The sequence below is a fragment of the Neobacillus soli NBRC 102451 genome (genome assembly GCF_001591665.1).
In the GTDB taxonomy this organism is placed as follows: Bacteria; Bacillota; Bacilli; order Bacillales; family Cytobacillaceae; genus Neobacillus; species Neobacillus soli.
Genome location: NZ_BCVI01000033.1, coordinates 57672 through 167343 on the forward strand (window position 1 = coordinate 57672; position 109672 = coordinate 167343).

General features: G+C 40.6%; 96 protein-coding genes, 1 pseudogene and 2 riboswitches (1 of these 99 running past the window's edge). Of the genes and pseudogenes, 65 read left to right on the forward strand and 32 right to left on the reverse strand.

The window, feature by feature from the left end; genetic code table 11:
• Nucleotides 1-380: the end of a GGDEF domain-containing protein gene (locus BSO02S_RS11990; protein ID WP_066067108.1), read on the forward strand. The gene continues 481 nt to the left of window position 1, outside the view; 380 of the gene's 861 nt are visible here — the last part of the coding sequence; its start codon lies beyond the left edge, outside the window; it ends in the stop codon at nt 378-380.
• Nucleotides 381-503: 123 nt separating this feature from the next.
• Here BSO02S_RS11990 and BSO02S_RS26345 read toward each other — a convergent pair whose 3' ends face one another.
• Nucleotides 504-2150 carry an immunoglobulin-like domain-containing protein gene (locus BSO02S_RS26345; RefSeq protein WP_084374993.1) on the reverse strand — a complete coding sequence of 549 codons (1647 nt, stop codon included), beginning with the start codon at nt 2148-2150 and terminating at the stop codon, nt 504-506.
• A 212-nt stretch (nt 2151-2362) separates the two neighbouring features.
• On the opposite strand from BSO02S_RS26345, the gene galE (BSO02S_RS12000) reads away from it, so the two are divergent.
• A complete protein-coding gene (gene galE / locus BSO02S_RS12000; RefSeq protein WP_066067111.1) occupies nt 2363-3376 on the forward strand; it encodes a UDP-glucose 4-epimerase GalE in 1014 nt (337 codons plus the stop codon).
• A gap of 163 nt (nt 3377-3539) precedes the next feature.
• Here the strand turns inward: galE (BSO02S_RS12000) and BSO02S_RS12005 are convergent, their stop codons facing one another.
• A complete protein-coding gene (locus BSO02S_RS12005) occupies nt 3540-4895 on the reverse strand; it encodes an Ig-like domain-containing protein (protein WP_066067113.1) in 1356 nt (451 codons plus the stop codon).
• Between the two features lie 471 nt (nt 4896-5366).
• On the opposite strand from BSO02S_RS12005, the gene BSO02S_RS12010 reads away from it, so the two are divergent.
• A complete protein-coding gene (locus BSO02S_RS12010; protein WP_066067336.1) occupies nt 5367-5993 on the forward strand; it encodes an AmiS/UreI family transporter in 627 nt (208 codons plus the stop codon).
• Nucleotides 5994-6051: 58 nt separating this feature from the next.
• Here the strand turns inward: BSO02S_RS12010 and BSO02S_RS12015 are convergent, their stop codons facing one another.
• Nucleotides 6052-6984, reverse strand: a complete 933-nt coding sequence (locus BSO02S_RS12015; RefSeq protein WP_066067116.1) for an N-acetylmuramoyl-L-alanine amidase — start codon at nt 6982-6984, stop codon at nt 6052-6054.
• Nucleotides 6981-8048 carry a YARHG domain-containing protein gene (locus tag BSO02S_RS12020; protein WP_066067117.1) on the reverse strand — a complete coding sequence of 356 codons (1068 nt, stop codon included), beginning with the start codon at nt 8046-8048 and terminating at the stop codon, nt 6981-6983. The genes BSO02S_RS12015 and BSO02S_RS12020 overlap by 4 nt, the downstream gene beginning before the upstream one ends.
• Before the next feature lie 140 nt (nt 8049-8188).
• On the opposite strand from BSO02S_RS12020, the gene BSO02S_RS12025 reads away from it, so the two are divergent.
• The 3 genes from BSO02S_RS12025 to BSO02S_RS12035 are packed head-to-tail and all read left to right on the forward strand — an operon-like array spanning nt 8189 to nt 11790.
• Nucleotides 8189-8680 (forward strand): zinc ribbon domain-containing protein, encoded by a 492-nt coding sequence (locus tag BSO02S_RS12025; protein ID WP_066067119.1) that lies wholly within the window; start codon nt 8189-8191, stop codon nt 8678-8680.
• A gap of 12 nt (nt 8681-8692) precedes the next feature.
• A complete protein-coding gene (locus tag BSO02S_RS12030) occupies nt 8693-10342 on the forward strand; it encodes a zinc ribbon domain-containing protein (protein ID WP_066067120.1) in 1650 nt (549 codons plus the stop codon).
• A 5-nt stretch (nt 10343-10347) separates the two neighbouring features.
• On the forward strand, nt 10348-11790 hold the full coding sequence (locus BSO02S_RS12035) for a zinc ribbon domain-containing protein (RefSeq protein WP_066067122.1): 1443 nt from the start codon (nt 10348-10350) through the stop codon (nt 11788-11790).
• Between the two features lie 223 nt (nt 11791-12013).
• Here the strand turns inward: BSO02S_RS12035 and BSO02S_RS12040 are convergent, their stop codons facing one another.
• Nucleotides 12014-12517, reverse strand: coding sequence for a sigma factor (locus BSO02S_RS12040; protein ID WP_066067124.1), 504 nt, complete (start codon nt 12515-12517; stop codon nt 12014-12016).
• 431 nt (nt 12518-12948) lie between these two features.
• On the opposite strand from BSO02S_RS12040, the gene BSO02S_RS12045 reads away from it, so the two are divergent.
• Nucleotides 12949-13632, forward strand: coding sequence for a hypothetical protein (locus BSO02S_RS12045; protein ID WP_066067125.1), 684 nt, complete (start codon nt 12949-12951; stop codon nt 13630-13632).
• Nucleotides 13633-13778: 146 nt separating this feature from the next.
• Here BSO02S_RS12045 and BSO02S_RS12050 read toward each other — a convergent pair whose 3' ends face one another.
• Nucleotides 13779-13967 carry a DUF6954 family protein gene (locus BSO02S_RS12050; RefSeq protein WP_066067128.1) on the reverse strand — a complete coding sequence of 63 codons (189 nt, stop codon included), beginning with the start codon at nt 13965-13967 and terminating at the stop codon, nt 13779-13781.
• A gap of 243 nt (nt 13968-14210) precedes the next feature.
• On the opposite strand from BSO02S_RS12050, the gene BSO02S_RS12055 reads away from it, so the two are divergent.
• The gene (locus BSO02S_RS12055; RefSeq protein ID WP_066067130.1) at nt 14211-15014 is read left to right on the forward strand and encodes a prohibitin family protein; all 804 of its coding nucleotides are present in this window, start codon (nt 14211-14213) and stop codon (nt 15012-15014) included.
• Nucleotides 15015-15129: 115 nt separating this feature from the next.
• Here BSO02S_RS12055 and BSO02S_RS12060 read toward each other — a convergent pair whose 3' ends face one another.
• Together BSO02S_RS12060 and BSO02S_RS12065 are read right to left on the reverse strand one after the other, a co-directional pair.
• Nucleotides 15130-16041: a DMT family transporter gene (locus tag BSO02S_RS12060; protein ID WP_066067133.1), complete on the reverse strand. Its 912-nt coding sequence runs from the start codon at nt 16039-16041 to the stop codon at nt 15130-15132.
• A gap of 188 nt (nt 16042-16229) precedes the next feature.
• Complete coding sequence (locus BSO02S_RS12065) at nt 16230-17921, reverse strand: Ig-like domain-containing protein (protein ID WP_066067136.1); 1692 nt, start codon at nt 17919-17921, stop codon at nt 16230-16232.
• Between the two features lie 214 nt (nt 17922-18135).
• On the opposite strand from BSO02S_RS12065, the gene BSO02S_RS12070 reads away from it, so the two are divergent.
• On the forward strand, nt 18136-19710 hold the full coding sequence (locus tag BSO02S_RS12070) for a GW dipeptide domain-containing protein (RefSeq protein WP_066067140.1): 1575 nt from the start codon (nt 18136-18138) through the stop codon (nt 19708-19710).
• Nucleotides 19711-19858: 148 nt separating this feature from the next.
• The gene (locus tag BSO02S_RS12075) at nt 19859-20305 is read left to right on the forward strand and encodes a VanZ family protein (RefSeq protein WP_066067142.1); all 447 of its coding nucleotides are present in this window, start codon (nt 19859-19861) and stop codon (nt 20303-20305) included.
• Between the two features lie 81 nt (nt 20306-20386).
• On the opposite strand, the gene BSO02S_RS12080 is transcribed toward BSO02S_RS12075, so the two are convergent.
• Entirely contained in the window at nt 20387-21247 is an 861-nt protein-coding gene (locus BSO02S_RS12080) for a 5'-methylthioadenosine/S-adenosylhomocysteine nucleosidase (protein ID WP_066067144.1), read from the reverse strand.
• A gap of 168 nt (nt 21248-21415) precedes the next feature.
• Between BSO02S_RS12080 and BSO02S_RS12085 the strand changes: the two genes are divergently transcribed.
• Entirely contained in the window at nt 21416-22057 is a 642-nt protein-coding gene (locus tag BSO02S_RS12085; RefSeq protein WP_066067145.1) for a hypothetical protein, read from the forward strand.
• A gap of 87 nt (nt 22058-22144) precedes the next feature.
• Here BSO02S_RS12085 and BSO02S_RS27070 read toward each other — a convergent pair whose 3' ends face one another.
• The 4 genes from BSO02S_RS27070 to BSO02S_RS12100 all read right to left on the reverse strand — a co-directional run bounded on the left by BSO02S_RS27070 (nt 22145) and on the right by BSO02S_RS12100 (nt 25351).
• Nucleotides 22145-22282, reverse strand: coding sequence for a hypothetical protein (locus BSO02S_RS27070; RefSeq protein ID WP_157081450.1), 138 nt, complete (start codon nt 22280-22282; stop codon nt 22145-22147).
• 168 nt (nt 22283-22450) lie between these two features.
• A complete protein-coding gene (locus BSO02S_RS12090; RefSeq protein ID WP_066067147.1) occupies nt 22451-23434 on the reverse strand; it encodes an LCP family protein in 984 nt (327 codons plus the stop codon).
• Between the two features lie 196 nt (nt 23435-23630).
• A complete protein-coding gene (locus tag BSO02S_RS12095) occupies nt 23631-24848 on the reverse strand; it encodes an aminotransferase (RefSeq protein WP_066067149.1) in 1218 nt (405 codons plus the stop codon).
• Entirely contained in the window at nt 24845-25351 is a 507-nt protein-coding gene (locus BSO02S_RS12100) for an Lrp/AsnC family transcriptional regulator (RefSeq protein WP_066067150.1), read from the reverse strand. Before BSO02S_RS12100 ends, BSO02S_RS12095 begins: the two co-directional genes overlap by 4 nt.
• A gap of 428 nt (nt 25352-25779) precedes the next feature.
• Between BSO02S_RS12100 and BSO02S_RS12105 the strand changes: the two genes are divergently transcribed.
• On the forward strand, nt 25780-26325 hold the full coding sequence (locus tag BSO02S_RS12105) for a transposase (RefSeq protein ID WP_066067152.1): 546 nt from the start codon (nt 25780-25782) through the stop codon (nt 26323-26325).
• Nucleotides 26326-27295: 970 nt separating this feature from the next.
• Nucleotides 27296-27382, reverse strand: a riboswitch (cyclic di-GMP riboswitch).
• 7 nt (nt 27383-27389) lie between these two features.
• Here the strand turns inward: BSO02S_RS12105 and BSO02S_RS12115 are convergent.
• Together BSO02S_RS12115 and motA are read right to left on the reverse strand one after the other, a co-directional pair.
• Complete coding sequence (locus BSO02S_RS12115) at nt 27390-28115, reverse strand: OmpA/MotB family protein (protein ID WP_066067156.1); 726 nt, start codon at nt 28113-28115, stop codon at nt 27390-27392.
• The gene (gene motA, locus BSO02S_RS12120; RefSeq protein ID WP_066067158.1) at nt 28093-28884 is read right to left on the reverse strand and encodes a flagellar motor stator protein MotA; all 792 of its coding nucleotides are present in this window, start codon (nt 28882-28884) and stop codon (nt 28093-28095) included. The genes BSO02S_RS12115 and motA overlap by 23 nt, the downstream gene beginning before the upstream one ends.
• 101 nt (nt 28885-28985) lie before the next feature.
• On the opposite strand from motA, the gene BSO02S_RS12125 reads away from it, so the two are divergent.
• From BSO02S_RS12125 to BSO02S_RS12140, 4 genes are read left to right on the forward strand one after another with little or no spacing between them, the layout of a single operon-like run.
• Entirely contained in the window at nt 28986-29429 is a 444-nt protein-coding gene (locus tag BSO02S_RS12125) for a YaaR family protein (protein ID WP_066067160.1), read from the forward strand.
• A 30-nt stretch (nt 29430-29459) separates the two neighbouring features.
• On the forward strand, nt 29460-29873 hold the full coding sequence (locus tag BSO02S_RS12130) for a flagellar basal body-associated FliL family protein (protein WP_066067161.1): 414 nt from the start codon (nt 29460-29462) through the stop codon (nt 29871-29873).
• Between the two features lie 14 nt (nt 29874-29887).
• Nucleotides 29888-30733: a flagellar hook-basal body protein gene (locus BSO02S_RS12135; RefSeq protein ID WP_066067162.1), complete on the forward strand. Its 846-nt coding sequence runs from the start codon at nt 29888-29890 to the stop codon at nt 30731-30733.
• Nucleotides 30734-30747: 14 nt separating this feature from the next.
• Nucleotides 30748-31530 (forward strand): flagellar hook-basal body protein, encoded by a 783-nt coding sequence (locus tag BSO02S_RS12140; RefSeq protein WP_066067164.1) that lies wholly within the window; start codon nt 30748-30750, stop codon nt 31528-31530.
• A gap of 30 nt (nt 31531-31560) precedes the next feature.
• Here the strand turns inward: BSO02S_RS12140 and BSO02S_RS12145 are convergent, their stop codons facing one another.
• Nucleotides 31561-32001 (reverse strand): PilZ domain-containing protein, encoded by a 441-nt coding sequence (locus tag BSO02S_RS12145; RefSeq protein WP_066067166.1) that lies wholly within the window; start codon nt 31999-32001, stop codon nt 31561-31563.
• Between the two features lie 156 nt (nt 32002-32157).
• Here BSO02S_RS12145 and flgM point away from each other — a divergent pair, with 156 nt between their 5' ends.
• From flgM to BSO02S_RS12175, 6 genes are all read left to right on the forward strand, one after another.
• Nucleotides 32158-32421, forward strand: coding sequence for a flagellar biosynthesis anti-sigma factor FlgM (gene flgM / locus BSO02S_RS12150; RefSeq protein WP_066067167.1), 264 nt, complete (start codon nt 32158-32160; stop codon nt 32419-32421).
• Nucleotides 32418-32894 carry a flagellar protein FlgN gene (locus BSO02S_RS12155; RefSeq protein ID WP_066067170.1) on the forward strand — a complete coding sequence of 159 codons (477 nt, stop codon included), beginning with the start codon at nt 32418-32420 and terminating at the stop codon, nt 32892-32894. Before flgM ends, BSO02S_RS12155 begins: the two co-directional genes overlap by 4 nt.
• Nucleotides 32895-32929: 35 nt before the next feature.
• Nucleotides 32930-34378: a flagellar hook-associated protein FlgK gene (flgK, locus tag BSO02S_RS12160; RefSeq protein ID WP_066067171.1), complete on the forward strand. Its 1449-nt coding sequence runs from the start codon at nt 32930-32932 to the stop codon at nt 34376-34378.
• Nucleotides 34379-34391: 13 nt separating this feature from the next.
• Nucleotides 34392-35270, forward strand: coding sequence for a flagellar hook-associated protein FlgL (gene flgL / locus BSO02S_RS12165; protein WP_066067173.1), 879 nt, complete (start codon nt 34392-34394; stop codon nt 35268-35270).
• Nucleotides 35271-35584: 314 nt separating this feature from the next.
• On the forward strand, nt 35585-37189 hold the full coding sequence (locus BSO02S_RS28385; RefSeq protein ID WP_066067175.1) for a flagellin N-terminal helical domain-containing protein: 1605 nt from the start codon (nt 35585-35587) through the stop codon (nt 37187-37189).
• An 89-nt stretch (nt 37190-37278) separates the two neighbouring features.
• Entirely contained in the window at nt 37279-41340 is a 4062-nt protein-coding gene (locus tag BSO02S_RS12175; RefSeq protein ID WP_066067177.1) for an OmpL47-type beta-barrel domain-containing protein, read from the forward strand.
• A 63-nt stretch (nt 41341-41403) separates the two neighbouring features.
• Here the strand turns inward: BSO02S_RS12175 and BSO02S_RS12180 are convergent, their stop codons facing one another.
• Complete coding sequence (locus tag BSO02S_RS12180; protein WP_066067179.1) at nt 41404-42075, reverse strand: glucosaminidase domain-containing protein; 672 nt, start codon at nt 42073-42075, stop codon at nt 41404-41406.
• A 136-nt stretch (nt 42076-42211) separates the two neighbouring features.
• On the opposite strand from BSO02S_RS12180, the gene BSO02S_RS12185 reads away from it, so the two are divergent.
• The 27 genes and pseudogenes from BSO02S_RS12185 to BSO02S_RS12315 all read left to right on the forward strand — a co-directional run bounded on the left by BSO02S_RS12185 (nt 42212) and on the right by BSO02S_RS12315 (nt 64487).
• Nucleotides 42212-43342: a flagellar hook-length control protein FliK gene (locus BSO02S_RS12185; RefSeq protein WP_066067182.1), complete on the forward strand. Its 1131-nt coding sequence runs from the start codon at nt 42212-42214 to the stop codon at nt 43340-43342.
• Nucleotides 43343-43357: 15 nt separating this feature from the next.
• The gene (locus BSO02S_RS12190; RefSeq protein ID WP_066067184.1) at nt 43358-43783 is read left to right on the forward strand and encodes a flagellar hook capping FlgD N-terminal domain-containing protein; all 426 of its coding nucleotides are present in this window, start codon (nt 43358-43360) and stop codon (nt 43781-43783) included.
• Nucleotides 43784-43803: 20 nt separating this feature from the next.
• Nucleotides 43804-44631 carry a flagellar hook-basal body complex protein gene (locus tag BSO02S_RS12195; protein ID WP_066067186.1) on the forward strand — a complete coding sequence of 276 codons (828 nt, stop codon included), beginning with the start codon at nt 43804-43806 and terminating at the stop codon, nt 44629-44631.
• Nucleotides 44632-44754: 123 nt separating this feature from the next.
• Nucleotides 44755-45675 carry a flagellar motor switch protein FliM gene (gene fliM, locus BSO02S_RS12200; RefSeq protein WP_066067188.1) on the forward strand — a complete coding sequence of 307 codons (921 nt, stop codon included), beginning with the start codon at nt 44755-44757 and terminating at the stop codon, nt 45673-45675.
• Nucleotides 45676-45790: 115 nt separating this feature from the next.
• A pseudogene (fliN, locus tag BSO02S_RS12205) lies at nt 45791-46039 on the forward strand (flagellar motor switch protein FliN); the annotation flags it as partial.
• 126 nt (nt 46040-46165) lie between these two features.
• Nucleotides 46166-47722, forward strand: coding sequence for a flagellar filament capping protein FliD (gene fliD / locus BSO02S_RS12210; protein ID WP_066067191.1), 1557 nt, complete (start codon nt 46166-46168; stop codon nt 47720-47722).
• Nucleotides 47723-47726: 4 nt separating this feature from the next.
• Entirely contained in the window at nt 47727-48083 is a 357-nt protein-coding gene (locus BSO02S_RS12215) for a hypothetical protein (RefSeq protein ID WP_066067193.1), read from the forward strand.
• A gap of 17 nt (nt 48084-48100) precedes the next feature.
• On the forward strand, nt 48101-48478 hold the full coding sequence (fliS, locus tag BSO02S_RS12220) for a flagellar export chaperone FliS (protein ID WP_066067194.1): 378 nt from the start codon (nt 48101-48103) through the stop codon (nt 48476-48478).
• A gap of 122 nt (nt 48479-48600) precedes the next feature.
• Nucleotides 48601-48687: riboswitch (cyclic di-GMP riboswitch) on the forward strand.
• A 97-nt stretch (nt 48688-48784) separates the two neighbouring features.
• Nucleotides 48785-49165 (forward strand): flagellar basal body rod protein FlgB, encoded by a 381-nt coding sequence (gene flgB, locus BSO02S_RS12225; protein ID WP_066067195.1) that lies wholly within the window; start codon nt 48785-48787, stop codon nt 49163-49165.
• An 11-nt stretch (nt 49166-49176) separates the two neighbouring features.
• On the forward strand, nt 49177-49617 hold the full coding sequence (gene flgC, locus BSO02S_RS12230; protein WP_066067197.1) for a flagellar basal body rod protein FlgC: 441 nt from the start codon (nt 49177-49179) through the stop codon (nt 49615-49617).
• A gap of 12 nt (nt 49618-49629) precedes the next feature.
• Nucleotides 49630-49929, forward strand: a complete 300-nt coding sequence (gene fliE, locus BSO02S_RS12235) for a flagellar hook-basal body complex protein FliE (RefSeq protein ID WP_066067200.1) — start codon at nt 49630-49632, stop codon at nt 49927-49929.
• A gap of 37 nt (nt 49930-49966) precedes the next feature.
• Nucleotides 49967-51583: a flagellar basal-body MS-ring/collar protein FliF gene (gene fliF / locus BSO02S_RS12240; protein WP_066067203.1), complete on the forward strand. Its 1617-nt coding sequence runs from the start codon at nt 49967-49969 to the stop codon at nt 51581-51583.
• 1 nt (nt 51584) lies between these two features.
• Nucleotides 51585-52586 (forward strand): flagellar motor switch protein FliG, encoded by a 1002-nt coding sequence (gene fliG, locus BSO02S_RS12245; RefSeq protein WP_066067206.1) that lies wholly within the window; start codon nt 51585-51587, stop codon nt 52584-52586.
• A complete protein-coding gene (locus BSO02S_RS12250; RefSeq protein WP_066067208.1) occupies nt 52576-53361 on the forward strand; it encodes a FliH/SctL family protein in 786 nt (261 codons plus the stop codon). The genes fliG and BSO02S_RS12250 overlap by 11 nt, the downstream gene beginning before the upstream one ends.
• The gene (gene fliI / locus BSO02S_RS12255; protein WP_066067211.1) at nt 53339-54667 is read left to right on the forward strand and encodes a flagellar protein export ATPase FliI; all 1329 of its coding nucleotides are present in this window, start codon (nt 53339-53341) and stop codon (nt 54665-54667) included. Before BSO02S_RS12250 ends, fliI begins: the two co-directional genes overlap by 23 nt.
• Nucleotides 54664-55107: a flagellar export protein FliJ gene (gene fliJ / locus BSO02S_RS12260; protein WP_066067214.1), complete on the forward strand. Its 444-nt coding sequence runs from the start codon at nt 54664-54666 to the stop codon at nt 55105-55107. Before fliI ends, fliJ begins: the two co-directional genes overlap by 4 nt.
• Before the next feature lie 57 nt (nt 55108-55164).
• A complete protein-coding gene (gene fliN, locus BSO02S_RS12265; protein WP_066067217.1) occupies nt 55165-55506 on the forward strand; it encodes a flagellar motor switch protein FliN in 342 nt (113 codons plus the stop codon).
• 11 nt (nt 55507-55517) lie between these two features.
• Nucleotides 55518-56129 (forward strand): flagellar biosynthetic protein FliO, encoded by a 612-nt coding sequence (locus BSO02S_RS12270; protein WP_066067220.1) that lies wholly within the window; start codon nt 55518-55520, stop codon nt 56127-56129.
• 20 nt (nt 56130-56149) lie between these two features.
• On the forward strand, nt 56150-56887 hold the full coding sequence (gene fliP, locus BSO02S_RS12275; RefSeq protein WP_235846912.1) for a flagellar type III secretion system pore protein FliP: 738 nt from the start codon (nt 56150-56152) through the stop codon (nt 56885-56887).
• Between the two features lie 18 nt (nt 56888-56905).
• Nucleotides 56906-57175 carry a flagellar biosynthesis protein FliQ gene (fliQ, locus tag BSO02S_RS12280; protein WP_066067221.1) on the forward strand — a complete coding sequence of 90 codons (270 nt, stop codon included), beginning with the start codon at nt 56906-56908 and terminating at the stop codon, nt 57173-57175.
• Nucleotides 57176-57181: 6 nt separating this feature from the next.
• Complete coding sequence (fliR, locus tag BSO02S_RS12285; protein WP_066067223.1) at nt 57182-57964, forward strand: flagellar biosynthetic protein FliR; 783 nt, start codon at nt 57182-57184, stop codon at nt 57962-57964.
• Nucleotides 57961-59058 (forward strand): flagellar biosynthesis protein FlhB, encoded by a 1098-nt coding sequence (gene flhB, locus BSO02S_RS12290; RefSeq protein WP_066067224.1) that lies wholly within the window; start codon nt 57961-57963, stop codon nt 59056-59058. Before fliR ends, flhB begins: the two co-directional genes overlap by 4 nt.
• 25 nt (nt 59059-59083) lie before the next feature.
• A complete protein-coding gene (gene flhA, locus BSO02S_RS12295) occupies nt 59084-61135 on the forward strand; it encodes a flagellar biosynthesis protein FlhA (RefSeq protein WP_066067228.1) in 2052 nt (683 codons plus the stop codon).
• On the forward strand, nt 61132-62295 hold the full coding sequence (gene flhF / locus BSO02S_RS12300; RefSeq protein WP_066067231.1) for a flagellar biosynthesis GTPase FlhF: 1164 nt from the start codon (nt 61132-61134) through the stop codon (nt 62293-62295). The genes flhA and flhF overlap by 4 nt, the downstream gene beginning before the upstream one ends.
• Nucleotides 62246-63121 carry a MinD/ParA family protein gene (locus BSO02S_RS12305; protein WP_066067235.1) on the forward strand — a complete coding sequence of 292 codons (876 nt, stop codon included), beginning with the start codon at nt 62246-62248 and terminating at the stop codon, nt 63119-63121. The genes flhF and BSO02S_RS12305 overlap by 50 nt, the downstream gene beginning before the upstream one ends.
• A 36-nt stretch (nt 63122-63157) precedes the next feature.
• Complete coding sequence (locus BSO02S_RS12310; protein ID WP_066067239.1) at nt 63158-63868, forward strand: FliA/WhiG family RNA polymerase sigma factor; 711 nt, start codon at nt 63158-63160, stop codon at nt 63866-63868.
• A gap of 208 nt (nt 63869-64076) precedes the next feature.
• The gene (locus BSO02S_RS12315; RefSeq protein ID WP_066067244.1) at nt 64077-64487 is read left to right on the forward strand and encodes a PilZ domain-containing protein; all 411 of its coding nucleotides are present in this window, start codon (nt 64077-64079) and stop codon (nt 64485-64487) included.
• Nucleotides 64488-64645: 158 nt separating this feature from the next.
• Here the strand turns inward: BSO02S_RS12315 and BSO02S_RS12320 are convergent, their stop codons facing one another.
• Entirely contained in the window at nt 64646-66688 is a 2043-nt protein-coding gene (locus BSO02S_RS12320) for a sigma 54-interacting transcriptional regulator (protein ID WP_066067247.1), read from the reverse strand.
• A 171-nt stretch (nt 66689-66859) separates the two neighbouring features.
• On the opposite strand from BSO02S_RS12320, the gene BSO02S_RS12325 reads away from it, so the two are divergent.
• From BSO02S_RS12325 to BSO02S_RS12355, 7 genes are all read left to right on the forward strand, one after another.
• Entirely contained in the window at nt 66860-68278 is a 1419-nt protein-coding gene (locus BSO02S_RS12325) for a YfcC family protein (RefSeq protein WP_066067249.1), read from the forward strand.
• Between the two features lie 41 nt (nt 68279-68319).
• Nucleotides 68320-69492 carry a beta-aspartyl-peptidase gene (iadA, locus tag BSO02S_RS12330; RefSeq protein WP_066067252.1) on the forward strand — a complete coding sequence of 391 codons (1173 nt, stop codon included), beginning with the start codon at nt 68320-68322 and terminating at the stop codon, nt 69490-69492.
• 60 nt (nt 69493-69552) lie between these two features.
• Nucleotides 69553-70869: a cyanophycinase gene (locus tag BSO02S_RS12335; protein ID WP_066067255.1), complete on the forward strand. Its 1317-nt coding sequence runs from the start codon at nt 69553-69555 to the stop codon at nt 70867-70869.
• 181 nt (nt 70870-71050) lie between these two features.
• Complete coding sequence (gene hprK / locus BSO02S_RS12340) at nt 71051-71986, forward strand: HPr(Ser) kinase/phosphatase (protein ID WP_066067262.1); 936 nt, start codon at nt 71051-71053, stop codon at nt 71984-71986.
• Between the two features lie 202 nt (nt 71987-72188).
• Nucleotides 72189-73109 (forward strand): ribose-phosphate diphosphokinase, encoded by a 921-nt coding sequence (locus BSO02S_RS12345; protein WP_066067344.1) that lies wholly within the window; start codon nt 72189-72191, stop codon nt 73107-73109.
• 138 nt (nt 73110-73247) lie between these two features.
• Nucleotides 73248-73439 carry a hypothetical protein gene (locus tag BSO02S_RS12350; RefSeq protein ID WP_066067349.1) on the forward strand — a complete coding sequence of 64 codons (192 nt, stop codon included), beginning with the start codon at nt 73248-73250 and terminating at the stop codon, nt 73437-73439.
• Nucleotides 73440-73638: 199 nt separating this feature from the next.
• The gene (locus BSO02S_RS12355) at nt 73639-75618 is read left to right on the forward strand and encodes a S9 family peptidase (protein WP_066067265.1); all 1980 of its coding nucleotides are present in this window, start codon (nt 73639-73641) and stop codon (nt 75616-75618) included.
• A 147-nt stretch (nt 75619-75765) separates the two neighbouring features.
• Here BSO02S_RS12355 and BSO02S_RS12360 read toward each other — a convergent pair whose 3' ends face one another.
• Nucleotides 75766-77253 carry a GGDEF domain-containing protein gene (locus tag BSO02S_RS12360; protein WP_066067268.1) on the reverse strand — a complete coding sequence of 496 codons (1488 nt, stop codon included), beginning with the start codon at nt 77251-77253 and terminating at the stop codon, nt 75766-75768.
• 214 nt (nt 77254-77467) lie between these two features.
• Entirely contained in the window at nt 77468-78880 is a 1413-nt protein-coding gene (locus BSO02S_RS12365) for a glycoside hydrolase family 18 protein (RefSeq protein ID WP_066067271.1), read from the reverse strand.
• 421 nt (nt 78881-79301) lie between these two features.
• On the opposite strand from BSO02S_RS12365, the gene BSO02S_RS26350 reads away from it, so the two are divergent.
• The 3 genes from BSO02S_RS26350 (at nt 79302) to BSO02S_RS12380 (ending at nt 88133) form a co-directional block, all read left to right on the forward strand.
• Entirely contained in the window at nt 79302-82760 is a 3459-nt protein-coding gene (locus BSO02S_RS26350; RefSeq protein WP_235846913.1) for a 5'-nucleotidase C-terminal domain-containing protein, read from the forward strand.
• Between the two features lie 74 nt (nt 82761-82834).
• The gene (locus BSO02S_RS12375) at nt 82835-87391 is read left to right on the forward strand and encodes an endonuclease (protein WP_066067275.1); all 4557 of its coding nucleotides are present in this window, start codon (nt 82835-82837) and stop codon (nt 87389-87391) included.
• A 196-nt stretch (nt 87392-87587) separates the two neighbouring features.
• Complete coding sequence (locus BSO02S_RS12380; RefSeq protein ID WP_066067278.1) at nt 87588-88133, forward strand: serine O-acetyltransferase; 546 nt, start codon at nt 87588-87590, stop codon at nt 88131-88133.
• 117 nt (nt 88134-88250) lie between these two features.
• On the opposite strand, the gene BSO02S_RS12385 is transcribed toward BSO02S_RS12380, so the two are convergent.
• From BSO02S_RS12385 to BSO02S_RS12400, 4 genes are all read right to left on the reverse strand, one after another.
• Nucleotides 88251-89312: an acyltransferase gene (locus tag BSO02S_RS12385; RefSeq protein WP_066067281.1), complete on the reverse strand. Its 1062-nt coding sequence runs from the start codon at nt 89310-89312 to the stop codon at nt 88251-88253.
• A gap of 73 nt (nt 89313-89385) precedes the next feature.
• Nucleotides 89386-90570, reverse strand: coding sequence for an O-antigen ligase family protein (locus tag BSO02S_RS12390; RefSeq protein WP_066067284.1), 1185 nt, complete (start codon nt 90568-90570; stop codon nt 89386-89388).
• A gap of 1 nt (nt 90571) precedes the next feature.
• Nucleotides 90572-91666, reverse strand: a complete 1095-nt coding sequence (locus BSO02S_RS12395) for a glycosyltransferase family 1 protein (protein WP_066067287.1) — start codon at nt 91664-91666, stop codon at nt 90572-90574.
• Between the two features lie 13 nt (nt 91667-91679).
• Complete coding sequence (locus BSO02S_RS12400) at nt 91680-93041, reverse strand: oligosaccharide flippase family protein (protein WP_084375000.1); 1362 nt, start codon at nt 93039-93041, stop codon at nt 91680-91682.
• 71 nt (nt 93042-93112) lie between these two features.
• Here BSO02S_RS12400 and BSO02S_RS12405 point away from each other — a divergent pair, with 71 nt between their 5' ends.
• Nucleotides 93113-93640: a hypothetical protein gene (locus BSO02S_RS12405; RefSeq protein WP_066067293.1), complete on the forward strand. Its 528-nt coding sequence runs from the start codon at nt 93113-93115 to the stop codon at nt 93638-93640.
• A 48-nt stretch (nt 93641-93688) separates the two neighbouring features.
• On the opposite strand, the gene BSO02S_RS12410 is transcribed toward BSO02S_RS12405, so the two are convergent.
• The 4 genes from BSO02S_RS12410 to BSO02S_RS27080 form a co-directional block, all read right to left on the reverse strand.
• A complete protein-coding gene (locus BSO02S_RS12410) occupies nt 93689-94786 on the reverse strand; it encodes a glycosyltransferase family 4 protein (protein ID WP_169802748.1) in 1098 nt (365 codons plus the stop codon).
• Nucleotides 94787-94797: 11 nt separating this feature from the next.
• Complete coding sequence (locus tag BSO02S_RS12415) at nt 94798-95934, reverse strand: glycosyltransferase family 4 protein (RefSeq protein ID WP_066067300.1); 1137 nt, start codon at nt 95932-95934, stop codon at nt 94798-94800.
• Nucleotides 95935-95938: 4 nt separating this feature from the next.
• A complete protein-coding gene (locus BSO02S_RS12420) occupies nt 95939-96616 on the reverse strand; it encodes an exopolysaccharide biosynthesis polyprenyl glycosylphosphotransferase (RefSeq protein WP_084375001.1) in 678 nt (225 codons plus the stop codon).
• A gap of 184 nt (nt 96617-96800) precedes the next feature.
• Nucleotides 96801-96968 carry a hypothetical protein gene (locus BSO02S_RS27080; RefSeq protein ID WP_157081456.1) on the reverse strand — a complete coding sequence of 56 codons (168 nt, stop codon included), beginning with the start codon at nt 96966-96968 and terminating at the stop codon, nt 96801-96803.
• Nucleotides 96969-97151: 183 nt separating this feature from the next.
• Between BSO02S_RS27080 and BSO02S_RS12425 the strand changes: the two genes are divergently transcribed.
• The gene (locus tag BSO02S_RS12425) at nt 97152-97619 is read left to right on the forward strand and encodes a hypothetical protein (protein WP_235846915.1); all 468 of its coding nucleotides are present in this window, start codon (nt 97152-97154) and stop codon (nt 97617-97619) included.
• On the opposite strand, the gene BSO02S_RS26355 is transcribed toward BSO02S_RS12425, so the two are convergent.
• Nucleotides 97610-97771 carry a thiamine pyrophosphate-dependent enzyme gene (locus BSO02S_RS26355; RefSeq protein ID WP_235846916.1) on the reverse strand — a complete coding sequence of 54 codons (162 nt, stop codon included), beginning with the start codon at nt 97769-97771 and terminating at the stop codon, nt 97610-97612. The genes BSO02S_RS12425 and BSO02S_RS26355 overlap by 10 nt on opposite strands.
• 96 nt (nt 97772-97867) lie before the next feature.
• On the opposite strand from BSO02S_RS26355, the gene BSO02S_RS28000 reads away from it, so the two are divergent.
• Both BSO02S_RS28000 and BSO02S_RS12435 read left to right on the forward strand, forming a co-directional pair.
• Nucleotides 97868-98815, forward strand: a complete 948-nt coding sequence (locus BSO02S_RS28000) for a L,D-transpeptidase family protein (RefSeq protein WP_235846917.1) — start codon at nt 97868-97870, stop codon at nt 98813-98815.
• Between the two features lie 258 nt (nt 98816-99073).
• Nucleotides 99074-102469: a carboxypeptidase regulatory-like domain-containing protein gene (locus BSO02S_RS12435; RefSeq protein WP_066067309.1), complete on the forward strand. Its 3396-nt coding sequence runs from the start codon at nt 99074-99076 to the stop codon at nt 102467-102469.
• A 128-nt stretch (nt 102470-102597) separates the two neighbouring features.
• Here the strand turns inward: BSO02S_RS12435 and BSO02S_RS28005 are convergent, their stop codons facing one another.
• From BSO02S_RS28005 to BSO02S_RS12450, 3 genes are all read right to left on the reverse strand, one after another.
• The gene (locus BSO02S_RS28005; protein ID WP_066067312.1) at nt 102598-104157 is read right to left on the reverse strand and encodes an N-acetylmuramoyl-L-alanine amidase; all 1560 of its coding nucleotides are present in this window, start codon (nt 104155-104157) and stop codon (nt 102598-102600) included.
• 442 nt (nt 104158-104599) lie between these two features.
• Nucleotides 104600-105424: an N-acetylmuramoyl-L-alanine amidase gene (locus BSO02S_RS12445; RefSeq protein ID WP_066067315.1), complete on the reverse strand. Its 825-nt coding sequence runs from the start codon at nt 105422-105424 to the stop codon at nt 104600-104602.
• 222 nt (nt 105425-105646) lie between these two features.
• Complete coding sequence (locus BSO02S_RS12450) at nt 105647-106948, reverse strand: NCS2 family permease (RefSeq protein WP_066067317.1); 1302 nt, start codon at nt 106946-106948, stop codon at nt 105647-105649.
• A 519-nt stretch (nt 106949-107467) separates the two neighbouring features.
• Between BSO02S_RS12450 and galE (BSO02S_RS12455) the strand changes: the two genes are divergently transcribed.
• Nucleotides 107468-108439: a UDP-glucose 4-epimerase GalE gene (galE, locus tag BSO02S_RS12455; protein ID WP_066067320.1), complete on the forward strand. Its 972-nt coding sequence runs from the start codon at nt 107468-107470 to the stop codon at nt 108437-108439.
• Nucleotides 108440-108642: 203 nt separating this feature from the next.
• Nucleotides 108643-109527, forward strand: a complete 885-nt coding sequence (locus BSO02S_RS12460) for a DUF4352 domain-containing protein (protein WP_235846919.1) — start codon at nt 108643-108645, stop codon at nt 109525-109527.
• Nucleotides 109528-109672 lie beyond the last annotated feature (145 nt).

The following is a 109672-nucleotide window of genomic DNA, read 5'->3' on the forward strand; positions in this document are numbered from 1 at the left end:
AACAATCCGTTTCCCTGTTATTCATAGATTTAGATGGATTTAAAAAAGTGAATGATACCTATGGCCACGAAGAGGGAGATCACATATTAATCGAAGTAGCGAATCGGTTAAATGATGGCTGTCATGATTCTTTGTTCGTCAGCCGCCTTGGGGGCGATGAGTTTATTGTTATGTTAGTGGGGGCAGACAAAGAGAAATCAATCAAAATTGCACAGGAGATTTTGAAGAAGCTACAACTGAAAGTACGAGATTTGCGTATTTCTGCGAGTATCGGTATTGCCATATCCAAACAAGGCGATACCCCTTCATCCCTATTAAAAAAAGCTGATACCGCCATGTATCATATTAAATCAACAGGAAAAAATGCGGTAGGTGCATGATCAAAGTGCGCGGGGGTGCGCAAAGGTGCCTGTCACGACCCGGTATTTGTCGAATAATAATTATGTGGGGTCAGTCCTCCGCGGCTTTATAGCGATGGAGGACTGACCCCTTCCTTCTGATTCTTATTTAACAGTTATTTTCCGCTTCACTACTGTTTTATTTTTGGATTTATCGGTCACCGTGTAAGTTAATGTGTAGGAACCTTTTTTCTTTGTATTCACTTTTCCTGTAATTTTAAGCTTACTAGTTACATTGCCATCTAGATTATCTCTCGCAGTTACTCCTGTTTTCGGATTAAAGGAAGATTTGTAACGAATGGTTTTATTTTTAGCACCAGAAATGGCTGGCTTTGTGCTATCGATCGTGATCTTTCTCGTAACTGTTGTCATGTTCTTGGAAGTATCACTGACCGTGTACTTCAATGTATACGTTCCCTTTTTCTTTGTGTTAACCGTGCCGCTTACCTTTATTTTACTAGTTAAACTGCCATCTACATTGTCTTTCGCAGTCACCCCTGTTTTGGGATTAAATGAAGAATTAAGTGCAATGGTTTTATAAGTGGCACCGGAAATGACTGGTTTCACGTTGTCATAGACAGTTATTTTTCTTTTCACACTTGCAACATTACCGGACCAATCAGTTACCGTGTAAGTGACATCATAAGCGCCTTTTTTCTTTGTATTAACCACACCTGTCACCTTAATAGCACTTGTTAAATCACCGTCCACATTATCCTTCGCTTTCACGCCTGTTTTTGCGTTAAAAGTGGAATTGAACGGAATGGATTTGCTTGTGGCGCCTGAAATAACTGGTTTCACCTTATCTACTAGCTTCGTAATGTAAGCGGAAGAGACATAGCCTTTTACTTTTTTGTCAATGGTTTGAACTGGGTACCAGACAAATTGATTTGCAGTAGAATCGTCATCGTCATAGATAAATTCTCCGTTAATGGTCAATGCTGTATTTTTAGGCAGGGTACTGACAATCGTAGAACCTGGCTTTGTCCGTAATTTCACACCTTCTGAGGTAGTCATCACTCTGTTTCCACTCTTGAACAAATAAGCGGAGTCGTGCCCTTGCTCAGTCAGTGTGTACTCCAGTCTATTAAACTTAATGTTTTCACTGCTTTCGCGATCGTAATCAAAATCATTAATGGTAAAAGGGTATTTTGCTAGTTTTGTATCGTCTATATAACTCTCTTTTTCTATTTTAGTAAAAACTTGCTCTTGATAAGCATCCGTATTTCTTTCCCCGGTCAGCTGGTAAAGGGGGCTGTTCACCGGTTTTGTTCCATTGTATGCCATGACAGGGAAATACCAATTTTCAATAACCTGCCGTCCTGCCCCTTTAATTTTTGGCAAATCAGTCCGCGAATACATACTACTAAGGACTTCGACACCGGCTTCGATATTATAGATGATATCGTTCTTCAACTTCTCCAACTTTTCCTGGTCGTCTCCACCTTTATTGGTGAGCTGCATTAGACCGATCCCGCCATCAGGAGAAATTACAGGCTCGCCCGCCTTATTAAATTGTTCCCATGTCCCGTTTTCCTGTGTAGCCACGGCTTTTACCACTTCAGGCGGTATTTCAGCTGCTAATGCAGCATTCGTAAGTAAGCAGTTCATTTGCTGAAAAGAAGGATTTACTTTCGGTTGAATCACAACTGAGCATTGGGTGGGTAACTTCGACTCTGCAGAAGCGTTCCCATAGAACAAACCAACAGTTAAACAGGTTAATATTCCTGCTTTGAATAAAGGCAGCTTCATGTCTGAAGACTCCAATCTATATATCTCTTTTTCTATCATTCTAACATACTACTTAGGTGCCTGGCACGCCCCGATATTTGTCGAATTATAATTATGCGGGATCGGCCCTTTGCAGCCTTATAGCGGTAGGGATTGACCTCTTCCTTTTTTTGTATAAAAGGATTATAGTTAAAGGTATATGTAGTTTTTAAAAGGAAGGGGGAAATTAAGAAATGGCTATATTAGTCACAGGCGGGGCCGGGTATATTGGCAGTCATACTTGTGTTGAACTATTAAACGCCGGCTATGAAGTAATCATTTTAGATAATTTTTCAAACAGTAAACCTGAATCTTTAAATAGGCTAAAAGAGATTACGGGTAAGGATTTTAAATTTTATGAGGTTGACCTGCTTGATCGGAAGGGCCTTGAGACTTTGTTTTCTGAAAATCAGATAGAGGCTGTTATCCATTTTGCCGGATTGAAAGCGGTGGGGGAATCGGTATCCATTCCGCTCCATTATTATCATAATAATATTACGGGGACGCTTATTCTTTGTGATGTCATGAAGAAGCACGGTGTCCATAATCTTGTGTTTAGTTCGTCAGCAACGGTGTATGGAATGCCGGAACGGGTGCCGATTTCCGAGGATTTCCCGCTAAGTGCGACCAATCCTTATGGCCGGACAAAGCTGATGATAGAGGAAATTTTGCGGGATTTATATGTAGCAGATAAGAGCTGGAGTATTGCCCTGCTGCGTTATTTTAACCCGATTGGTGCCCATGAAAGCGGCCGAATCGGCGAGGATCCAAACGGTATTCCGAATAATTTAATGCCGTTTATTACGCAGGTAGCTGTGGGGAAATTGAAGGAACTACAAGTATTTGGCAGTGATTATCCAACGGTTGATGGTTCGGGTGTAAGGGATTATATTCATGTCGTTGACCTTGCGCTAGGTCATTTAAAAGCGCTTGAAAAGGTAATGCCCGCTAATGGTGTGGAAGCCTATAATCTAGGAACGGGTACGGGTTATAGCGTACTGGAGATTGTTTCTGCGTTTGAAACAGCTTCGGGAGTGAATGTTCCTTATAAAATTGTAGATAGAAGGCCGGGAGATGTGGCGATTTGCTATGCCGATCCATCGAAGGCGAAGTCGGAACTTGATTGGGCTGCCGAAAGAGGAATTGAGGACATGTGCCGGGATTCGTGGAGATGGCAGGAAAAGAATCCGAATGGGTATGGGGAATAAGAAACATTAAATAAACCAAAGAAAGTTACAGGCAGGGGTTTTTATGGACCTGCCTGTATTTTTCTTTGGCTTTTTGAAAAAACAAACCGAGCACGAAAACAGCCTAAATAAAAAAAGATGGTTGCACCTATGAAACTGCACCCACCAATTGATCCTATTAAGTCTATCTTACTTTTACTTTAACTGTTTTGGAATTGCCAGAAGAATCTTTGGCTGTGACTGATAGTGAGGTATTCTTCTTTTGAGGTTTAATCTTTAGTTTGAAATATCCTTTAGAGTCAGATTTTCCACTCCCTAAAGTCTTACTACCCACTTTCACCGTTACAGAAGCTTTTGCTTCGGTTTTCCCACTTACATATTTGCTAGTTTTAGAAACTTTATTTACCGTTAATGTTGACGGGGGCGTTTTATCTGCTACTTTTACGGTTGTAACTTTACTTATATTCTTATTTTTGTCCGTAGCCGTAAAATACAACTTCGTTCCCGCTTTAAATGGTTTTATAGATAATTTGAAGTTTCCGTATTTATCTACATTAACCGTAGAAAACAATTTCGTTCCATTTTTAATGGTAATTTTTGAATAAGCTTCAGCTTTACCAGTCATTGATTTATCATTGTCATCTACAGGATTTACTTTTGGTACAGCCGGTGGAGTCTTATCTAATACTGTTACTGAAGAAGCTTTACTAATATTTCCAGATGAATCTTTAGCGGTAAAATATAACTTAGTCCCCGCTTTAAATGGGGTTGAAAGGTTCAGTTTAAAATTTCCGGTAGCGTCAGTATTAACCGTTTTGAATGCTGCGGTTCCATTTTTAATGGCTACGGTTGAATTTGCTTCGGCTTTACCAGTAATTATTTTATCATTATCGTCAACAGGATTGACTTTTGGTGCATCTGGTGCAGTTGTGTCAGCTAGCATACTAGCATAAAGAAAATATTCATCATAGGAAGCTATTTCGTTAAAATTTGTTGTTGCAGCATAATAGGTTCCGGGACTTACGGGTAAAACCTGGAAAGTTATACCACCATCAGAATCATAATATTCTGGTTCCACAATCTGTTCATTTGAATCAAATAATCCAAATCCCAAATCAGTATAGTAATCTACTTGATAAAGACCTACCCCAAGAAATAAATATCCGGGTTCGGTAACCTTAATCTCGAAACTATCAAAATCTCCATCCCTAAACCGATTGTAACTAAAATCCCCAACCATACCTGTTTCCATGGGAAGTGGGTCAGCCATAGTAAAGAAATCATTAGGTTCCGTTTCTGTTATGTAATTATTTTCAGCTGCAAGTGTACGAAATCCTGAACTTGAAGTTTTGTTGATAATTTTACTAACATCCAGTTGACTGAACCTTGAATCCCTTCCATTTGAAATACTAACCCTTTTTATTTCTTCAATATTCTTCTTGGCAACAGAAACTGGACTAGCAGCGAAAGTTTTTGTTGACTGAGAACCTGTTAATAATAAAGTGGCAGTAATTCCAGTGTAAATTAATTTCTTCTTCAAGCAATCTCCTCCTAAATTCCATTGTTATATCGTGATTGTGAGTATATGCCTGTTTTTCCAATAAATACCTAATTATAAAAACGCAACTCTGTTTAGCTAAAAGTCTTACTAGGGAATTTTGCAATCAAGAGTTGATGATTTTCCACAATGATTCAAATTTTTTCATATAAGAACGTTACTCAGGAGGATTGTGGGGATGATGGAAAAAATTAAGTTTACATTTTTTCAAGTGATAGTTAACATTTTTTCATTCTATGTGCTATAGTTATTTGAGAATATGAAATGATTATGATGTTATCTTAAAATAAAATACGATAGATGTTAATCAGTAGATTACTAGAAGTGATTGTTCGTATGGATTTATTAAAAACGCTTGAAAAGGCATTTTCTTTTCTTCATTGGGATGAGAAACTGCTTTTTCCTTTTTAAAAGGAGGGAAGGTTGTGGAAATGGCTTTTCACAACCATTGATATGAGTTTTGTTGGTTTATTTCTTTCGGGAGCTGTTCTTTTTTTAAATAGCCTGATGTTGTTAGGGAAGGCCGACGGAAAGAGCGTTGGTATCTTTAATCTTTTCGTTGGATCCATTCAGATTATTATTCCCTTTTATTTACTGATTTCTTCGGATCAAAATAATTGGGAGCTTTATAATATTGCGGCGATTTTTTTGTTTGGCTTAACCTATTTATATGTCGGCGTCACTTTTTTGAAGGGGCTTGATGGCAGCGGTCTTGGTTGGTTCTGTTTATGGGTTGCTATCGTTGCGGTCGTTTATACCGTTACATCTATTATTCACTTCCATGATGTTGTTAATGCATTAACATGGGGAATGTGGGCATTTTTGTGGTCCCTGTTCTTTGTTATCAATACGCTGAAAAAGAACATTGATGAGTATCTTGGTAAAGTAGCGTTTGTCCAGTCGTGGGTAACGCTGACCATTCCGGCTTTGCTTTACTTTTTAGGGGTCTGGAATACACCAATTGTCGTGCAAATATGGACCTACGTTTTAATCCTATCATTTGTCTATTTCGCTGTGAGTTTTGTCAAAACGAGAGTTTCATTTAAAGTGGTGCAGGGATCAAATCCTCGCTCATCATAAATTATCAAAAAACGGGTGTCAGGCACTATTTATATTGGTGCCTGACACCCGTTTTTTTTTACTTTTTATAACCAGCATATTGAAGGATTCCGTCGGCCACATTCGCCATCAGGTTCTTGAGGTAAACGGGGTCTGAGAGGTTTCTATCCTCATTTGGGTTGCTCATGAATCCCATTTCCACGAGGGTAGTGGGGACCTTGGACCAGTTGAATCCCGAGAGATCTCCCCTGTAGGAAATCCCGTTTACTTTTACAGCGGGATTTTTACTCGTTTCATCAAGAATAGATTGAGATGCTTTTAAGCTATCTTCGAAAATAGCCTTTGTGTACGGGCTGTTTTTTGCCGGTGTGAGAACTGAAAGCCCGTGGACATTTCTATCTGTTGCTCCATCAGCATGAATGCGGATAAATAAATCGGCTCTTTTTTGATTAGCCATTTCTGCTCGCTCGCGATTGCTTAAATTGACATCGTGGCTAGTCCTTGTAAAAATAACCTTTACTCCGCTGCTCTCCAGCAAATCACCTAAAACGAGAGAGGCCTCCAACGCTAATTTGTATTCCGGTTTCCCGGTTGCAACCCCCGACGTTCCACCAGTAACCTTCATTTTTGTCTCCGTCGCACCTGGACCGACGGGCTCTTTAGCCAAATTTGCCCGCGCCTGGTGGCCAGGGTCAATCACGACTAGAAAGGCACTTTGGGTTGCCTTCGTTTTCTCCGAAACGGCGTCTGTTTTTGCGGTTTCAGTGTCATCTTCGGTGTCAGGCACTGCGTTTTTGGAGGTGTCATCCTTGGTGTCAGGCACCACGTTTGCCGCATTGCCAACTTTGGTGTCAGGCACCACTTTTTCTGCGTCTTCCCTCTGTACCCCTTGTTCCTTAACAGCAACCGCACTTTCCTTAGTTCCTGCAGGATTAAGAAACAGGTATAAAGGAATCAGTACCGCAAGCAAGCTGAGCACGGCAACGCCTATTTTAGCCCTTTTAAAAATCACTTTAAGTACCTCTCCCTGCTCTTAATCAATTCAACATTATATTTTTCAATCTCATTTACCGTGGTACCGTCATATGAGGCATCCTCGAAGTACCAGGATTTTTTTGAAAAATAAGATCGTAAATCTGCTGAATCAAAAATATAGCCATGACGAGCATAGATTTCATTTCGTGCCAATCGAAGCTGTTCCACTGTCAACGCGGCAACTTCACTTTCTGTTAATCTTTGATAATCGCTGTCTGGAAAAATAAATTCACCAGACCTGGCCGTTGTCGGCTGAGTAACATCCGTTGTTCCAAACACAGTGCTATTGATAATTAATGATAAATCATCCTTGTCCGTCCCTGATAAAACTGGTATGGAATAACCGCAAGAGCCGGAATATGCCATTAAATCTGACGAGGGCAGCGAAGCCGGGTGCTCCGAAACACAATTATTTCCTGCCTCAATGGACCAATCCGCATCTAATTCCTGTGATAAATCTTCCGCTATGTAATAGACTTCTTTTGCCCATGTTTTTAAAGAGTTTATGTTTCCGGCATCATATAAAGCGAAAATGCGCGCCAAACTTTTGGATGGAATGCTTGTTGCTCCCAAAGAAAGCTTGCCATTCTCGTTTGAAACCTCCCATTCTCCAACTGAAATATCCAACCCTGAAGTATGAATCCTTAAAGCGTTCAGCTTTTGAATCGAGTCGGTAATCATCGATTCTTCACTCTTGGCGTTGACGGGTTCTTCCGGTTTTACGTCAGTCCCCTTTTCATTGGCAGTCTTTTTTGCAGAAGTTGCCGCCGCTGGTGCTGCTTCATGGTTTGAATCTTTCAGAGAATTTACAATGAAATAGGCAGCAATGACGATCACTGCAATCCCGACGATTGAAAAAATAGTGATAAGTGCCGTTTTATTTTTTGGGGCGGCACCATGCTTTAGGGAAGTTCTATCCATGGGCGGCGTAACTTTCATGGTTTCAGAAGCCTCCGGACTCCTGACCTTTGTTCCACAGCCTGTGCAGAAAGACTCATTACTCTTTAGTGCCCTGCCGCAGCCAGTACAAAATATCTCCATTTACAATTTCACTCCTTTACTAAAAATTATACAATTAAATTCCAGGTATCGAAATAAAAAGTTGGATACTTATCCAAAACTTTGTAGTAATATAGTAAAATTGTAATGAGTACTATGATAGATATAGGGGGGATTTATTGATGAGTGATTTGAAAACAAAACTAGGTGGCGGGTTGAATATCCTGCAGGATTCCGTGCAGCAGGGCAAGCAAAAGCTCCAAACCGCCCAAGAAATCAGCCAGTATCGAAAGCTGGTCCAGGAGAATTCTGAACGACGCGCCAATCTGCTTCTTCAGCTTGGTGAACAGACGAGTCAAAAGATTCGTACGGGTGAACTAAAGGACCTGCAGCTCCGGGATTACGTTCTGAAGATTGCTGAATTGGACCGGCAGATTTTTCAAACCCAGAGTGCCTTAGAGCAGTTAAATAGGAAATCAGATTCATGGGCCTGCTCAAAGTGTGGCAGCCAAATTGGCGTGGATGATAAATTTTGCGGATCCTGCGGCCAACAGCAGGAACCAATCGCAACCGGGAATGATACGGTCGAAACGGCGGTCTGCCCAACCTGTGAGGAACAAGTTCCGGCCCAGGGAAATTTCTGCGCTTGCTGCGGCAGCCGCCTGGTTTTGTAGGGGGGCGTGAAAATGTATTGTAAAAACTGTGGGGCAGAGAATTCTCCCTTAGCTAATTATTGTATCCATGACGGCACTGTCTTAAAAAGAAAAACCATGAACTATCATTTGAAGGAACAAACGGCGGCCTTCTGTTCCAGCTGCGGGGCAAAATCGGTCAATCATTTTAACTACTGTACAGAATGTGGCACCAGTAATTCCCAATACGTCCAGGATAAAGGCTTGGCAGTGCCAAAGGAATTAACCAATTTAACGGCCGCTATACCCAAGAAGCTGCCTAGTTTTAATCTTACATATGTGAAAAAGGCGCTATTGCCAGTTCTTATCGCGGTCATCATTATGATTGGTTTATCTTTTTCTGTGATGAAATCATCAGAGAGACTTTATAACAGTTTATTGAGTGATAGTATGAAAGATTTTAATATGGAAAACCTGAATGATCTTATCAGCGAAATGGAATTAAAAACAGATTCGAACCTCCCTAAGCTTGGCAAACTGTATGGCATAACTGACATTGTGATGATGTCGAACCTGCAGAATCCAGTTGTATCGGTGAATATGAATGGAAATTTTGGTGGCGATAGCGGTAAAGCGACGGCAGAGGCCGAAGCAAAGAATGGCTTCCTAATTTATCTGCTTATTCCATTTATAGGCTTATTTGCCGCCGGTATTTTCGCCGCCCGAAGAAACCGTAGTTCAAATCTGCCGGATCATCTGGTCAATGCGATTGGGATCGGCGTGCTTTATGCGCTGTTTATGGCCGTATTTTCTCTATTTGCAGGTTTTTCCTACCATTTTAATATCAACGAAAGTGGAGTGAAAATGGCGTTTGCGATGGATACTCACTATTCACTGTTTAAAACCCTATCGATGACGTTGATAGTCGGCTTCATATTTAGCGGGTTGGGCAGTCTTTTTGCAACCAACTTCCGAAAAACGACGGGACATCTGTCTGAATGGATTCCTTCCGGAGAAGCGATCCACCAAGCGATTGCGGTTCCGTTTCGCGGAATTTTGCTGTTCTCAATTGGCTTATTTATCTATTTTTCTAGCAAAATCGCTGATTTCAAGGAACAGTTCGGGGACTACTTTTTCAATACTCCTTTTGAAAAAATAATCGATAAAAGCTATGTGTTTGTTGCGACGATTTCTGTGCAGCTTGGCAGCTATCTTTGGAATCTGCTTCAGCTCACGCCGTTGACCTTATTTGTTAATCAGCGTCGTGAGGCGGGTTCCTTATCCTACGGAATTTTCTCTGGCTTTGTTGCCACAGGCGCTGCCAATAATGACTCGACTATTTCTGAGATGGAGAGCGCGCTGTCCCAGGTTGATTTAGACATGTATTTAAAGCTTGCTCTGCTCATCCCGATTGCCCTTTTGATCTGGGCCGGCTTTAAGATTGCCCTCAAGCCCCAGCATATCAAAAATTTGATCATCTTCAGCGTCATTTATGCCGTCATCATGACGGGGCTGGCAGCCTTTACGGATATAGGGGTTTCAATGATTGGACATGGAACGGATTTCGGAGATTCGATGAATGTTTCGATGGGGCTTGGCTTTAGCCCGGCAGGCACGTTCATTAAGAGCCTGCTGCTTTCCTTTGTGTTTGCCTTCCTGGGTACACTGATTCATAAATTTAAAGCGGATGGACAAAGGAGATAACAGTCATGTCAGCCTGTCAAAATTGCGGCACGCCCATTTTGCCGCAGCAAGCATTTTGTAATCATTGCGGGGCGAAAAATAGTTCAGAGGCCCCGTCACGGGAAGCAAGGAATTCCCATTTTAGCGTAACCACCCCCGTCAAATGGGCAATTGCAGTTATTTTAGTTTTGGGTGTCGGCTTGTTTGCCACCCATACATTTTTGGTCAATTATTACAAACCGGAAAAAACAGTGGAGCGCTTCGAAAAGCTGGTCAAAGGAAAGGATTATCAGGGGCTGCGAGAAATTCTTGAGGCGGGTGGCACAGATTCCGACCTGTCAGAGGATGAGCTGAAGGGGTTTACGGCCTTTTTAACAAAAGACCAGAACTTTGGGGAAATAGTTTCTGAACTCCAGCAGGAGGCAGCAGGTATTAAGCATAATAAACGGCTGCATCCGGTCATGGATGGGGAAGATAACCAATTGGTGCTGCTCGTGGAAGGACCGAAAAAGTTTTTCTTTTATCAGCAATTTGCGATTAAAGCTTATCCGTATACGGTGATGGCGGACAGCAGCCTTGAGAACACAAAGGTTTTTTATAGCGGTAAGAGCAAGCTGCTCAAGGAAGCGGATCAAGAGGAGGAAATTGCCAGGGTGCTGCCGGGCAACCTCACGTTAGAAGCTGTTTATACCGGTGAGTTTGTTACGCTAAAAGCGGAAACATTGGTCGACTTCACGAAAGCAAGCAATAACGTGGTTCTCACTAGACTCAAGCTCGGTGGTAAATATGTATCGATTTACTCCAATGGGGACGATGCGGATATTTTCGCCAATGGGAAAAAAACCAACCTAAAAATCGGTGATTCGTTCGGTCCTGTGCCGACAGACGGTTCGGTCGAACTATATGCGGTTGTGAATTGGAACGGCACACCCATCAAAAGCAATGTGGTAAAAATCAATCACGAAGGCGAAGTGAATCTTAAGTTTAAAGAAATTAGCGCGGCCCAGGCAAAAGAAGAAGCAAGGGAACGGGGAATGAACGCTTTAGCCGCTTACCCTGGTTCGACAGCAAAGGAGCAAATGAACTACTTTATGGAGCAATTTCTCTCAGCATCCGTTTCCGCCTATAACAGCAGGGACTTCTCAGCGGTTTCTTCTTATCTTGCGCCGGATGGTCCGGGCTATAATGAAATGCGCAATTACATTAAAACCTTAGAGAAAAAGGGAATTACCGAAACGTTTTTGAGCGTTGGAATCCTTGACATGCAGACGACCGACAAGGGCTTCAAAGTAAAAACACAAGAGGAATATGAAATTTACTATTCGGATGGAACTGCCAAACAAAAAACATTCGAAACCATCTATACCCTTGTCGCCGCCGAATTCGGCCTCAAGGAATACAAACTAGAAAAAACAACCACAATCAGAGAAAACGACCTTCTCGATTATGACTACTATGGCGGTGATTGACACTGTGATTGTGATGAAACGGTGATTGTGATGAAACGGTGCCAGGCACCACCCGAATTATCTTGTTTCACAGGATTGTTCCACAGTATAATCCGGAAGGAAAAGTTACCTGAGCCAGGCGCTATGCCTGGCTTTTGGCTATTTTTTTGGGCTGAGAAACGGTCATTTTGGGACAGATTTTTGGATTCGCGAGTAAAGGCTATGGATTCGCGAGTACCATTCTCTATAAGGGCAGCCCTGAGCGGCGAATCACAGGCTGCGCCCGCATTTTCTTTAACGCCCCCAGCTTCCACTGCTTTACTGCTGATGGAGAAACCTTCTCCTCCTTGGCAATTTCTCGCACGGATAAATCGTGTAGGAAAGTTCCCAGCACCCATTTTGTTTCTTTTAGCGTTAGCCCCTGACAATAGGAGAGCAGCAGCTCGTATTCAAGCGGCAGGCAAGGGGCCCCGTCTTCAACGGTATCCCAATAGTCTTCCTCTGGACAGGCATTGTGTTCCCCGTATTTGCAGGAGTTGACGAGTTCGGAAAGCAATTTTCCTTTTATATACGTATAGGCATAATTAGTGAAATTCCCCTTTTTGGCATCAAAGCGATTGTTTGCTTCCCAGAGCCCAATTAAGCCAGTTTGAAAGAATTCCTCCTGGTCTTTATAAATATTTAATGATTGGATGATTTTATGAATCATTGGCGTATACTGCATAACTAACTGATCAAAGCTATCCATTTGCTAATCCTTTAGGATTGCGCGCTTTCCGGGTTTTTCCTAGGTAGCTTTAACATACCGATAATCAACAGTTTCATCGAATCAACAAATTTTAATTTTGAAGCGGAAAAAAGGGGGGAACGTTCATCTTTTGCCCTCAAAATCCATTTTTAAAGGCAACTTTTAGAAGTTAGGGAGATTATTATATGATTTTGGTGCGGCGGCTGTCATGACCCGAAAAGGCCTGCAAAATGGGGTTAAGGGTAATCCTTGAATCTATGAAAAATTTTACAAAAAAAGCTATCATAATTTGTCGAATAGTATTATTATTATGTAGTCCTGTTCTTGTCGTGAGTGATAGGGCTGTCAACCTCTATCTAGGCTCCACTCCACTACTTCGCAGGAAAAAATTTAGAAAAAATTGCCCAATTACATAAAAAGGAAGAAGTCATATGCCAACGATGAAGATGAAGGAAATAAATACACCACTAAAGCCCTTTGGAATACGCTATTTTAAAGATATTGATGGGCTTTATTATAAAAAAACAGGCAAAAATAGCCGTAAAGCAGTAAGGCCGTTTTGGAGAAAGAAAAGAATGGTGCTCGGGATTCCCATCCTGCTAGTAGTGGTGGTTATTGGCATGGTTGGTTACGAGGTTGGGATTAAATATGCCTCTCAAAAGGTAGTGAATGAAATTGCTGGCCAATTAACCGATAAGGATATTGCAGGATTATTAAAGGATCCTACTGTTCAACAAAGTATTGAAAATGAAATTGGCTCGGACCAAAAAGATAAGCTGCTTAAAAAGTATTCACTGGATTCCAAGGCAGCAAATGGGAACCAAGAGAAAACGGTAAAAGCAACAGCTGTTTCAAATAAGGAAAATAAGGTTACTATTCAACATCCTCTTGTTAAAAAGACACCAAGGTTGAAATTTCGTACGAAAGAAGAAGTAACTAAATTCTTATTATCCAAATTTACTATGAATGAGCTAAGCGCACTCGCCAAAAAGGCGGAAGGCGGGATTACACCTGCAGAAAAGGCGGAAATAAAAAACACCGTATTGAAAAGACTCTCAGCAGAAGAATACGAAGCAGTAAAAACCTTCGCATTCATTGAACTAAGCAAAAGGTAAGAAAAGGTGCCTGGCACGCCCCGAAATTTGTCGGTTTATGGTGCGAGCTGGAGGTAGTTTATACTCAAAAAGATAGAGTGCAAATCCTATACGGATTTGCACTCTAATTATTTTCAGGCCAATTTCAGCTGTTTTTTTCCATTGTGCTACCTTTTATTGGCCCAATTGATGGCGATTCGGTAAAAAATCACTAGTACGATATAAATAAAGAGAACAGCTGCAGCGGTTAATAGCCTTTCTTGTAAAACACCGTCTGCAAATAAAACAGGCCCAAGTCCAAAAAATGTGACAAGTCCAATAAGAATGATAAAGACGACGTGTAATACGTACCTCATAAACATCCCCCCGTTAATTCTTATTATATGATAAACGCTTTATTTATGCCGGCGGTTACAAAAAATATACCAATACTATCAATGTATAAAAGTGGAACTATTTTCATAAGGTTATCTGAACGGTGATTTTGTATGGAAAAGGTGTGGAGCGCCATATTGGTTTTCAGTGGAATGGGTACGGTGGCACGCTAACTTTGAAATCATGTATTTTTTTGGAAAATAAGTATTAAGGGGGGAATCCGAATGAAATATATGAAATCTATTATCGGCGGACTGATTGCGATTGTTATTTTGGTCGTTGTCTTTTTTTCGACGACAACCGTAGCATCGGGCAATAGAGGCGTTCTTTTGCAATTAGGGGCCGTTAAACCGACCATTTTTACCGAAGGGTTTCATTTTAAGATCCCATTTATCCAAACGGTTCAATTGATGGAAGTCCGGGTACAAAAAGAAGAAAGTTCTCAGACGGCTGCTTCAAAGGATCTGCAAATCGTCACTACCAAGGTGGCCGTCAACTATTCCGTTGATCCGGAAGCTGTCAATAAGATTTATCAAGAAATCGGCTTGGATTATCGATCACGTATCGTTGAACCGGCGATTGCCGAATCACTAAAGGCGATAACCGCCCAGTATACCGCAGAGGAGTTAATTTCCAAACGCCCAGAAGTATCGGCGCAAGTGAAAGACATGCTTGGAAAAAAACTAACCAAATATTATATGATCTTAGAAGACATTAATATTAAGGAATTTGCTTTTAGTGATGAATTCAATAAAGCGATTGAATCCAAACAAACGGCCGAACAAAATGCCTTACGAGCAAAACGGGACCTCGATAGAGTCAAAATCGAAGCCGAGCAGAAAATTGCTCAAGCACGTGCAGAAGCCGAGGCATTAAGGTTGAAAAAGCAAGAGGTAACAGAGGAATTAATCCAATTAAAACAAATCGAAGTCCAAGAAAAGGCCCTGGAAAAATGGGATGGCCACCTGCCAAGCGTAACAGGCGGAGCAACACCATTTATTGACTTGAATGGACTAACGAAAAAATAACTGAGCGGTGCCTGTCACGCCCCGAATAATCTTGTTTCACAGGATTGTTCCACGGAGAATTATTCAAGGCTAGGAAGTACTCCTGTAAAAATATAAGGCCCCTTAGACCTATGTTCTAAGGGGGAGATGTTCCATCATTTACAGTTAGTGTCACGGGCTTCTGCTGCTGACTCAAAAAGAAAAAGACTCCGAGCAGGACGAGCACGCCTCCGGCAATTTGCCAGCTGACGAGACGTTCATTCAATAAAAAGTAAGCCAAAATTGTCGAGCCGACGGGTTCTCCTAAAATACTCATCGAGATGGTTGTCGCATTGACGTAGTTTAAGAGCCAGTTATTAATTATGTGACTGATAGTAGGAATCGTGGCGAGTAAAAGGAAAATCCCCCATTCCTTAGCTGGATAGCCGCTAATCGCCACTCCTGTAGAAAAGTTATAAATAGTAAGAAAAATAGCTGCAGAGAAAAAGACACAAAAGCTATAAAGCCAATGCGATATTTTTTTGACGATGGTTTGACCGATTAATAAGTAGCCAACCACCGAGATGACGCTAAAAAAGGAAAGAAGATCGCCCTTTATGGCATCCTGACTTAAACCGAAGTCTCCCCAACCAATCATTACTGCTCCGATGATGGCAATTCCCATTGTCATCAATGCGGACATTGTCGTCCGTTCCTTAAATAGAAAATAGCCCCCGGCCAACGATACAATCGGCTGCAAAGTAAGAATAATCGTTGAACTTGCAACCGTCGTTAACTTCAAAGACCCAAACCAAAGCATAAAGTGCAAGGCTAAAAAGAGGCCAGAAAAGAATAAAAGGAACCAATCTTTTTTAGCAATTTTCTTAAATTCATGGCGGTTATTCCAGACGATTGGCAACATTAAAATACTTGCAAACCACATCCGATACATACTTAAAATTGAGGCTGGCGCGTCGGACCATTTGACAAAAATAGCCGAAAACGAAATGGCAATGATTGAAATGGTCAGCGGCAGGCCGATGGACCTTGAATGTTTTTCCTGTTTCATCTAGTACCTCCTGTAAGGTGCCTGTCACGCCCCGAAGTTTGGTGGATTTTGTCGAAAGGGTGCAAATGTATTCAATAGAAAGGGCAGACCTATGAAGGTCTGCCTTATTGTTTATTTGAGCATTATAGTATTGAACATCGATGACTGTCAAGCCCTAATAAGTCGTTGGCTAGAGCTGTGCTTTCCACTTATTTTGCGGCTTTAACAGTTACCTTTGTACTGCTGCTCTTATTATTAGCTTTATCTTTTGCTGAAATATATAACACGGTGCCTTTCTTTTGGGCACGGATTTTCACACTGAAGTTTCCTTTGCTAGAAACTTTGCCAGTAGCTAATACCTTTTTGCCGTTACTGATGGTGATTGTTGAGCCTGCCTCTGCTTTTCCTTTGACCACTTTGGTCTTTGAATTAATAGCATAGACAGTTGGTTTGGCTGGTGCGGTCTTGTCAATGACTTTAACCGTTCTCGCCTTGCTCACATTGCCCGCTGTATCCTTTGCGGTTACTGTAAGGATGGTATTTGCTTTTTGTTTCTTCATCGAAAGTGTGAAAGTGCCTTTAGATGAAGTTTTTCCTGAAGCAACAACCGTTTTTCCGCTTTTAACGGTAATATAGGAAGATTTTTCTGCCTTCCCTTTAATGACTTTATCGTTGTCATCAACGGTACTAACTGTTGGTGTCGATGGAGCAATTTTATCAGCGACTTTAATCGTTCTTGCCTTACTTACATTGCCTGCTGCATCCTTTGCCGTGATGGTAAGGGTCGTTCCAGCAGTTTGCGCTTTAATTTTAAGAGCGAAAGTTCCTTTTGAAGATGTTGTTCCAGAAGCAACCGTCGTCTTTCCATTTTTAACGGTAATAAAGGAATTGGCTTCTGCTTTTCCTTGAATCACCACGTCTTTATTGCTGAAAGAATTGACTGTTGGCATTGCTGGCGCAACTGTATCTTTCACGATGGTTACTTCTTTTGTGATAATCGGCATGTTCAAATAGTAAGCTTGTACTTTTACTTTCCCTGCTTTTTTGGCAACTAGTTTATTGCCGCTGAAGACAGCGATGTCAGAGTTGGTTGTTTTCCAGACTACATTTTTCGTAAAGTCGCCTAATATAAGTACTTTAAAGCTGTAAGTAGGAGCGGCTGCGCCCACTGTAACGGTGCTGGCACCCGAGATGTCGCCGCCTCTAGAGCGGATGAGTCCAGATGAAAGGGCGGCAGAGGCCGATTTGTTTGGATCAGCGACTGCTTCTGCCTTCGTTCTCATTGTAAGGAGATCACTCACTGATACGCCTAATTTTTGTGAGAATAGGCCGTCAAACCCCTTGAATTCGTTTTGAGAAAGAGTCGTATCCTTCGCCGCATTTATAATTTTATCAAAGCTCAAGTGATCATTTTTTACAAACGATGTTACTAGTTGAGCTTCCAAGTTTTTCTCGAAAGCAGCAAACATGGAAACAGCCTGGTCAACGGAAAGCTTTCCGTCAAAAATTTTCGTGAATTCTGCATCGTGATTCTTTTTGAAGTCAGCTAATGCCGTTTTGAATTCAGTGGCATTCGTTGTGTATTGCAGTCTCGCTAGATCAGCTGCCAGTTTCGCAGCAGTTCCCGCTTTCTTCGTTTTACCATCAATTTTATTTACTAAATCGTTGCCAAGAATACTAGTAAAGTTTACTTTTGCGACATTGCCGTAAGCCGTTTTAATATCAGCAATATCGGAAGCTGTAAGCTTTTTATAGATCCCCTCATGATATGAGACAATATCTGTTGTCCCTGCTGCATAGGCAGTATTTGTCGTAACCGCTAAGTTTCCCGCAAGCGGTGTTAAGGCAATTGTCCCTGCCAGAATAAATTTAAACGCATTCTTATGTAGTGATATTTTCATAGATACTCCTCCCAGTCTTCCATTATTATACTTTAAAGAAAAGTATAATAAAAGAAGTAATTCGCGGGTTTTGGGGAAACTTGTGTGATACTGTCGATATGGGTTCCAAAATTTATTTAGTTTTCCAAAATTTTTCTTAAATTAAGTGATTGGTAATAGTATAATAGTCTCTATGAGTCTGTTAAATATATAAATTAACTTATTTGGAGGAAAAATGAAGAAAACAGTCATCTTAGTGTTAGCGTGTTTATTATTTGTACTAGTACGGCCATCGCTTATGAGTGCGAAGGAGCCGGCGAATCCTAATGTGAATGATTATATCGTCTCTCGCAATCTAGCACCGGCGAAAGTAGAATATGATCATAAAAGTGTGTTTACGAAGTTTAATTATCGAAATGGCTTTGGTATGGTTGAGGGGGTTGTGGCCCATGAAACGGCTAATAGCGGCTCAACGATTACAAGTGAAATTGCGTATATGGTGCGAAACCATGAACATGCCTTTGTGCATGCTTTTGCCGACGATTCCCGTGTGATTGAAATTCATTCACCGGATTATGGGGCATGGGGCGCCGGACCTGTTGCGAATAAGCGGTTTGTTCATATTGAGTTAGTTAGAGTGAAAACGTTTGAACAATTTGCCCAATCGATTAATAACTATGCGAATTACATTTCATCGATCCTCTATAAGTATAACCTGCCAGTGGTAAGCGCTGAAAAGACGGGTACAGGTACGCTGTGGTCCCATTATGCAGTGACAAAACACCTGGGCGGAACGACCCATGGGGACCCGCATGGGTATTTTAATCAATGGGGCTATAACTGGGATCAGTTTGTTCAGTTAGTCACGATGAAATACCAGGAACTGCCCGATAAGGCGAATAAAATGGTGAATACGAGCCGATTAGGACAAGTACGCACCAGTCAGGTCATCATTTATAAAAACGCTAGTGATAACATGACCGGCTTCCCGGCAGCTACAGCCTATACTAACGAAACGTTTTATATTAAAAAATCTATCATGATAGACGGGGATATCTATTACCTCCTAAGTGAACAGCCAAGCAGTGTAACGGGTGTTGTCGGCTGGGTAAAATCCGCCGATTTGACCAGTAATCCGCATTCCACGCTCGATAGTAAGGCGAAAACATTGTATATCAGCGGTCAGGGAAGTGCCTATAGTAAGCCGTGGGGCAGTATCAAGGATACTATTTATAAGGACCTCGCCAAATACAAAGGAAAGGAATTCAAGATTGATTTAACAGAAAAAGTTGGCAATAATACGTGGTACCGTGGAAGTTTAGCTGGGAAGAAGGTATGGGTTCACTCCGGCTTCCTGACAAAGACGGTAGAAAGCAGCGCGAGCCGTTTAGGCAATATCAAAAAAAGCAGCGTGAAAATTTATAAAAAACTTGGTTCCAGTTCTTCCTTTAAGGCTGGGACATCATACACCAATAAAGTTTACTATATTAAAAAACAAGGAAAGCTGAGCGGTCAAACCTACTATTTACTAAGTAAAAATGATAATGGTACTGGTACAGCAGGCTGGGTGAAATCCTCCGATTTGACCTCCCATGGGTATACTGTGGTAAACAAAAAGGCGAAGACCTTGTCTATCAAAGGCAAAGGCAGTGCGTATAGCAAAGCATGGGGCGGAACGAAGGATATTGTTTATAAGAAGCTTTCACCGTACAAAAATCAGAAATTCAAAGTTCAGCTTACCGTAAAGGTAGGAAATACCAACTGGTACCAGGGAAAGCTGGCTGGAAGGACGGTTTGGATGAAGCAATAAAAACGGTGCCTGTCACCCCCCGAATAATCTTGTTTCACAGGATTGTTCCACAATTGAAATTCTGGGTGTGACAGGCAAAGGTAAAGATGCTGAATTTTTACTAATGAATCTTAGGTACAGTCGCAGTGCTGCAGGAAGGATAGTAATCATGTCTTACTATAAAAAACTAATTTTATTTTTTCCATGGATGATCGTCCTTCTGTGGATGATGCTCATCTACCATTTTTCAGCGCAGCCGGCAGTCCATTCGGATCAGCTTAGCAGGGGAGTAACAGCCGTGATTATGGATTTTGTTATGCGGTTTATTCCTGGAATGGATCTAAGCATGGATCGATTTGATCACGTTGTCAGGAAAAATGCCCATTTCCTTATCTACCTTATGCTTGCTATCTGGGTATTTCATGCGCTGTTGAAAAGCAGGATCTACGGATTAAAGAGCGTTTTTCTAGCCATGGGAATCTGTATTCTGTACGCCATTTCTGATGAAATTCATCAAGCATTTGTCCCAGGCAGAGGCCCACAGCTAAAGGATGTCTTCATTGATAGCGCCGGAGCACTGGTTGGAATAGTGGTCTACAAAGTAATCTCACGCTAACCGGTGCCTGGCACCGCCCGAAAGTTGTCGAAAGTTGCGAATGCAGGCGCAAACTTGCTACTGGATGCTGTGCAAACTTTGTTATTTCCCCAGCGCTTTGACAATTTCAATAGCGAATTCCGCACAATAGTGCCCGGCGGTTTCTAAATCCTCTATCTTCTCACCTGAAACTTCGGAGTTTGAGATGGTTCTGACAGATAGGAAGGGAATGTGAAAGCCCTTTGCCACTTGGGCAACGGATGCTGCTTCCATTTCTTCGGCACTTGTTCCGGCGGTTTTATGGAACCACAGGATTCGGTCAACCTCTCTATTCCAAAAATCAGTGCTGCCAATTTTCCCCACGACTACCTTGCCATGCTTATATTTATCAGCAATACGTAAAGCGGCTTTCACAAGCTTGGGGTCGCTCCTAAATGATGCATATTCCTTTATTTTCCCGTTCTCTCTCATTTCTGTTTTCGTGAATTTCCATGTCCTCGGGCGGATTCCTTGTCCAGCATCTAAATGCTCGGACGTAAGTCTGCCAATATTCATCACCTCTGAACCGATCACGGTATCAAATACATGAAGATTCGGGTCATGGCCTCCTGCCGTCCCTTGATTAATAATGACCTTTGGGTGATAGTTTTCGATAAGTAACGCAGTAGAAGCAGCAGCATTAACCATCCCGATTCCCGTTCTGGAAATAACGACGGGGATTTTATTTATCTTCCCAAGATAATAGGTATAATTACCATGGGTTTCTTGTCTGTATGCCCCCATTTCCTTAAGAAGGACCGAAACTTCTACATCCATCGCCCCTTGAACAGCAATCGGCGGATGGTCCAATTGCTGGTTATGTAGAGAATCAGTGGATGCCCCCATTACGGAAGAACATCCCATAAGTAAAAATGTTATCATCATTAACGCTGTGAAAATGTTTAATTGAATAAACCTCTTCATGCCTTAGAAAACCTCCTTTATAAAACAGTACAATTAATGTAAGTATTTTACAAGGCGGTGCCTGTCACCACCCGAATTTTGTCGAATAAACGGGTATTTCATTCCGAGAAATTGTACAATAGGTATGGAAATAAGATTTCGCAATAGATTATGTTTAGGGGTTATGAAATGGATATGAAAGAAAAGTCGTTAATTACCTATTACTATGATAAATTAGTGGACAATTGCTTTGATGAGAAGGATGTTTATCCCTTTTTAATCCTTGTTAGCCATAAAGGCAAGGAAATTACATGTATCAATGAGCTGGCGGATTTTGTTATGCATCGGGGGCAGAACGAGGGGGTTATCAAGGAATATCTGCAGAAAACAACCCATAAGTTTGAAAACCTCGGGAAGATGAACGCAGGCATCAGAATCGAGGATGTATTTTCGTTTAAAGAAATTAAAAATGGCATCAATAAGGTTATGGTTGATTGTCAGTTAAGTGGCTTATCCAATGAAAAAGTTAACGATTTTATCACCTGCCTGATCTCAATCCTGCAGCATGTCAAAATTACTGAAGCCGGAAAAGAGATTGGCCAGTTATTTTTTGCAATCGCCAGTAAACAGGTCATGTTAATGGCGGAAGTAGATGTTGTCCAAAATGGACAGAAGAAGACCACCGCTGTTTTTCCAGTGCTGACAGCCAATAACAATTATATTGATATTAAAAAGAAAGACAAATATGATTCACCCTATTTCTTCGAGGACAAGGTCATTGAAATGACAAATCAGGATGGAAAATTGGAGATTATCGTTCCAAATCGGTGAAAGACTCACATGGAAGAGGGGCCAAGCGGTCACAAATTTTGAATTATTCGCTCTGTGTTAGAAAACGGACCAGCTCAGGGCAAAACATTACTTGTTTTGCCCCATATCACTTTCTTTTGGCTGGGTAAAGAAAAAGATGAATAGAATGATAGGGAGAGCAATCAGAAAAACTCCTGCTGCCCCTGGAGTAACGGTTGGAAAATCAGTTAAAGACATACGTATCATTTCTTCTTCCCTCATAGAGATAAAGGCCCATAGTAAAATATGCAAAAATACACCGGCACTACGCAATAATGCTGTCACGCCACGGTTTTTGTCGAAAGTTTTATAAAATAGAAAAAAGCAGATGAGTCGGAGGAATGTTCATTCCGATTCGTCTGCTTTTTCTTTTACTCAAAAATATTGAGTCATGATATCTTCTATCTTTTGCGGGTCAATGACTAATTGATAGTTTGTTGCTTTTAAGATATCATCATACAGCCTTTTCCCTTCGCCAGGAATTTGATGATATTCTAGTTGTTTGCTAGGGTCGAAGTCTTTTACGGCTAATCCAAAGCTTAACATATCTGATGTTGACATATTTGTCGCGACGACAAAATCAGGAACTGATTTCACTAAGGATGGCAGCTTCCCAATGTTACTTGGACTTAAGACTTTTTTGGCAATTCCCTTTAAGGCTTCCTCCTGTAGGCGTTGACGGCTATATTCTCCGTCTTCAAGTGAATAGCGCTCGTGAACGACCTCTGCCACCATTTTTCCATCAAAAGAGTGACGTCCAGCGGAAATTAGTTTATTTTTATTTTCTCGGTACCATGGATGGGTTAATTTCATATTATATGGCACATACATATCAATGCCGCCGACCGCATCGACGAGGGACTGAAAGCCCAAATAATTGGTTTCTACATAATAGTTGATTGGAACGCCCATTAATTCGCTGACTGAACTGACCGCGGCTTCCACCCCGGCTTGTGTTCCTTTTGTTGATTGAATAATATATTGAACACTTGTTAGTTTCGTATAACCATAGCCGTCTAAATGAACACGGGTATCACGGGGAATACTAACGGCTTCAAATTTCTTTTTTGTTAAATCAGCATGAATCAGGATCATCGAGTCTGAATGACCAACCTTTTCACCTTTTCTTTGGTCCGAGCCGATTAGTAGCAGGTTAAAGATAGGATCTTTTATTTCTACCGTCTCATCTGTTAGATTGGACGTACTAGATTTACCCGAGTTGACGACAGGTACGGATGTAAAGTGGTTCTTCGGTTGTAACTGATAGTATTCATAGCCAAACACTGCAATTCCTATCAAAAGAATTCCCAAAACGCTAAAGCCTATCATCTTCCATTTGCGTTTACTGATATTTTTCATTAGTTTCCTCCGTTAAAATAGATACATATAGTCTATTATACCTAAAATCTGGTGCCTGTCACGCCCCGAATTTTGTCGGATTGTGATTGTTTTTGGATGGCGGAATGGAGTGGACAAATTTATTAAAAAAAGGCCCAAATTCTGTGTTTTAATCATACAGAATTTGGGCCTTTTTTCGTAGGGAAAAAAGATTCATTTATTCCTGTGTTACTTTAAAATTTTCTGAGTGGTTAACAGCAACCACGCCTCGCGATTCAACAAACCGCTGGATTCGTTTAAGTGCCTCTTGAAGCTGCGACATGGAGGCGGCGTAGGAACATCTGATATACCCTTCACCGCTTTCGCCAAAGACATGACCGGGAACTACGGCGACTTTTTCCTGGATGAGCAGTTCTTCAGCAAATTGCTCAGAGCTAAGGCCGGTAGCCCGGATTGAAGGGAAAACATAAAACGCTCCGCCGGGCGTGTGACAATCCAAGCCGATTTGATTTAGCGTTTGGACGACATAGTTCCTCCGTCTGCGATAGCTATTTCGCATCGATTCCACTTCATGATAGGTGTTGCGGAGTGCTTCGATAGCTCCATGCTGCAGCATATGCGGTGCGCACATGGTCGTATATTGGTGAATTTTTAGCATAACCTCGACAAATTCCTTCGGTGCCGCTAAGAAACCTAATCTCCAGCCCGTCATCGCGAAGCCTTTGGAAAAACCGTTGATTAAAATGGTTCGCTCATACATGCCTTCAATAGAGGCGACGCTTGCAAAAGCTTCATCATAGCTTAATTCCGCGTAAATCTCATCGGAAACGACAAGCAGGTCATGTTTTTTTATGACTGTTGCGATTTCTGTAAGTTCCGCCTTGGTAAGGGTGCTGCCTGTTGGATTGTTCGGTGAACATAACAGGATCGCTTTCGTTTTTTCAGTTATCGCTTTTTCGATTTGTTCGGATGTCACCTTAAATCCATTATCCGGTGAGGTAGCAACGGCAATCGGATTCCCGCCGGCGATGGAAACCAATGGGGCATATGAAACAAAGGCCGGTTCGACAATCAGGACCTCATCCCCTTGGTCTAAAATCGCGCGAAAAGCGAGGTCGATGGCCTGACTGGCCCCAATTGTCACAATAATTTGATTTATTGGGTCATAATCCACCCCAAATCTTGAACCAAGATAGAAGGAAATCTCTTGTCTCAATTCGAGCAGACCCGCGTTTGCGGTATAGGAGGTATAACCTTGTTCTAGTGAAAGGATCGCCGCTTCCCGAATGTTCCAGGGAGTGGTGAAATCCGGCTCGCCGACCCCTAACGAAATCACGTCGTCCATGCTAGCCGCCAAATCGAAAAATTTCCTTATTCCAGAAGGCTGGAGTTCTTTGGCTGTTTTAGAAATATAGCGGGAATAGCCATTTTTCATGGTGAAACCACCATCCTACGGTCTTTATCATCGTTGGCACCGCGAAAATTCACCCCATCATGTTTGTATTTTTTTAACATGAAATGGGTGGTCGTGGACATGACATTTTCAATGGTCGATAATTTTTCGGATACGAAGGCCGCGATTTGATTCATTGTTTTTCCTTCTACTGTTATCGATAAATCGTAGGCGCCAGACATCAGATACAAGGAGGATACCTCAGGGAAACGGGAAATTCGGCCGGCAACCTCATCGAATCCCACGCCCCGCTTTGGGGTCACCTTTACATCAATCATCGCAATGACATTTTCCTGCCCCTCGACCTTGCTCCAATCGATTAAGGTCGGGTAACTGATAATAATCTTCTCTTGTTCTAACTTTTCAATGGTCGTTCTAACCGTTTCCTCGCTGCATAAAGCCATAGATGCGATAGTTTCAACAGATATTTTGTGATTCTCTTCAATGATTTTTAAAATTTCAACTTCTTCACTAGTTAACTGCATAATTTGGGCTCCCTTCTTCGCTTTCGTTAATATTAATCCAAAAACCGGTGCCTGTCACTCCCCGAATTTTGTCGAATGTGAAGATGCTTGGTTCCGCCCTTGAAGACTGGGGTGCTTGTGCTTGCTGGTGTATTTTTATAATTTATTTTATAATATTTTGCAGGAATTTTTGTTTTTTTGTAGAATGGTAATATGTGAAATAATGTATATTTGGGCTTTAATTTCTTCTACGAACCCTTTGCCTGCTCCGATCCATCTTCGTTCTCTTGATTCTTTCATTTTTTCCTTAATAGTTTGACACCTGTCGGTATTACCAGATTGATGCCATTTCTAGGCATCCTCATTTGTTGAAATAAACAATATATATTTGGAGGTTTTTTATGGTGGGTAAGGTTCAAAAACAACAAATGAAAGGGAGGAAAGTGTAAATGCCACGAAAAAAAAGAATATGGCTGCCAAACTATTTTTATCATATCGGTAATCGCGGAAACCGCCGAGATCCACTTTTTCAAAACTACGATGACTTTCTAGCCTTTTTTCACATCCTTCAGCGGCTACATGAAAAAACTCCTTTTGAAATTGCCTCTTATTGTTTAATGACCAACCATTATCATCTGTTATTGCGTTCACAAGAAGTTCCCATTTCGAAACTTATGGCCTTTATCAATAAACGGTATGCCAATTACTTCAATACAAAGTATGACCTAACCGGTCATGTGTTTGAGAAGCGCTTTTTCGATAATATTATCGTCGATGGTGTCGGAATGCTTGATGTCAGCCGCTACATTCACCTGAATCCTGTCGTAGCTGGGATTGTAAAAGAGCCGGAGTCCTATCCGTGGAGCAGTTATTTTCTTTATAAGGACACGAAGCCCGAACCGCCGTGTTATATGAATATTGAAAGTGTATTAGATTTTTGCGATGGATCAATTCAACAAAAGAGAGAAAGCTACTGCAGAAGTTTGCGCTTGTAGGGTGCCTGTCACGGCCCGGTTTTTGTCGAATTTAAAGAGGGAATGAGAAATTTTTAGGTCAGTGGAAAGCTTTGGTGCGCATGCTTATCCTATTCAATATAGAAGGTGAGCGATTATTTTAATCCAGCCGATAAACGCCATCCATAACGGAACACTTAGCGACGTCCCCCATAATAACCCTATAAATAGTTTCCCCTGCTCGTCCATGAAATCCACTCCTAGTAATAGTGGTAGATTACCAAAATCCATTATTTTCTTTACGATAACAAATTAATGATGGGAAAAAGGGAGAAACGCGTAGGAACTGAATAAAAGATTACGACAAATTCGGTGACAAATTCGGTGCCTGGCACGCCCCAAATTTTGTCGAATAAACTGTTCTATTTTTGTGGTGAATTCCTTAGTGTAGAAAAAGGTCATTATATACCGGGTTATGGAAATAAACCTTGTTTATTATGACCTTATATTGACGATTTAATCAACACCGCTGGGACGATTACTTTGGCAACTAATGCGTACCATAAATAAATGACCTGCCTAGGGGGCAGGTCATTTTTTAATGAAGAAACAATCTTCGACAAATTTCGGGGCGTGACAGGCACCGTTTAGACGATGGTAAGAAATTTTTCTTTGGAGTTTGATTTTTAGTTCGTAGTCTAAACATCCTGCGAGTAATAATTCATGGTAACGCATTCTAAAAAAATGCCATTCTCGTTTAAATTTTGCCCAAAATAAATTGAAATTCATACCTTCCACTCCTTATAATTTCGTCTCAAAAAGGGTTTATGCTTCAGATCCTTTTATCAATATCAATATAAGTGGTTAGCTAGAATGGTAAGACAAGTGCTTAGTAGAATTGTCCCAAGCATGATTAAGGCATAAGTCAGATTTTTTTTCTGCTTTTTCTTTTGAATTGATTTTTCTGGTGTAAGCCAATAACTTTTTGACATCAAAAATATCTCCTTTGCTTGATGGTAACTGGCTGGCCTTGTTAATTTCTAAAGAGGCCCCTATAGTTTTGCGTCCTCACTTTTCAATGAGTTTGCCCTTGATATAGCTACTAACTACAATCCATTATCCCTTTTTAGAATAGTAATATCAACTCTGCGATTTGCTTGTCTGTGTTCAAGCGAATCATTTGGATAAATAGGATTTTGTTCACCGAATCCGGCAAACTGCAGCTTGTTTGAGGGGATGGCCCTTTCCTCGAAAAAATAAAGAACTGCCAACGCCCGCGCTGCTGATAATTCCCAATTCGATTTGAATTTACCCCCGGTTATTGGGACGCTGTCGGTATGACCCTCGATGCTGATTGGATTATGTACATGCTTAATTAAATCAAGGAGGTCATTAAGGATGGTAAGTGAATCTCCTTTTAGTTCATCGCTGCCTGATTCAAACAAAATCACATCCTTTAACGAAAGCTTGATCCCTTTTGGTTCGTCTTTTATGGTGATGACCTTGTTTAAGCCTCGTTCATTAATATACTTTTCAATTTGATCCATTAAATTTTGTAATTTCTCTTTCTCATCTTGTTTGCTCCCATCTTCCTTTTCTTTTTTGATTTCTTTCGTGATTCCGCTATTTTCTTTTACAAGGATACTGCTTCCTTGTCCCTTTAAGGCAGTATTCATCGAAATCATAATTTGTTGCAGCTTATCGTTGTTAATATTTCCGGAAGCAAATAATACGATAAACAGCGCTAGCAGTAATGTTAAAAGGTCTGAGTAGGGGATTAACCAGCTCTCGTCAATATGCTCGTCGTCCTCACGCGGTCTCCGCTTCTTCACTTATCATTTCCCCCTGCTTTAAACGTGCCTTTGAAGGTAAATAAACAGACAGCTTTCTTTCAATTAACTTAGGTGTTAACCCCTCTTGCATCCCTAGCAAACCGTCAATCATCATGATTTTAATGTCTTGCTCTTTTTTAGAAATCCGCTTTAATTTATTCGAAATTGGATGCCAAAGCACGTATCCAGAAAAAATACCCAAAAGGGTCGCGATAAATGCCGCGGCGATGGAATATCCTAATTTATCCATATCCTGTAAGTTCCCTAACGCAGCGATTAACCCGACAACCGCACCTAAAACCCCTAAGGTTGGAGCATACATGCCCGCTTGACTAAAGATTAAACTTCCAACCTTATGTCTTTCAGCAGCTGCCTCTAATTCATCGAACAAGATATCCTCCATTTGCTTTCGATCACTGCCATCAATAATCATTTCTAATCCATTTTTTAAAAAGGGATCATCAACAGAATCCGCGATTTCTTCTAAGGCTAACACCCCTTCCGTTCTAGCAATAATCGACCACTCTACCATCATGTCGATTATTTGTTCCTTCGTTGGCAACTTTGGTTCAAATAAAACAATTTTTAATAGAATGGGAAACTTCTTGATTTCGCTCATAGGAAAAGCAACTAGCAGTGTAGCAATTGTCCCGCCAAATATGATTAGAAAGGCAGCGGGATTCGCAAGGGCTTCCATGGAGACCCCTTTTAATATCATACCTACACCGATAAAAACAATCGCTAATATAAGACCGATAATGGTTGTCATTAAATTCTCCTTTCCTTTTTATTCTTAAAAATTTATACTTTCATTGTATTGAGGTTTACAAATTTCGACAATAATATTTTCTGTGATGGTGGTGTTTGCATTTGAAAGTTGGTCAAGGATTAACTATACATAAGGAAATTTCGTATTCTCAAAAAGAAGCAAAAGCAAAAGAATTAGCGAATTTTCAACATATTTTGACTGAAAAACAAACAAGCGTTGCAAAAGAACATTTAAACACCCTTTTGGAGGGGATTACGAAACAAGGAGAGCGGCTTGTCCGGTCACAATCATTAAAAGATCTTCATGATTATAAAAGGTTAATCAGATCCTTTTTGCAGGAGGTCGTAAAATATGGCCTCTCCTTAGAAGAAACGACATCTTTTTCACCTTTGTCTAGTAGAGAGAAAAAATTAAAGGTAATAAAAGAGGTTGACAAAAAATTATTAGAACTTTCAGAGGAAATGATTGAACGCGAAGACCAAAATATCCGTTTATTAGATAATATAGGGGAAATTAAAGGACTATTGATTGACCTATATCTATGATTGAACGAACGGAGGCGTGTAAGAGACAGGATGAAAAAATTAAAAAGCGTTGTTTATCTGTGTATTATCCTTGCTGTATTAAGCGCCGGCGGTCTATTTTACTATCAAAAAAACATAGCACACGCTGGTAAAGGGGAAGCTGCCTCATTGGATGCTCTGGCCGACCAAACGATCCAAACGAACCAAATCAGCACCAACCTTAATTCAGATAACCTGATCCAAGTGAAATTTTCGATTGAATTAGATTCCATGGGAACGAAAAAGCAAGCGGAAAAAATTGTTCCAATCATCGAAAGTGATATTATCAAAATCCTTTCACTATCCAAAAAAGAAGATTTTAAGGATATTGCAGCCTTCGAGAAAAAAGTAACAGACCGATTGAATGAAAGATTCACCACAGGAAAAATTAAACACGTTTATACAACCGAATTACTGATTCAATAAAGGAGCTCAAAACCATGCTTAGAGGGTTAGATACAGCAGCATCTGGAATGATTGCCTTACAAAGACGCCAGGAGGCATTAACGAATAATCTAGCAAATATCGAAACACCCGGTTATAAAAAGGTAGATACTACCTTACGAGCTTTTCCTGAAGTTTTTCTGGAAAGAATGAACGATTCAAAAAGCAGCCCTAGTGGGAACACGCGCGGCTATTCCTGGATTGGTTCGATGCAGCAAGGCGTATACGCACAAGAAAATATCTCGAGCTTTCTTCAGGGGCAGCTTATCGAAACCAATAATCCGTTTGATGTAGCGATTGAGGATCAAAATATCCCCCTCAAAAATGGGCAAAAGCCAAGTGTGTTTTTTGCTGTTGCTAATGCCAATGGCGAGATTCGCTATACTCGAAACGGAAGATTTACGGTAAATGAAAATGGACAGCTCTGCACGTTAGAAGGCAATAAAGTGTTAAACAATCACGGGCATCCGATTCAGATGGACCCTGAACTTGCTTCAAGTAAGGTTTCCATCAACGAAAAGGGTGAAATTAGTGTAAATCCAGATGGTGCCACTAACAGAAAAATAATCGACACGATTGGGATAGTACTCATTCAAAACCCCAACAAACTAATCAAAGAAGGCAATGGAACGTTTAAACTAGACGGACAAAATCCGCCAATCCTAACAGAAATGCCAGCAGAAGTGCGGCTGCATCATAAAATGATTGAAAGTTCGACTGTCGATCCGACGTTGACAATGAGCAACATGATGGAAAACGTGCGATTATACGAGGCGAATCAAAAGGTTATCCAAGCATACGATCGTTCTCTTGAACTGTTAAATTCAATCGGAAGAGTATAAAAGGGGATTAGAACATGAATACTTCGCTATATATTGCTACAAGTGGTTTAAATTCCTATCAAAAAAAGTTAGATACGATTTCAAATAATATGGCCAATTCCGAAACAGCGGGCTTCAAACGAAGAGAGGCCTCCTTCGAAGAAAATTTAGCGATTTCCATCAAAAATCAAGCAGCGGATCATCGAGAAGTCGGCCGGCTGACGCCTTACGGGATTCGTGCTGGTTACGGGGTCCATGTGAACGGATCGCAAATGATTTTAGATCAAGGGACCCCTAAAGCAACGGATAATCCCCTGGACTTAATGATTACCGGAAAAGGGTTTTTTCAAGTAGGAAAAAAACAGGGGGACAACACCGAGGTTTTCTATACAAGAAATGGCTCGTTTCAAAAGAGTCCAACCGCCAATGGTACCTATCGCTTAGTGAACGCAGAAGGCTACTTTTTATTGGACAAGAACAATCAACCGGTGGAAATAGCTGACGGCATCGACTTTTCTGTTAATGGAACGGGAGTTGTTGCTGCTACGAACCAACAAATTGCGATAGTTGATTTTGCCAATCCGCAAAAATTACTCAATGAGGGTGGAAATGTCTTTCGTTTTACCGGGAAGGGCAGTGAAATCATCGGTGCCGCCACTTCCACCATCCAGCAGGGATATATCGAATCCTCCAATGTGGATTTAAGCAAAGAGGTGACCGATATGATTTCAACGCAGCGCGGATTCCAATTTAATTCACGGTCCATCTCTTTTGCCGATCAAATGATGGGCATTGCGAATGGGATCATTAGAAGCTAAAAAAGAGCCAATAGGCTCTTTTTTTTAGCACTATAGAACAACTTTTTCTCTGCCTTTATCCCAAAGAATTTTAAATAGCTTTTGTTCAGTCTTTTCGTCTAAAGGTAAAAAATGGACACCGAAATCGTATAAACCGTTGTCTAGTCTTTTCCGTCTTTCAATTTTTCCAGCCAAGGAGAAGTAATCCCCTAATTCAAAATTCACCATGAGTTCATCCACACCAGATAAATCTTCATACGAAATGAGTCTCATCCCAGAAATACTAATATCACGGATCGAGCCATAGAAAACAGCGTCTGGAGAAGAAGGAACAGTAAACGTACACTCATGCTCCCATAGACTAAGACGAAAAGCGTTACGTCTATTATTTCTTGTTGGTGCGACTATCTTTCTTTTTCTAGAAAAATATCTAACTAGCACAATAAGAATGATGAAAACACATAATGCAACAGCAAAATAAACGGTATTCAAGTGAGTCGCCCCTAATCATTTGGTAATAAATAAAATTTACCACTATAATCCATCTATGAAAAGACTTTTTGAACTAAACACTTCCTGGTAAAATGTCGATAATAACTAGTAGATGGACATTGATTCGGAATTCGGAATTCGGAAGGGGAAGGGCAGATGAAAATTAATGACTTAGGTCGATTACAAGGCCTGCAATCCTATAAAAATTCAATTAACAAGGCTCAACATCAGGATGTTAGCAAAAAGGTACAGGTGGATAAAGTTGAGTTTTCCCAGGCAGCACAAGAAAAGATAAGTGTGGAAAAGGAAAAAAGAATCCAAGCGCTGAAGGAACAAATTGAAAATGGCAGCTACAAAGTCGACAGTGGAAAAATTGCTGAAAACTTACTTTCTTCTTGGCGTAGAGGGAATGAAGAATGACGTCTTACGAACCATTAAAAGCGATTTTAGATGAGATGATCTCGGTTTATGAAAAACTATTGCAAGTAGGGAAAGAAAAACAGGCAGCGATCATTAAAGGAGATCCGGAACTACTGCTCTCCATCTTTCCAAAAGAGTCTGCTTTATTAAAAGAGATTGGCTTGCTAGAAGTTAAAAGACAGACAGAAACGGTGACCTATCAATCTCTTTCCTTGGGTCAGATTATTGATAACAGTTCTTCAGCGAAAGAAAAGGAAGAACTGTTATCCGCACAAAGCGAATTAAAAGCGAAACTAAAAGAATTAGTGGCCCAGCAAGAATTAAACCAACAGCTCATCGAAAATTCGTTAGCCTATATCAATAGTATGTTGGGTTTATTCACACAACAACAAGAACCATCCATTACATATTCAGCGAGAAATTATCCGAAGGAAAATAATCATTCAAGGAGTTTCTTTGATGCAAAGGTATAAGTGGCTTCAAATGAAACAGCAAGGAGGAAACGTAAATGAGTTCAACCTTTCACGGGATTGAAATTGGAAAACGAGCAATTTTTGCACAGCAAACGGCTTTAAGTGTAACAGGGCATAATATCTCCAATGCCAATACGGAAGGTTACACTCGGCAAAACGCCATTACACAAGCCTCCAATCCGCTTTCTTACCCGGGGATGAATGTTGGAAATGGCCCCTTGCAGATCGGGACAGGTGTCGAGACGAAGGAAATCAACCGGATCCGCGATACTTTTTTAGATGGTCAGTTTCGCCGTCAAAATGACCAGCTTGGGTATTGGAATGTAAAGCAAGATACGCTATCGAAAATAGAAGGGACGTTAAACGAGCCAACTGACAATGGCTTGCAAGCAAGCTTTGATCGGTTTTGGCAATCGTGGGAGGATTTATCGAAAGAGCCTGATAGTTTAGCAACACGTGCCGCACTGCTTTCCAATGCCAATGCCTTGGCTGGCCGATTTAATCAAATCTCAAATTCTATGGATCAGTTAAGCTCGGATTTGCAAAATCAACTCTCCACGAAAATGCAGGAAATGAATAATCTAACGAAGCAAGTTAGTGAGTTGAATCTGCAAATTGCGAAAATTACGGCGAGCGGACAGCAGCCCAATGATTTATTGGATCAGCGGGATTTGTTAATTGATAAAATGTCGAATATGGCTGACATTACTGTGAAGCCTGCCGGTAATGGAATGGTAGATGTTTTGGTTGGACAAGAGTACCTCGTGAATGGGGATCGGAATTCCTCTCTCACTTTTGATCCGGCGATGAACCAAACATCCTTGAACGGGAAAAGTATTTCCTTCAAATCCGGGGAAATCGCGGGAATGGTCGAGTCGTTAACCAAGGATATTCCTTCTTTCATGTCTAAAATAAATGAGCTTGTCACGGTGTTTAGCAGGGAAGTCAATCAAATTCACAGTGATGCTAGTGCGATGAATTTGGACGATATTCAAAATCGAAAAAATGACCCGAACGCTGTGCTTGATCAGATTCCATTTTTTGTTGCTAAGGGCGGGACAGGCAATCCGGCAGCAGCCGGCGAAATAACGGTAAATCCGCTCATCCTATCGTCACTGAATAAAATCGCAGCTGCAAGAGAAGCGAATGTAAGTGATGCGGGGAATGCTAATTTACTGAACAACTTAAAATTCAAACAGGTTTCTTTTTCAAATCAATCGACGTCGATGAATAATTTCTATCGTACAATTATTGGAGATATTGGCATCAAGACCCAGGAATCGATTCGAATGGAAAATAATTCAGAAATTCTAGTACAGCAAGCGGAGAATCGCAGACAATCGGTTTCCGGCGTTTCCATTGACGAAGAAATGACCAACATGGTTCGCTTCCAGCAATCATACAATGCGGCATCAAGATACATTTCCGTAATGGATGAGGTGCTTGATAAATTAATTAATGGAACCGGAAGAGTGGGAATCTAGGAGGTGAAATGAATTGCGCGTTACACAAAATATGTTAAGTACGCAGGTGATCAGGAATATTCAAACGAATTATCGAGCGATGAGTCGATACCAGGAACAAATCGCTTCCGGTAAAGCGATCAATCGAGTTTCCGATGACCCGGTAAAATCGGTACAAGTTATGTCATACCGGTCGGCTTTAACGGAAACAGAACAATTCAAGCGCAATGCCGAAGATGGTTTGAATTGGCTCGAAACAACTGATCGGGCGCTGGATGATTTGACACAAGTCATGCAGAAAGTAAGGGAACTAACTGTTCAAGGCAGCAATGGCGTGAATAACAAGGATTCCTTAGAAACGATTGCAAAGGAATTAAAAGCGTTAAAAGGAAACATCGGCGATATCGCCAATGCCAGGCTAGGTGACCGCTTTTTGTTTGCCGGAACGGCTACCGATACTGCACCGTTTGAAAATGGCGGATTCGTGAGTACAAATAATGATCCCCTTTCATGGAATGTCGGACAGGGTGTTTACATGAAGGTCAATGTTAATGGGACAGACATATTCAATTTTCAATCGGACGGATTAAACCTATTTGAAACCGTCGAAAAAATCGCCGGGGAACTGGAGGCAGGTCATGATCCAGAGCAATATTTAGACCACCTGGATAAGCAAATGAACAATCTTCTCGCCCAGCGCTCCATCGTCGGCTCCAATGTCAATCAATTAGAAATGATGGTCAATCGCTTGGATCAAACCGAGCTTTCCACGAAAAGCATGCTTTCCAAGACAGAAGATGCGGATTTGGCCGAGATTATCACCAATTTTACCATCCAGCAAACGATACTTAATGCCGCGTTATCATCCGGTGCGAAGGCAATCCAGCCGACGCTGGTGGACTTTTTACGGTAAAAATAAGAGTGCTTCGAAAATTGACTTTTCGTAGCACTTTTTTTTTTAGGCGAACATATGCAGGCTTAAAAAAATGATTCGCCGATAAACCCCTCGAATTCGCTGATAAACCTCTTCAATTCGCTGATAAAACGCTTAAATTCGCTGATAAAATTCTATTATCCCTCTAGATGACAAAAACCAGCCCCCAATTTTGGAAAAATATAAAAAAACCCTCATCATCCCCTCTCCACACTAGGAAAAATGCCGTTAATTAATAGTAGCAAGACAAAAATAAATGTATTTGTAAAACACGACTAGGAGGAATATAAAAAATGAGAATCAATCACAACATTTCCGCATTAAATGCCTATCATCAATTAAGCGCAAACTCATCTGCAGCATCAAAGAACCTTGAAAAATTATCTTCAGGTTTACGTATCAACCGTGCTGCTGATGATGCAACAGGTCTAGCAATCTCTGAAAAAATGAGAGCACAAATCCGCGGCTTGGATCAAGCATCACGCAATGCTCAAGACGGAATTTCCTTAATCCAAACGGCGGAAGGTGCAATGAACGAAACCCACAGCATCTTGCAACGTGTTCGTGAACTAGCAAACCAAGCTGCGAACGGGACTTCAACCAAGCAAGATAAAGAAAATATCCAAACAGAGGTAAATCAATTAATAAATGAAATTGATCGTGTTGCCAACGATACCGAATTCAATAGCTTTAAAATCTTAAATGGCGATATCTCTAAAACAGCTAAATTTGCTCAGTCATCAGGTGGTTCAGTTGATAATGTAGTCGCCTCTGCAACAGCTGCTGCTGGTACAACAACGGTCAAAACTACAGGTCCTTTAGCTGCAGCTACGGCATCCATTTGGCAAACAGGATCATTAGAAGATCATAGTGGAGCAGTTCCTGCAGCAGTTACTGGCGCAACTAAACTGACTGATCTTGGTGATGGAACTTCCAATTACGGTCTTCAAGTAGGCGATGAAATCAATCTATCCGCAGTAGTGGGCGGTGAGGTGAAAAATTCTGTATATGTAGTAACTGCTGAAAGCACGTTAGATGACTTTATGTCTTCTGTAAAAAATACATTAGGAGCTTCTACTGTAGCAATGGATACAGCTGGCGGTGCTGCGACGGCTGACGTAGACGCTATGGGTCTAGACGCACCTGCTTCTACTGCAAATTCACTAGTCATTACGGGTCAATCAGGAGCGGCAAATGATATTAGTACCTTAACAATCAGTGCTTCTTCTTCAGATGGTATTTCTCGTTCTTCCTTTAATACGGAAATGAACGGCGGGACAAATTCTGGACTAGAACAAATTCAAGTTGCAGGTAACAAGGATGATTATATCGCTCAAGTCGACATTAATGGAGACGGTAATAAAGGTGCTGGAGATGGAAGAATTGCCGTGCGTTCTAACTCAGTGGTTAAGGTTTCTAATCTGCAATTATCCTTTAAAGATACAATTACAACTAATGCCACATCGACTATTACCGTAGGTTCGGCCAATAATACAGTTTCCATCCACGTGGGTGCAAATTCAGGACAAACATTGGAAATCGGTATTAACGCAATGGATTCAGTGGCTTTAGGTCTTAAAAAGGACGGCGTAAATATCTCTCTTATGAGTGAAGTTGGTGCCGAAAATGCATTAAAAGTTTTAGATAATGCAGTTAGCACCGTATCTTCTGAACGTTCTAAATTAGGAGCGATTCAAAACCGTTTAGAGCATACAATCAATAGCCTTGGCACTTCTTCTGAAAACTTAACGGCGGCAGAATCCCGTTTAAGAGATGTTGACATGGCCAATGAAATGATGCAATTTACGAAAAATAATATCCTTTCACAAGCAGCTCAATCGATGCTTGCGCAAGCAAATCAACAGCCACAAGGAGTATTACAGTTGCTTCGTGGTTAATAGCTAGTTACTCCAATTGAAAAGAAGTCTCTTGTAAGAAGGGACTTCTTTTTAAGCTATCTTTTAAAAAATTTATAGGAGGAAAAGGAATGCATAAAATAAAGAAGAAACTTTCTTTCTTCGTTTTAACTGTTCTATTATTACAATTGTTTTCACCGATTGCTTCCGCATTTGCAGCGAGTAATCTAACCTCTCCAACGAATATCCGGTTCTCCCTCGATGGGATTGACAATGTTGTATTGAGATGGGATGCAGTGAGCGGTGCTTCTGCATATCGAGTGTATGAAATTAAAGGTGAAGAAAAGGTGCAATTAAGTCAAACATCGAACTTAAATCGCTATTTTCCAACTGTTTCAGCAGGGACTCACACTTATGCCGTTACAGCGGTTAATAGTGTAGGGGAGTCTCCATTATCAACCTCCATCGATGTTTTGATTAAGTATCCTGAAATGCAGCCGCCTAACAGTTTGACGTCTACTATCTTTAACGGCAATGATGTTTCATTAAAATGGGCCGCGACTGAGTTTGCAAATGGTTATAAATTATACGAAGTGAAAAATGGCCAAAGGGAATTACTGGTCACGACAACGACATTAAGTAAATCATTTATCAATGTTTCAGAGGGACAACATATATACGAATTGACTTCCTATAATGATAAATACGGAGAATCAAAAGCAAGTTCACTTGTTGTAAATGTTGTGTACCCTGTAATGGCAGCGCCAAGCGGTCTATCTTCCAATATTTATGATATAAGTAATACTACTTTGAGCTGGAAAGAAGTAGCTTTTGCAGATTCATATAATGTCTATCAATTGGTAGATGGAGAAAGAAAATTCATTGCCAACACAATTAATTTAAGACAATTTATAGCGAACATCCCAGAAGGTCAAAATGTTTATGAAGTAACTTCCTATAGTTCTAAATTTGGAGAAGCAAAAGAAGGAAGCAAAATCAATGTTACCATTGATTATCCAAAGATGCTTCCACCAGATCAAATCTCTTCTTATCTTTATAACGGAAACGACCTAATGCTCATGTGGGCTTCCGTACAATATGCAAATACGTATAAGGTTTATCAAGTTGATGATGGAAAAAAGGAATTAATTGCTACTACGACAAGTCGTTCATACTATATCAGTAACCTTCCTGAAAAAGATTACACCTACGAAATCGTTTCTGTCAGTGACCGATTTGGTGAATCTGCACCAAAGGCATATAATGTAACGATTGGTTTCCCAGAAATGCAAGCTCCCAGAGCTTTATTAACAATGGATACAGCTAATAGTGCGGTGATTAGCTGGTCGTCTGTAGCTTATGCTAGTGAATACGAAGTGTATAAATTGATAGATGGGGAGCCTGTATTAATTGGTACAACAACCAAAACTGGTTACTCCGTTAAGGATTTAGCCCAAGGTAAACACGAATACACCATCATCGCCAAATCCGACCGTTTTGGAAATTCACCTTTTTCAAATGTAGTCGTGGCAGAGGTAAAACCAGTTTTACCTGCTCCAGAAGCAAACAAACCAGAAGTAAAAGGTGATTCTGTCACGATAACTTGGGAGCCAGTTCCGGAGGCAGACAAGTACAATGTATACAAAGAAGTAGACGGAGAGCGTGTTTTAGTAGGAACAACTACTGATCCAACCATTACGGTGGATACTCCAGAAGAAGAAGGCACGCACGAATATATTATCGTTCCGGTTACAAAAGATGGTACTGAATCGATTGACTATGCAACAGTTGAAGTTGAGATCGACAAACCATCCGATGTTACTGCGCCTGTTACGGTTGCTGATACCAATGAAGAATGGTCAAAAAAGGATGTTTCCGTCACTCTTACCGCAACAGATGATGTAAGTGGTGTTAAGAGCACCTATTATTCGATTGATTATAAAGAATTTGTTGAAGGAACCACCCTAACAATTAGTAAAGAGGGCATTCACACCGTGTCTTTTTACAGCGTAGATAATGCTGGAAACGTTGAGGAAGTTAAAACGGTTGATGTCAAAATCGACAAGGAAGCTCCCGAAACGGTGATCAATACGAGTGCTTATTGGTATAACAAAGATGTTAATGTGGAATTAACGGCAAAAGATAATCTATCAGGTGTGAAAGCCAGCTATTATTCTATTAATGGTTCGGAATTTGTTGAAGGAACAAGCTTTACTTTAGGAAAAGAAGGCGTTCAAACCATTTCTTTCTATAGCATTGACAATGTTGGCAACGTTGAGGAAGCACAAACGGTTGAAGTGAAAATCGACAAACAGGCACCAAAAACTACTGCCAAAATAAATGATAACAGTATGGTGGAGTTAACAGCGGTTGATGACCTTTCCGGAGTTCATTCAACTTACTACACCGTAAACGGTTCTGATTTCAAAGAAGGAACAAGCTTTGCGGTTGACCAGGCAGGAGTCAATACGATTACTTTCTACAGTATCGACAATGCCGGGAATATGGAAGCTAAGCAGACGATTGAGGTAATAGTAGATAAAACCGCCCCAGTCACTGTAAGTAACGTTGAAGATAAATGGTACACAAATGCAGTGAACGTTGAGCTGACTGCAAGCGATGATCTTAGCGGCGTAAAAGCCACCTACTATTCGATTGATGGAGCAGAGTTCAGCGAAGGCACAAGTTTCACAGTAGAACCAGAAGGAGTTCACACTCTAACTTTCTACAGTGTCGACAACGCCGGAAATATCGAAAGTAAACAGATCACTGAAGTAAAAGTAGATAAAACTGCGCCATCTACTGTTAGTAACATCGAAGATAGATGGTACACAAATGCAGTAAACGTTGAGCTGACAGCAAGCGATGATCTAAGCGGCGTAAAAGCAACCTACTATTCAATCGATGGAGCAGAGTTCAGCGAAGGCACAAGCTTTACAATTGAAAAAGAAGGCAGCCACAAGGTCACTTTTTACAGTGTTGACAACGCAGGAAATATCGAAAATAAACAGACCACTGAAGTAAAAGTAGATAAAACGGCGCCAACTACTGTAAGCAATATCGAAGATAAATGGTACACAGCGGCAGTGAAGGTCGAACTGATAGCAAGTGATGACCTAAGCGGCATAAAAGCCACCTACTATTCGATTGATGGAGCAGAGTTTAGCAAAGGAACAAGCTTCACAGTAGAACCAACAGTGGTTCACACAGTTACTTTCTACAGTGTTGACAATGCCGGAAATATCGAAAATAAACGGACCACTGAAATAAAAGCAGATAAAACCGCCCCTTCCACTGTAAGCAATATCGAGACTAAATGGTACATAGCGGCAGTGAAGGGCGAGTTGACGGCAAGCGATGATCTAAGCGGCGTAAAAACGACCTACTATTCAATCGATGGAGCAAAGTTCAGCGAAGGCACAAGCTTTACAATCGAAAAAGAAGGCATACACTCCGTTACTTTCTATAGTGTTGACCATGCCGGAAATGTCGAGAACAAGCACACAGTTGAAGTAAAAATGGATAAAACCGCACCAACCATCAAGGCCGATTTCCCAACGGAATATGCGTTAGGGTCAAGCATAAACCTTAATTATGTAGCAGCCGACAATCTTTCTGGAATTAAAGAAAGCTTTGTTGAAGTCAATGGAGTGAAAAACACAACCGGAAAAGTTACGTTTAACAAACCTGGCATTAACAAGATTAAAATAACCGCCATCGACAATGCCGGACTAAAGACAGTCGTAGAAAAAACAGTTGTAATTTATATCCAAGCTACCATTGAAGTGACGCCAAAAGTAATCAATTGTAACAATGGGGAGTTTACGGTTAGAGCGACTTTACCTAAAGGATATAGCTTCGCTAAAGTTGACCTATCGACTGCCACAATCAACAATGTCCATGCTCTTAACAATAGCAAAGGCCTGGAAAACCAAGCGAAAAATGGCCAATTTAAATTTGAACGAGATGATTTTGTTTGGGATGAGAAAGAAGAGCGCCTAGTATTCCGAGCAATAGTTGATGGTGTTCCTGTCGTTGGAAGCACCACCGTCGAAGTGATAAATAATCAAAAAAATAAGAACAAAGACGATTGCAAAGAGAAAGGCAAAAATCAGCAAAATGCTCCGAAAAAAGACTGTGATCAGGGCTTGCTTTCCTGGTTAGAGCAGCTATTAAAAATGATTATGCATTAAAAAAAGAGGATGTCCTAAAAAGCGCTGCTTTTGGGACATCCTCATCCTGTTTTGGTTTTCTTTTTACAAAAAGGAACCAAAGAAATTGTTAACGCCTTTTACCCAGTGATTATTTAACCCGGTTGGGTCATTATCAGCGCCAACAGGTGCGTATTTGGCACCTATTTTAGCAATCGTATCCAGTCCTTTAGCTAAATAATTTTGGCTTAAATTCCTAGCCATATCAAAAATACTTTCTTCAATAGAATCGTACCGACGCAAACCGTTTTTGCCCATCATGCCGGCGATATTATTCTTTTCATGTGCCGCCCGGGACGTGCCATTTCCTGTTTCGTGCATCGCTATGGAGGCGAGCAGGTTCGGATTAATATTATACTTTCTGCCCGCTTCGATAAACTGTTCACCCAGATTGCTTAATTTGCCTTTAAGAGTCGAATTCAATTTGTCTAAAGAAGACCCTGAAAACTCCAAGCTCCTGTTGGTGTCTAATAAATGGGAATAGTCCTTTATGTTAGCAAGGATTGGAGAGGTGCCAGCTAGAAAACTCCCATTTAAAAGTTGTGTTTGAGGCAGATTGGACGATTCTTTTTCAAGTAAGACAGCTTGTAAAATTGATTGGAAAAAATCTCCCCCGGAAATTTGCGAATTCGCACTATCCAACTTAGGGAAATGAGCCGATATAGTAAGTAGTGCCATATTTTTAAACCAATCTGATGAAACGGGACCTATACTCATAGTTTGATACTCCTGTAGTAAGACATCTTTTCTACTATTTTACTCTTTTTCTAATATTGGGTAAATCCCATCGGAATACTTTATTAAAATTTGTTATAAAAAATCATCCATCCTTTACTTGAAAGGAGCATCATTTGTGATTTCATCGGCCTCCTTGCAACCTACACAACAAAAAATACCTGATAAAGACAGCAGCAGTAAACAAGGTGGACAGTCTGCAACCGCATTTTTGGAGTTGCTGAATGAGTTAATACAAGAGAACAATCAGGATTCACCCCATGATTTACTAGCCATGGTGAATACCTTGTTTCAAACAATTAGTGAGCAGAGCAATCAACCTGAAACATTCGTTAATCAGAAAAATAACGAAGAAGAGACACCTAATAAAGAGCCGCAGACAAGAGATGATATGATTTCGTTTATTAGTTTATTGTTTAAAAACGAGATCGACCGAAACGATCCATCATTTGCTCAATTAGAAAAACAACTACAAAACATCGATCCAAATAAAGCGACACTTGCTCAATTAGAAAAAGTATTTTCTAAAAAGAATCAACAAGAAACCATCACCTTTGAAAAAATCGCAAAGCTGCTAGCAGAAGTGGCTACACCAGGTAAAGAAGGAATACCAACAGTTCAACATGGGCAAAAAGCGGTTGAGGATTCGTTCAAATTTAAGCTAACCGAAAATAGCCCAGTGCCTGATTTTGATTTCCAACGACAATTTGAGGGAAAAGAAGTAATCTTTCAATCATTTCAACCTAACGGCGCAGCCTCAGCAGTGGGAAAAAGTGAACAGGCACAGTTACCGAAGGTTTCGGTTCAGCAGTTTTTCTCCGAAGTCATCGACTTAGTCAAGAATCAAGCGAGCCTTAAAAAGGCATCAGAATTCATTGAAGCGAAGTTCTCGCTAACACCTGAAAAGCTTGGCGACATCGATGTGAAATTGTCGATCCATAAAGGACAAGTATTCGCACATTTTACGGCAGAAACATTGATTGGCAAAGAGACATTAGAATCGCAAATTTCCTTATTGCGGTCGTCGCTTACGCAGCAAGGATTCCAGGTCGATAAAATAGAGGTATCGCTAGCTGGACAAGGATTACAGCATTCCTTCTCACAGCAGGAAGAAAAATCACGGCAGGAGCAATCCCAGCAGCGGTTTTCGAAAAAGAAAATTAGTGCCGAGGATTTTTATCAAAGCCATTCGACGATTGAAGAGTACCATCACAGTCAAACAGAAAACACCATCAATATTCTTGCTTAAAAGGGGGAAATTCCTTTGACATCGATTAATTCCGTGAATAGGACAACGAGCACTGCACCAACGAAGCAACAGAGCCAATTAGACAAAGATCTTTTCCTTCGTATTTTAACAACACAATTACGAAATCAAGATCCAACCCAGCCGATGGAAGATCGTGAGATGATTGCCCAACTGGCACAATTTAGTTCTCTTGAACAAATTTCTAACTTAAATCAAGCGTTTACGCAATTCGTCAATAGCCGGCAGGTGGATATTAGTCAATATTCAGCGATGATGAATAAGGAAGTTTCGTGGACCGATGAAGTGACCGGCCAGAAAGAGGCTGGAGTGGTTAAAGGGATTGTCAAAAAGGATAATCAATTCTTTTATCTAGTAAATGAAGAAGAGATTCCTGTTGGGAATATTATTTCCGCTAATGAACGACCATCGCAAAGCGAATAAAAAACCAGGAGGTAACAAAAATGCTGCGTTCTTTAAATTCAAGTGTATCTGGGATGAAAGCGTTCCAAAATAAATTAGATGTCATTGGTAACAATATTGCGAACGTAAATACCATCGGTTTCAAAAAAAGCAGGATTATGTTTCAGGATGTATTAAGTCAAACGGTGCGCGGAAGTTCGACACCTAATGGGAATGCAGGAGGAACCAATCCCGTTCAGATTGGCTTAGGTGTGAAAACAGCATCTGTTGATACCATTCACACACCCGGCAGCCCGACCACCACTAATTTATCTTCTGATTTATATATTGACGGAAATGGTTATTTCGTCGTTCAAAACGACAGTGGTTCGAAATATCTGACTAGAGCAGGGAACTTTGACCGTGATGCAAAGGGCGACCTCGTGACCCCACAAGGATTTAAAGTCCTCGGTTTTGATGCTACTACGGACCAATTGGGGCCAATCAACATTGATTCTGATTTGTACGTTTCCTACACAATCGATTTTAATGGGGTCGTTAGAGGAGTAGCGGCAGATGGTACGTCTACCGACATTGCTACAATCGGGACATCGGTAGTGTCAAATCCAGCCGGGTTGAAAAAAGTGGGCGGTTCTATGTATGAATTAACTGGAAATGCGGACATTGTAACCAATGTAGATAATCTGATCAGTAAACGTCAAGATAATAAAGCCGGTCAAATTGTCTCCGGTCAGCTTGAGATGTCCAATGTGGATCTCTCAGAAGAGATAACCGAAATGATTATCGCGCAGCGCGGTTTTCAAGCCAATGCCAAAGTCATTACCGTATCAGATTCTATTTTAGAAGAACTGGTGAATTTAAAAAGATAAATAGAAAAGTAGCAGCTTAAAATAAAATTGTTGCTAGACCGTGATCAAATAGAAGTGTTAGTATTTAAAGGGAAAGTAGACCACTTTCCCTTTAGACGATTTTACGGCGGTGAGGAAAACATAATGAAACTATATGAAAATAACAATGACGTGAAAGTATATGATTTTAAAAAAGCGCTTCGTTTGTCAATGGAACAAGTTCGCGTTTTAACAAGAATTCATGATAATTTTGCCTATCAATTGGCTTCCTCCATTTCTACTCAATTAAGGACGATTGTTCAAGTAGAAGTGGTGTCTGTTAATCAAATGATCTACGAAGAGTTCATTCGCCAACTTTCACCATTTACTATTTTAAACATTTTTGAGACCCCGGAAAAAGGCCGAATGATTATGGAATTAAAGTCGCAAATGGCATTTGCTATTATTGACCGCTTATTAGGGGGCCGGGATGAGCCTATTTTCGATAAGGAAAAAACAACGTTAACACAAATAGAAAATAAAATTCTCCATAACCTTTTTGAGGGTTTTGTGGAAAATTTAAAAAGATCATGGAAAGATTTAATGAATGTAAATTTGACTGTGGTTGAAATTGAAACCAATCCGCAATTCTTACAAGTAGCGATACCGAATGAAACCGTCATTGTGATTGCATTTACTATCAAAATCGGTGAGATAACTGAACTTATGCATATTTGCATACCGTATATTATTCTAGAGCCATTCCTGCCTAAATTATCATCCTATCAATTATTTGCAACCCGTAATAAAACCAATAATCCTAAGGAATCAAATTTGTTAAAATCAAAACTACAGGAACTTGAAATCCCGTTAAAAGTAGAGTTAGGGCGTTCAACCGTTTCAATTGAAGAGTTCTTATCGTTGAATGTAGGGGATATCGTCCAGCTTGATCAACTTTTTGAGGAACCATTAAAGGCTATGGTTGGTAAAGATGTGAGATTCTTAGTCAAACCAGGCGTGAAAAAGACACGGCTAGCGGCAGAAATAGAAACTGTTTTCGAAAAAGAGGTTAATAGAGATGAGTAATGATGGGAAAATTTCAAAAGAAGAATTAGAAGCGTTATTAGGAGAAAAGGAAGAGGAAACCACCCCCTTTCTATTTAAAGATTTAGAGGAGAAGCCCCTCAAAGAGGATGGAGAAGATTCCCTCAATTTAAACCTGCTAATGGATATTAATTTAGAGATTGTCGTGGAATTAGGGAGAACAAAGAAGAAAATTAATGAAATATTAGAGCTATCACAGGGTTCGATTATCGAATTGGACCGTGTGTCCGGGGAACCAGTGGATTTATTAATCAACGGAAAAGTGGTCGCCAAAGGCGAGGTCGTCGTCATTGACGAATACTTTGGGATTCGAATTACGGAAATCATTAATAAGACCATCAATTAATGGAAAGGAAGGGCTAATTCGCAAGAAATTAGCCTTTCCTTTCCATTTTTTCTAGCATTCAACGTTTGTTGTTAAAATGCCGTTATCCCTTATTAAATACTTTAATCAGGTTCGGAGGATGGCAGGATGATTACAAACAATCTTCGTTTTTCTGGTTTGGTTTCTGGAATGGATACCGAGACCCTTGTAAAAAAATTAATGGATGCGGAAAAAGCGCAATTAAATAAAGTTTTGCAAAATAAGACAAAGACTGAATGGAAAGTAGATGCTTATCGAGAGGTAAATACGAAATTCTTAGACTTACGTTCGGCGACTGAAAATCTAAGGCTAGAAGCTACTTTTAACAAAAGTAAACTTACTTCATCAGACCTCAGTAAGGTAGAGGTCTCATTAACGGGAGCAGCAAGCAGAAGCGAGTATATCATTTCTTCTGCGAAGCCTTATCAGCCGGGCATACCTTCCTCCATAAAATTTTCATCCGCTGGTGTGACAAGTGAGACAAGTGAATTTGGGGCAGGGAATGGGTTTCAGTTTACCCTGAACGGGGAAATCATTGACCTCGGTGATCACGATACGATTCGAGGCGCGATGACAAAAATCAATGCCTTAGCCGATAAAACCGGAGTTACTGCCAGCTATTCAAGCGGCGATCAGGCAATTGTTTTTACCGCGAAAGACGCGACGAAGGATATAACTATTTCTAATGTATCGAACGGTAATAATGTATTAAAGATAGCAGCGGGTACTGTCAGCGAGACACAAAATGATTTCCCGGCAGGTAACCCGAGTGGTGCTGCCGGAAACTCAGGCGTGAAAGCTGTCGATGGCGAGGTAACGATTAATGGAACGAAACTGACGCTAAAAAGTAATCAGCTAAGCTACGACGGGATTACCTTTACCATTAAAACAGAAATACCAACGGGCAGCCATGTAACGATTACGAAAAAGGCGGATGTCGATTCCATCTTCGACAGCATTAAAAACTTTGTGGATAAATATAACGACACGATTAAAAGCTTGAATGATAAGTTAGGTGAGAAGCGCAATAAAAACTTTTCTCCGCTTTTAGATGACCAGAAAAAGGATATGAAAGAGAAAGAAATAGAGTTGTGGGAAGAAAAAGCGAAGAGTGGTTTATTGCAAAGTGATCGGATGATTTCTTCGGCTTTGGATAAATTGAGACGTACGTTATACTCCAGTGTTGGTGATTCGAATCCCCAAAAAATGAATAGCTCCTTTGATTCACTAGCTGAAATTGGTATAACGACAAGTTCTAATTACAAGGACAATGGTAAGCTGGTAATCGATGAAAGTAAATTAAGAGCAGCGCTAGAAAATAATATTCAAGATGTCACCTTGTTATTTACTAAAAAATATGACACCACTAAGCCGGGAGACAATACCGCTAATAATAAAGACGAATTTAACAACAGCGGGATTGGTTGGAGGCTGTACGATCAACTCAATGAAACGATGAAGGAAATTACTAAAACTGCGGGTACTTCCAATGACGCGTATCTATCGAAATCCCTGCAGCAGCTGGATACCCAAATCGATTCTTGGGAGAAACGATTACAAATAAAAGAAAATTATTATTGGAAACAGTTCACGGCAATGGAGCAGGCAATTCAAAAGGCCAATACCCAAAGCGGTTGGTTAACGCAGCAATTGGGCGGAGGTTGAAACCTTGTACGAAGAAAAAGAAGCTTTACTTAAAAAGTATCATCAGCTTACTAAGCAATTAGTAAACGACAGGGACGAATTGGCGGCAGAAGATATTCAAGCCATTTTGGATGAACGGCAGGCCTGTATCGGAGAAGTAAACCAATTGGATCGAAATGCGGGTCAGATTATTCTAAACCCAGCAATCAATGAGCAGCTGTTGCAGATGATTCCATTAGAGACATCCCTTCAAGAAAAGCTAAAGGAAGCACGGCAAAAGGTGATTGCGAATATTCACGCTCTCAAAAAGGAAAAAAGTATCAAAAATTATGGTGAATCATCGCCCGTTTCTCATGGTTTATTTTATGACAAAAGAAAATAGCAGAAAGGTGGAAATTCATGTCTCTTACACATCCTTACCAAGCCTATGAGAATAATCAAGTGTTATTTGCCAAGGGGGAAGAACTTACACTGCTTTTATATAAAGGTGCGGTGAAATTTATTGAACAGGCAAAACTTGCGATGGAAAAAAAAGATTGGTCAAGGGCCAATAATCGAATCATTAAAACGCAGAATATCATTAGTGAATTAATGGTAACGCTAAACATGGATATGGAAATATCAAATTCACTTATTCTTCTCTATGACTATATGAAGCAAAGGTTGATAGAAGCCAATATAAAAAAAGAGATGAAAATACTAAATGAAGTTCAGGAAATGCTGGTAGAATTACTAGGAGCTTGGACGGAAGCGATGAAGGTTATTAGACCTACTTAACTTGTTATTTTTTTGTTAAGTAGGTCTTTTTTCGTTTTTTCCCCATTGTAATATTTTTCATGTCATTGTAATATTAAAGTATTGAAAATTTCGACCACATTCACCAGAAAACGACATTCACAATCCGATAAAGGCAAACCTGGAGAAATCCAGGGACGCAAAGCTATAGGGGCTAAAATCAATCATGATTACGCCAGCCAGTTGCCGAAGAGTTATAGTTTATTTACTATTGCTATTCTTCGGAATAGTATTTTTTTGTCGTTAAAAAAATTGGTAAAAAATAACATAAGTGAGAGGAGGTTATTTATGCTGCAAAACATTACCGTCCTGCAACAGGCTTTAGATGCTTCTGTTTTAAGACATAATGCCATTTCAAACAATATAGCAAATGTTAATACGCCAAATTACAAGCCTCAAAAAGTAGTTTTTGAGGAAATTCTAAAGGGAGAACTAGCAAACTCGTCTTTCAAGGGTAAACGGTCCGACTCCAAACATATTCCCATCGGAAATTCAATCGCCAAGCCCTTTATTACCGAGCAACCTATGGTGATGCAAAATAATGGGAATGGCGTAGATGTCGATAGCGAAATGACCAATTTAACAAAAAACTCCATTTGGTATCAAACACTAAGCTATCAGCTAAGTGAAGAATTTAATTTATTAAAAACAGCTATTAAGTCAAGGTAGGGGATTCTAATATGTCAATGTTTGCGCCATTAAACATTAGTTCTTCGGCATTAACAGCAGGACGTCTGAAAATGGATATCATTTCTTCAAATATCGCCAATGCCACAACCACGAGAGGGAAATTGGTTAATGGGGAATGGATACCCTATCGAAGAAAAATGGTGGAGGTAGAGCCAAAGGGGACGGCACCGTTCAGTCAATTTTTAAAAGATGAACTCGGGGCCAATGGAGTAAAAGTAACCGGGATTGTAGAAGACAAGACACCTTTTCAACCTATATATGATCCAACAAATCCCGACGCAAACAAGGATGGATACGTGATGATGCCTAACGTGGATATCACGAAAGAAATGGTGGACCTTATGAGTGCCTCAAGGGCCTATGAAGCAAATATTACCGCCTTTAATGTGGGAAAAAGTATCTCTTTAAAAGCTTTAGATATTGGTAAATAAGGAGTTTATCTAATGAAAATTGATCAATTGTCAGCAAACTCATCACCGTTTTTTGAAATAAATCGAAATGTACATCCGGTGTCCTCACCAAAGACTTCCTTTTCCTCGGCGTTGGGCGAGGCATTGCAAAACGCAAACGAAACGATTGTGAATTCAGAGAAGATGTCAGAAAGAATCGCAACCGGTGAAATAAAGAATATTCATGATGTCACGATTGCAGCCCAAAAGGCCCAAATTGCTCTTCAGTTAACAACGACAGTCAGGGATAAAGTGGTTGAAGCCTATCAGGAAATTATGAGAATGCAAGTCTAATGGGCAGCTTATTTTTGACTAGAACGGCGGGGAATTTATGAAACAAAAATTCGTTGACTTGAAGGAAAAATTATCGCAGTCTTGGAAAAATGGCAGCAAAAAGAGCAAAACGTTATATATAGGTACATTCATAGCAGTGGCAGCCATTTTAAGCATATTTATTTTCTTCTTTTTGAAACCAAATTATGTTCCACTCTATACAAATAGCTTAAGTCAAAAGGAAATCGGTGAAATTAAGGGAGTTTTAGAAAAACAAGGATTCACCACCTATAAAATTTCCAATAATGGGACGCAAATCCTTGTTCCAAAAGAATCGGCTCCCGACTTGATTGTTAATTTGGCGTCTGAAGGCCTTCCTAAAAATGGTCCGATTAGTTTTACAGACCAGACAAAGGATCTGAAGTTCGGCATAACGGAACAGGAATTAGACGTCATCGAGAGGGAAACGATTCAGAAGCAATTAGCTAATTTAATGACAAAGATAAGTGGTGTGAAAAGCGCCGAGGTTATGATTACCGTGCCAAAGGATAGTGTCTTTATTCGGCCGGAGAATGAAGGGAAAGCAAGTGCCTCCATCATTATTGACCTAGAACCGGGCACTGAACTAGAACAAGGCCAAATTAAAGCACTCTATTTCTTAGCCTCTAAGAGTATCCCTAATCTGCCAAAGGAAAATATCGTGATTACCGATCAATACGGTCAGCTATTAACATTAGCTAATTCTGATGATGCAAGCTTTGATGGAACAGATAGCTATGAAAACCAAAGAAAAGTGAAACAAAAGGTTGAGGCAGACATTCAGCAAAGCATTCAACAGATGTTAGGCACGATGCTAGGTAGAGACAAAGTATACGTTCAGACATTCGCCAAGTTGAATTTTGATAAGGTAAAAACAGAGCAAAGCCTTGTGGAGCCGTCGAACAAGGATACAAATGAAGGAATTAAGGTAAGTGTTGAAGAGATTTCCAAAATATATAAAGGCAAGGGAACACCTCCTACCGGCGGGGTGGATGGGACAGGTGAGGGTGATGTTCCGGCCTATGCCTCAAACGGCGATGGTGGAACTAGTGAATACACGGATACTCAAAATAGAATCAATTACGAAGTCAATCGGATTACAAAAGAAATTATCCAAAGTCCCTATACGTTAGAAGACTTAACCATTAATGTCGGTGTCGAGCCTCCTAACCCGAGAATTCCCAATTCGTTAACACCTGACACGGTAGCAAACATCAGAAATATCCTCTCCAATGTGGTTCGGACCGCCATTGGCAGCAATAATACGATGACAAATGCAGATATTAACAACCGGATTACGGTATTCCCGAGAGAATTTTCCGGAAAAACAGAAATGGCTGTTCCACAAGCCAAAGATACAGAGAAAAAGTCTTATTTGAATTATATCTTACTTGGACTCGCGGCATTAGCTTTACTAGTTGGCGGAATCCTGGTCGGCAGATTACTCAAGCGTAAAAAGGATGAGGATCTCGATCCATTTTCAGAATACTTGGAAGCAAAAAAGATTGATGAATTTGATGAATCCTTAATGAAAAAGGAAACCGTGCAAGATGAAATTAACGAATTAGCAGGTAAAAATACGGAGGAATTCGTTGATCTCTTACGCTACTGGTTAAAAGAAGAAAAGGAGGGATAACATGCGCAAGCTAACGGGAATTCAAAAAGTGGCCATTCTTTTGGTTTCTTTAGGAATAAAGGGTTCCTCCACGATTTACAAACACTTGAAAGAAGAAGAAGTGGAATTATTAACGAAAGAAATTGCTACTCTTCAATGGATTGATTCAAAAGTGAAGGAAGACGTTTTAAATGAATTTTACCAAATGGCTTCTAAACGAAATGTTGTTTCAAAAGGTGGAGAACATTTTGCTAAGGATGTCCTTGCCCTTTCGTTTGGAGAAGAGAAAGCAAATGAAATGCTCCATCGTTCTTCCGAAAAGAATCTAAAGAAGCCATTCTACTTTGCTCATAGGGCTGAACCGGTCCAGATCTTGAACCTTTTGCAATATGAGAATTCTCAAACGATTGCCCTTGTTTTATCGTATTTAGATTCGAAAAAGGCATCGGCCATCCTTTCTTCATTTTCAGCCGAAAAACAAACCGACATTGCCACGAAAATTGCCTTAATGGACACCGTATCTCCGGAAGTGGTGCGGCAAGTCGAGGAAGTTCTTCAAGAAAAGCTCGCGACTACTACATCGCAAGATTATACGGTAAACAATGGGATTGATAATATAGTCAATATTTTAACCAGCGTTGACCGCGGCACAGAAAAACATATCTTAGAAGCCTTATCACAGCAAAGTCCAAGCCTGGCAGATGAAATCAAAGGAAAGATGTTTATCTTTGAAGATATTGCTCTCTTAGATAATTATTCGATTCAAAGAATTCTTCGCGATGTCGATAGTGAAGACTTATATTTAGCCTTGAAAATTGCCAGTGAAGATTTAAAAGAAACGATCTTTAGAAACATCTCGAAAAGACGTGTGGAATTACTTGAAGAACAAGGGAAATATGATAAACCTGTTCGGATGAAGGAAGCGGAGGAAGCACAAGGCCGCATCGTAAGAATTGTTCGAAAGTTGGAAGAAGAGGGTTCCATCATTATCGAAAGAAGAGGTGGAGAGGCAGTTGTCGTCTAAGATTTTCAAAAATACTTCCATCCATCCTGTCATCGAAGCTAAATTGCTGTTAACAAGAAAGAAGCTGAATAATGATTCCGGCCTTTCGCTTGAATCGGATCAATGCGCTGAGGAGTGCATCAAACACGCGGAACAACAAGCAGCCACGCTGTTGGAAAAGGCCCACGAGCAGATTTTACGAGAAAAAGAAACGGCAGAATCCGAGCTTCTGCAGTGGAAACGACTCCAACGAGAGAAAATAATGGCCGAACTCGAAGAAATCAAAAAGCAGGGGTGGAGCGAAGGGTACGATGCAGGGATTAGCCAGGCAGAGAACGACTATTCCTCCCAAATCCAGTTAGCTGCAGAGGTCTTGGAAAAGGCCTATAAAGAGAAGAAGGACATTATCAAAGAATCAGAACCGTTTGTGATTGAGCTTTCCATCCAAATGGCCTCCAAGATTATTCAACAGGAATTAGCAGCAAATCCAGATGTACTCATTGAGATGATTAAACGAAACCTGGTCGATTCCAATGAGCGCTCGATGATTTCGATTTGTGTTAGTCCAGAGGATTTTACCTTCGTCCAAAATCAGCGCAATCTTTTACTTGAATCCTTGGAGGGGCAAATTGAAGTGAAAATTTTACCGGAGCACTCCATCGAAAAAGGCGGCTGTGTCATCCGCACCTCTTATGGAAGTATTGATGCCCGGATTGATGTTCAATTGAGGGAAATAAAACAAGCATTGCTTAAAACGTTACGGGATGATTCGTATGAAGAAAATGCTCGAGATTGATAAATATTTGCACGTGCTGCAGACAATTAATCCGATTAAGTTTAATGGAAAGGTGACCCAGGTGATTGGCCTTACGATTGAATCACAAGGCCCCGATGTCAAAATGGGCGATGTTTGTCATATCTATCCCTCAATGGGTGAACCTCCATTAGAAGCTGAGGTTGTCGGCTTTAAAGGGAATCGAGTCCTATTAATGCCCTTAGGAGAGATTGTTTCGATTGGACCAGGCTGCGAAGTGGTATCCACCGGCAAACCATTAACTGTCAAGGTGGGAATGGAATTATTAGGGAGCGTGTTAGATGGTTTGGGCAAACCGATGGATGAAAGTCCATTGTCTTCCGGATTAATTGAAGTGGTCACAAATAACAATCCGCCTAACCCCTTGAAACGCCCGCGAATCCACGAGCCATTGAATGTGGGTGTTCGTTCAATTGACGGGCTGCTTACAATTGGAAAAGGGCAAAGGGTCGGCATCTTTGCCGGAAGCGGCGTTGGAAAAAGCACCTTATTAGGGATGATTGCAAGAAATACGAGTGCAGATGTAAATGTCATTGGGCTGATTGGAGAACGGGGAAGAGAGGTTCTTGATTTTATCGAAAGAGACTTAGGGAAAGAAGGCTTGGAAAAATCAGTAGTGATTGTGGCTACTAGCGACCAGCCGGCTTTAGTCAGGATCAAAGGGGCAATCATCGCTACGACGATTGCTGAATTTTTCCGCGATCAAGGCTTAAGTGTGAATCTGATGATTGATTCTGTTACCCGGTACGCGATGGCACAAAGAGAAATTGGCTTGGCCATCGGGGAGCCGCCAACGACAAAAGGGTATACTCCATCGGTTTTCGCCATGCTGCCAAAGCTCTTAGAAAGGGCTGGAACGGGACCAAAGGGTGAAATTACAGCCTTTTATACGGTCTTAGTCGACGGTGACGATATGAATGAACCGATTGCAGACACTGCCAGAGGAATCTTGGACGGGCACATTGTGTTAGATCGGAAATTAGCACAGCAAGGACATTATCCGTCGATTAACATTTTAAACAGCGTCAGCCGTGTCATGAAAGATATCGCTACGGCTCCGCATCTTCAGGCGGCAGAGAAAATTAAGCAATACATGGCGATTTATAAAGAGGCAGAGGATTTAATTAAAATCGGAGCCTATAAGCAAGGGACGAATCCGGAAATTGATTTATCGATTAAGTATAAAGCGTGGATTGACAACTTCTTAAAACAAGGAGTGAATGAAGCATCCCATTTAGATGATTCCATTCAAACAATGATTCAACAATTCGGGGGGATGGTTACATGAGTTTCCAATTTCAGTTTGAAAGGATTCTGACCATGAAGGAGAAAGAGACTGAATCCGCATTAAATGAAATGAATATGTTTAAGAGAATGAAAGAAACAGCTGAAAATCAATTACTTGAGCTGGTCGAGAAAAAAGACAGCTACATGAATGACTATCAAAACATGATGCGAAATTCTATCAGGGTAACGGAAATACAGGAAAGAGAACAATATCTCCTTTTTCTTAACAAGCAAATTGAAAAGGGTAGGAAAAAGGTCTTGGAAATTACAAAGGAATTTAACGTAAAAAATAGGATGTTAGTAGCTAAAAACCAGGAAGAAAAGGTTTGGAGTACTTGGCGGGAACGGTCGTTAGAAGAGTATACGGAGAAACTAAACAAAGAAGAACAAAATTCGTTGGATGAGATGGCGGTTATCCGCTATTTTCGCAATAAAAACTAGCCGCATCAAGTCAGTAAAACCAGCAAGCTTACTAAAAGGGAAAGAGTGCAAATAAAAATGAATGAGAAGCAAACAAAACGGATACAAACTGTCCAATTTGCCCAGTTATCAGAGGGAATAAAAACATCTGGTGCTGGTAAAGAATTAAACTCAATTGATGATGTAAATCTTCAGTTAATTGTCGAGCTAGGCAAAACGAATATGCGGGTGAGGGACATTCTGAAAATTAAACCTGGCGTAATCATTTCTGTCGATAAGTTAGCAGGGGAGCATGTGGATGTTGTCATCAACGGGTCATCTGTAGCCGAAGCGGAAGTTGTTGTCGTCGATGAGAAATTTGCGATTCGCATCACCGACATCGTCTCAAAACAGGAGCGGGAAGAAAGAATGATCGATTAGAGGTGAGGTTTTTGAATACCGTTCATTTATGGAAAAAAGTAACGCTCGTATTGGTGATTGTTTTGCTTACATCTTCTTTTCATGGCTATGGTAAGAAAGTGGCTTTTGGAAAGGGAAATGATACCGTTTATGATGCCTATAAAACGGATAAGAACCAAAAAAATATGGATGCAGCTCAATCAAATGAGAAAACAAATTCGCTTGTTCCCCAGTTGATTAAATTTGTTTTTTCGTTTGCTGGCATTATTATTCTCTTACTCTTACTTTTAAAATTTTTAAAATCAAAATCGAAGCAAATATATTCACAGGGGCCTTTTTATGCCATGGGCGGACATTCCTTAGGAGGAAATCGCTCCCTACAATTGATTATGATCGGTAAAACGTTACATATCTTAGGAATCGGCAATGAAGTCCAGCTGCTTCGGACCGTTGAATCTGGAGAAGAACAGGATTACATTTTGCAATCACTCGTAGAAGATACGGCGAGAAAACAAAAAACGGCACTTTTTTCCTTCAAAAAGAAAAATGCAAACAATCAGGCAGCGGATTGGGAACAAACCTTCCTTTCGCAAATGAACCAGGTGAATCAATCAAGTATTCCAATCAATAAGTTAAAAGACTAAGAAAAATGGCGGAGATTCAGTTGCTAAAGAAAATTTTTATTATCCTACCTTTTATTTTTTTGATTTCTCATGAAGTTGGACTTGCAGCCTTTGACACATCCATACCGGGGTTGAACGTAAGCTCCGAACCAGAAAGTGTAGCCACTTCCATTAAAATCATGATTCTATTAACCATTCTTTCGGTTGCACCAGCGATTCTGCTGCTAATGACCTCGTTTACGAGAATTGTCATTGTTTTATCGTTTGTCCGGACCTCCTTAGGCACACAGCAAATGCCGCCTAACCAAGTCATCATTGGTCTGTCGTTATTTCTCACCTTGTTTATTATGGGACCTGTTTTTTCAGATATTAATAAACAAGCGTATCAGCCGTTTATGGATGGGAAACTAACGCAGGAACAAGCCTTTGATACCGCCAGCAAGCCAATAAAGGAATTTATGGCGAAACATACACGGGAGAAAGACTTAAATCTATTTTTGGATTATACCAAGCAGAAAAAGCCAAAGACAATCGACGATATCCCATTACATGTGTTAGTTCCAGCCTATTCCATCAGTGAGTTGAAAACGGCCTTTCAAATGGGATTTATGATTTTCCTGCCCTTTCTAATCATTGATATGATTGTATCCAGCATATTAATGGCGATGGGAATGATGATGCTGCCGCCTGTGCTGATTTCACTGCCCTTTAAAATTTTGTTATTTATTTTAGTAGATGGCTGGCATTTAATTGTAAAATCCTTACTCACCAGCTTTTAAATAAGAGAGGAATACCCTATGACACCGGAAATGGTTATTGAAATATCCAAGCAAAGCGTTTATGTAACAGCTTTAGTTGCCGCTCCCATCTTAGTGCTCGCTTTAGTAGTAGGTCTAATTATTAGTATTTTCCAATCCGTTACGCAAATCCAAGAGCAAACGCTTGTGTTTGTTCCAAAAATTATCGCCGTGTTTATTGGATTATTGGTCTTTGGACCATGGATGTTACGGCAGCTGTTAAACTTTACCGAAAACATCTTTGGCAATCTGTCCCATTTTGTAGGGTAGTGCACCATGATGGAATGGTTAAATGAAATACCTTTATTTCTACTAATCTTGGTTCGAATATCTTGTTTTTTTATCACGGTTCCTGTCTTTATGACGAAAACAATCCCAGCACCCTTTAAAATTGGACTCGCCTTTTTTCTAGCGGTCATTGTTACCATGTCTACTGATAAAAGCGGAATTCAGGCATTTTCAGCTGAATATATCATCCTAATCATAAAGGAATCCTTAGTTGGTTTAGGATTAGGCTTCATTGCCTCTATTCTATTTTATGCGATTCAATTAGCCGGAACGTTTATCGACCTTCAAAGCGGTTTTGCTATGGGGGCAGTTTTTGATCCACAATCCGGTACCAACGTTAATTTAACGGGAAGGTTAAAAAACGTATTAGCAACGCTATTTCTGTTTTCACTGGATGGACATCACCTGCTCATCCGGGGTGTGTTAGAAAGCTATCAGTGGATTCATGTAGAAGCTCTCGTCCCTGCCATGCTGGACGGCAGAATCTCTACCTTGTTACTTGAAACCTTCAAACACTCTTTTGTGATTGCGTTTTTACTAGCCGCTCCGATTGTGTTCACCTTATTTTTGGTAGATTTAGTGCTCGGCATCATCGGGAAAACGTCGCCGCAAATCAATCTGATGGTGGTCGGCTTTTCATTAAAAATTGGTGTTTATTTTATGGTCTTGTTTTTAGCGCTTCCTGGCTTTTTTCTCTTACTGCATCGCTTATTTGCGCAGATGTTTGATGCTATCAGTCAAATGATTCGAATTATGGGAGCGTCTTTATGAGGGTGGATGACCAATTTTTACTTAAATTAGATTTACAATTTTTCGCTGAGGAAAAGACAGAAAAGGCGACTCCACAGAAACGGAAGGAAGCCAGGAAAAAAGGCCAAGTGGCAAAAAGTGTGGAGGTTTCCTCTTCCATTCAGCTTCTATCATTTTTTCTGTTCCTGCTCTTCTATGGTAACTATTTTGCTACAACGATTTTCGTCTTGTTTCGCGATGTTTTTTCTGCCTATTTATTAATAGATTTAACCGCTGCAAGTACATATAAACTGTTCGTTGATTTATCGTTTATCACGATTAAATTGGTTTTACCTATTTTGTTAGTCATATTTGTTGCGGCCTTACTTTCAAATTACCTGCAATTTGGCTTTTTATTTACCACTGAAAATTTGAAATTCAATTTTAAAAAAATCAACCCCATTGAAGGGGCCAAACGCATTTTATCAATAAGGTCACTTGTTGAACTACTTAAAAATAGTTTGAAGATTATCCTAATTGCGGGGATATCCTACTTCTTGTTAAAAAAAGAAATTACAACCTTTCTGCATTTTTCACAAATGGAAATCACGCAAATCATTGCTTACCTCTTTTCTGTGATTATCAAAATGGGCGTGGCTACCTCTGCGATGTATGTCGTATTAGGTGCGGCGGATTTCATTTATCAAAATTATGACAATGAAAAGAAAATGAAGATGTCGTTAAAAGAAATTAAGGATGAACATAAAAAAAGTGAAGGCGATCCGTTGGTTAAAGGGAAAATCAAAGAAATGCAAAGGGCGATGTCGTTAAATAGAATGATTCATGACGTGCCAACGGCAGATGTCATTATCACCAACCCCACCCATTATGCCATCGCCATCGCCTATGATGCCAATGATTCGAAAGCACCTGTTGTCGTTGCGAAGGGGGTTGACTTTATCGCCCAAAAGATTAAAGAAATAGCGAAAGAAAATGGTGTCGTTCTAACAGAAAATAAGCCTCTAGCACGGGCTTTATATGCAAATGTGGAAATCGGTCAGGAAATACCGGAGGAATTATTTAAAGCCGTAGCCGAAATCCTTGCCTATGTTTTTCGCTTAAAAGGAAAATTTTAATGTCTTTAGGAAATAAGGTGGAAAAATGAAGTTTAAAGAAATTGCCGTGTTGCTGGCTGTGTTATTAATTGTTGTCATGATGGTCATTCCATTGCCTACCATCCTATTAGATATTTTACTCATCATTAATATCTCCCTATCTATCACGATTTTATTAGTGGGAATGAATACAAAGGAGCCATTAGATTTCTCTATTTTTCCTTCTTTGCTGCTGTTAACGACACTTTTTCGTTTGGCACTGAACGTATCTACCACTCGTTCCATCCTTTCTCATGGGAACGCAGGGAATGTGGTAGCAACCTTTGGGGAATTCGTCATCGGCGGGAATCCTGTTATTGGATTTATCATCTTTTTAATTCTGGTTATCATTCAATTCCTTGTGATTACGAAGGGGTCAGAACGGGTGGCAGAGGTTGCCGCACGGTTTACATTAGATGCCATGCCCGGTAAACAAATGAGTATTGACGCAGATTTAAACGCAGGTCTTATTAATGAAAAAGATGCTCGGGAAAGGCGGGAGAAAGTAGGGCGGGAAGCTGACTTTTACGGTGCAATGGATGGTGCCAGTAAATTCGTTAAAGGGGATGCGATTGCTGGGATCATTATTTTGTTCATTAATGTTATCGGCGGTTTTATTATCGGTATGACGATGATGGGGATGGATTTCGCCCAGGCAGCGAGCACGTTTACCCTGCTTTCTGTCGGAGATGGTTTGGTAAGTCAAATCCCGGCACTGTTAATTTCTACGGCAACAGGGATTATCGTCACCCGGGCGGCTTCCGATGGGAACTTGGGGGATGACCTGACACAGCAGTTATTTGCTTATCCGAAGTTAATTTATGTTGTTGCAGGATGTATTGCCTTATTTGGGTTAGTTACTCCGATCGGCATTCTGTTAACTTGGAGTATTGCTGGTTTCTTAATCTATGCAGCATATAAAATGCAAAAAGCAAAAGAAAAAGAAGCAGAAGAAGTGGAAGAAATACTGGCTCTTCCGATTGAAGAGGAAAATAGTCCGGAGAATGTACTGAACCTTCTTCAAGTTGATTCCTTGGAATTTGAATTTGGTTTAGGCTTAATCCCGTTAGCAGATGTTTCACAGGGCGGGGATATATTAGATCGTGTCATTGCGATTCGAAAACAGGTCGCCTTGGAACTAGGGTTAGTGATCCCCATCATCCGGATTCGCGATAATGTCAATTTAGAATCCAATCAGTATGTAATCAAATTAAAGGGAAATGAGATAGCCAACGGGGAAATTTTTCTCAATCACTATCTCATGCTTGTGCCTGAAGATGAGGATCATGCGATTGTTGGGATTGAAACGGTCGAACCAACCTTTGGCCTGCCGGCTTTATGGATAAACGATGAAATGAAACAAAAGGCAGAAATTTATGGCTATACCGTTGTGGATGCTACTTCCGTTATCACTACCCACCTAGCAGAAACGATTAAACGCTTTGCACACGAAATTTTAGGAAGAGAAGAAACGAAACAGCTAATTGAAAAGGCGAAGGAAACCTCTCCATCCATTGTAGAAGAGCTAGTCCCATCATTGTTATCGATGGGTCAAATACAAAAAGTACTACAAAAGCTGTTAAAAGAAAAAGTCTCGATTCGAAACCTGCCTGTGATCCTTGAAACCCTTGCCGATTGGGCTGTTTTTACGAAAAACCCTGATTATCTAACCGAGTATGTCAGACAAAGCTTATCACGGCAAATTACGAAACAATTGACCGTTGGAAAAATGATTCAAGTGATAACGGTGAATGCAACCGTTGAAAAGATGATCAGCGAAAACCTTCAAGAAACGGAACAAGGGATTTATCTTACGTTAGACCCACAAACGATTCAGCAATTGGTTGGATCCTTAAATGAGACGATCCAGCAGGTGGTTAAGGCGGGAATTCAACCGACTATCATGACATCGCCAACCATTCGGATGTATGTAAAACAAATTGTGGAACGAATTAACGAAGATATCCCCGTAATCTCGTTTAACGAATTGGAATCAAATGTGGAAGTGCAAAATATCGGAGTTGTTCATTTTCAAGATGTTGGAGTGGTTACTGCATGAAGATTAAAAGATATCACGTAAATTCCTTACCACAGGCCGTGCAGCAGATTCGATTAGAGTTAGGAGAAAATGCCGTCATTTTAAACACAAAGGAAATAAAAACAGGCGGATTTCTTGGCCTATTTAAAAGGAAACAACTCGAGGTAATCGCTGCTTCAGAGGCGGCGGAACAGAAGATGGAGCAACCGGTGCCAAAGGAGGCACCGAAAGAACAAGCAGAAACTGAAGTCCTTACTCGGATAAATCAGATGGAACAGCTCCTCGGAGATTTCATTAAATATCAAAATCAAAATCAAAATCAAAATCAAATAAAGCAACACACTCCATCAACGTTGGCACCATGGCTGGAACGGCTAAAGGAACAAGAGGTTGATGAAGAAGTCCTTCAATATCTTGCTAAAAAAATCATGAGCCAACACCCTTCTATCGAACAGCAAACAGAGCAGGAAGTTGGGGGGATTGTCCTGACTGCATTAACGAAGCTGTTTCAGGACGGTATTGCACCGGAGGGGTTGGATGCAAATGCGGCGATAATTACGCTCATCGGTCCTACAGGTGTTGGAAAGACGACAACGATTGCAAAGCTTGCATCAAGGCAAGTGTTGTTTCAGAGGAAAAAGGTAGGGTTTTTAACCGCCGATACCTTCCGAATCGCCGCGATTGAGCAGCTAAAGACGTATGCCAACATTTTGAATATCCCGATTGAAGTAGTTGAGAACTCGAATCAGCTTAAAGAGTCGCTTAATAACTTAAAGAACTGCCAAATGATTTTTATGGACAGCGCAGGAAGAAATTATCTTGAAGAGCAATATATCGAGGAAATTAATGAGCTTCTCTCCCAGCCCTTTATTCAAGAAAATCACCTAGTTCTCAGTATGACCTCCAGGTGGAAGGATATGAAACAAATTGTTGAAAAGATGAAATCGGTCCAGATTGATCGAGTAATCCTGACAAAATGGGATGAAAGCACCTGTTTCGGAGCGGCTTTAAATCTCATTTATCACTATCCATACCCTTTATCGTTTATTAGTTTGGGACAAGGTGTTCCTGAAGACATTATGCAAGCAGAACCGGAATATATGGCTAAAAAGATACTGGGAGTAGATGAAGATGAAACAGGATCAAGCACAAAAGTTGAGAGAATTGTATCAGCGTTTTAATCATGGTTATCAAGAAAAAGCAACAAAGGTCGTTTCCATCACAAGTGGTAAGGGCGGTGTCGGCAAATCCAACTTTGCCTTAAACTTTGCCTTAAGCATGATTGAATCTGGACAAAAGGTTGTCTTAATCGATTTAGATATTGGTATGGCCAACCTTGAAATCTTATTAGGATTGAATCCAGCCCACCATCTTATTGATATGGTGAAGCATAAGAAAGATATTTGGGACGTAATTGAAAAGGGCCCAAACGGATTAGAATTGATTTCCGGTGGAAGCAGCTTTAACGAAATTTTAGATTTAAGTGATGAGGATACAGACTATTTATTTTCGGAACTTGGAAAATTGCAGGGCTATGCCGATATTATTTTGTTTGATACAGGTGCAGGACTTTCAAAAGAATCGCAGCGTTGCCACTTAGCAGCCGATGAAATTATTCTGGTGACAACCCCTGAACCAACCGCGATAACTGACGCTTATTCCGTTATTAAGATTTTACATCATCAAGATTCCAACCTTCATGTTCGTTTGGTTGTGAACCGTGTGGCCAATTCAAAAGAAGGAATAGCGATTGCCAACCGAGTACGGGCGGTGACAAGACAGTTTTTAGAAAAAGAAATTGATATTCTTGGATATATTCCAAATGATTCGTTCGTGTTTCAAGCAGTCCTGGAGCAAACACCTTTTTACTTAAAATATCCGAAATCACAAGCATCGAAATGGATGAAGGATATCGTGAATATCTATTTACATGCTGATGCCAAAAACTCTAGTATTTCCGGAATCAAAGGTTTTATCCAAAAGATTTCCCACCTTGTTAAAAAATAGCTTAACAGCGTGTCTGTAACTGAAGGAGGACAAACTTTGAGTCAACTGCTGGAAGAAAAATTATTCGATGAATATCTGCCATTAGTAAAAAGAATAGTTAAGAAAACGAAGAAAAGTCTTCCTCATAATGTGGAAGAGGATGAACTTCTATCTTTTGGTATGCTAGGGTTATTAGATGCCTTCCGGAAATTCGATCAACGCGAAAATGTAAAATTTGAAACCTATGCTACCCAAAGAATACGGGGAGAAATTTATGATGGACTTCGCAGAATCGACCCCCTGCCGCGAACGTTAAGAAAAAAGGAAAAGGAAGTAAGGCATGCTTACACTTTTTTAGAACAAAAGCTGTTCAGACAGCCTAGCGTCAAGGAAGTCGGTGATTATTTACATATAAGTGAAACGGAATGTAAAGAGATCATTATGCTAGCTTCTTTTGAAAAACAAGAGTCGTTATACGAACCAACTGACCACGGCGGAGAGAATCAATTAAAGATTGATTTCATCTCCGATAGTTCCCTAGACGATCAATCTAATATAATAGAAGGAAAAGAGCGCAGTCAACAATTAACTTCCAAAATCGATGAATTGCCTGAACGAGATAAAATTATCCTTTCCCTTATTTATAATGAGAATTTGAGTATGAATGAAGTAGGCAGGATTTTAGGACTTCATAAATCGAGGATATCTCAGCTGCATTCGCAAATCCTAAAAAAATTGAAAAAGGTTCTTGAAAAGGAGTCCGTTTAAAGGTTAATGAGGTTGTCTCGCAGGGCTTGCCCCTTTGCTATCGAGACGTCCTCATTTTTTGTGTGGAAGCAGATGGAAGTGTTTCAACGATTTCGTGAATAATGTCGTTATTAATCATATACAGAGACTGCCTATATCCCGTCAGGTCAGCGGCGGCCATGTGTAAATTTTAAATTCTTAAGAGATAAAATTAAGGGGTAATAGGTAGATGACATTAAAATGGTTGAACTTAAAACCAGCAAAAAAGGAAATGACCACTCATGAGAATCAAACTTCTTATCAAATTATGATCAAGTATCCTTTCGAATCGGAGCTGACGTTGATAAATCCACAACAAATGGAAGTGGAGACGGAGAATGCTGTGATATTTATTGAAAACATTGGACCAGGCGGGTTCAGGTTTTTATCTAATCTCCCTTTAGTGAATGAGCAAAAGATTATTTTTACTTTAGAGGCCGACATTATTGAAAACAAAATCCATCTTCCCGGGGTCATTATTTGGAATGCGGAATTGTCTGAAGGCCTATACCAGTATGGAGTCCATTTTGAGCTGCCAGAAAATACGAGCACCTTTGTCCATAACCTACTAAATGATTATTCAGAAAAATATTTTACCTGAAATCAAATGGTAAACTCTGGTGAATAAGGGCTGTGCGTGTATTTGCACTGCCCTGAAGAAAAATTATTGTTAACACTGTCGATTATACTTTCTGATGATAGTGTTTTTTTGCGTTGGACTAAATTTATTTCACCATTCTTTCCTTTTGAAGCAAATAATTAATCTGCGTGAAATTTAAGTTTCTGTAGATACTCCGCACCGCTAGTGGTAATTTTTGTTCCGGCCCTCCCCCGGCCTTTCGTGATAAAACCGTGGATCTCCAGATAATCCAAACGTCGTCGAACTTGTTGCGGCGATAGATAATGACCGTTTTCCTTGCTAACCATTGAAATAAATTGACGGCTGGCGGGCTTGCCGTTCTCATTACATTTCTTGATCGCCTCTAACATAAATAAATATTCATGTTGGTCTAATAAATTTTCAGGAAGGGGATAGCCGGTAAGACGCTCTTGTGCATTGGATTTTTGAAAGCGGTCGTGCGGAATGTCTTTCGATTCGATTTTGTTCCCGTCACAGATGGTGAGCATATAGTCAATAGTACTTTTTAATTCGCGAACATTGCCCAACCAATCTGGTATTTGAAGCTGTTCTGGCAGGTCATTGCCAACTCTTACCCACTTTCCGCTTTTGGTAATAAAGTGTCTTACTAGTAAAGGGATATCCGCTTTTCGTGCTCGAAGCGGCGGGATTGATAGGGTAAGCACATTCAAACGATACAACAAATCTGAACGGAACGTGCCCTCTTGTGATTTTAATTGGATATTTTTATTCGTTGCTGCGATCACCCTGACATTGACGGGGATGACTTTTCTCCCGCCAATTCTGCGTAATTCTTTTTCCTGAAGTATCCTTAATAAGTGGGATTGAACGGTTAGACTAATATCTCCAATTTCATCTAAAAAGATCGTGCCATTATCCGCTAGCTCAAATAAACCCTTTTTTCCACCTTTTTTCGCTCCTGTAAAGCTCCCCTCCTCGTACCCAAATAATTCACTTTCAAGCAAATTTTCCGTTAAGGCACTGCAGTTTATGGCGATAAATGGTCCGTTTTTTCTCATGGAATGAAGATGGATTGCGTGAGCGAATAATTCTTTCCCCGTCCCCGTTTCCCCTAGAATGAGGATAGGATGCTCAGAAAGAGCCAGTTTTTTGGCGATTTGTTTACTTTTATTAAGTAAAGGATGTTCGCCAACGATATCATCAAAGTCATACTTTGCGTAAAATCCCTTATTTTTTAACTCCCGCTGCGCCATTTTTTCAACTTCAAATGCTTGATGAATACTTTTAAAGGTCGCTACGATGGTATCTTCTGTTTCGGTATGGTGACGGAAAATAACAAGATCGACACCAAATATAGTGAAAAATTTACTTTCATCATTGCTGTGAAGGATAAAATCAATAATTTCCTGTTGGTCGATGACCTCCTCTAACGGTTTATGGATCGCGTCATGGACAGGAATATGAAAAAGTGCCTCTAAACGGCGGTTAAATAGAGTGACCTTTTGATGTTGATTAATGGCTAAAATGCCGTCATCGACCGTGTCGACAACATTTTGTATATGTTGATTCATTTGTTTTGCGTTTTGTTCCGCAAGTGATAGTTTCCGTTGTAAATCAATAATGTTACGAATATATCTCTCTGAAATCAATGAAGAGACTTTTTCGCCCAAACAGAAGTATTCAACTATTTTTAAAATAGTGGTCATATCAAACAAACGTACACCAATATCGATCACTTTTTTGATTGAATGTGGACAAAGATGGGGCTCACCGGGAGAGATAGCGATGTCAATATCATGATAAAAAAACTGTTCCTTTTTGAAAGGGACAAAACGCAAATGATCGATTCCCAGCTGATAAAGGGATTCGATTAGTTCAATTGTTGCAGAATCATCATCGTTGACAACCAGAACCTCGGAGTCGACCGGAATTTTTAATAGTTGATCGATATATTGATGGTGGACGGTTCGTTTTCCGACAAACATTTCCTTACTATGTATATTGCATACCTCATGAGCTTCTAATCTCGTAACCTCTGAGGAAAATAAAAAAAGATGATCGCTCAAGTGAGTGGGTAATCCCTCTTCGTAGGCAAAACTTTGAAGGTGGATATAGTCCCCCAATAATTGTTGAATCTGCTCATGTAATACTTGTTTGGTTTGGGAACTCCCCGTGATTAAGGTGATAGATTGTTTGATCATGAACTCCCCCTAAAATGATAATGGTTCTATTATATCACCAAAAAGAACCAAAAAAGGGCAATAAGGCAAATGAGTATTATAAAAATTCCGAATTGGCGGACTTCCTATTTTGGCACAAAAATTGCAATTTAAGTAGGAGTAGTGATGAAACACAAAAAGGGAGAGGGTATGATGAGTCAAATAAGCAATAAGGTGGAACAGGTTACACCAAAAAGAAAGCCAGTTCAAATCAATGTGTTTGCGTTACTTTTCTGTGTGGTGGTAGCAGCCATGATATTAACCTACATCTTGCCTGCTGGGGAATACAATCGTGTAGAAGTTGATGGACGGACGATTGTAGAGGCCGATTCGTTTAAATGGACGGAATCCACACCTGTAAATCCATTTGATATGGTTCAAGCCCTGCATAAAGGGATGGTTGAAGCCGGTGGGATTATTTTCTTTGTTTTAATAATTGGCGGCTTTTTTGGTGTATTTAGTGCGACAGGGACGATTGATGGATTAATTGCCACAATGGCAAGAAAATTAGCGAAACGAGAAAAGCTGCTAATCCCTATTATGATGCTATTCTTTGCCGCAGGGGGATCGTTAATGGGAATGGCGGAAGAGGGACTAGCCTATATTCCTCTCTTAATTCCGCTGGCGCTGGCCCTTGGTTTTGATACGATTACGGGCATGGCAATTGTGTTGCTGGGTGCTGCCGCAGGTTTTACCACAGCTGTTATGAATCCATTTACAGTAGGAATAGCTCAGGGGATTGCTGAACTGCCTTTGTTCTCAGGGATAGGATTGCGCCTTGTATTGTTTGTAATTGTTTACCTTGTGTCTGTCATATTTGTCTATCGTTATGCAATGAAAGTGAAACGAAATCCTTCGTTAGGTTTCTATGGGAATTATACTAGGGATCATGCAGATAAACTGCTTCAATCTAAGGTCAAGCTTACAAAAAAGCACAAGCTGATTCTTGGTGCCTTTCTATTAAACTATGTTGTTCTAGCTTTTGGTGTTATTAAATTTGAGTGGTACCTTTCAGAAATTGCTGCCTTATTTATTATTTTAACGATTGTCGTCGGGATTATTGGTAAGCTTTCGGTTGATAACCTTGTGAAAAATTTTACGAGTGGTTCTGCTGCATTAATTAGCGGTGCACTCATTATTGGGGTTTCAAGAGCGACATTAGTGGTATTAAACCAAGGACATATTGTTGACCCCATGCTGCACGGCGTCTCGGAAGCCATTAAACATGTTCCAGGAACAATCAGTGTGATGGGAATGTATGGTTTCCAATCGGTTATTCATTTCATCTTAGCGTCAGGTAGCGGCCACGCGATGTTAACCATGCCAATTATGGCACCGCTCGCTGATTTGCTTGATATTACTAGACAGACAGCAGTTTTATCATTCTCCTTTGCGGATGGGATTGGGAATATTATTTTCCCAACGGCCGGTACATTAATGGCCGGTTTAGCGATTGCTGGAATTCCATGGACGAAGTGGGCGAAATGGGTCCTTCCGTTAGTCATCATCCAATTTGTGATCGGGCTAATTGCGGTTATCATCGCTCATGCCATGAATTACGGTCCATTCTAGAGTAAAGAACATCTGAAGTGTAACTAAGGAGGAGAAGGTAGTTGCTTACTTTGATTAAAAATGGGGATGTGTATGCCCCGAATTTTCTAGGGAAGAAAGATATTTTACTCGTCGATAGTAAAATTGGCTATTTAAAGGAGTTTATTGAAAGTCCAAAGGATTTTGTTCCTATAACTGTAATTGATGCATCAAATCAAGTGGTTGTACCAGGCTTTATCGATGCCCATGTTCATATCATTGGGGGGGGAGGGGAAGGCGGATTCAAGACACGTACACCGGAATTGACTTTAACTAGTTTAACAACTTCGGGCATTACAACGGTTGTTGGCCTTCTCGGAACAGATGGGACGACACGACGAATGGAAAGCTTACTCGCTAAAGCGCGGGGGTTAGAAGAAGAGGGCGTAACTAGTTATATTCATTCAGGTTCGTACCAATTGCCAGTGAGAACGTTAACCAACAAAATAGAAGAAGATATCATTTTTATTGACAAAATTATCGGAGTCGGGGAAATAGCCATTTCCGACCATCGGTCATCTGAACCAACGTTTGATGAAATTGCCAAAATTGCCACAGCCGCAAGGAATGGTGGAATTTTATCAGGAAAAGCTGGGCTATTGGAAATACATGTCGGGGATGGGGAAGAAAAGCTTTCTTTGCTTGAGGAAGTTGTAACTAAGACTAATATTCCTATTTCTCATTTTCATCCAACCCATATTAACCGAACGGAAGAGTTATTTAGGGCCGGGATCCAGTATGCCAAAAATGGCGGCTATGTGGATTTAACGACAAGCACCATACCACAATTTTTAGAAGAAGGGGAAGTGAAGTGCAGCGAAGGCTTGAAGATAATGCTTAATGAAGGGGTACCGATTGAGAATATTACATTTTCTTCTGATGGCCAAGGAAGTCTCCCCTCTTTTAACCGGAAGGGAGAGTTAACAGGACTTCAGGTTGGAAAAGTTTCTTCATTATTTAATGAGGTAAGAGATGCAGTTCTGATAGAAGGGATTTCATTAGAACTTGCCTTACAGGTCATTACCTTAAACCCTGCTAATGTGCTAAAGCTGGCACATAAGGGCAGGATACAGGAAGGAACAGACGCTGACATTGTTTTACTAGATAAAGAGACGCTAGAAATTGATACGGTTATCGCCAAAGGAAAAGTGATGGTAAAAAATAAAGTGCCGATTGTGAAAGGGACATTTGAATAAGAACAAATCGCTTCGAAAGAAAGATAATGATATATTTTTGGGAAAATGGAGGGATTAAGGTTGAGAAAGTTACCCATTATTTTTATGCTGGTATTAACGATGTTTTCTATTACAATCTATTCATTTCAGGCGGGAGCAACTGAGAATAAGAAGGATTTAGCAAAGACAGCCCGGTCCGGTTCTCTCGTTATTGTAGGTGGGGCATTAAGTTCGGATAATGAGGCTGTTTATAAAAAATACTTAACGCTTGCCCAACAATATAAAGGTAAATCATTAAAAGATATTAAGATTGCGATTATTCCGGCTGCCAGCGCCGCACCTATTGAAAGTGCTGAAGCGTATAAAGACGATTTCGTCCGGTACGGCGTATCTGAAAAAAATATCTATACCGCGCCAATAGCATTAATGGATGACCCTTTAACAAAAGATGTGGACGAATCTACTTGGAAGAATAACGGAAACAGTACTGAAATCGCTGAAAAAATAGAAGAATATGATGCGATTTGGTTTGTCGGCGGTGATCAATTACGTCATATAAAAACATTAGTGACTGCGGACGGGAAAGATACCGTCGTGCTTCAAGCCATTAGAAAAATATATGATAACGGAGCGGTCCTTGGTGGATCAAGTGCAGGAGCTGCAGTTATGAGTAATCCGATGATAGCTTCCGGAACGAGTGTAGGTGCATTAACTGAAGGTGTTCATATTCTAAAGAACTTTGACCAGGACACAGGTGACGATCAACTTTTTCTAACAACAGGTTTGGGCTTCTTTACACACGGAATAGTGGACCAGCATTTTCTGGAAAGAGGCCGTTTTGGACGATTGCTTGTCGCAACACAATATAACAAAACACGTTATGGATTTGGAATTGATGAAAATTCTGCACTGGTTTATACAAGAGCAGACGAAAATATTGAGGTCGTTGGTGCAAGTGGATTATTAATAGTAGATTTGCAAGGGGCGACGACACCAAAAGGTAAACGCTTTGCCATGAACAATGTTACGATGCACTATTTAGAAAAAGGGGATCGGTTCAATGTAATGGATGGGACGTTCAAGCTTAATAAGCTGCACGTGACGACAAAAGGGATCGAATATTACAGCAAAAATCCAATTGAGAAGGATATCTTTGGTTCGCAAGTATTAAAAAAGGTTTTGACTGAAGACCTAATAGATAATGAGGCATCAAAAGCGGAGGCGCTTTGGTTTGACATGGACGATGAGAAAAAAGGAAAGGGGTTCCGCTTTACTTTTAGAAAAACAAATAAAACAGAAGGGTTTTGGGGAAGAATTGATAAGGTCGGATCTTATTCTGCTTTAAATGTTCAGATGGATGTTGAACCGATTTCGATTAAAATTTCGGTAGATAAATAACGTTCGAGGACTCTAATCCGTAAATCCATGGATTAGAGTTTTTTTTGAAAAAATGTCCACCACGTTACATTCAGGACACATACATATCTGTATGGAAATAGTTACCCTTACAAGGATGACACTTCCATTATTCTCAAGTATAATTCAACTATATAAAGGCGATAAGGGCGGTGAGTATAGGGTGAAAAAGATAACAGTTGAAAACTTAGTTCAAAAGTTTTCATTGAAGGTAGTAGCCGGTGAAGGTCGACTGCAGAAAATGATTACACAATCACGGGTACATCGTCCGGGCCTGGAATTCGTTGGCCACTTTGATTTTTTTCCGACAGAACGAGTGCAAATTTTAGGAAAAAAGGAAATTACCTATTTACATAAGTTAAGTCATGAGGAACGTAAGATACGAATCGGAAATATTGTCCATTATCACCCGCCATGTTTTATCGTAACGGCCGGCGCGGAAGGACTAACCTATTTAACCCACCATTGTATTGAGCAGGGAATACCTCTGTTACTAACAAATAAGCCCGAGACAACTTCAGAGTTTATTACAAAATTGGATGCGTATTTGGTGAAGGAATTAGCACCGGAAATTGCTGTGCATGGAGTTTGTATGAATGTGTCTGGCATTGGGATCCTGATTCGCGGTAATTCGGGGGTAGGGAAAAGCGAGACGGCGCACACGTTAATTCGCCGGGGACACCGGCTGGTGGCTGATGATATCATTATCCTAAAGAAGCTTAGTCCGCAAACCATTCTGGGTACTCATGATGAGAAGACCAAGGAGTTTTTGGCTCTTCGCAGTATTGGGTTGTTGAATGTGGTTCGTTTATACGGACGCAAGGCTTTTCAAGATGAAACTCGAATTGCACTTGATATTCAATTGACGAAGTGGGAAAAAGATGCCTTGTATAATGATTTGGACCAGGAATTTCACTATACAGACTATATGGGTGTGAAGATTCCATCAATGGAAATCCAACTCCAGCCTGGGCGTGATGTGGCGGGGTTAATTGAGGCCGCAGCAAATAACTGGTATTTGAAGCAGCAAGGATACAGCGCAGCAGAAGAGTTCATGAGCAGGATTGAGGCGGATATTACAAGTTCAGGTATGAAATAACTATTTAGGTAATAGTTAGCAAGGGATCCTTACTTATTGTTGATATAGCACCTATTAACTAGGCTTATTGAAGCACGTTCCACCACAAAAGTTGATATTAGAGTATCTAGTTATGGTAAAATAGTGTGAACGGACATTGGTTCAAATCCTGAATACAGCTGGAGGACTAACAGTGGCTTATCAACTGAAAGATTGTTTTAAAATGTTTACGTTAAATGCAAATCGCAAGCTGGCAGCAGAGATGGCGCAGCTTTTGGGATGTGAGTTGGGAAAATGCTCGGTTTCTCGGTTTAGTGATGGGGAAATCCACATGAATATAGAAGAAAGTGTTCGTGGGAGTGAGGTTTACGTAGTTCAATCGACCTCACAGCCTGGAAATGAGTATATTATGGAGCTGCTCATCATGATTGATGCCTTGAAAAGGGCTTCAGCTAGACGGATTAATGTCGTCATCCCATATTATGGGTACGCAAGGCAAGACCGTAAAGCGCGTTCCCGGGAACCAATTACAGCCAAACTAATTGCGGACCTTTTAGAAAAAGCGGGAGCAACGAGAGTGGTTACAATGGACCTTCATGCTCCGCAAATTCAAGGCTTTTTTGATATACCGGTTGATCAGCTGCTAGGTGTGCCCATTCTTTCACAGTATTTTGAGAATAAAGGGTTAGAAGATATTGTTGTTGTAGCCCCAGATAATGGCGGGGTTGTCAGAGCGAGAAAAATGGCGAACCGCTTAGATGCGCCGATTGCCCTTATCGATAAACGACGCCCTGAAGCAAATGTCGCAGAAATTATGAATATCGTCGGAAATATCGAGGGGAAAAATGCAATTATTATTGATGATTTAATCGACACCGCCGGAACGATTACCTTGGCGGCCAATGCTTTAATTGAAAAAGGGGCAAAAGCAGTGTATGCCTGCTGCACGCACCCGGTTCTATCTGGTTTGGCGATTAGCCGAATCGAAGCATCACCGATTAAAGAGTTAGTCGTAACTAATACCATTGAGCTGCCGGAAGAGAAATTGATCAATAAGATTACCACATTATCGGTAGCACCATTGCTTGTCGAAGCAATTAATCGGATTCATAATGAAAAAGCAGTAAGTCCTTTATTTGAATAAATTGATTGAAGCCAGCTACGTCTAGGTAGTTGGCTAATTCTATATAAACAGTCTATGGAAAAATTATTTCATTGTAAATAATAGGATTCATGCTATGCTTGGGAGATAGATTTGGTTCTGAAGGGAGTTAACTATCTTATGAAATACATGAAATCGCAAATGCAACAGCTGATCAAAGACAATAAAGAATTGCATACTCGCTTAAAAGAGCTTAAAGTAGAACACGGCCTTGAGAAAAACACGGCCCTTAAGGCTTTGTACCATTCAGAAGTTGCTGACGGTGGAAAGTACCAGCTAGCGTACCAAGCACTTGACTTACCCAAAAAGTAAGTCATTTTTTAATGGAAAAACAATCTTCGACAAACTTCGGGGCGTGCCAGGCACCACTCAGTTCGACAAACTTCGGGGCGTGCCAGGCACCACTCAGTTCGACAAATTTCGGGCGGTGCCAGGCACCGTTTAGCAGGAAAACTATTTCTAGTGTCGAAATAATTAAGAGTACTAATTATTAGAACTGGAGGTATTGATGATGGCAGCAAAAAGAGGGATGGAGTCGGCAGATTTATTTCAATTGAAATCGGTGGTGAACCCACAGTTTTCCCCTGACGGAAAGTCATTTGTTTATGTGCAAACAACGATTGATAAAGAGGCGGATGAGTATCAAGCCCATTTATTTTACCAGACACTTGAAAAGGACGGGCAGCCGGTCCAATGGACGTTTGGAAAAGGGAGAAATCATGCACCAAGATGGTCGCCGGATGGAACAGAGCTCGCTTTTCTATCGAATCGGAGCGGTAAAAACCAGATTTATCTTTTAAACGTAAACGGAGGCGAGGCTAGGCAAGTCACGTTTCTGCCAAGCGGAGTCAGCAATCCGGTTTGGTCTCCGGATGGAACGAAGCTGGCGTTCACCACCTCATTAAAATCCACTGGTACCATTTTTGACAAAGAGGAAGAAAAAAAGCAAGCGAAGCCGGTGCCGCTTGAAGTGACGAAAATGAGGTATAAATCGGATTCCGCCGGCTTTTGGCAGGGAGATTTCAAGCAAATTGCGATGGTCGATGTGTTAAGCGGGGAATTAACACAACTTACCGATGGTGAGTATGATGTGAATCTCTATTGTTGGTCACCAGATGGGAAGAATCTCGCAGTCGGTGCCGACTTATCAGAAGATGCTGATTTGTCGTTTACATATGATGTTTATTTTTTAAATGTAGAGTCGAAAGAATTTACCCCTGTAACGGATGGAAGCGGCTATTTTGGAAACGTGTCCTGGTCGCCAGACGGGAACTATCTGGGTATGTTTGGGCATGGGCGTGAATTTGAGAATGCAACACAGCCCAAAATCTGGCTTTATGAAGTCCATACGGGGAAATTCTCATGTTTAACATCCGATTGGGATGTTGCCGTGGGTGATTATATGGTTGGGGATTTCCAGCAGGGAGCGGCCTCGCCTGGATTATTGTGGACGAGTAATAGCCAAGGCTTCTATTTTCTTGCATCAGAACAGGGAAATACGAATATTTACTATGGCAGTGTGACTGGCAAAATTGAGCCGGTGTATGTTGGCGAGCAGCATGTGTATGGGTTATCGCTTCATTCGGAATCGGGCAGGGCGCTCGTGGCAATCAGTACTCCAACGGAAATTGGTGATTTGTACTTGTTACCACTAATAGGGAACCCTTCGCTTGAAAAACTTACCCATGCAAATAAGTTAATGGATATGGTTCTTTCCAAGCCTGAACCAATTGAATTTGAAGGCGCAAAAGGCCAGACAATTCACGGCTGGCTGATGAAGCCGGTTGGTTTTGAGGCCGGAAAAAAATACCCGTTACTCCTAGAAATCCATGGCGGTCCGCATGCGATGTACGGAAATACCTATATGAATGAGTTTCAAATTTTGGCGGCACAAGGGTATGCGGTCTTGTACGTGAATCCAAGGGGCAGCCATGGTTATGGCCAGGAATTCGTCAACGCCGTTCGCGGCGATTACGGCGGCGGTGATTATCAAGATTTGATGCTGGCCGTTGATTATGTTTTAGAAAAATATGAGTTCATTGATGAAAGTCGACTGGGAGTGACGGGCGGAAGCTATGGCGGCTTCATGACAAACTGGATTGTCGGCCATACGAACCGCTTTAAGGCAGCAGTGACCCAGCGGTCCATTTCGAACTGGATTAGTTTTTATGGCGTCAGTGATATCGGCTATTATTTCACGGAGTGGCAGATAGCAGCGGATTTAAGTGATCTCCCAACGCTTTGGAAACATTCACCGCTTGCCTATGTTGAAAAGGTAGAAACACCGTTGTTGATTCTGCACAGTGAAAAGGACTTCCGCTGCCCAATTGAGCAGGCCGAGCAATTATTTATTGCTTTGAAAAGATTAGGAAAGCAAGCGAAGTTTGTCCGCTTCCCCGAGGAAAATCATGAGTTGTCTAGGAGTGGGAGGCCAAGCCTGCGTATAGGCCGCTTGAATTACATTGGGAACTGGTTTCAGGAAAAGATTTAATAAAGAAAAGGCCGTAATCTTTAAGGTTGAGATTACGGCCTTTTTATTTGAGGGATATAGAAGCTACTATTCTTGAGTAAAACATCTTTCCGCCAGTAAACTTAGACTATCCGCCAGTAAAACTGTCTTATTGCCAATAACGGCACCTTATCCCAGGGGTGTCAGCTGATCAGTGTGTTTTGTTTTATAAATATGCTTATTCTTATACATGTCTTGGTCCGCCAGTTCAAATATTTCCTCCAGCGTAATAGGAGTATCGGATTTATAGTGGTAACATCCATAGCTTGCCGAGAGCTTGTAAGGCTTTTGGTTGATCTCATTGATGGACTGGAATTCCATTCTAATGTTGTCCCACACCAGCTCGACGTCTTCCATTTGCTTATTAAAAAAGACAATAATGAACTCATCCCCGCCAAAGCGGAAGAGACAATCGTTGAGATCAATATGTTGGTTCATGGTCGCACAGCATGTCTTGATTAGGTCATCGCCAATGGAATGACCGTAGCGATCGTTCACTTTTTTTAAATTGTTAATGTCAATAAACATGAGAATAAATTGTTGCGCATGCGTCCCAAGTGACAAATGCTTGCGCAACAGCTCGATGCCACTTCTTCGATTCATAACCCCTGTCAGTGCATCCAGCGAAGCGTGCTTCGATAGCTCAACTTCCTTTTCTTTCATCGCGGTAATGTCCGTTGTCCCAATTAATAGACAGCTTTCGTCCAAGTAATCCACTAACTCGAAATGAAGCATCGACCATTTTCGTAGATTAGGCGAGATTTGTTGCGCCGTTACATAGTTTTTCAGGACTTTCTGCTCTTCTAGCCTGCTTAAAATATCTGCTTTTTCCTCAGGATTGTTATAAAGGAAACTGGTATTCATTTGTGCGATGTCTTTTTCTTCGAGCTGATAGTAGGCGATTGCCTGATGATTCATGAGCAGGATTTCATCGTTCGAAAGTTTTGTCAGGATTAACGGATTTGGATTCAGATGAAATAATCTTCGAAAACTTTCCTCATTCCTGCTTAGTTTCATTTTGTTTGAAAAATCATTTTTACGAAATGTATAGAAAATTACGGCTATCATAAAAGAAATCACAGCAGTACCTGTCGAATTAATAAGCTTGATTAACAGCGAAAAATCATTTTGTTCAATAAGGATTAAACCTGTAACAAAAAATCCATGGATACCGATAATTGGAATTAATAGTTTTCTAGGCTGAATCGGGATGACCACAGCAACCCCAAATAAAATAATAAGATAGACGTAAATATTTCCGGTAAACAATTGACTATTGATGGAAGAGACTGCCCCCAACAATAAATATAACAAGATATAGCAATTAACGACAAAACTCTTGGATCCCTTCTTGGTGCGATAGATGAACATAAAAAGGAGGGAGATGACAAGGCCTGTTATGTGCACAGCCGCAAGCACCCATTTATAAGTGGGGTGATTTAAGTTTTTTAATAGAAAAAAGTCAACGACGAAAAAAGCAGGGTAGGTGAAAATCAGCATATATGAAACGAGTTTCAGTCTCTCAAACAAAACGTTGTAATTATACTGTGTAAACTCGCTCATGGAAGTGGAATTCTGTCCATTGCCATTTGGAAGATTTGTCCGGAATACCCTCATGTCAATCACCCTTTGATCCGTTTGTCCCCAGTAGTTTAGCATAGATTTTGATGCCTGTCATGGTGCCTGACACCACTATAATGTCACGGCTGGTGCCAGGCACCATGCTTTCGAATTTTGTTGAACATTGTGCCAAATGGTGCCACGCCATGATGATTTGAAAAAAAGAAGTTCAACGCTTTTTAAGGCATTGCACTTCTTTTTTTCAACATCGTTATTTTCGTTTTTTTATCGTAAAATTATCATCCAACAATGCCCAGTTCTGCGGGTATGGATAGCCTAATGCCCAGTAACTGACACCACGGAGGTTATATTGTTTGACCATATCAAACTTCGCTTGAGCACTTCGGGCATCTTCAAACCAAACTTCATGACCGCGGCCCTGTTCATCTGTGTAGCGGAAAAATGGAGATTGAGTTGTTGTATCATATTGAATGGAAGCTCCGTATTTTACCGCCCGTCTTACCGCTTCTTGCGGGCTAAATGTCTCGGCCTCCTGGCCCTGAACATGAGGGGTCAGCCAATCCCTTGCGTAAATTTGGAACCCTAAAAATATTTTTTCAGGCGGCATAACCGAGAGGGCATATTCGACAACCTTTCTCATTTGATTGATTGGAGAGATGGCTTGGGGCGGTCCAAGCCGGTACCCCCATTCATACGTCATAAGCACTACGAAATCGGCAATTCTTCCATGTGCCTCATAATCATGTGCCTCATACAACAGCCCGCCTTGAGTAGCGCTCACTTTTGGTGCAAGGGCAGTGGAGACAAAATACCCTTTTGGATGCAAACGGTCAACAGCCAGTTGAAGAAACTGATTATAAAATTCACGATCAGCTGGTAACACATTTTCAAAATCAGTATTTAAGCCTTTATATCCTTTAGTATCCATTACCTGTAGAACGTTTGTGAGGATCTTTTCCCGTATTTCCGGGCTGGACAAAATGAGATGAGCCACATTTGATCCTGCTTGAGTGGAAGTGAAATTGGTAATCGACATCATTGGTACGGCGTTTTTAGCTAAGGCTGCGCCAATCATTAATGTATCTTTAATCGGACTTAATGTTCCATCTTCCATGACTTTATAGGCAAATGGACTGAAATAAGTGAGCAGATGACCAATGTCATTAATGGATTTGGCTCCATCTTCATCAGTTTGATACGTGTAGGCATTTACTTCAATGGCTGGTTTTGCTCTTGGGATGACCAGCTGCATCCCGGTGTTGATTTGGTTTGGATTTACTAGTTGATTTTCACTAACGATTGCCTGAACAGTGGTACCATACTGGAGAGCAATTTTCGATAAAGCTTCACCGCTTTTAACCATATGCGTTAAAGCTGGAATAAATAGAGTTGTACCGGGATATAAAAGGTTTGGGTTGGTCATGGGGTTTGCTTGGGTAATCGCCGAAATCGCCACACCATATTTTTGTGCGATTGACCATAATGTATCCCCGTATTTAATTTGGTGAGTTGTACCGGGTTTGGGAACCACTAACGATTGCCCGACCACCAACTGATTGGGATTTGGTAACGCATTTATTTGCACAATTTCATTCATATTCACACGATAACGACTCGCAATTTGCCACAATGTCTCTCCCCTGCTTACAACATGGATAATCATCCGTATCTTCTCCTAGGCAATTTTTTCAATAATGTACTATATTCAGCTATGGATGAAGCGTGCGACGGTGACCGCTACGGTGACAGGCACCACCCGAAATTTGTCGAAATATGTATTTCTTAACTTGCTAGATTAGGAGAAACGACCCAAAGGCGAGGGATTAATGAAACGGTTTCTCATCTAATATATGGGTATTTTATCTATTTTATTTATTTATATATAGGTCATTAGACCTAAAATAAATAAATATTGTGTAAATATTAAATAGATTAATTGAAACATGTAGAATTACGGCGAAATAAGTTATAAACTAAAATAGTAATCTATAACATCTGGAAAGTGAGGGGTGAGTTGGAAGAATTGGAATTCTTCATGTTGGCAGTAAGTGTTAAACATTCTTAATTTTGGAGGGAATTCATCCGTGACTAAAAGTTTAAACAGATCTAAAAAGTGGATCAGCCTGGTATTGACAGCCATTATGCTGTTAGCGATGGTGGTACCGCTCAATGTAAGCGCGGCCACCGAGTCAGTGTCTTTGGCGAAGTGGGATTTTAATAAAGGTAATCTCGAAGCAACATCCGGACTAGATGCAAACGTAGGCAAAACATTGTCTATAACGGGTGCGAAACTTGAAGCAGCCTATGTGGGGGGACCTGGTGCATTTAAAGTCCCTAGCTCTACAACATGGACAGTGAATCCTTCATTTTGGAAGGTGTCCATATCAACAAAGGGCTATCAAAATATAACTCTATCATCAAAACAATATGGTTCTGGTACGGGACCAAAAGATTTCAAAGTTCAATATAGTTTAGACGATTCCACTTGGGTGGATGTTCCAGGTGCTGCTGTAACGGTTGCAGGTAACTGGACTAGTGGAGTTTTAGCAAATGTAGCATTACCGAAAGAAACAAATGATAAAGACTTAGTCCAAGTAAGATGGATTAAAAGCTCAGAAACTTCGATCAGTGGAGGTACAGTTGCAGCTGGCGGGACGGACCGCATGGGTGAAATCGAGTTTAAAGCCGAAGCAGCAGCACCTCAAGAACCGCAGCCGGATCCAAATGCAGTACCTGGAAAAGGAACGCTGGTAGCGGGCGATGAGCCTCTAGCAAACATAACATTTAGCTTTATGAATACTACTACAAACCAATGGCATGACTATACATCTGATAAAAATGGTGTGTTTACTCACAATCTAGCAGATGGTACTTACAAAGTAGAAGGAATTTGGGTTGCACCTACATGGTATCCACTTGGAAAAACCATTACGATTAAAAATGGATTAGTAGATGGATTACATGAATTAACAATTGATGCACTCAATCCAGCTGAAGGAACTTGGAATGTAACTGGATTTGTTAAAAATGGTGCACAAGCATTAGCACAGCTTCCATTTAGTGTACATAGTACAGATGGAAAATGGTATGATGCTACAACTGATAAAAATGGTAAATTCAACTTTAAGTTAGCTGATGGAAGCTACCAAGTAGATGGTATTTGGGATGCTGCAGCTGGAAAATGGTATGTGCTCAATCAAGCGTTCACAATGAAGGACGGAAAACTTGAAGGGGCAACTGAATTAAAAATTGATATTGCTGGCGTTTTCAATGTGACTGGAAAACTAACTAAAGGAACATCAGCATTAAGTAATACTGTTTTCAGTCTCCACACAAAATCTGGCGAAGTGAATTGGTATGACGCTAAAACAGATACAAACGGAAACTTTGAATTAAGAATGCCAAATGGCTCTTACACTATTGATGGGATTTGGGATAGTGCCGCAGGCAAATGGTACGAGCTTAAAAAAGACTTTACAGTTACTGGATCATTACAATTAAACATTGACATTCTTAAAGATGGAACTGGCGTCATTTCACCGAACGTAACCGGTGTATTAAAGAAGGGTAACGAAGCGCTAGCTAACGTTACATTCAGTGTTCGCACTGCTGATAAAGAAAAATGGTATGACATCAAAACAGATACAAATGGTATTTACAGCACAACATTACCAAACGGAAGCTATGTGCTGGAGGGTATTTGGCTTAGCACGGAAGGTAAATGGTACGAATTAAATAAAGAATTTACCGTAAATGGTACAAAAGAATTCAATATCGATGTATTAGCAGGACAAGCTAACGAGAAATTTACCCTGAATGTTATGCATTCTAACGACACACACGCAAACGTGGATAATGCGACGAATAATATTAACGTGGCGAAAAAAATGACCGCGATTAAGTCTGTTCGTGCAGAAAAACCGGAGTCATTATTACTCGATGCAGGTGATGTGTTCTCAGGAACATTGTATTTCAATGAATTTAAAGGTTTAGCAGATTTAGAGTTTATGAATTTAGCTGGCTATGATGCGATGACTTTTGGAAACCACGAGTTTGATGAGGGTACTAAAGTGTTATCTAACTTTGTCAAAGAGGCTTCTTTCCCATTTGTCAGCGCAAACGTTGACTTTACAAACGATGCTAATTTGAAATCCCGCTACCATAAGGATGTTACAACGGACAACCCTAAAGGCGGAGAAATTTATAACGGCATTATCAAAGTTGTAAATGGTGAAAAAATCGGTATCTTTGGCTTAACAACAGCTGAAACACCAACAATCTCAAGTCCTGGAGATGGCGTTGATTTCAAAAATTATCTCGAGGAAGCACGAAAATCTGTTGCTTCACTAGAAGCACAAGGCGTTAACAAAATCATTGCCCTTACACATATTGGTTTTGATGACTCTGTTGTATGGGACAATGACTTGGAACTAGCGAAACAAGTTGAAGGTATTGACGTCATCGTTGGCGGACACTCCCACACTAAACTTGATGCACCTGTGTTTGATAAAACGGGCGATGAACCAACAGTTATCGTTCAAGCAAATGAATACAACAAGTTCTTAGGAACTTTAGATGTAACTTTTGACGCAGCAGGTAAAGTAATCGTTCCAGAAACAACTGGAAAACTACTTGACATTAGCAAGTATTCAGAAGATGCAGCTACACTGCAAATTCTAAACACAAAATACAAGCCAGCTGTTCAGGTAAAGGAAAATACAGTTGTTGGGACAGCAGCGGTTGCCTTAGAAGGTGGAAATCCTTTAGCACGTACAAGAGAAACAAACCTTGGTAACTTCATTACTGACGGTATGCTTGCAAAAGCTCAATCTATCAACCCTGACACTTTAATTTCCGTTCAAAATGGCGGTGGAATTCGTGTCACTCTTCCTGCTGGTAACATTACAGTAGCTGATGTATTCAAGGTTCTTCCATTCGGAAATACTTTGGGCATTATGGATTTAAAAGGCAGTGAAATTAAAGAGGCTCTTGAATACAGCGTGAAGGATGCTCCTGCTACTGCATTTGGCGGCTTCTTACATGTATCTGGTATGAAATTCACGTATGACAGCTCAAAACCAGCTGGTCAAAAAATTCAAACCATTGAAGTGAAGGGTAAGGATGGAAGCTATACAGCCTTAGATCTTACTAAACACTACTTTGTGGCAACAAACGTCTTTACAGCTAAAGGCGGCGACGGCTTCACCATGTTCGAAAAAGCTTACAAAGAAGGCCGTGTAAGTGAGCCTGGGTATGTGGATTGGGAAATGTTTAACGACTATATCGCGGCACAACCAAACAAAACGGTTAATGCTCAGGTGGAAGGTCGTATCGTAAACGTAGTTCCACAAGTAGTTCCTGCAGCAACATTCAGCGGTACAGCAGCAAATCCGAAGGTTTATAACGGAAATGTTGTTGTCGATGTAACTGGTGTTACAAAGCTTGAATACGCAACGGTAAAGGGCAACCTTACACTTAAAGGCAACACTGGTGTAGAACTATCCAACATCACAGTTGAAGGCGATACAAATTTCGAAGATTAAGTAATACTTGGCAAAGCTCCTTATGAAAGCTTAGGAGCTTTGCCTGACAAAACTAGCTAGCTATGGAGGTTAACATGAATTATAAGAGCAAGAAAAAGATATTCAATGTGACATTAATTTTTGCCTTACTATTTAGTCTGTTCGTTCCTTTTCAAAATGTTTCAAAAGCCGCAGAGGCTATTTCCGTTGCAGAAGCCATAGCAAAAAACGCTGCCGGTGGTAAAGCGACCGTTCAAGGTTATATTGTTGCCTTTGCAACAGGAAGCAATGCAATAACGCAAGACCCGTCAAAATTCTCATCTGATTTCAACTATTCCATCGCAGATTCACCTTCAGAAACAGATAAAGCAAAAATGCTTAATGTTCAGATTCCAACAAACTTTAGATCAACACACGGCTTACAGTCCAATCCGACGAATATTGGAAAAAAAGTTCTGATTTCTGGAGACTTATTAGCCTATAATTTAATGCCTGGATTAAAAAATGCGACAGCGATGGAATTCGTTAATGTAACGAATCCAACGAAAGTAAGTGAAGTAACAGCGACACCTGCAGCAGGTGCTGTGGCAGCTGGAACGACAGTTACTTTAGCGACAGCAACAGCGGATGCAAAAATCTACTATACTACTAATGGCACTGAGCCAACGGCGGCAAGCACTGAATATAAAGCTCCAATTAAAGTCGATGCAGCTGTAACAATCAAAGCGGTTGCCATCAAAGCTGGTTTAGATAACAGTGATGTTGCCACATTTGCTTATACCATTTTACAAGCAAATACCATTGCAGAAGTAAGAGCTATGGATCTGCAATCGAACGTGCAAACGAGCGGTGTCGTTACTGCTGTTATAGGAAGAGCGATTTACTTCCAAGATGCGACAGCGGGAATTGTTGCGTACACACCAACTGACAGCACAACGATTCAACCAGGGAATAAGATTACGGTATCAGGAAAATTAACAGAGTATTCAACCTTGCTTGAAATCGAAGCCAATCATGAAGATATCGTCGTAACGGGTACAGAGGCCGTTCCGACTGCTGAACTACTTAAAGCGGCTGATTTGCAAGAAAGCAAAGAAGCGAAACTTGTAAAAGTTAAAAATGTGACAGTCGGCGCATTCTCAGGTGGTAACTTTACTGCCACAGATGCTGATGGGACAAGCTTCCAAGTTCGCCCGGCAGATGCAGCATTGCTAACAACTGGCACAACCTATGAAGAAATTAGCGGAGTTCTTAGTGCATTCAACGGAGTGTACCAATTACTACCACGTAATGCAGGCGACATTATTCAAGACTCAAGTATTGTCCAATCTGTTGTTGCTACTCCGGGTTCGGGGATGGTGAAAGCAGGTACTGAGGTAACTTTAGCAACGGGAACAGCTGGTGCCGCCGTTCATTACACTATTGATGGCAGTGAACCAACTTCAGCTAGCCTAGTATATTCGCAGCCAATCGTGATTAACAAGGCAACAACAATTAAAGCAGTTGCGGTGAAAGCAGGAATGACAAATAGTCCTGTTGCCACATTTGCTTACGTGATTCAAGATGGAGCGATCCACATCTATGATATCCAAGGTAAATCGCATACATCCCCTTATAACGGCAAAACCGTAACAGATGTAGAGGGTGTTGTTACGTATATTGATGGAACTAGCCGCTTCTTCATCCAAGACCTTAATGGTGACGGTGATGACAGCACTTCAGATGGTATTCTAGTATTTAAATCAGCCCACGGTGTTTCCATTGGTGACGTCGTAAAGGTTACTGGTAAGGTAACAGAATATTACGGTGAAGGCTATGCTGAGAAATCTTCCACAGATTTAACGATAACAGAAATTGAAGCGACAACGATTACGAAAAATGGAAAAGCTCCACTTCCAGCACCAATCAAACTTGGCGTAGACCGCATTGCTCCACCGGAAATCATTGACAATGACCAATTTACTAAGTTTGATCCAGAAGAAGATGCGATTGATTTCTGGGAAAGCCTTGAAGGTATGTATGTACAAGTGGATGACGGAAAAGTCATTGCCCTTCAAAAAGATGGATTAGTTTGGGTTGTTCCTAGTACGTATCCAACCAACATTGAGCCAGGAGGATTACGAATTACAGCAACTAATACAAACCCAGACCGGATTGGTGTCGATGTAAGAAATGGTTCGACTGCCAATAAATCATACCGCGCAAAAATGGGCGACTATTATACGGGTGCGATTAAAGGTATTGTCAACTACGGTTACAGTAACTTTAAGGTGATGACCCAAGAACCAAGTCTTCCAAAATTAACAGAAACACCAATCGTTCGCGCTGCAACGAAAATTACACCAGCAGCTGACAAATTAACGATTGGAACGTATAACGTTGAGAACTTCTCAACCGTTACTCCAGATGATAAAGTAACAAAAATTGGTGATGCCATTGTTAACAAAATGAAAAGTCCTGACATTATCGGATTGAACGAAATCCAAGATAATAACGGTGAAACAGACAACGGCACAGTTGATGGTGCGCAAAGTGCGCAAAAGATTATTGACAAGGTTAAATCTCTTGGCGGACCAACATACGCTTACACAGAAGTAGTGCCGGTTAACAATCAAGATGGCGGTGCACCAGGCGGGAACATTCGAGTTGCCTTCCTATATAATAAAGACCGCGTTTCGTTAACAGCAGGTGCGCAAAAAGGAACATCGACACAAGCAGTTGGCTTTGAAAATGGTAAGTTGACATTAAACCCAGGACGTATTGATCCAACAAATTCTGCGTTTAATTCAAGCCGCAAGCCGCTTGCAGCTCAATTTGATTTCCAAGGGCAAAGCATCATTGTGGTGGCTAACCACTTCAACTCTAAAGGCGGCGACCAACCGTTATTCGGGAAAACGCAGCCACCAGTATTAAGCAGTGAAATTCAACGACATAAAATTGCAGCGATTGTTAATAACTTCGTTAAAAATGTGAAAGCAAAAGATGCAAACGCAAATGTTGTCTTACTAGGAGACTTCAATGATTTTGAATTCACTAAAACGATAGAGATTGCTAAAGGGAACGAAATGACCGACATGATTGACAAGGTGCCTGCTAATCAACGTTACAATTACTCATACCAAGGTAACGCGCAAGTATTAGACCAAGTCTTAGTTACGAACAATATGGTTCCGAATACAACAATCGACATTTTGCACATTAACTCTGGTTTCATGGATGTGCATGGTCGTGCAAGTGACCATGATCCAATACTCATTCAAACACAATTAAAAGCAGCAGGCGGGGAAGTTTTACCACCAGTTACACCGCCGGCAGGAACAAAGGCTTACAACTTAAACGGATTTAAAACGAAGAAATTAACGGTAAACAATGTAGGCGCTGATATTACCGTAAGCGCAGATTCTGTTATTACAGAAGGTATTGTGTTAACAGGTTCATATGCGAAGTTAAGTGGTGCTGGCTTAAAGAACACGGTCATCACGCTTAGCCCATCCGCACAGGGAGCTGTGATTGACCTTGGCGGCAATGAGGTAAAAGAAGTCGTCATTGCGAACGCGAATATCAGTCAAATCAGAGGCGTTGAAAAGGTTCAAAAGTGGACAGTGAAGGACGGTGTCGACACATCTAAAATCAAATTTGCAAATGTTGCTGGAGAAGTTATCAACTCTCCAGTAACGGCACCACAGGTAAATCAAGCACCTGTGGTTGCGACAGCATTGCCAAATGTGTCTGTTCAAGTCGGTTCACCAGTTTCCATTAATCTAACGAACCATTTTTCCGACCCAGATGGTGATCCATTAACGTACACATCGACTGCGGGCACTGTTCAAGGATCGACCTTAACGATTCCGACGGCAATCGAAGGAACTGTAAACGTAACAGTTACCGCAAATGACGGCACGAAAACAGTTAGTGCATCATTTACGGTAACAGTAACTGCTGCGGCTGGACCAGGGAACGATGTGGAAGCCTATTACCAGCCAGCAGCTGGAAAAACAGGGGCAGACCTAAAACTTGCCTTGCACAATATTATAAAAACACAAAAGAAATTAACGTATGCTGCAGTAACAGAGGCATTAAAGCAAACAGATGAAGATCCGAAAAATCCAAACAATGTTATCCTGCTTTACACTGGTCGTTCGCAAGCAAAAACGACGTTCGGATCTGGTGTAAACGACTGGAATCGTGAGCATGTTTGGGCAAAGTCTCATGGCAACTTTGGAACAAGTGTAGGACCTGGTACTGATATTCACCATTTACGTCCAACAGACGCATCTGTAAACAGCACACGCGGCCATTTAGATTTTGATAACGGTGGCAAACCTCAAGGTGAGTGTGAGGGATGTTTCTATGATAGTGATTCATTTGAGCCGCCTAATCGCGTCAAAGGTGACGTTGCTAGAATGCTCATGTATATGGATGTTCGTTATGAAGGCGATGGCGGCGAACTTAACCTTGAGCTAGCTGACAAGGTTAACACGTATCCAACACCATTCCACGGGAAAAAAGCTGTACTTCTTCAATGGAGCAAAATGGATCCACCAGATGCCTTTGAAAAGCACAGAAATGATGTGATTGAATCGATTCAAGGCAATCGCAATCCATTTATTGATCACCCTGAATGGGCAGAATCGATTTGGCCTGCAAGCTAACTTAAGAATAGTGAAAAAGCATCTGTTGACATAGCAGATGCTTTTTTACGCCGTGAGCGGTGCCTGTCACCACCCGGATTTTGTCGAATGTTGTAATAGTGGTAGCCTACGCCATATATAGGAAGTATAATAGTTAATAATATTTAAATGAAATAGTGGGTACGCACAATAAATTTTTGCTAGGAAGGTTTTACGAATGAGCAACTTTTCGAAAGACTTTACAAGAAATTATGGTCATTTTAAGGGGTTCCAAATAGCCCTAGTGTTCTTTTACTTTCCAGGTGTATATGCCTGTTTTATTTATCGACTACTAAATTACCTTTATAAAAAGGAAGGTATCCCTTGGCGCTTATTGTATCGAGCTTTGTTCCTGATGCTTTATGTCCCGTTTAAGTTCATTACCGGTGTAGAAATCCATCCTGAGGCGGAGATAAAGGGCGGTTTATCCATCCCACATTGTACAAGCATAGTGATTGCAAAGAATGCAAAGATTGGTGAAAACTTTACCATTCATCAGTGCTGTACGGTCGGAATGAGTTACAAAAATCTTCAATCGCCAGTGATTGGGGATAACGTCTTTCTAAGCTGCAATGCTTCGATTATCGGCGATATTGAGGTAGGGAATAATGTCATTATTTTAGCGAATAGCAGTGTGGCGAAAAGTATTGGAAATGATCTCATTGTGGGCGGGGTACCGGCAAAAATCATTAAAGAGAATACGTATGATTTTTATCATCATTAGTGGTTAATACCACGTGAATAGATGGAAAAAAGGACTGGTACAGAATACCAGTCCTTTCTGTTGTGCCCGGAATAGAATGGCAAGCCCCTACCGTCGTCATATAGGTTCATTATTTTATCAAAAACGTAGTGATTTCCTAAACCCCGATTTTATTTCTTGCAAAAAATGATAACTATAATAAGAAATGATAAAAATAAACGGAGTGAATAATAGATTCCAGATTAAAGTGTGCGTAATGCCTTTTAAATGAAGAATATTTACTACACTGTAACTTAAACTAATAAATAAGGGGTGAATCACATAAATTCCAACTGAATTTGCCCCGACCTTATTAACTAAGGCATGGTTTATCTTTGGATTAGTAAGGACAAATAATACTAAAGCTATTATTGTTAGAAGGGTAAAAAAGTAATAGTTTTGCCAAATTCCATTTAACCGAGAAACGGAAAGTTCACCCTCAAGAATCTGTAAAAAAGAGAATAGTAAAAATAGAATGCTCCATATGTAGGGCTTTAATTTAAGTTTTATATACTTAAAATTATTAGAAAGAACGTATCCTAATGTTACATAAAATAATCCGAAAAATAAGGCGTCTCTTGTGTCCAAAGGTGTTATTAATAAGGTGGAATAGGATTGCCCCAATACTCCGGCTATATTCAAAATAAAACCAATCCCTAATAGCAGCTTTACTTTTCCCATTTTTATAAAAATAGCTAGAATGATAATGGACCATATTAAGGCCGCTAAATACCATAAATGATAGGATGTACCAGCGTTTATTCCATAGTATAAATTCCTTATACGGAACACAGAGGCTAAATAATTGCTCATTTCCACGTCTAGATTTAATCCTTGTACAAGGGATTTTAGCGCAATCGTGATTAAATCGTAAAAGAAAAAAAAGACTGACCAAACTACAAGTTGTTTAGTGATCTTTAGTAAGTACCTTTTAAGGTACGCCGATTTTTTGCCCGTTAGGATAAGTTTTTGCCCTAAAAAGTATCCTGAGATAACAAAAAAGTAGGGAACACCAAATCTAGCAAATACATTTATGATAAAACTGATTTTTTCACCATCGATTCCGCCAAATTGATAGTCGTAGAATGGGGACGTATGAATACATACAACAAAGAAGATGGCAAAAAATTTTATGAAATCAATTGTATCATTACGTTCCAAAGTCATTTTCCTTTCCAAGTATATTAATTAGATTGGTTGTGTTAAACTTACCAATTGATTTGCGCTCCAGGATCTAAGATAACCCCGTTTTAGCTTTCTTGTTGACTTCCTCGCCAAAGAACAATAAGCCAACAACATGAAAAAAGGCAATTGTAATTCCATTTCCGATTAATCCAAACATTGCTTCTGTCATGCTAAAGAGTATAAACGTAACAATAATAATAAGTGGAAAAATCGCCAAATCGTCCCGTCTCTTTTGGACGGTAAAACGGAATGCTAATACTGTTAATAACAGTAGAAAAACGGTTAACAAAATTGCAGGAATAATGCCGTAAGCCCCCAGGATAAAGACAATACTATTATGGGCCCCTTCAAAAAACTTTTGAAAGTAGTCATCTCCATTTCCGAATAAAGAAGAATCCTTGATAACAACCTGCCATACCCCTGTCCGGCCGCTTAAGAAATTACCTTCACTATAGGTCGAAGAAAACTTTTCAACCATTCCATTAAAAAACATTTCTCTAATAGGAGAAAACCAGCCAATTAAGCCGACAAAGCTAATCATGAGAATCGGCTTAAAATTCCTCTGTGTAAAAATATAGTGGACAGAAATAATCAGCGTAATAAATCCGACAACCAAAAAGGATGTGCGGCTGGATGATAGAATAACACTAACGAGTGACAGGATCATGGCAGCGACTATCATTACTTTCGCAAATCTTCTTTGTTTAGAAAGAGTGATTAATGTAAAGAAACCCGTAATAAAGGCGATGGCTGCTATTTGTCCAAACCCATTCGGGTTTGCTGCAATCCCCGTATAGGGCAGAAAGTCGATTGGCCTGCTAAGATATGAAATAAGGATGTAAAGAAAGTTAGCCGTAAATAGGGCCTGATGAATAACAAGACCAGCTATTTTTGTCATAAAGGACATTACCGTAAAATAGATAAAGGGTACCATTAGTAAAAAAAACAAACCTTGAAATGGGAATGACTGGTGAATCACTTCGGATAGTGCAACAGATAAACTAAATAAAATCCAGATAATAAAAATATAAATAGAAAAAAAGGAAGAAAACCTAAAAGTCATTCGTTTATTTTTTTTAAAGTAAATAAAAATTAGGATAGAAAAGGCAAATAAAATAAGGACATATCTTGTATATATTAGTGCCGTAGAGAGCGGATGATAAGGATTTCCCATAAGCACAATCGAAGCAGCAAAGTAAATCATCGTAAAGAGAATAAAGTTTGTCTTTTTCATGCTAATAGCCACTGTAGACCTTTTCTAAGTATTTTGCGGTTTCCACTACATCGTACCCGAACTTTGCCAGATGGCTCTTTCGTTCATCCCAGCCCGGCCTTTCCTTTATATTGATTATTTCCACTACTTCCTCTGCCCACGCCTTTGCTCCATCATTTAAACTTTTAAAGGTTACGAGATTCATTGATAAATCGACATCCGTAGGAACAGTATCCGATACTAAGCATGGTACGCCTGCAGCTTGCGCCTCAATGACAACATTGCCAAGGCCTTCATATTTAGAAGGAAAAAGGAAAATATCCATCATGCTTAATACCTCTGGGATATCCGAACGAATTCCCAGCAGTTTCACGGAATCTTGTAATTGATAAGATTGTATCAAGTCTTGGATCTTGTCTCGTTCAGGACCATCGCCCGCGAGTACGGCAGCTGCTTTCGGATGTTTATTTTTAAAATGATAGAACGCCTCTAGAAAAAACGAATGATTTTTTACTGCGTCAAATCGGCCGACATGCCCAATTACGATCGAATCGACTGGTTTGCCTCCATTTCTTTGCGATACATGTTCATATGCTTGAAGATTGAAACTGTTTGGTAAAACAATGGTTTTCGCACTTTTTCCAAATAATGATTCCCCAGCAGTCATCGAACAGGCAAACGTATGTGTTGCATTTTTTAGAAGATTTGATTTCATATATAATTGATAGACTCGTCGTGGAAGAGTCAGTTGTTTCCCGTCTGATGTCGTATGACTATGGGCGGCCCGGATGGGGATGAGAACCTTCCTAGCTACTTCCAAAATAAAACCACTAAAGAAATGGGCATGACTATGAATCGCACTAAACTTGTTTTGAGTGAGGAGTCGGTATAATTGTTTTTGATAGGTTTTAATATATTTAATCCTTGGGTAGGGCAGTCTGAAAATCCTGCCCCCTAAAGCGAGTATTTCTTGTTCGTAGTACCCAATTTCCTCCGTATGTACTAAAAAGTCAAACTGGACCTTTTCGCGGTCAATCGCCCGGTATAAATTGAGAATCATTGTTTCGGCACCGCCCACATTCATGGCCGTAAACACATGAAGAACTCGATTAGTCATTGATATCACTCCGTTAGTTCGAGGTCTGAATCGATAGTCGATGATGTTTTTTCGCTTGGGAAAGATACCACGTCACCGTTATAGCAAGTGTTAAAAGCTGTATGGCTGTTGTTATAATGGTTACAACTGCCGCTCCTGTTAATCCATACGCAGGGATTAAGAGAATACTTAGTACGATCGTTGATATCACCCAAATAATCGAAAGAATCGGCTGGATCGAAAATTTCCGCATCGCTGTCAGTGCAATGCCAAAAAACGAGCCTGCGTACATCAACGTCCCGGCAATCATCAGGAAAACAAAAAGCTGATGGTATTGGATATAATCCTTTGTGTAGATGATTCCAAGGACCTGCTTACCGATCACTAGCGTCAGAATGATCCCGATCAATCCATAAATGAATCCGAAAAGGACAAATTTCATTAATAGCTTGGAGAACTTGGTGTACTCTTCCTGACCAAAATAACTCGCTAAGCGGGGGCTTATCGTTTGCCCAATCGCATTAATGACAAGATTACCAGCAGTGACGATATAAAATAGAGCAGAAAAGTAGCCAACCGCTTCGGTTCCAATCATATGTTCAATCACATAGCGTGGAATGTTGGTATAAAGAGAGATCATCATCATCACCAATCCAAGCGGAAAACTCGTCAGAAACAGCCGTTTTACCGAATGAAGATTTAATGTTGATGGGGAAAGCGCAACCATTCTCTTGGCCTTTGGTACCTCTAGAATGATAAGTAGACACAGCCAGGATATTGCAAATCCTGTCACGGCTATTAAAAGGTTACTCGTAAAGGTGATAAGAACGGCTATTATAAAAAGCGAAATGCACCCTCTAATGACGAGGGACTTTGCAATCATATCCATTCGTTCATGTTTTTGAAACAAGCCATAATGGAGCTCAATGACGGATTCTATTAGTTTAGCTAATCCCACAAGAAAAATAACCAAAGCGGTTTGTCCCGTATATCCCCCTATAAGTACAACAATCCCTAGTACGAAAAGGGCTATAAAACTATTTATCCCCTTAAGAGTAAGGTAGTTACGAAATGTAAACTCTTCCTTTATATCGGTCGCTAAAACTGAACGTAATTGAAGATCAAATATTAAGATAATTGGTGCTGTTACAGCTAATCCAAGCGTAAATCCCCCGACCATTTTAGGAGAACCTAGCTTAGCCAGTACCATAATAATCCCCCACTGGGACAGGGCATAAATTAAATTGCCAATTAACATATATGACACATTCCTCTTAAGTGACAAAGGAACCAATGACCTAACCCCCATAAACCAAAATCTATTTGCTAATTTCATTATATGGTAAAAATGGGTGCCTGTCACCGCCCGAATTTTGTCGAAGAAGACCGTCATCATTTGTCATTGATGTAAGCAGGTTCAACGTTTATAATCTAATTAGATAGTATATTTTGGTAGGGGGAAAACAAGTGAAGGCATATGGAAAAATTATCATTGTTTTGATGTTATCTGTTTCGTTAATTGGTTTAAGCGGCTGCTTCGGAAAAGATAAAGATTCAAATACAGCTAAACAACAGGCTAATGCCTCAACTCAAAGTACCGATAAAGCTGCAGAAAAGGACCAAAGCACGGATCAAGCAGATAAGACAACAGAAAGTACCAATCAAACGAATAAGACATCTCAGAGCACTAAACCAGCAAATAAGGCATCAGATAAAACAACTCAAAAGACTGATACTGGAAAGAAGCCTTCAAAAAATACAAATACAAAGCCATCTAAGAATCAAACTGCCGTTGGCGAAAAAGAGATTACTAACTTTATCCTTGATAATACTAGAATTGTTCAAATTTCCAATATTAGCAGACGAACCAATGAAAAACATCCTGACTTAGGACCATTTTTTGTTGTAAGAGGGATTGATTTAAGGGGAGAAGTAAGCGAAGTTTGGGTGAAAGATATGAAAATTTTCGAGATGGTCACACAAACAAAAAAATAAATTTAAAAAAGGAAAACGATAGAAATCGGTCTAATTCGTTTTCCTTTTTTATTTGAATAAATAAACCTCATTCGTTTCCAAACACATCTGTTCCACAGTAAAGGCCCCGGCCCTTTCTAAAAGAACCTTCCCCATCTCTTCACGTGCGGAATCATCTGACACTAATGAAACAAGTTTGCGATACATCGCTTCATCATCGTTGATGTCAACAAGGATATCCCTAGTGCCATAAGGGTCCACGACTTCTTTCACACCGCCAACATCTGTGCTAATGACGGGCAGGCCCCGCCCGCATGCTTCGAGTAAAACGTAGGGAAGCCCTTCTTTATGGGAGGTAATTACCATGGCATGCATGTTGTCCATCCATTCAAGAACATTGTCCTGATGGCCTTTTAACTGAACGATTGCTTGCAGGTTCCGCTTTACAATCTCCGTTTGATAATGGTCATATAACGGACCATTGCCAATCAGCCAGAACTCTACTTTTTGGCCGTTAAAGCGGGAAGCAAGCCTGAGTAGCATATCGAGATTCTTTTCCGAGACAAAGCGGCCGACAAACCCAATGACCTTTTTATCCGTATCGCGAAGCCTAAGCTGCTTTTTCTGCCAATCAGAGTGGGAGGTGATCGCCTGCTCAGGGATCCCATTATGGATAACAGACATCTTCTGCTCCTTGATCCCGTATGTCTTTCCTTGCTGATAATCATAGTTTGAAACAGTGATTATATTAGTAGATATCGAGCTGAATAATTTCTCAAGCGATAAATAAAGGTTTTTCTTTTTCGATGATAAGGTTGGGTCTGTGAACACAAAGCCATGTGCCGTATAAATGTTCTTACTCGTGTGATTCAAAAAACCAGCAAGCCGGGCAATGATGCCAGCCTTTGAACTGTGCGAGTGGACAATATCATAGTTTCCTTTTTTAATAAAAAGAAAGACATGCCACAATGCTTTCAAATCTTTCGCTAACTTAATCGTTCTTGGGATGGGGATAACGGTGGCCGCAATGTTTTGCTCAGCTAACGCTTGTTGGAGCGGACCCTCCTCGCCAAGAACAACATGGACATCATGTCCTTTCTTGGAAAACCAATCAGACAGATAAAGTAAATGGTTTTGTGCGCCGCCAATGTCTGCGCCTGTAATCACATAGAGGATTTTCATGAGTAAATGGTGTTAATGACACCTGCAACTCCTTTTACAAATGATTTCTTCGTAAAATGGGCCTCATATCTTGCCAGGGCTTGCTGTCCCATCCACTCACACAAAACGGGCTGTTCGAGAAGAATAATTAGTTTCTCAACAAGTTCCGCAGCACTTCCCGGACCAATGAGAAACCCCGTTTTTCCGTCCTCGATTAACTCAGGCACGCCGCCAACATTGGTTGAAATACACGGCAGACCTAAGGCCATGGCCTCAATAATAGAGAGCGGCATTCCTTCTGTATCTGAGGGCAGAATGAAGACATTTGAATGGAGTAACGGTTCCCAAGGATTTTCAATCCAGCCTAGGAAGGAGACGGATTCTGAAATATCCAATTGATTCATTAGTTTGTTTAGTGAATGTTTATATTCATCGCTATGCCATGGAGGTTTCTCTCCGATGATATTTAGGTGAACGTGATAGCCTAGTTTCCTAAGCTCTGCACAAGCTAAAATGGCCAGGTCCTGCCTTTTTCCTTCAATTAAAGTTCCGACCATGCTTAACGTGAACATAGGATTTTCCTTTTTCCGTCCGGGTGATGTTATTTCTACCCCATTATGTACGACAATAAATTTTTCTTTTTGTTTTGGAAATTGTGACTGGTATTTTTCAGATAATAAATGAGAAACGACAATAATTTGATCCGCCATCGTTACGCATATTTTTCCCAACGGATTAGTAAGCTGTTCTTCACCGTGGATATGCCAGATGACCTTTCGGCCGAGCATTTTTGCCAGCCAGCCTATAATTAACTGGGAGCGGAATTGACTTGTATAGATAAGGTGAATCCGATTCTTTAGGATAAAGGAACTTACCTTAAGAAGGTGAGGAATCATCTGTAATAATTGAAAAAGTAAAAAAAATATCCCAGTTGGAACTTGTCCTTTTCGAATCCCATTTACGGTTTTGTTAATGGGAATAAGTGTAACGTTCTTTCCAGAAGCTTTTACACGGCTGTTCATTGGTCCATCTGTTGAAGTCACAAAAAAGGTTTCCATCGAATCCTGATGGTCGAGGGCAGCTAGAAGTTCAAGTTCACATTTTTGAGCTCCGCCCCATTCCGGACGGCTTTCGTAAAAAAGAATTCGCTTCACTTTCTTATCTCCACCCTTTGGCGAACAAAATAACGGGAATTGATTTAATCATAATCTTTAAATCTAGCAAAATAGAATAGTGGTAAATATAGTATAAGTCTAGTTCTAATTTATCCTTTGGAGCCAGGTCATAGCCGCCATTAATTTGCGCCCAGCCGGTAATCCCTGGTTTCACTTGAAGGCGGTTGCGGAAATGAGGAAGTTCTTTTTCGAAATCTTTAATAAAAATGGGTCGTTCCGGACGTGGACCAATAATCGACATTTCCCCGCGTAAGATATTAATAAATTGAGGGATTTCATCAATTCGGTATTTTCGTAAATAATGGCCAACCACTGTGATCCGCGAATCATTTTTATTGGCCCATTGCGGCCCATTCTTTTCCGCGTCGCTATACATAGTTCTAAATTTGAGAATGAAAAAGGATTTGCCATCAAGCCCAATTCGTTCCTGTTTGTAAAAGATTGAACCCAGTGAATCAATTTTAATCAAAACAGCAATCACGATAAATAATGGGAAAAGGATGATTAATGAACATAGGCTAAATAAACTATCGATTAATTGTTTAATAAAAAAATAAAGTGGTTTTCTTTTAATGGTAGTTACTAGGTTTTGTTCATTGATTACTCTCATCTCTCTCCACCTTATTAACAATGATGTTAAAGCAATGAAATTGGGTGCAATTACAAATTTAATAGGATATTATATTCAGAATTATATTATAAAAAGTCTAGCTAATCTATACTATATTTAAATTAGGTCCTTTCACGCCACATATTTTGTCGAAATGTGAACGGTGACAGGCACCACCCGAAATTTGTCGAATTCAAAAAGAGCCATGGAAGAGTCCATGGCATTTTGAATATGGTTACCAAACGTCAACATCATCGAAATGGTCATCACTGTAAACATCTGCAGCTCTGTTTGCTTCCCACTCGTCACGAGTAATTCCGGTGGATATGATTTCATTTTGAACTTCTTCACTATTCCATTCGGCATCGAGCTGATTAGCCCGGTCATTTGGATCTATTACCATTTTTCTCACCTCCATTATTAGCATTGCCACTATTTCCGTCACTTTATTAGTATTTAAGAAGAAAAGACAAAATCCGACAATTCTCGGGGCGTGACAGGCACCATTCTGGCACCATTCTATTTAGGTACGGTGGGACATATTCTTTAGTAATTAGAGTGTTTGATGGTAAAGGAGATTGTTATCGTGAAAAGGTCTGTTCCTTCTAAAGGGTTGTTTATTGGAATTTTATTGATTGCTGGCATCCTAACCGTTTTTCTGTTGATGAGGTGGGTTTTCTTTTCGCCCGGTAACGAGGCGAAGGAGGTGGTTGATGAGTTTTATGGGTACGAAGCTGGGGGTGACTTCTCGAAATCATGGGGGTTATTCCATTCTTCGATGAAAGAAAAGTTCAACAAAGGAAATTACATTCAGGACCGGGCTCATGTTTTCATGAATCATTTTGGTGTTGAATCCTTTACCTATACAATCGATAAACCTGAAAACCTAGAAACGTGGAAAATGTCCAAAACTGGACCGGCCCTAAAGGATGTTTACAAGGTTCTTGTCACGCAAACTTTTAAGGGCAAATACGGAAACTTTGACTTAAAACAGGAGGTCTTTGTTGCGGAAGAAAAGGGCGAGTGGAGGATTATCTGGGATTATCAGCAATAATCCCTTATCAGCCACCTCATTTCTGCCTCTTTTTCGCCAAAGGCTTGGGCCAATTTGGCAAAGTTTGGTGAGCCCATTTTCACAGCAGAATAGCGGCCATGATAAAAGAGCTCCTGCCACTGGCGAACCATCCCGAGATAGCGACCATTCAAGATACCTCAACAAGAGAATCATGGTAATATTAAATTATAAGTATTCCATAGTCACAACCGTGAAAAGGAAGGAAGCTTCACAAAGGAGGGGTTTTTGTGGCAGCAAAAATGATCGCTATGTTGCTTGCAATTAGTACAATATGGATATCGAGCCAGTTTGGAGTCTCTGCGGCAGCCGACCCGTGTGCAGCTGTAAAGGCTGACACAAAGGTTAGTTGGGACAAGGCCGAGATAAAGCCCTATCAAATTGCCAGGGCAACCATTTTGAAAAAAGTAACTGTTTTTAAAATGGATGGGAGTAAGAAAATCACTGTAAGAACTGCAAAAGCAGGAGAGAAATTCCCCATTTACTCGATCCAATCCAATCTGCTAGGGTTAGGAAATGGGTTATACGTTACACAGGATAAGAACGTGAAACTAGAAAAAGCAAGCAAGAAGCTGCAGCAGTTAGCCATGTGTGTTCGTGACAAAAAATTAGCAACAGCTGCGGGACAGATGATTGTTGTAAAGGCTTCGACCCGGGATAAAACGAAAGCCACATTACAAAGGTATGAAAAGAAAAAAGGAAAATGGGTGAAAGTATCCTCGCCGATGCAAGCCGTAATCGGCAAGAAGGGTGTCGGGAAAACAAAAGAAGGTGACAGCCTAACACCAAAAGGAACGTATCCGCTTGGGACGTCATTTGGCTGGGGTACAAAGCCTGCCGGCATGAAGTACCCTTTTCGTGAAGCCACCAAATACGATTACTGGGTCGACTACGTAAAATCGAAGGACTATAACCAATGGATCCATTATACTGGTAATCCCCATCACAAATGGAAATCCTTTGAACGGCTGACCCACCCGCTTTATAAATATGCCGTAGTCATTCGCTACAACGAGGAACCGATTATCAGCGGAGCGGGAAGTGCCATTTTTCTACACATCAAAAATAAAACAACTCGCTACACTTTAGGCTGCACAGCCATATCAGAAAAAGATCTACTTAAAGTCATCAAATGGCTCAACCCTAAAAGCAAAGCGATTATCAAAATTGAAAGCTGATGGTGCCTGACACCATTACATGACACCATTACCTGACACCATTACAGGAAGTTCTTATAAAAAGGCAGTGAATTTAGATTCACTGCCTTTTGTGCTGACTATTATTAAATAATTCGAGTATTACCTTTTTTTACATGCAACTAGGTCTATTAACCTGCGAATTTTGTAGAACTTTTATAGTTCTTATTTACTACGAAAATTTGTATAATAGAATTGATTTTTAAATTATTAGATGAGTTGATAGAAGGAGGAGCACAATTGGAAAGATTATTTTTACAATTACTAGGAATTTTTAGAAGAGGGGGAATGAGCTCGAAGCAATTAAAAAAGGGAAGTTTTAAAGTACTAATATCGCTGCTAGTGCTGCAGTTATTTATCGGTAATTTTGATTTTTCAAAGGCAGCAGCTGCCAGCCAGCCGAAAATTAGCAGGACGTCAGCATCCTCGTCAGTAAACTTGGCGATTACTGTTTCCAAGAAACAATTTCCAAAGACCTCAAAGAAGGCCGTACTGACAAATAAGGAAGATAACAATAATATTTATATTTCTTCTCTTTATAGTAATAAACTTAAAGCCCCACTTTTGCTAACAGAAAAGAAAGGCTTAAATTCATCTGTCAAAAAGGAATTACAGAGATTAAAGGTTAAAGAGATTACGATTATTGCCAATAAGAAACAGATTGATACGAATGTCGAAAAGGACCTTAAGAAACTGAAAATTAAAGTGAAGAAAATTAACGGAAAAGATGTCACAGATACATCCATTCAAGTTGCAAAACAAATGAAGCCATCGAAGGGCATCATTTATTTAGTATCTAGCAAGAAAATGGATTACAGTGCCTCTGTTCCGGCGATTGCTATGAGCAAAAATGCCGCAATTATTGTGGTCGACCCGAAAAAATTGAATGGAACGGCGATTAAATACATAAATCAGTATCAGCAAAAAGTTCAAATTCATTCCTTGGGTGTATCGAAAACGGTCCTAAAACAAATGAAAAATGTCGTTACCATTACTGGAAAAGACGTATACAACTTATCTAGTAATCTCGTCAAAATGAATGGGCAGACCGGCAAGAATCTTTATCTAGTTGCCAAAAACAATTATCCCTATGCAGCACTTATTTCTTCGCTAGCTGTAAAGGAAAAGGCTTCCGTTGTGATTGCTCCTAATTCATTAACAACGGATGTAAAATCGTTAATTTTAGCAAAAAAGGTTAATGATGTTAAGGTTTTTGCAGATAAAAAGTATTTAAGTGATAAAACTGTTCGTGATTATTATAGTGCCATTACGTACCAAAAGAAGCTGCCCGCGAAAGCAGGTGTGGCTGAAATGAACGACAAAGTTAAGGTTTTATCAAAAACACAAACAAATAGTTTACTTTCTTCTATTAAAACGCAGCAGGAAGTAACAAACGGGACGGTGAAATTACGTGTCTCAACGATTGATCCAAAGGTGATGATAAAGGACTCCATCATTGCCTTGGATCCAACAAAGGATAACCCAATGGGCGGATTCCTCAAGGTAAATGAGGTGAAAAAGGCGGGAAGCCAGTATGATGTGACGGTTTCTCAGCCAACGCTGGATGAGGTTTTTCAAGATTTAAAGCTTTCCGTTGATGAGGAGGTTGATGCCTCTAAGATTGTTGCCGCCAATCTAGAACCGGGAGTAACCATCGATAATTCGGCGCCGGGTAATTCAACTAGTTTTCAAAAACAAGGGCAGACGAAAGCAAAGGATTTAACGTTAAAAGTCAATATGGATTTATTGAAGTATACAAAGGATTATGAAATATTAAAAGGAAAAGGCAAGGCAAATGCGAATCTAAGTGCCTCCGGAAAAATTAGCATTAAGGACATTAAACTTACTACAGATGTTGAAAAAGTTGCCAGTATCCCAGTGAAAATGCAATTTAATGTAAAATACAAAACGGAGACGAACTTAAATTTCACTGCAAAAGGTAAAATGGATTGGAAATTTAAGGATCAAGGGCTGGGGGAATTTAAAGGTAGTTTAGGGGAAATAGAAGGGGTAAATGTTACCGATGGAAGGCTGCCGTTAGGAAGCGTTACCTTTATCGTTACACCTACTGCTATTGTCCCTAAATCAGGCGTGGGGGCAAGCGGCTATGTGCAATGCCCTGTTGGTGTAACCATTTTCTTGGTGATGACGGCTTCTGGAAATATTGAGGCGGAAATAACCTACGATTACGTTAAAAAGACAGAGTTTGACCAAGGTGTATCACTAAGTATTAAAAATCCAAAACCAAAATTTTCTAAAGGGCCAAAAGACGGGATTACCGCACAAACTGAAACCCTTTCTGCCAAAGGAAAGCTTCATGGTGAAGTAGGCTTTGGTATCGATGCGGCCTTGAATATCGGCGGGATCATGCCTCTGGTCCTCCGAGCGGATGGAAAAGGTGTCTTAGATGTTAGCGGTAGTCTAACTCTTAAAAATGATCTGCTGAAAAAAGATATGCAATTAGAGGGCTGCTACGACATGAAGTTTGCCCCTGTTACACAGATTAAGGTTCTTGCACGCTTAAAGTGGGAATCATGGCTGCTCCCGAATGGGAACATCAATAAAGAACTTGTTATTTCTGATAAAAAATGGTTTGAAACGAAAAAATCCGCCTGCTATTTGAGTAACGGTGTGGAAGGGTATGTTACCGATGCGGCTGCCAATCTGCCCATTGAAAATGCAGTGATTGAGGCAGTTGACAAGGATCAACCGGGAGCAAAATACAAGGCAAAATCAGACAAAGAGGGCAAATATACGTTATTACTGCCTGTTGGCACCTATAATATCTCCTATGCGGTTTCAGGATATAAAACGGTCGTTCTCAATGATGTGAAAATTGAAAATAAACAAATTACCTACAATCCAAAGCTTGAAATTATTAAAAGTGATTTATATAACAAGACAGGAACTGTCGGCGGTGTAATTACTGATGCACAAACGGGCCGCGCTGTTTCAAACGCAAGTATTACCATTTATCAAGGTTTAAATGTTTCCTCCGGTCAGAAGATAAAGACGCTTACCACTGATGGGGATGGAAATTATCTATTAGTACTGCCAACAGGCCATTACACTGCCGTTATCGAAAAAGCTGGTTATATCAAGAACACGATTACACTAGTAAGTTTGCCAAATATTGAAAAACTAAATTATAACGGAACAATTACAGCTAACTTAAGCCCGGATGAGATTCGTATTGTGCTGACATGGGGGCAGGTTCCAAGTGATTTGGATTCACATCTAGCAGCGCCTTATGAAGATAAGAATGGGTCATATGAAATTTACTACGGGCGTAAAACCCATTATTATAATGGTGAGCTAATGACGAAACTGGATGTCGATGACACGGATTCAGAGGGACCTGAGACGGTAACTATTCTTAAACAAGTTCCTGGAACCTACACGTATTCCGTTGTTGATTATACAAATCTTGACCGCGATGACAGTAATGAACTATCCAATTCATCGGCTAAAGTACAGGTGTATATGGGTTCAGGATCTTCCCCTGTCAAAACTTTTTACGTACCTAGTAATAAAATAGGTAACAAGTGGAATGTATTTAAATTGGATGGGAAAACGATTACGCCAATTAACACAATTGTGAATGATAGTGATGAAGATAATGTGGATTACGATTAATGCCTGAATTTCTGTAGAGTTTCAGCGTTTGGTTGGTGTCAGGCACCCTCTGGTTTTTTGGGAAAAAGGCCGGGTTCACGAAAATGTGAGCCCGGCCTTTTTTATAAGATAGTGAGATGATCAAAACTTTATTTTGTGGAATGGATCATTTGTCCATAGAGATTCAAAATGGATTGCCCATAGGTTTTGCCTGGAACAGCCCATTTTCCGTTTAAAGCAGTCCATGTTGGGGCGGACCCTCTGTCTACAAGGTGAAAGCGGGGGTCAACCAATGGATATTGACCCGGTAATGCCTTCGGGGTAGCGTACGCGTACAAGTGTTGAAGCTGTGTAAGAACACCTTCTTCTTGTGTATCAAAGCTTGCCCCGCGAACATCAGGTCCGGTTGCTCCTATCCCTGAATAGTTATTTTGTCCAGGTTTTACGACGCCGGTAAACCGAAAATAGTCTGTTTCGTGAATGGCTTGTGCAAAGGCGACGTCTCCTCTAATCCCATAATACTCTCCGAGTGTTTGATAAAATTTACCTAATTCGGGCGCGTTAGGATTGACCTTTTTCACAAACTGATTCATCTGTTCTGAGGATAGAAAGGTTGGACCTAAAATAGAAAATTGACTAGGGTCTGCGATGATTGGGGGATTCTTTTTATCACTAGTTGGGCTGTTGTTCTTATCAGTATTCTTATCATCGGGAGCTCCGTTATTCGGGCTCTTATTTGTGTTTTCGCTTGGGCTTTTGTCTTTGGTGTCCGTTTTATTGACCTGTGGGCTTTCTTTCTGATTCGTGTTTGTGCTGCTATTTTTTGTGTCTGTTTTGGCAGGTTTTGAGTTATCTTTTTCAATGATAATAAAAGAATCCTTGAATCCAGCCTTTTTTACTTCGGCTAACCGTTGTTCCGCTTTATCCTCGCTTGAAAAAGAGGCAATCTTAACACGGTACCAAGTATTTCCGGAGATTTTGGCGGTTACAATTGACGATTTGATCCCTTTTTTGCTGAGCTCCGCTACTTGTTGAGTGGCACTTTCTTTTTCCTTATTTGAACTGGCGTAAACGGTATAAATCATTTTGGAATTCGACGTGTTCGGGCTATTTGGTTTGACCGGGGCAGTCGGTTTGCTTGGTGTGACTGGTGTACTTGCCTTTTTCTTCAGATTAAAGGCCTTTGCTACCCCGTTCGCATGGCCTTGGGCTACTTTTTGGCGCCAGGCAGGATCCTTCATCAACTTGGCATCACTGGCATTACTGATAAAACCGTTTTCCGATAACATGGCCGGCATGGAAGACTCCCTTAGAACATGAAAGTTAGCCTTTTTCTTTCCGCGGTCCTTCAGCTGATTCAATTTTATTACTTCAGCATGGATGATATCTTGATATTTAGCCGATGCACTAGAATTTGATAAGCCATTATAAATATAATCCTCGTACCCTTGGGCAGAACTTTCAGCCGAATTGATGTGAATGGCCAGAAAAAAGTCGGCGCCCCAAGCGTTGGCTTCACTTGTCCGCTGACCTAAGCTTTTGGTAGTATCACTTGTTCGGCTCATCTTAACATCAATATTTTCATAATCATTGAGCAAGATCTTTCGTATTTGTTGTGCGATATCTAAGGTAACATCCTTTTCGTTCAGCCCATTTCCTGGGGCACCGCTGTCTTGTCCGCCATGACCGGCATCTAAATAAAGTTTCATCATACTTCCTCCATTTCTTTAAAAGTGATTTTCCATTACATAATATGGTATGGGAAAGCAGAGTAAATCGTTCGAGTTCCGAATCTTACGTCCTTACCGGCATCCATTCGAATGCGGATTCCAGCGTTTGGTATCACAGTTTGCTGTCAGCCGCCATGGTGAAAACATCCGCTCCAACCATTTACCCTGCCTCCCATACAAAACCTCCACCATCTATATAAGAGAAATCCACCAAAAAGGACAGGGCCAGGAAAAAAACAAAATGTCCGCCGTGGGTGGACATTTGTACATTAGTGGTGCCTGACACCATTAACATCACTGACACCATTAACATCACTGACAACATTGATATCACTGACACCATTGATATCACTGACACCATTGATATCACTGACACCATTGATATCACTGAAACCATTGAAATCACGATTGGGGTTTGGTTTTATTCGGCGATTAGGAAGGCGTCGTTGATTCCTGCTTTTTTGAGGTCGTTGATTAGGTTGTCGGCGTTGTCGCGGTTGGAAAAGGCTCCTGCTTGGACTCGGTACCAAGTTTCGCCGGAGATGTTTGTGGTGTGAACGAATGATTCGAAGCCTTTTGTGTGCAGGAGGGCTACTCGTTCGTCGGCATGATCTTTTGATTTGAATGAGCCGCCGATAACCTTGTAAAGTGTTCCAGGGGCCGGGCTTGGGGAAGGACTTGGTGCGGGTATATTATCTTTCCGTTTGAGGTTAAAGGCTTTCGCAATTCCGTTTACGTGGCCTTCAGCTACTTTTTGGAGCCACGAGGCCTGTTTCAGCAGCCCGGCATCATGTGTGTTATCAATAAAGCCATTTTCCGATAACATGGCCGGCATGGAAGACTCCCTTAACACATGAAAATTAGCCTTTTTCTTTCCTCTGTTTTTCAACTGATTCACTTTGATGACTTCGGCATGGATGATATCCCGATATTTTGCTGTTTTTGAAGAGTCCGATAAGCTACTATGAATATAATCCTCGTAGCCTTGGGCAATACGACTGTCGGAATTAATGTGAATCGCCATAAAAAAATCTGCCCCCCAGGCATTGGCCTCGCTCGTCCGCTCTCCTAAGCTTTTGGTGGTATCACCCGTGCGGCTCATTTTTATGACAATCCCTTCATACTCATCCTGCAAAATTTTTCTGATCTTCAACGAAATATCTAATGTAAGATCCTTTTCATCCAGTCCATTACCTTGGGCGCCGGGGTCTTGTCCACCATGACCAGGGTCTAAATAAAGTTTCATTCCATCTCCTCCATTTCCTTATATGTATATGCAATTGAAGCAAGTCCGATTTTGTTCGGGTGTTTGTCACGATATTTTCAAGTGCCTGACACCACTTTCGATAAAAAGAAAAACCACCCCGCCATAAAGGCAAAAGGGTGGTTTACGGAGCAAAAAGTAAATTGGCCACGTGACACGCCAGCATAAGTGGTCAGATTCTAAGATAACGTCCCTGTTCTCAAATTACTGCTGCAAAAAGGCAAGTTGGATAAAAAACAATACCGCGAACAGATAAAGAAGCGGGTGTACCTCACGCCATCTTCCCTTGACTAACTTTAGAAGCGGGAAACTAATGAAACCAAGGGCAATTCCCGTTGAAATACTTGATGTGAGCGGCATGCTCAGAATAACCAAGAAGGCAGGGAAGGCTTCATCCAATTCATCCCAGCGGATTTTTGAGATGCTGCCCATCATTAAGCTCCCGACAATGATGAGAGCAGGTGCAGTAATCGCGGCAAGCCCGGACACCGCGCTAACAAGCGGGCCAAAGAAAGCGGCGAGAATAAACAGAATGGCAACCGTTAGCGAGGTTAAACCGGTCCGGCCCCCGGCGGCTACTCCTGACGTCGATTCAATAAAGGCCGTTGTCGGGCTCGTCCCGAACATCGCACCGATTGTTGTACCAATCGAATCTGACAGTAATGCCTTACGTGCCCGCGGCAATTTATCGCCCTTCATTAAACCAGCCTGATTGGCAACACCAATCATCGTGCCGGTGGTGTCAAAAATGGTAACAAGAATGAAGGAAAAGACAACCGCATAAAGGCCGTGCTGAATAACATCGCCCATTGCGGTAAATGGATTCGCAACAATTAGTCCCTCTGGCAGGGAAGGAAGCGACATGAATCCTTGTTTAAAGGACAGCTGGCCGGTAAAAAAGGCGATTAATCCTGTAATAACCATACCAAAAAATATCGCACCGTTCAGCCTCAGCACCATCAAAACAAGAGTGATGGCCAGACCTGCAAGAGCAAGACTGGCAGAAGCGGAATGCAGGTCGCCCAAACCAACCAGATTGCTAGGATGTGCGGTGATGATTTTCGTTTGGCGCAGACCAATGAAAGCAATAAACAACCCAATACCTGCAGTTATCCCATGTTTCAGGTTCTCCGGAATGGCCTCAATTAACTTTTCTCGGAAAGGAGTGAGAGATAAGATGACAAAAATAATACCAGCAACAAACACAGCGGCAAAGGCGGTTTGATAAGTTATCCCGTGATGCCCGCCAACGACAGAATAGGCAAAGTAGGCGTTCAGGCCCATGCCAGGCGCAATGGCGATGGGATAGTTTGCAAAAAGCGCCATCCAAAGTGTGGCCACTACAGAGGCTAAGATGGTCGCAGTGAAGACTTGGGCAAACGGAACGCCGGCGTCTGCAAGAATGACCGGGTTAACAACGACAATATAAACCATAGTGAAGAAGGTCGTGATTCCTGCAATTAGTTCTGTTTTTGTATTTGTATGATTTTCTTTCAGCTTAAACATAGGGGGGTTCCTCCAAAACACGAACATTTTTTAAGACATTTAATATAATATTCGTTTGTAGGTGAAACTTCAATTAGGTAACTATTATTTTGTCCATTTCTTTGGTTTTCTATCAATTAATCCTTATTAAACGGACGAGAAAAATAAAAAGGCGCTATATTTCATAGCACCTTAAGAGTCTGTCTTGATGATATTTTGCTTTTTTGATGATATTTTGTCTTAAGTGAAAATCTAAACAGTCTTGGGAAAGCCGGTGAAAGTAATAATAGCGCCATTTATGCCAATGAATGACCAACTGTTGAACCACTTTACCACCTCTTTAATTGGATATCACTCCATATGTTTGTACCCAGCATTTATTTTTTAAAACCAATTGTTTACTAAATGTTTCGAATGGTCAGTCAAGTTTTTGTACATGGATATAGAGGAATTTTTTAGCAAGGGTCCAAAAGAAGCTGTTTTTTTCCCGAAATGCTATAATGGAAAAATGAAATAAATTCTAGCTAAGGGGAAATGAATATGATTCTCGTCGTTGGCGGAGCTGGTTACATTGGGAGCCATCTCGTAAAGGAATTAGTTGAAAAAGAGAAGGTCGTCGTGCTTGATAACCTGTCAACAGGGCACCGCGCCGCCGTTGATAGCCGGGCCATTTTCGTGGAAGGTGACCTCGGAAATGAAGAAGATTTACAAATGATTTTCAAAAGTTATCCAATCAAGGCCGTTATGCATTTTGCTGCCTATAGCTTGGTCGGGGAATCCGTCATCGATCCATTGAAATATTATCAGAATAACGTGGCGTCGACGCTAACCTTGTTAAAAATTATGTTGAAAAACAATGTGAAAAACTTTATTTTCTCATCTACTGCAGCTACTTATGGAATTCCTGATGTGGAGCTCATTGATGAAACAAGTGCCACCAAACCGATTAATCCTTATGGTCATTCCAAACTGATGGTGGAACAGATTCTGGCCGATTTTTCAACGTCCTATGGTCTCCAGTATGTTGTATTGCGTTACTTTAATGCAGCAGGGGCCCATCAATCCGCAGCAATCGGTGAAAGTCACAATCCGGAAACCCATTTAATCCCGATTATCCTGCAGCAGCTATTAGGACAGCGGGAAAAGATTTCTGTGTTCGGCTCCGATTATGATACCGAAGATGGCACCTGCATCCGTGATTATATCCATGTCACAGATTTAGCCACTGCCCATATCCGTGCACTTGAAGCGTTGCTAACAGGGAAGAAAGAGGCTGAGATCTATAATCTAGGCAACGGTCTTGGCTATTCAGTTAAAGAAGTGATTGAAACATGTGAAAAAGTAACCGGTGTAAAAGCAAACGTGGAAATGGCTGACCGCCGTGCGGGAGATCCGGCAAGACTTGTTGCCTCCTCTAAGAAGATCTTCGAAGAACTTGGCTGGAAGGCAGAACGGAATCTAGAACGAATTATTGCCGATGCCTGGAAATGGCATCAGAATCAAACGTATTAAATTTGATTTTAAAAAATATAGGCACACGCTGTTAAGAGATAACCTCGGTATTGAACCGGGGTTGTTTTTTTTCTTTTTTTTCCATTTTAAATAGAGGTTTTTTGTTTTTTAAAAAGAATATATAAATTAACGACATATATCTGGAAAAAACGTGGATATTTGACAAAGGAATTATTTGACCAGGGGTGAAGAGATTGGCGAAGATGTTTATTTGCCCAATTTGTAAAGAGGCCAACGAAGGGTATCGAAATTATTGCAAAAAATGCGGAACCTGGATGTTAAGTACAACCTTTCCATCAAAATCAATCGAAAAACAAAGCAAGAAGCAATCATCCTATTCTAAAAAGACTGCAAATAATCATTGGGTAAGAAACCTATTTATGATTGGCACCATTTTATTTGTGCTTTTGGTCCTGCTGTCGGGGAAGGAATTAATTTATTCTTGGTTAGCATTGTTTGGGGTAGCAGGTTTTGGTTTATCAATCATTCTAGCGATTGTATTTGCGATTACAAGGAGTTTTACTGAAAGGAGGGGGGGGTTAGGTTTCCTCCTGGTATTTTCCGTCCTATCAATCATCACCAGTATCGCATTAACCCCAAAAAGCCTTGAGGCAGCCAATCCGTTGGCGCAAGCTGGAAAGGTTAATTCAGGCCCAGCCATTCCTGTTAAAAAGCAGAACTTTGACATTGGAGATAAAGTCAGTGTTGGTAAATTAACCTATATCGTCAAAGATGTCTTCCAACAAAAGAAAATTGACGGACCATTTGATACATTAACGACCGATGAGGTATTTCTAGTTATGACCATCCATGTTTCAAATAACGACAAACAACCCCGTTACGTGGATAAAAGCATGTTTAAGCTGCATGATTCACAAGGGCGGTCATTCGGGCCAGATACAAAGGCAGATAGTTATATAAATAATGAAACGGCCTTCTTTTTAAAAAGCATTAACCCCGGTATTTCAACAGAAGCAAAGATTGTTTTTGAACTGCCGCATAATGCCAAGCAGCTGAAATTAGAGGTTACATCGGGGTTTGGACTTAAAGGGAAAGAGTCGCAATTGATTACGATTGGGAGTTTATAATCTTATAAATTAAAAAAACAGGGTAACTCTGGACAATGGAGTTACCCTGTTTTTCTCTGAATCCAGCTCTAATCCCTTTGTTAAAAAATAAGATAGTATATAATCTTTGACTTTGAGAATTGTCTAACTCCAGCGCCCTAGCGGC

Excerpts from the sequence above, each read along its gene's own strand:
- fliE (WP_066067200.1), top strand. The coding sequence starts at position 49,630 with ATGAAAATTGATCAATTGTCAGCAAACTCATCACCGTTTTTTGAAATA.
- BSO02S_RS12070 (WP_066067140.1), top strand. The coding sequence starts at position 18,136 with ATGAAGAAAACAGTCATCTTAGTGTTAGCGTGTTTATTATTTGTACTA.
- flgC (WP_066067197.1), top strand. The coding sequence starts at position 49,177 with ATGTCAATGTTTGCGCCATTAAACATTAGTTCTTCGGCATTAACAGCA.
- BSO02S_RS12175 (WP_066067177.1), top strand. The coding sequence starts at position 37,279 with ATGCATAAAATAAAGAAGAAACTTTCTTTCTTCGTTTTAACTGTTCTA.
- fliM (WP_066067188.1), top strand. The coding sequence starts at position 44,755 with ATGAAACTATATGAAAATAACAATGACGTGAAAGTATATGATTTTAAA.
- flgB (WP_066067195.1), top strand. The coding sequence starts at position 48,785 with ATGCTGCAAAACATTACCGTCCTGCAACAGGCTTTAGATGCTTCTGTT.
- BSO02S_RS12135 (WP_066067162.1), top strand. The coding sequence starts at position 29,888 with ATGCTTAGAGGGTTAGATACAGCAGCATCTGGAATGATTGCCTTACAA.
- BSO02S_RS12195 (WP_066067186.1), top strand. The coding sequence starts at position 43,804 with ATGCTGCGTTCTTTAAATTCAAGTGTATCTGGGATGAAAGCGTTCCAA.
- BSO02S_RS12315 (WP_066067244.1), top strand. The coding sequence starts at position 64,077 with ATGACATTAAAATGGTTGAACTTAAAACCAGCAAAAAAGGAAATGACC.
- BSO02S_RS12030 (WP_066067120.1), top strand. The coding sequence starts at position 8,693 with ATGTATTGTAAAAACTGTGGGGCAGAGAATTCTCCCTTAGCTAATTAT.
- BSO02S_RS12055 (WP_066067130.1), top strand. The coding sequence starts at position 14,211 with ATGAAATATATGAAATCTATTATCGGCGGACTGATTGCGATTGTTATT.
- BSO02S_RS12095 (WP_066067149.1), bottom strand. The coding sequence starts at position 24,848 with ATGAAAAATGGCTATTCCCGCTATATTTCTAAAACAGCCAAAGAACTC.
- BSO02S_RS12050 (WP_066067128.1), bottom strand. The coding sequence starts at position 13,967 with ATGAGGTACGTATTACACGTCGTCTTTATCATTCTTATTGGACTTGTC.
- galE (WP_066067320.1), top strand. The coding sequence starts at position 107,468 with ATGATTCTCGTCGTTGGCGGAGCTGGTTACATTGGGAGCCATCTCGTA.
- fliJ (WP_066067214.1), top strand. The coding sequence starts at position 54,664 with ATGAGTTTCCAATTTCAGTTTGAAAGGATTCTGACCATGAAGGAGAAA.
- BSO02S_RS12080 (WP_066067144.1), bottom strand. The coding sequence starts at position 21,247 with ATGAAGAGGTTTATTCAATTAAACATTTTCACAGCGTTAATGATGATA.
- BSO02S_RS12325 (WP_066067249.1), top strand. The coding sequence starts at position 66,860 with ATGAGTCAAATAAGCAATAAGGTGGAACAGGTTACACCAAAAAGAAAG.
- BSO02S_RS12355 (WP_066067265.1), top strand. The coding sequence starts at position 73,639 with ATGGCAGCAAAAAGAGGGATGGAGTCGGCAGATTTATTTCAATTGAAA.
- BSO02S_RS12100 (WP_066067150.1), bottom strand. The coding sequence starts at position 25,351 with ATGCAGTTAACTAGTGAAGAAGTTGAAATTTTAAAAATCATTGAAGAG.
- BSO02S_RS12180 (WP_066067179.1), bottom strand. The coding sequence starts at position 42,075 with ATGAGTATAGGTCCCGTTTCATCAGATTGGTTTAAAAATATGGCACTA.
- BSO02S_RS12090 (WP_066067147.1), bottom strand. The coding sequence starts at position 23,434 with ATGAAAAATATCAGTAAACGCAAATGGAAGATGATAGGCTTTAGCGTT.
- flhA (WP_066067228.1), top strand. The coding sequence starts at position 59,084 with ATGAAGTTTAAAGAAATTGCCGTGTTGCTGGCTGTGTTATTAATTGTT.
- BSO02S_RS12390 (WP_066067284.1), bottom strand. The coding sequence starts at position 90,570 with ATGAAAAAGACAAACTTTATTCTCTTTACGATGATTTACTTTGCTGCT.
- BSO02S_RS27080 (WP_157081456.1), bottom strand. The coding sequence starts at position 96,968 with ATGGTAATAGATCCAAATGACCGGGCTAATCAGCTCGATGCCGAATGG.
- BSO02S_RS12360 (WP_066067268.1), bottom strand. The coding sequence starts at position 77,253 with ATGAGGGTATTCCGGACAAATCTTCCAAATGGCAATGGACAGAATTCC.
- BSO02S_RS12040 (WP_066067124.1), bottom strand. The coding sequence starts at position 12,517 with ATGGATAGCTTTGATCAGTTAGTTATGCAGTATACGCCAATGATTCAT.
- BSO02S_RS12060 (WP_066067133.1), bottom strand. The coding sequence starts at position 16,041 with ATGAAACAGGAAAAACATTCAAGGTCCATCGGCCTGCCGCTGACCATT.
- fliR (WP_066067223.1), top strand. The coding sequence starts at position 57,182 with ATGATGGAATGGTTAAATGAAATACCTTTATTTCTACTAATCTTGGTT.
- flhF (WP_066067231.1), top strand. The coding sequence starts at position 61,132 with ATGAAGATTAAAAGATATCACGTAAATTCCTTACCACAGGCCGTGCAG.
- fliQ (WP_066067221.1), top strand. The coding sequence starts at position 56,906 with ATGACACCGGAAATGGTTATTGAAATATCCAAGCAAAGCGTTTATGTA.
- BSO02S_RS12305 (WP_066067235.1), top strand. The coding sequence starts at position 62,246 with ATGAAACAGGATCAAGCACAAAAGTTGAGAGAATTGTATCAGCGTTTT.
- BSO02S_RS12035 (WP_066067122.1), top strand. The coding sequence starts at position 10,348 with ATGTCAGCCTGTCAAAATTGCGGCACGCCCATTTTGCCGCAGCAAGCA.
- BSO02S_RS12445 (WP_066067315.1), bottom strand. The coding sequence starts at position 105,424 with ATGAAACTTTATTTAGACCCTGGTCATGGTGGACAAGACCCCGGCGCC.
- BSO02S_RS12010 (WP_066067336.1), top strand. The coding sequence starts at position 5,367 with ATGAGTTTTGTTGGTTTATTTCTTTCGGGAGCTGTTCTTTTTTTAAAT.
- BSO02S_RS12395 (WP_066067287.1), bottom strand. The coding sequence starts at position 91,666 with ATGACTAATCGAGTTCTTCATGTGTTTACGGCCATGAATGTGGGCGGT.
- BSO02S_RS12025 (WP_066067119.1), top strand. The coding sequence starts at position 8,189 with ATGAGTGATTTGAAAACAAAACTAGGTGGCGGGTTGAATATCCTGCAG.
- fliG (WP_066067206.1), top strand. The coding sequence starts at position 51,585 with ATGCGCAAGCTAACGGGAATTCAAAAAGTGGCCATTCTTTTGGTTTCT.
- fliS (WP_066067194.1), top strand. The coding sequence starts at position 48,101 with ATGTCTCTTACACATCCTTACCAAGCCTATGAGAATAATCAAGTGTTA.
- BSO02S_RS12020 (WP_066067117.1), bottom strand. The coding sequence starts at position 8,048 with ATGGAGATATTTTGTACTGGCTGCGGCAGGGCACTAAAGAGTAATGAG.
- BSO02S_RS12350 (WP_066067349.1), top strand. The coding sequence starts at position 73,248 with ATGAAATACATGAAATCGCAAATGCAACAGCTGATCAAAGACAATAAA.
- BSO02S_RS12140 (WP_066067164.1), top strand. The coding sequence starts at position 30,748 with ATGAATACTTCGCTATATATTGCTACAAGTGGTTTAAATTCCTATCAA.
- BSO02S_RS12320 (WP_066067247.1), bottom strand. The coding sequence starts at position 66,688 with ATGATCAAACAATCTATCACCTTAATCACGGGGAGTTCCCAAACCAAA.
- fliF (WP_066067203.1), top strand. The coding sequence starts at position 49,967 with ATGAAACAAAAATTCGTTGACTTGAAGGAAAAATTATCGCAGTCTTGG.
- BSO02S_RS12065 (WP_066067136.1), bottom strand. The coding sequence starts at position 17,921 with ATGAAAATATCACTACATAAGAATGCGTTTAAATTTATTCTGGCAGGG.
- BSO02S_RS12375 (WP_066067275.1), top strand. The coding sequence starts at position 82,835 with ATGAATTATAAGAGCAAGAAAAAGATATTCAATGTGACATTAATTTTT.
- BSO02S_RS28385 (WP_066067175.1), top strand. The coding sequence starts at position 35,585 with ATGAGAATCAATCACAACATTTCCGCATTAAATGCCTATCATCAATTA.
- flgM (WP_066067167.1), top strand. The coding sequence starts at position 32,158 with ATGAAAATTAATGACTTAGGTCGATTACAAGGCCTGCAATCCTATAAA.
- BSO02S_RS12380 (WP_066067278.1), top strand. The coding sequence starts at position 87,588 with ATGAGCAACTTTTCGAAAGACTTTACAAGAAATTATGGTCATTTTAAG.
- BSO02S_RS12105 (WP_066067152.1), top strand. The coding sequence starts at position 25,780 with ATGCCACGAAAAAAAAGAATATGGCTGCCAAACTATTTTTATCATATC.
- fliN (WP_066067217.1), top strand. The coding sequence starts at position 55,165 with ATGAATGAGAAGCAAACAAAACGGATACAAACTGTCCAATTTGCCCAG.
- BSO02S_RS12450 (WP_066067317.1), bottom strand. The coding sequence starts at position 106,948 with ATGTTTAAGCTGAAAGAAAATCATACAAATACAAAAACAGAACTAATT.
- BSO02S_RS12085 (WP_066067145.1), top strand. The coding sequence starts at position 21,416 with ATGGATATGAAAGAAAAGTCGTTAATTACCTATTACTATGATAAATTA.
- BSO02S_RS12155 (WP_066067170.1), top strand. The coding sequence starts at position 32,418 with ATGACGTCTTACGAACCATTAAAAGCGATTTTAGATGAGATGATCTCG.
- fliI (WP_066067211.1), top strand. The coding sequence starts at position 53,339 with ATGAAGAAAATGCTCGAGATTGATAAATATTTGCACGTGCTGCAGACA.
- BSO02S_RS12130 (WP_066067161.1), top strand. The coding sequence starts at position 29,460 with ATGAAAAAATTAAAAAGCGTTGTTTATCTGTGTATTATCCTTGCTGTA.
- BSO02S_RS28005 (WP_066067312.1), bottom strand. The coding sequence starts at position 104,157 with ATGAAACTTTATTTAGATGCCGGTCATGGCGGACAAGACAGCGGTGCC.
- BSO02S_RS12460 (WP_235846919.1), top strand. The coding sequence starts at position 108,643 with ATGTTTATTTGCCCAATTTGTAAAGAGGCCAACGAAGGGTATCGAAAT.
- motA (WP_066067158.1), bottom strand. The coding sequence starts at position 28,884 with ATGACAACCATTATCGGTCTTATATTAGCGATTGTTTTTATCGGTGTA.
- BSO02S_RS12345 (WP_066067344.1), top strand. The coding sequence starts at position 72,189 with ATGTTTACGTTAAATGCAAATCGCAAGCTGGCAGCAGAGATGGCGCAG.
- fliD (WP_066067191.1), top strand. The coding sequence starts at position 46,166 with ATGATTACAAACAATCTTCGTTTTTCTGGTTTGGTTTCTGGAATGGAT.
- galE (WP_066067111.1), top strand. The coding sequence starts at position 2,363 with ATGGCTATATTAGTCACAGGCGGGGCCGGGTATATTGGCAGTCATACT.
- BSO02S_RS12075 (WP_066067142.1), top strand. The coding sequence starts at position 19,859 with ATGTCTTACTATAAAAAACTAATTTTATTTTTTCCATGGATGATCGTC.
- BSO02S_RS12045 (WP_066067125.1), top strand. The coding sequence starts at position 12,949 with ATGCCAACGATGAAGATGAAGGAAATAAATACACCACTAAAGCCCTTT.
- BSO02S_RS27070 (WP_157081450.1), bottom strand. The coding sequence starts at position 22,282 with ATGATACGTATGTCTTTAACTGATTTTCCAACCGTTACTCCAGGGGCA.
- BSO02S_RS12400 (WP_084375000.1), bottom strand. The coding sequence starts at position 93,041 with ATGATGACGGTCTTCTTCGACAAAATTCGGGCGGTGACAGGCACCCAT.
- flgK (WP_066067171.1), top strand. The coding sequence starts at position 32,930 with ATGAGTTCAACCTTTCACGGGATTGAAATTGGAAAACGAGCAATTTTT.
- BSO02S_RS12365 (WP_066067271.1), bottom strand. The coding sequence starts at position 78,880 with ATGATTATCCATGTTGTAAGCAGGGGAGAGACATTGTGGCAAATTGCG.
- BSO02S_RS26345 (WP_084374993.1), bottom strand. The coding sequence starts at position 2,150 with ATGAAGCTGCCTTTATTCAAAGCAGGAATATTAACCTGTTTAACTGTT.
- flhB (WP_066067224.1), top strand. The coding sequence starts at position 57,961 with ATGAGGGTGGATGACCAATTTTTACTTAAATTAGATTTACAATTTTTC.